Raw genomic sequence first — 101,268 nt, forward strand, 5'->3', positions numbered from 1 at the left:
GCGCCGACCTGATCATCCTCGACGAGTTCGGCTACGTGCCCTTCGACATCGACGGCGCCAGACTCCTCTACCAGATCATCACCGGCAGCTACGAGAGAAGAAGCATCATCTTCACCACCAACATCGAGTTCAGCAAATGGGGCACGATCTTCGCCGACGACAAACTCGCCGCCGCGATCATCGACCGCATCGTCCACCACGGCCGCCTCATCGAATTCACCGGACCAAGCCGGCGCGTGAGCGAAGCCCTCATGTTCGGCAAGGAAATCCACAACCAATAACCAACAGCACGCTCCACGCCGAAACCCGAAAAAAATAAGTGACCAACCACAAAAAACCAACTTGACTAAAAACAGGCGACGCCCAGCACGCCGATGGGCACGTTGACCAGGAACACCCAGCGCCACCCCGCATACGAGACCAGCAGCCCGCCGACCAGCGGGCCGAGGAAGGTCGAAACCCCGGAAATCGCGCCCCAGTAGGCAATCGCCCGGCCGCGCGTGGCCGAGGGAAACACCCGATTGATCACGGCGAGCGTCTGCGGGCCCATAAGCGCCGCCCCGCAGCCCTGCAGCACACGGAACGCTATAAGCCATGACACGCTCCACGCGAACCCGCACATCAGCGACGAGGCCGCGAAAACGACCAAGCCCCACAGGTACACGGATTTCGGCCCGACCACGTCGCCCAGACGCCCGGTGAACAGCATGAGCGCGGCATACGCCACCATGTAGCTCGTGTTCGCCCACACCGTCGACGACAGACTCGCATGCAAACCCACCTGAATGGCCGGCTGCGCGACGGCCATGATCGTGGTATCCAGCATGATCATGAAGAAACCCACGCCAACCGCCCAAAACGCACCCCACGGCCTGATGTTGGTCCCTTTGAGCGCAGCAGGTGAATGATTCTCTTTGTCTTAAGTCATGATTGTTTTCTTTCTCTTGTCTTTCCGTCTTGCTCGCCTTCTGATGCGTCTGTGCCGGTTGGGAGCGATACGAATGATGATCGGGAATCGTTCGGAACACGGAACACGGCATCAAGCAGTCCGGGATAGACTTCATCCATTTCGGACTTGCGTACTTCGATGCTGCGTGAACGTCCGTGCACTATCGTGCGAGTGAGTCCTGCCTCGCGGAGTACCCGCCAGTGATGCGACAGCGTAGCCGGCGACAGACCGATGTCACGGCCCGCGTCCGCGCACTCAAGCGGGCCATCGTGCAGGAACGATTCTCGCAGTAGATGCCGCCGGACTGGATCAGCAAGAGCGGACAGGATCACCGATAGATTAAAGGAATCCTGCAGCGGCTCAGGAAGTTTTCGTGCGCGGACGCCGCTGATCTGCCCGTATGTTGTGGTTGGAAAGCTTTTTTCGCCATCAGATCACCTTTCATCTGCGATGGAATTCGATTCTTTTTGCGCCATTACACGAAGTGTTTTACGAGAGAGTCTCCCACCTGAAATGTAAGGTAGCTCTTTGAGAACTGTTATTTGAATTTGCAATACTATCCATTATTTTTACGCCCCCCATTTACATTTATTTCTTTCTTAGAAAGTTCGAAGCATCATCTAGAATAATTTGATTATGCGACAATTGTCGAAGTATTTGTTTCCAATAAATTACTTGTCCACATGCATCAGCAGGGAACAAGCCTGTGCAGAGTGCACACGATTTGATGATCCAGATAATTTAAGACTGTCGCTTTGCAAAACAGATTGTGTAATGCAATTCAGTCCATTGGAAGATTATAGCCCGTCGTGAAGCTTTGCATAAAGAGAGCGTGGAACAATGCCGCCCAAAAATGATTCATATATATGCCGGTCTATGATGTATCTACTCCACCAGGCCGACTCGTCGGCCTGGGGTTGTTTGCTAAGCGTGCGTGAGCCCGAGTCGTTCGAAGGCCAGCGCGAGGCCATCGTCGTCGATTGGCGCGGTGACCCAGTCGGCGGCCTCTTTGGCCTCCGGAGTGCCGTTGCCCATCGCGATGCCGGTGCCTGCCGAACGCAGCATCGCGATGTCATTGGCGGAATCACCTAGAGCTACGGTGTCACCCGGCGCAAAGCCAAGGCGAGCAGCCATTTTCTTCAAGCCGACGGACTTATCCATGCCCAGCGCGGTCAGCTCGCCGGTCTCTCCGAGCTCCTGCGGCATCGAGCCGGAAACGATGCTGAATTGCCTCCCGAAACGTTCCCGCGCGTCCGCCAGCCGCACGCCCGAGTCCGCGGAGAGGAAGAAGGTCACTTTGTTGGCGGTTTTCGGCACGCCAGTCTGGATATAGGGGCCAATCTGCCGCAGATAAGCGGTCCAATCACCTGCTGCCGCTGGCTTGCTGACGCCATCCGAAGGCCGGAACAGGTCGATGAAGTCATGCACCGAGTAGACCGCATCGGGTGTCGTCCAAAAGCATGCGGTCCTGTTCGAGTCGAACCAAGAGGCGAGTTCTGCCACGTCATCTTCCGGCATGCGATCGTCGAAGATCGCGGCCCCAGCCATTTCGCCGTATGAGCCATTGCTGCCTACCAAGCCTCGGAAACCAAGATTCAAAAGCGCAGGATATACTTCCGGCTTGCTGCGTCCGGTGCACAGGACGAGCTGATGGCCCGCAGCCGCAGCAACAGAGAGCGCTTTTTGCGCCGAGACCGGCACCTCCTGATTGTGATTGACCAATGTGCCGTCGACGTCGACGAAAACAAGTCGCTGTGCCATGATGTCCTTCCATCGCGAGTGCGGAACGCGGCGATGAGTCCCGTGTGCCAAGTATCCGCTGCTAAGAATGAGATTACCTATGCCTGCGGATTATGATGCCGCTGGCATCCGTATTGCATTCGGTGTAGCAGGCGCTAGTAAGTATTCAGAAGTCGTTGTGACTTTGCCTGTCGCATAAGCTCACTGTGCGAGGCACCGCCCGGTGCTCACCGGCGGGTTGCCGACGGACACGCGACCGAGAACCGGCTGAATCTCCTCGTTGGTCATGGCGTAGCCGATGTCTGCGCGTTCCTGCGCCTTGGCGAAAACGATTCCGGTGACCTCGCCATCCTGATCGAGCAGCGGGCCACCCGAATTGCCGGGTTCCACGCGGGCCTGGAGCACATGGAGAGGGCGGCTTGCGGTGGAGTCTCCGTAGATGTCGGGCACGGCATTGCGCTCGGTGGACAGCACTCGTGCCGGGACGCTTTGGAACGGTCCGCCGTACGGATAGCCCTGCACGATGCCCGCGCTGCCGTTCGCAATCGGCGAATCGTCCAATGACAGCGGTTTGGCATTCACGTCCGCTGAGACTACCGCGAGATCATTGACGTGGTCGAAGTAGATGACGGAGCCGGTGCGGGCGGGTTCGCCCGGCAGCTCGACAAGGGGAGAGACGACCCCGGCGACGACATGCGCGTTGGTGATCAGCAGATCATCGGCTACCAGGAACCCGGATCCCGAGGACATGGTGCTGCAGGCGGGGGCGATGCCGGAGATGCGGGCGACCGACTGCGATGCCGCCTGAATCTTCGGGTCATTGGCGTCTATGGCGGGAGCGGGGCTACTACCGGTAATGCCGTTGCTTTCGTTGGAATTGGCGTTGCCGCTACCTTCGAACAATCCTTTCAGCGTGGGTATGCCGGTGTTGTCGAAAGCCTGGGCACGCAGTCGGGCGACAGCATCGCTCACCGGCTGTGGAGTATATCGGTTGATGCCCTGAATCACCTGCGAGGAGGCGAGCGACTGCGACAGGACGGGGATTCCGGAGGTGATGACGCCTGCGGCGGTCAGCGATAAGGCGACTGCTGTGCATACCAGCGCAAGCCCGCCGCCCAGCAGCCGTTCTATGCCGCCGAGACGCAGCCGGTCGGCGCCCCGGCGAACGACGTGGCCGATGCTCGACCCGATTCCGGACATCAGCGCAAGAAGGCCTATCGCGACGGCGAAAACCGCTATGCCTCGCCATGTGTCGCCGGGAACAGACCGCGCGACGCGCGGCAGCACGTATGGCATGACCGCCGCGCCCGCGATGAGTCCGGCGAAAGTGCCGAGCGTGGAGAAGAATCCTGCGCGGATGCCAGCGGCGAAGACGCTGATCAGGAGGATGGCGAGGACGATGTCAATGGGCAGCAACATGCTCTCTATAGTTTTCCATCTCGCTGGAAACTGCCTGACAACGCTAGTCCAGAGGTGAAATCAACGGATGCTAGGTTGTCGCTTCACTCTGCGTGCGCTTCGTCCGCTTTCCTGTCGCGATACAGCCCGAGGATGAGGATTGCGGCGGCGAGGGCGACGATGGAGCCGATGGTCCATGCGGTCTGCTGGGCGCTGATGAAGGCATCGGTGGCTTGAACGAGCAGATTGCGGCCTAGCGCGTCCGACAAATGGGCAGAGGGCAGATGCGTGGCGATCTGCTGAGTGGCGGTGATGGAGGATGCCACCTGGCTGCGGATGCCGGCGGGCAGGAACGCGAGCTTTGGTTCGATGGCGGTGCGGTAGTGACCGGCGAGGATGGAGCCGAGCACGGCGATGCCCAGGCTGCCGCCGACTTGGCGGAAGTTGTTGTTGACGGCGCTGCTGGTGCCCGCCTGGCTTTGCGGCAGCGTGGAGACGATGCGCGTGGTCATCGGCGGCATGACCAGCGACATGCCCGCGCCGAAGGCGAACAGGAGGACTTCGAACACCCAGATTGAGGTGTGCTGGCTGATGCGGGGCAGCGAAAGCGTGACGGCTGCGATAGAGCCATTCGTCGTGGCCCTGTTTCATAACGAACGGCAGTGATTGCGCGCTGCTTTGGCTCGCTCTGGTGTAGATGCCCGCGAATTCACAAGAAATGTGCGCGAACATGATTTCCGATATTGCATACAAAAACGCCTAACTCGCTTATGTGAGGCGTTATTTCAAGCTCGCGGAGGTCTATCAGCGTTATGTGAGGCGTTAATACTGTGAGGCTCCATATACCAGCGGCCGAAAACGGCGATTTTTAGCACCCCGATACTCGACGCTTTGTGCAATAGCGCCTCACATAACGCAGATAGACCTCCGAAGCACACTTATAACGCCTCACATAAGCGAGATACGACTTGGTGAAAATGCGGACGAAACCGTAGAAGACGTTTTTTGCACGGGTTGCGGCCGACGTAATGTGTTTCGGCGTGTATGAGTGGGTTTTCGTAATATTGTCAGTAGGAAGAAGCAATGTCGATGCGTAGCGGTGACAGCATGCTGTAATAATCTGTGGTTATGACCGATCATGTGAGCATCGAAGGACTGCGTTATGCGTGGGCCGCCGCACAGACGCATTCGTTCACTGCAGCGGCCCGCGCCTATGGAGTGACTCAGCCGGCGCTGTCGAATGGTATCGCCAAGCTTGAGCAGCAGCTCGGCGGGAAACTATTTGAACGCACCACCCAGGGGGCGGCGCCTACGGCGTTCGGACGGCAGCTGCTGCCCATGATCGAGCGTGCGCTTGATGAGCTGGATGCGATAGCCGCTGAAGCGCAGCGCCTCACGCAACCGACTGATCGTTCCATCCGCATGGGCGTGTCACCGCTCATTGATCCGAAACTTGTTGCGCAGATGTATTCTATGGTCTGCGATCTTCCCGAATCGCACGAGCTGGTGCTGCGCGAGGCCGATATGCAGGAGTTGCGCGAGGCGTTGAGCGCCGGCAAACTCGATGTCATTCTCATACCGGCCGTGGCTTCAATGCCTCGATTCGCCCATCGCATCATCAGCCGGGAGCCGGTTGCCATCGTTGCCTCCCACGCTGCGCAGGGCGAGGCGAGCGACGGTGTGGCAGACAGGAGCGAAACGGACGAGAACAAGGCAGACGGGAGCATGGCGGAGTTTGAGGCCGAGGCCGACGCCTCGTTTATCCTGGTTCCCGATACCTGCGGATTGACCACATTCACCAAGCAGCTCTTCGCCAGCCACAAGCACCCGATGAATGCCTACCCGGGCGAGGCCGCAAGCTATCAGGTGCTTGAGCAATGGGCTTCGATGGGACTGGGCGCGGCGATTCTGCCATTGTCCAAGCTCGGCGGCTCCAAGGCCCAGCACCGCAGACTGCAGGATAACGGCCAAGATGTCATAATCGCGTACGAGGCAGTCTGGAATCCGCAATCGCCGCTCGCGAGGGAAATTGAACTGCTTGCCGGTCAGATAGCTGGTGACGGAACCCAGCATGAATCATTGGTCTTGCCTGCTCAATCATAACGCCATAACGCCATTCCAGCCATAACAGTTGTGTATGCCCATATCAGCATTGACCCTCTACCGGGCGCGACCCATCCGCTTTACCGTGGAACGTAGACCGGTGAAGTGCCGGGCTTGGAACCGCTATGAAAGCATGAAAGGCAGGCATCATGGCCGCATTTCTGGAAATCACGATCACGGTGGACGAAGCTGACCGCCCGGCGGCGGCAGCCGTCTACACCAAGTACAGGGAACCGTTCCTCAACACGATTCCCGGAGCCACGAGCAAGCAGCTCCTAATTCGCGATGAGGACGTGCAGATTCTCCACGGCTTCACGACCGTGGATGAGGCGAAAACCTATCTGTCCAGCGATCTGTTCACGAACGATGTCGTCGCCGGGCTCTCGCCGCTGTTCAAGGCCGACCCGGAGATTCGCATCTACCAGGTCGGCTGACAATACGCCGCTTTGGGCGGCCGTTGACAGGTGCGGTATTCATCCTGCCGACGGCCGCTCTGGCAGTCATACTATATATATGCAATCGCAGCAACGCGCAACACCACGCGACAACACAACAACGCAAGGATGAATATATGAGCGACACAGCCATCGAATATACCGACGTCAAGAAGTTCACTCAGGATCAGGTCGAACGGCTGTTCCTGTCGGTCGGCTGGGTTTCGGGCAAATACCCCGAACGGCTGCACAAGGCGCTGCTCGGCTCCTCGACCGTGCTCACGGCCTGGGATGGCGAGCGTCTCGCGGGCCTGGTGCGTGTGCTGGACGACGGCGAGATGATGGCCTATATGCATTACGTGCTAATCGACCCCGAATACCAGGGGCACGGCATCGCCGGGCACTTGGTCGAAATGGTCAAGGAGCGCTACTCGAACTATTTCTACATCGAAGTCATGCCCGAGGAAAGCCGCAACGCATCGTTCTACCAGAAGCATGGATTCGCAATCATGCCTGACGGCGTCGCCATGCAGATCTGCAACGAGTAAACGGTCAGGTTGCGCGTCGATCGGGGCGCAACCGTCCTTTGCGTCAGCTCATGACACGCCCGGGTTGGTGTGCACAAGTCGGGCGATAGCTTTTTCGCTGGCGGAATTCCGTGGCTCGAAATTCCTATCACCCGACTTGTGTATGGTATCCCGGGCGTGTCGTCTTTGATATCCCCTCTGTATCGCATCACGCATATGGGCGCCTGCGCCTAACTTCGCCTCGCGGCGAGGGATAATGGAGGCATGAAATCGTATGAACACGGGGAGCAAGGGAGCGGAAGGCCAATAAGCAGGGCCAAAACGCGAAACGCTCCTAATCGCAACGCGACGCTGGTCGGTCTGCTCGCCATCGTGCTGTTCAGCGCGATTGTGAGCTTGGTGCGTATCACGGCGCAGAATTTCGGCGCCACCCTGGGCGCGGCGCTGATCTATACGCTCACCTCCGTGGTGATGTGGATTATCCGCCGCCCGAAGCGGCAGCGCAGCTTTCCACTTCGATATCTGCTGGTATGCGGAGCCTTATTCGTGGTATACGAGGTTTCCGTCGGTTTGGCCGTAGGCCTGGCGCACGATGCGACGCAAGCGCTTGAGGTGAGCGTCGTCAACTATCTGTGGCCGACGCTGATGGTTTTGCTCTCGCTGATTGGGCGTCGCCTTACTGCCAAGACGTGGCTGGTCATACCCGGCGCATTGCTCGCCTCGCTCGGCACCGCATTCGTGGTCGGCGGCGATGCCGGTCTGCATCCGGCGAGCATAGCCGCCCACATCGCCTCGAGCCCAGTGCCCTACGTGCTGGCCTTCGGCGGTGCGATCGCCTGGGCCGTGTACTCCGTCATCACGCCGCGCATCAGCGAAGGGCACGACGGCATCACCCTGTTTTTGACGGGAGTCGCCGTGGCCCTGTGGATCGTTCATTTTCTGACGGGTTCGGTTCCGCAGCGTACGCATACGGCGGGAATCGGCGCCTATATCGTGCTCGTCGCCGCTGCTCTCGTCATCGGAGCCGGATACGCCTGCTGGGATGCCGGCATCATGCATGGCAATCTGACGGTGCTGGGCTCTGCCTCGTACGCCGCACCCGTGCTCTCCTGCACGATAGGAGCGCTCGCGCTCGGAGCCAGCTTGACTGCGTCGTTCTGGCAGGGCGTCGCGCTTGTGGTCGTGGGCTCGCTGATCGGCTGGTGGGCTACGAAGGATGCAGGCACGGAATCGCAGAGTTGAGCGGAACCGTCGGATGTGTTGCGGGCGGTTTCGCTTGGAGCTTGAAATGATTGTGCTTGCATATATGGCAAAAGTCTGAAAGAGCGCGGGATGACGCGACTTTCGTGAATTAGGGACGCGAATCCGCCCGACTGGTGAATTATTTTTCCCTTCTTGTGCGCTGAACGGATGCACCTTAGCTTGGGTTTCCAGACCAGTTCATAACGACTTGCTCGGTGCACCTTGCCGCGCGAAACCGCCGAAATGCGCTGGTCTGGAAACGCAATGCGTCACGCGCATTGCCCGCACAGAAGAAAGAAATCACATCAAGGGTTCACCGCGTTCGACGCCGCCTTCAGCTTCGTCAACTCCGTCATCGCCATTATTGCCAAAGGCGGTGTCATCGACGTCATTAACTCCATCAGCAACGTCGTCACCAGAACCATTGCCGCCGTCGCCATCAACAACGGCTTCGACAAAAGCACCGTCAGCAACGTCGTCACCAAACCAGTCGCTGCCGTCACCGTCATTATCAGAGACATCGTCCGCCGCACGGCAACAAGGCTCATTTTTACCGACCCCCACATCCGAACCATCGCATTTGGATCTGAGGAACCTGACCATTGTCGTCGGATTGTTTTTCAGCGTTTTCGTCATTGGCGCGGACTCGTTCATCATCTCGCCGCTGCTGCCGGCAATGGCGCACGATTTCAGCGCCTCGATCAGCGCGGTATCGCTTGCGGTCACGCTGTACGCGATCTGCTATGCCGTCGGCTCGCCTATATTCGGACCGCTCGGAGATCGCTTCGAGCGCAGGAAACTACTGCTGTTCGGCATGAGTGTGTTTCTCATCGCGACCGTGCTGTGCGCGACGGTGCACAGTCTCACGGCGTTCTACGTCTTTCGCGCCATCGCCGGACTCGGCGCAGCCTTCACCATGCCCAACATATGGGCGCTCATCGGGTCGCACTTCCACGGCCGGCTGATGGGCACGGTCATGGGCGTCGTGATGTCCGCGCTGTCGTTGTCGATCGCCGTCGGCGTGCCGTTGGGCACAGCGCTGTCCGCTTTGTCGGACTGGCATATGGCGTTCTGGGGGTCGGCAGCGCTGGGAGTCGTCGCACTCGCCTTGTTGTGGGCCACTGCGCCGAAGTCACAGCCTGTAGCCACGGCTGACAATGCATCAGCCCGTACCAGTCTGCGTTCGAGCTACGCGACCAGCTACTCGCGCGTGCTGCACACCAAGCCGACGCTGCTCGGGCTTGCGCTCACGCTCGTGTGGATGTTCGCGTTCTACAGCGTGTACACCTTCTTGGGAACGTTTATCGCGCAGAATTTCCACTTCACCACTGCGCAGTCCGGCCTGGTGTTCATCGCTTACGGCGCCGGGAATTTCCTCGCGAGCTTCCTTTCCGGATTCGCCGCATCCAAGCTCGGCACGAAGCACGCCATTGCGATTAACGGCGCATTGTCCGGACTGCTGGTGCTGGGCATCGCCGGGTGGGGGAGCAGCCTTATCGTTTTGATTCCGCTGCTGTTGCTGCTTGCTCTAGCTCAGGGATTCGGTGTGCCGCCCATCACGGCCTATATCGTGGGCACTGTGCCATCACAGCGTTCCACGGTGACATCGTTGAACAACGCGATGCTGTATCTGGGGCTGTCGCTGGCTTCGGGCGTCGGCGCGCCTATTATCACTGGGGTTTCCTTCGCGGCCGTCTGCATCATGGCCGCCGTCGCGTTCTTAGTGGCGACGGTTCTGGCATGCTCGCTGCGCGGCCATAAGGTGATCAAGCAGCAAGATCGGCGGCTATGAGGTAACAGTCCCGCAACGAGGCAGAGATCAGACGGCGTCCATTCGTCGCACAGGCACTCAGCCACATAGCCTCGCAGTCGCGTCACATAGGCCTCGTGCGGCAAACCGCCGTATCAGGCGGCCTGCACCGTCTTGTCAGGCAGCGTGGACAGGCGGGAAAGATATTCCATTCCCCATTCATCCATCTGCCTGACGATAGTCGCCAGGCTCGCCCCTGATTCGGTGAGACTGTGGCGCGTCCTGATCACGGCTCCCTCATGCTCGACCTGTCTAGCGACGATGCCATCCTCTTCGAGCTCAGCCAGCTGCATCGCCAGCGTCCGCTTCGGGCATGAGGGAATCGAGCGGTGAATCTCGCCGAAGTGCAATGGCTCATGCATCAGCCTGCACACGATGATCGACTTCCACTTTCCCGACAGAATCCCCAGCGTGCAGTCCAGCGGGCAATACTCGCCATGCCTCACGCTCATTCTCGCCGCATGCATACGAATCCAACCTTTCCCTCAGTCCGCTGGCACATCAACCCATGTATCCGCGTATCCGCCAGTGCGCCGCATCTTCGCTATTCTACTTCAATCGCCTCTTCGTTATGTAGCGCCACAATGACGCCCCGTGCGATATCTTCGCACATCTTCGTGTCCGCTTGCCGCTGCGCCATCAGCATCGCATCACTGAGCGGCAAAGCATCTGCGCTCGCCGTCCTGCCGCTGATATGCCTATGTCCGTTGTCGACGGAAGATATGTCTGTTGACAACGGACTGAATGGTGTCTTCTACGTCTGCATTTTCTAATCCTCTCTACATTAGAGTCTTGGCTTAGCAAGGAGGCGTAAGGCTATGACGACTGAACACAGACAGGCACTGATCGACTATCTCATGAACCACCGTGGGTTCGTGTCGGGAGAACAACTTTCCGCCGTGCTGGGCGTCTCCACCAAAACCATCACCCGCAATGTCAAACAGGTCAATGCCCAGCATCCGAATGAGCCAATCATCGAATCGCAACGGGGCCGCGGCTATCGCATTAACCGCCAGCATTACCTTGTGACAACTGATCGCGACAGCAACGCTGGCAGACCTACGGAGACGAATCGGATGACGTCGATGGGCAGACGCGACGCCGTCCTTCGCCAGCTTCTGGTTGCATCGCCGCACAGCTATCGCATTGATGCCGTGTGGGGCAAGTTCTATGTCAGCGATTCGACCATCTCATCCGATATCAAGATCCTGCGCAGCATGCTGCATCAGTACCATCTCATCCGATATCAAGATCCTGCGCAGCTGCTGCATCAGTACCATCTCATTGTGAACCGCAGTTATGACCAGATCTGGGTCGAAGGTTCCGAAGCGGATGTACGTCGGTCCATCAACGATTTACTCATTACCGATAGCGGCATACTCGACGAGGATTTCGAGCATACGGATCAGCGGATGCAGCGCAGGGACAGTGCATTCGTCACGCATCAGCTCGACCTGATCGAAGAATTGACCCATGCCAAGATCCCTTACCCATACAACGTGAACCTGTTCTCGCATCTGTACATTCTGATCGAGCGATACCGTGGCGCAGGGGCATTGATCGATGCCGGTTCAGGCGATGATGTGCAGCTGGCGAGCATGCGACTGCAAGGGCTGGTGAAAGTCTGCGAATGCGTGATCAGAAACCTTGACGATTACCTCGATACGACCCTGCCCAGCATCGAAGTCAGCAATCTGTACCAATACCTGACTTCATCGCGCATCGACAGCGGGCGTATTGCCGTCAGCGAAATGCCTGAGCGAGTCCGTGCTGTCACGGGCTACCTGATCGACAGGGTCAGCGAGGATCCAAGCTACCGCGACATCGGCAGCAACGAACTCTTCGTGAGCCTCGCCAAGCATATCAAGCCTCTGCTGAACCGTCTGGAGAATCACATCAGCGTGAAAAACAACCTCCTCGAACAGATCAAGCTCGAATACCCGCATCTTTTCGATGTTGTGCGCGGAGCATCGGCGCGGCTAGTGCAGCGCTATCGCCTCAATGCCATCGACGATGAGGAAAATGGCTTCATCACCGTCTATTTCGCTCAGGCGTTGGAGAACATGCATGCCCCGATCAACATCCTTCTGGTATGCACGACCGGCCTGGGCACGGCGCAGTTGCTGAAAGCCAAAATCAAACGGCGCTTCTCCGAACTCAACATCGTGGAAACAGTTGCCGCCCGCGATCCGAAGGACGCGCTCGCCAGCCATGACGAAGTCGATCTTGTGATTTCCACAGTCGGACTGCCTTCGAGCGTGCATATTGCGACATTGGTAGTCAGCGCGATGTTCACTGGCGAGGATCAAGAGCAATTGGAGCATGAGGTAGATCGCATTCGTAAGGAGATGAACCGATGAAAGCGCTGATTGTATGGGAGCCGCAATGGTATGCGTACGACGCTGGCTCGCTGATCGAAGCCATGGCGCAATACTTGGAGAGCCACGGACTCATTAAAGACGGCGAGCGCGTTGCTGCTGCTCTGCGACAGCGGGAGAGCCTTGGCAACACGCTGATCGCCGATAATCTCGCAGTCCCTCATGCGCAGAGCGATGCCGCTGGCGAAGCCATCATGCTGTTCGTCAAATTGCGTGAGGCATTGCCCGGCTGGCAGGGCGTTGCAACAGTTGACAGGTGGGTTGTCACGCTGCTTCCGGAACAGCCGAGTGAGCACGACGCGGCTGTACTGAAAAACTTTTTCCGGCGACTTGCCGATGAACGCGTGATGCAGACGCTCGTGATCGGCGAATACGACGAGGTGCGGGGAACCCTGCTGCAGCTGCTTCCGGATTGCGCCGCAGACTGCTTGAGTCGGCGGCCTCCAACAATTCAGTAGATTCCATGACATTCAACAACCATTCAGACGACACATTCCCACTCTGTGCATTCCATCAACAACAAGGAGAACAACCATGAGCGAACCATCGCTGAGCACTGTCCTGGACCGCAACACGATCGTTACCGATCTTGCGGCGTACAGCAAGGACGATGTCATCGCGTCCTTGACTCAGCTGCTGCTCAAACAGGGCTACATCGAACAGCAAGAGGCGTTCGTCGCAGCCGTCCATGAGCGCGAGCAGGAGGGCGCTACCGGGATAGGCGGCCACGTTGCCATTCCCCACGGCAGAAGCGACACCGTGCGCAAGAACGGTATGGCCATCGCAATTCTCCGGAACGAAATCCCTTGGGAGTCCCTCGACGAGACCGGCGCGAAAGCCGTGGTGCTCTTCACCGTCGGCGCGAATGACGACGGGGCGCAGGAGCATCTCAAGCTGCTGTCGATGTTCGCACGCAAATTGGCCAAATCCCAAGTCGTTGAGGCGCTGCTTCACGCTCGAAGCGCCGATGACGTCATTGCGGCATTCGCTGATTGAAAGCCTGCTGTCGCACCGAACGTCGCACTGGCTAACGAAGCGGCAGGCAGCACCACATCCCTACCTACAAACCACATCAATTAAAGGAGAAACCCCATGAAAATCGTCGGAGTGAGCGCATGTACCATCGGCATAGCGCACACCTATCTAGCGCAGCAGAAAGTCGAGGATGCGGCCAAAGCCGCTGGCGACGACGTCAAAATCGAAACCCAGGGAACCATCGGCATCGAGAATGCCCTGACGTCTGAAGACATCGCCGAAGCCGACATCGTGTTGCTTGCGGTCGACATCAAGATCGCGAATGAGGAGCGCTTCAGCGGCAAGAAAGTCGTCAAAGTATCCACCGATACGGCGATCAAATCGCCGAACAAACTCGTGGCCAAGCTTCATGAGATCGTCGGCAAATAACATCACTACCATCACCATCACAAGACAAGGACGTCATCATGACTATGAAAGAATTCTGGAAGAAAGCTAATTTCAAAGGGCATCTGCTGACCGCAATATCCTATCTGATACCGATTGTGTGCGGCGCCGGTTTCCTCATCGCCATCGGCATGGCCTTCGGCGGCAAATACCAAGACTCGCTGGTCATGGGGAAGTTCGACTTCTTTCAGGCGCTAGCGACGCTTGGCGGCAAGGCATTGGGGCTGCTGCCGGTCATCATCGCGACTGGCATCGCGTTCTCCATTGCGGGAAAGCCTGGCATCGCTCCCGGTTTCGTGACCGGTTTGGCCGCAGTCGCCATCAGCGCAGGATTCATCGGAGGGCTCGTCGGCGGCTATATCGCCGGTTGGCTCGCCTTCGCCGTGCTGCGCTACTTCAAAGTGCCGAGCTGGGCGAAAGGCCTCATGCCGACGCTGATCGTGCCTTTCATCGCCTCGTTCGCGAGCGGTTTGATCATGGTCTACATCATCGGCACGCCTATCTCTTGGTTCACGAACTGGCTGACGAATCTGCACGCCAGCATGAGCGGCGTATCCAATCTCATTCTCGGCGCCGTGATCGGAACCCTCAGCATCGTGGATTTCGGAGGCCCGATCAACAAGACCGTCTTTGCCTTTGCGCTGACTTTGCAGGCCCAGGGCATCAATGGTCCGGTCACGGCGCTGCAGCTGACCAACACCGCCACGCCCATCGGCTTCGGTTTCGCCTTCCTCGTCGCCAAGCTGATCCGCAAGAACATCTACACGCATGAGGAGATCGAAACCCTTAAATCCACGGTGCCGATGGGCGTAGTCAACATCGTCGAAGGCTCCATCCCTATCGTGCTCAACGATCTGATCCGTGGCGTCGTAGCAGCAGGCCTGGGCGGCATGGTCGAGGGCGCGATTCTGATGAGTCTGGCCCACGGCGAGGGCGCGACCGTGCCATTCGGCGGATTCCTGATGCTGCCGACGATGGGCTCGAATTGGTGGGTAGGCCTCCTCGCCATTGCGGCGAGCGTGCTGGTCACCGGCATTGTATACGCGCTGATCAAAAAGGATCTCGGCTCACAGCCGTCGGTTGCAAAATCAGCCGCCGCGGATGAGGCCGACATCGCGCTGGATACATCCAGGTTATGTAAAAGACTGTAAATTGCAAGAATCGAGTAAGGCAATGCCTCAACGAATACAGCTTTCCCCATCACTGATGACGATGGACCTCGACCAGTTTAAGGAGCAGATAAGCTTCCTGAATGACAAGGTGAATTCCTATCACGTCGATATCATGGACGGTCATTTCGTCCCCAATCTCACATTGTCGCCGTGGTTCATTGAGCAGGTCAAGAAAATATCCGACGTGCCGCTCTCCGCTCATATGATGGTCACCGACGCCCCGTTCTGGGTCTCTCGGCTCATCGAGGTGCGATGCGATGCGATCTGCTTCCCTTCGGAAGCGGCGAACGGGGTCGCTTTCAGCATGATCGACGACATCCACGCCGCCGGGCTTCAGGCCGGAGCCGTGCTCAACCCCGAAACCTCGATCGAGACGGTGCTGCCGTATATCGATCTGCTCGACAAAATCACGATCATGACCATCGACCCGGGCTTCGCCGGACAGCGCTTCCTCGAAGGAACGCTTGACAAGATCGTCAGGCTCAGACAGCTGCGCGAAGAGCATGGATACGGCTACGCGATCGAAATGGACGGTTCCACGAATCTCAAGCACTGGAAGATGATCTCGGACGCCGGACCGGATATCTATGTCATTGGCCGAAGCGGGCTGTTCGGACTAACCAACAACATAGAAGACTCCTGGAACCAGATGACCCGCGAATACGAGCAGTCCACCGGATTCCCGTTCGACAACGGCATACACCACCGAGCCGAACAGTCGGGAGAGGCCCGGTGAATGGCCTGAGACCTTAGCCGTTGCACGGCGCTGAGAGACAGAGTGTTTCTGCCGATCGTCCCGAGGGTTTTCGCTCCTCGGCTCATTGGGGAAGAACCTCTTCTTGCCCTTGGCGCCTTTCGATAACGAATACATCGCGCTCGACTGCGCAGTCCGCATATGGATTGAGTGGCCGAGCGCCTTTGGTTGCAGTGATATTGCATGGGACATTCGGCGGCACGCATCCCAAAGTGAACTTTGGCTTACGTGAAGGTGATATCTCATTGACTTCCTGCGCGTTCGCCATTCGGCAGAGCCACACTGGAATCGCCAACCTGCCGATGATGCTCCTTGCGGGCGCAGCGGCGTATCCGATATGAGAAATGGATGTGGAATGAGAACGGCAACACAACGACATCGAACACGGCAAAATCAAACGCTCAGGGTCATGGCGGGCGCTGCGGCGCTGGCGATGCTGCTGAGCGGCGGCGCGGTGGCCCAAGCGGCGCAGGCGGAAACTACGTACCCGGCCAATAAGCCGGATATCACCGCTCTGCTCGGCGAATTCAACAACTGGTGGACTCCGAAGAAGGTCGTCGACAATACGGCCCAAGGCGATGCTTTCCGAGGCAGCGTGACGGATGCCGGGCGCTCGGTGCTCGCATACAGCGACGATACGGTCGTCGCCATCAACAACCATGCTGCCAAGGACACCACGAAGGTGGACGGCACTCACACGCAGGCGTATCGCGCCGCGTTCGACGCAAGTGACAGCCCGGCCAACGCGATTACCTCGTATTCAACTGCGCTGGGTGACACCATCGGAAAGTACCTGCGCGAAGGCCTGAGCGACGGCTCGCTGCCCAAGACGAACGCGCTCGTGTTCGACGCCTCAAGCCCGGTCGCGACCTCAGGTTTCGTAGGCACCGGCAGCGCCAAGAAGGACTTCAACTATCCGCGCCCGTACTTCACCAAAGCGGATCAGGGCGTGGACCGCACCATCGGCGGCGACACCGATCTCAACGGACTCAAACCCGAGCTGGGCATCATCCACATTCCGATGTTCACGCAGGACGGTCAGGAATTGGGCGAAGACTACACAGATTATCAGGAGCCTTCGCAGGCCTTTCCCTCCGGGCACACCACAAAGGCCTACAACCGCGGCATCGCGTTGTCCACGCTGCTGCCCGAGCTCGGCCCGGAGATCATGGCGCGCGCCTCCGAGGCGGGCAACAACCGCGTCGTGCTCGGCGTGCACTATCCGATGGACGTGATGGGCGGGCGCATCGCCGCCACGGCAGGGTCGAGCGCGCTGTGGTCCGACGCCGGATTCCGCACCAATGAGCTGCTGCCGGCGCATGACGAACTCGAGAACTACATCGCCGCCCGCTGCAAGGCTGATGGCAACGGCTCCACGGTTGAGGAATGCGTCACCAAGCTCGGCGCGAACGCCGACAAGGGCTACGTCAGCACCTTCACCGATGTGGTGTCGACCAAGCCGGTCACCGACCGTGCGTCGGCAATCGACGCATATACGTCTCGCATGACCTACGGATTCGCACAGACCTCCGCCGCCGGTCAGGCGCCGAAGGTTCCCGAAGGAGCCGAAGACCTGCTGCTCACTGCATTCCCGGAGCTGAGCACTACGCAGCGGCGCCAGGTTCTTGAAGCATCCGAGATCGACTCCGGCTATCCGCTAGACGCCTCGTCCCAGGGCTACCAGCGGCTCAACCTCGCCAAGGCCTACAGCGCGAATGTGACGCTGAGCGCCGACGGCAATACGATCGTGGGTATCAGCTTCGGCAACGCGCAGCCTAAAGTCACCAAAGTCAACGCTACCGATGCCGTCACCAATCTGCTCAAGGACTTCAACCGCTACTTCGTGGCCGGCGTGGGCGTCACCGATGAAGGCAAGGCCGTGCTGAGCCATGACGACCAGCTCACCGAGTCCATCAATCACGCGGCCTTCGGCGCGGACAGCAAGACCACTCAGGATCAGCGCGCCCTGTCCGATGCGCAGATGAACTCCACCAACACGCTGTACGACGCGCTCGGCCCGGTGTTGGGAGCGTACTTCAAGCAGGCGGCGGACTCGGGCAAGCTGCCCAAGACCGAGCAATACCTCAAGGACATGAACAAGTCCGCTTCCACCGGCAGCGCCAAGGCTTGGTACCAGCATCCCCGGCCCTACGTGGATCGCGTGAACTACTTCGGCACCACGCTGAACATGAACGGCACGGCGCAGACGCTGAACATCGAGAAGGTCCCCGGATACGAGAGCTTCGACTGGGGCACCGGCGAACCGCTCGACAACGAATATGACGGTCTGTACAACTCGGGTTCCTTCCCTTCTGGGCACACGACCTTCGCGTTCACGCAGGGCACTGGCCTGGCGAGCATTCTGCCTGAGCTGGGACCGCAGATCATGACCCGCGTCTCCGAGGCAGGCAACAACCGCATTGTGCTCGGCGTGCACTACCCGCTCGATATCCTCGGCGGGCACATCGCCGGTCAGTACGGCGTGGCGAACGTCCTGAACGACGACGCTACGCGCAAGGAAAGCGCCGATGCTCGCGCCGAGCTGGTCAGCTACCTGACCGCGCAGTGCAAGGCCGACGGCCATGGCGACACCCTGCAATCCTGCATCGACGCCACCGGCGCCAATGATGCGAAGGGCTACGCCAACGCCTTCACCGATGAAGTCTCGACCAAGCCGGTCACCGACCTGCAGTCCGCATTGGCCGCCTATAAGGCCCGCATGTCGTACGGATTCGACACGACCGGCACCGCTGGGCAGGCTCCGGTCGTGCCCGATGCGGCAGTCAACCTGCTGAGCAACGTTAGTGCCTTCAGCGTGCTCAGCACCGACCAGAAGAAGCAAGTGCTCGCCGCGACCGAAGGCGACTCCGGTTACCCGCTGGACGCCACGAGCGAAGGCTGGGCACGCGTGAATCTCGCAGCCGCATACAGCGCCAAAGTGACGTTGAGCGCCGATAGCAAGAACGTCATCAAGGTCGAGCCCGGGCAGACGGTCGCTTCGGTGGTCCGCGAGAAGAGCGCGGAGCAGCCCAGTGATAACGGCGGCAACGGCAATAACGTTGGCAACGGCAATGCTGGCAACAACAGCCAGCAGCCGACCAAGCCTGGCAAGAACGGAACCGGCGCGAACAACAGCAAACCGCAGGCCAACGGTGTGCTGGCCGCCACGGGTGCCGACGTTTCAGCAGCCATTGTGGCGGTTGCTACGCTGGCCCTGATCGGTTCCGCGGTCACGGTCGTGGTGCGTAGGCGCCGGCACTGATTCGCCCGATGCCTACAGGTTGTGATTCCGTCGTCGCCCTTGATTGCAGCGCCATTTCGATGGCAGCACAGTCAGGTGCGGCGGCGGAGTCGTCCATTGTGCGATGTGCAGCTCCGCTTAACGGCTCGACGCGCCGATGACTTGACTCTGCTACGGCGCAACGGTTTAATATACCCGGCTGCACAAGCGATGGCAGGAACCGCAAGGTTCATGTCGGATGGGGTGCTTGCCGTGATTCACTGGATTATTCCAGTGCGTCGTGCGCGGACATAGCTTAGTTGGTAAAGCGCGACCTTGCCAAGGTCGAGAGCGCGGGTTCGAGTCCCGTTGTCCGCTCCATCCGATTCAGTCTTTCCATTTTTGAACTCTGTCTTGAAAATGACACTGGACGCCAGTAAATGTCACAAACGAGATGGAGTAGACAGAACTCTGTCTTGATTATGACAATTAGCGGCAATAATTGTCACAAAGAAGACAGAGTTATACAGCGAAGACTCATAACGACAGGGCTACCTGAGCGACCATTCGTATGCCTCGCATGTCGAAAACAATCGATGACGAATCAGCACCTAACGAGGCCGGCCTTCGCATATTTCGCGCACGCCGCCCCAGTTGTCCCGTCGCACTCATAGTGTGTGACTCTGTTGACTCATAGTCCAGGCCTGCACCTTAGTAACGCGGGCCCCGATAGCAAAGGACCTCCTATGTCGGATCAGATCATCTCCATCACACTCAATGGCGAAGCGAAGGAGGTGAAGTCAAGCGACACCGGCGTCCAGCTCTTCGAAGATGACAAGAACATCATCGCCGTGCGCCTCAACGGCCAGCCCCGCGACCTGTACACGCCGCTGAAGGACGGCGACAGCGTGGAGCCGATTGCGCTGGACAGCCCCGACGGGCTTGCCATCATGCGCCATTCGGCGACGCACGTCATGGCGCAGGCCGTGCAGGAGATTCGCCCGGACGCCAAGCTCGGCATCGGCCCGGTGATCGATAACGGCTTCTACTACGACTTCGACGTGGACGAGCCGTTCACGCCCGAGGATCTCAAGGATATCGAGAAGCGCATGCAGCGCATCATCAAGCAGTCGCAGTCCTTCCGCCGTCGCGTGGTGAGCGAGGACGAAGCGCGCGCGGAAGAGCAGGACCAGCCGTACAAACTGCAACTCATCGGCAAGAAGGAAGCCGAAATCGACGAGGAGGCCTCCACCGAGGTGTCCACCGGCGAGCTGAGCATGTACGACAACGTCGACCGCAATGGCACCACAGTCTGGAAGGACCTGTGCCGTGGCCCGCACCTGCCGAACACGCGCTACATCAAGGCCTTCAAGCTCGAACGTACCGCCGCCGCCTACTGGCTGGGCGACGAGCACAACAAGATGCTGCAGCGCATCTACGGCACCGCATGGCCGACCAAGGATGAGCTCAAGGCCTACGCCAGCCGCATGGAGGAGGCCGCCAAGCGCGATCACCGCAAGCTCGGCCAGGAGATGGATCTGTTCTCCTTCCCCGAGGAGATCGGGCCGGGACTGGCCGTCTTCCACCCCAAGGGCGCGGCGATCATCAACGCGATGGAGGACTACTCGCGCGAGCAGCATCGCAAGCATCATTACAGCTTCGTGCAGACCCCGCACATCACCAAGGGCCATCTCTATGAGATCTCCGGGCATCTGCAGTGGTACAAGGACGGCATGTTCCCGCCGATGCGCTTGGACGAGGAGCGCGACGAGCAGGGCAACGTCACCAAGCAGGGCTTGGATTACTACCTGAAGCCCATGAACTGCCCGATGCACAACCTGATTTTCAAGTCCCGCCAGCGCTCCTACCGCGAGCTGCCCTTGCGCCTCTTCGAGTTCGGCACGGTGTACCGCTACGAGAAGTCCGGCGTGGTGCATGGCCTGACCCGCGTGCGCGGCCTGACTCAGGACGATTCGCATATCTATTGCACGCGCGAGCAGATGAAGGGCGAGCTGACCAGTCTGCTGACCTTCGTGCTGGGGCTGCTCAAGGACTTCGGCCTCAACGACTTCTACCTTGAGCTGAGCACCAAGGACCCGCACAAGTTCGTCGGCTCTGACGAAGTGTGGGAGGAGGCCACCAGCACGCTGGCCGAGGTCGCCAAGGATTCCGGCCTCGAACTCGTCGACGATCCGGGCGGAGCGGCCTTCTACGGGCCGAAGATCTCGGTGCAGGCGCGTGACGCCATCGGCCGCACCTGGCAGGTGTCCACCATTCAGCTCGACTTCAATCTGCCCGAGCGCTTCGGGCTTGAGTACATCGCCGCCGACGGCTCGCATCAGCGTCCGGTGATGATTCACCGCGCCCTATTCGGCTCCATCGAGCGCTTCTTCGCCATCCTGCTTGAGCATTACGCAGGCGCATTCCCCGTCTGGCTCGCTCCGGTGCAGGTGACCGGCATCCCGGTGGCCGACGAGTTCACGCCACATCTCGAAGCGTTCATTCAGGATTTGGAAGACAACCTCGTGCGCTGCGAACTCGACCGCTCCGACGATCGCTTCGGCAAGAAGATCCGCAACGCCTCCAAATCGAAGGTGCCGTTCACCCTGATCGCCGGCAGCGAGGACGTGTCGAAGAATGCCGTGAGCTTCCGCTTCCGCGACGGCAGCCAGCTCAACGGCGTGCCGCTGGAGCAGGCCAAGGCGTGGATTCTTGGGGTTATCAGCTCGCGAGTCCAGGTCAACTCCGCCGACGATTTCGCTGCAGCTACTTCCGCCGCGGCCTCCTCGGCGACCTCCGCAGAGATTCCCGCAGCAGCCTCTGCAGCGCTCGACTAAGGCCGGGTTCAGCACGACATGTTCGAAAAACTACGCGGACCTTTCAAGAAGGTCATAGCCCCGATAGCGCGCGGATTGGTGCGTCTCGGCGTCACGGCCGACATGGTCACGGTAGTCGGCGCCGTCGGCACGATCATCGTGGCCGTCGTCACCGGCATCACCGGCTGGATAGTGCCGGGCACGCTCGTGCTGACGGTGCTGGTCATCTTCGATTCGCTTGACGGGTCGGTGGCGGCCATCACGACCGGCGGCACGAAATTCGGCGCCTTCCTGGATTCCACGCTCGATCGCATCGCCGACTGGGCGGTGCTCGTTGCCGTCATGTTGTTCTTCTACCTGCACAGCGACTGGTGGTATCACGCAGCGTCGGCGTCCTCGCCTGACTACGTGAGCTATGTCGGCATCGGTTGCGCCCTCTACGCTGTTATGACTTCTTTCGTGACCTCGTATGCCCGCGCCCGCGCCGAATCAGTGGGCTACGAGGCCAAAAATGGCATCGCCACGCGCTCGGATCGATTGGTCATCATCCTTGTGGGCATGTTCCTGACCGGGCTGTTCCGCAACGGCTTGTGGCTTATGGCCTTCATGGTGCTGCTTGCGGTGCTTGGCACAATCACCGTCTTCCAGCGCATCCACGAGGTGCGCAAGCAGATGGCTGCCTGCGAGCCTGCAGGGTCACTGAATCATTGAGATGCGCGGCTCCTCGCTTCGGCGCGGGGCACGAATACCGCAGGATTGACTGATCGCTCCCAAGGAAAATCAGCATGCTTAACAGCGTTCTTATCGGCATAGCCCGCCATGCGCGATTCATACCAGAACCGCTGCTGCGCGGTCTGTTCGCGTGCACAGCCGACGTCTGCTGGCTGCTTGGCATTGGGGGAGTGCGCCAACTGGAGCGCAATCTGCGCCATGTACTGGGCACGAATCAGACGAATGGCAACCTGATGTCGCAGCGTCATGTACGGCGGATTTCGCGTCGCGGCATGCGCTCGTACTTCAGCTATTTCTCCGAGGCCATGACCGTGGGCGCGCGCAGCGAGCAGCAGTTGCATGCCCGCGTGCGCGGCGACGGGCCGGGTCTGCAAAGCCTGATCGCGTATGTGCACGATTCCACCGGTTCGGCACCGTTGGCACTTGGGCATCAGGGCAACTGGGACTACGCCGGATTCTGGGCGCACCACGACCTCGCTCCGGTCACAGCCGTAGCCGAGCGATTGGGCGATCGGAAGCTGCTTGATGCATTCGTGCATATCCGCGAGCTGCTCGGCATCCGGGTGGTGCTGACAGGCCAGAAGGGTCTCACCGCGCAGCTCAAGGATTCGCTCGGCAAGCCCAATGTGCTCGTCGCTCTGCTCGCGGATCGCGATCTGAGCCGCCATGGCGAATTCGTCGAGGCTTTCGGCTCCATTATCCGCGTCGCGCGAGGCCCTGCCATTCTGGCTTTGGACACCGGGCTGCCGCTCTACGTAGCCAACGTGTTCCGCGAGCCGCTGCATGGCGACCGACGGCGTCAAGCCGGGTCGCGCTATGGCTATGTGTGCCGCATCGAAGGGCCTGTCGACATCGAACGCTATCGCTCGCTGCCGCGCGAGCAGGCGATTCGGGCCATCAGCCAGGACTGGGTCGACGTGTGGTCCGCGCAAATCGCCCGGCATCCCGAGGACTGGCATATGCTGCAGCCGATCTTCCTTGAGGATCTTGATCCCTCGCGCCTGAGCGATGTGCCGCAGGATATACTCGCCAGAATCAAGACAGCGGCTGTCTGAGTCGATATGACAAACTCCGGCAGCCGTGCGACAATGCCAGATATGCCTGAATCACAAGTAGACGCAGCCGTTGCAGGGCACGAGGATCCTTTGCATGGACGCAAGCTCAACATCGGCATCATCTCGCCGTATTCGTTCGAGACCCCTGGCGGCGTGCAGTTTCATATCCGTGACTTCGCGAAGGAGCTCATGGCGCGGGGACATCGCGTCGAAGTGCTCGCCCCGGGCCGGCGAACCAGCGGCATGCCGCTATGGGTGCAGACGAACGACAGCTCGTTTTCCATTCATTACAACGGTTCGGTGGCGCAACTGAGCTATTTCGGAGTCGTCGGACTGCGCACGAGGCGTTGGGTACGGCAGGGGCATTTCGACATTCTGCACCTGCATGAACCCGAGGCCCCGTCCCTGAGCCACAAGCCGCTGACGATGAAGCGGCATCCGCCGATGGTCGGCACTTTCCATGCAGCCTTCAACGCGTATCCTCGGGCGCTGCGATTCTTCGAGCCGCATCTGCGCCGCTATCTCGGACCATTGTCCGAGGCGATATGCGTCAGCCCGGCAGCCCTCGCCACGGCGGAGCATTACCTTCCCGAGCATGTTGCGACGCATGTCATCCCCAACGGCATCAAACGTGATTTCTTCGCCGACGCCGACGCCGATCCGCGTTGGGCCGGGACCGAATCGAACCCCACCATCGGCTTCCTAGGGCGCATGGGCGATGAGCGCAAGGGCTTCAAAGTCTTCGCGCAGGCCGCAAAGCATATTCTTCATACGTACCCCCGCGCCCGTTTCCTCTGCGCGGGCGACGGCGAGGCCGACGGCCGCAGAATTCTGAGCAAGGCCGATCCCAGCGGGCAGCTTGCCCGGCATTGCGAGCTCCTCGGACGCATCAGCGACGAGGAGAAAGCACGATTCTACCGTTCGCTCAGCGTCTATGTCGCCCCGCAGACCGGCGGAGAGAGCTTCGGCATCGTGCTGGCCGAGGCGATGGCGGCCTCATGCCCCGTCGTGGCCTCCGACCTCGACGCTTTCCGCGCAGTGGCCGCTAATGGCGACGCCGCGGCGCTGTTCGAGAACGGCGTCGGCGAGGACTGCGCACGCTCGGTATGCGAAGTCCTCGCGGATTCCTCGCTGCGCGAACGGCTGCGCTCACGTGGCTCGCAGCGCTCTCGACAGTACGACTGGGCGAGCGTCGCAGATCGCGTGCTTGAGGTTTACGCACGGGCTTTGTCGTGAAATTGCATTAGAATCACAACGTTTAACGTATTCGCATAGCTGCTGAGGAGTATTATGTCAGGGCATTCCAAATGGGCGACGACCAAGCACAAGAAGGCGGCCATCGACGCCAAGCGCGGAAAGCTGTTCGCCAAGCTGATCAAGAACATCGAAATCGCGGCCCGCATGGGCGGGGGCGATCCCGACGGCAACCCCACGCTCTATGATGCCATCGTCAAGGCCAAGAAGAACTCCATGCCCGCCGACAACATCAAGCGTGCGGTCAAGCGCGGCTCCGGCGAGGAAGCGGGAGCCGCCAATTACGAGAACATCGTCTACGAAGGCTACGCGCCCGCCGTCGGCGTCATCATCGAATGCCTGACCGACAACCGCAACCGCGCCGCCGCCGAAGTGCGCTCGACGCTGACCAAGGCCAACGGCTCGCTGGCCACCAGCGGTTCGGTGAGCTTCAACTTCGAGCGCAAGGGCCAGATCGTGGTCCCGTCCGAAGGCGTCGACTTCGACAATCTTTTTGAGATCGCCGCCGAAGCGGGGGCCGAGGACGTGAGCGATGAGGACGAGGTCTACACGGTCATCACCGATCCGGGTGACATGATCACGGTGCGCAAGGCGCTGCAGGACGCGGGAATCGACTATGATTCCGCCGATCTGGTCATGAACCCGAAGACCGAGATCGAGCTGGACGTGGACGATGCGCGCAAGGTGTCGCGCCTCATCGACAATCTTGACGACCTCGACGACGTGCAGAACATCTACAGCAACTGGACCGCTTCGGACGAGGTGATGGCCCAGCTCGACGAGGAGTAAGACCCCCGTGATCATACTTGGTGTCGACCCCGGGCTCACGCGCTGCGGGGTCGGCGTGATCGAAGCCGGCGCATCCCGCCGGCTTTCCTTTATTCACGTCGATGTCGTGCGCTCCGATCCGCACACTTCGCAGGATCTGAGGCTGCTGACCATCTACAACGGCCTGTGCGCCAAAATCGAACGATTCGCGCCTGACACCGTTTCCATCGAACGTGTGTTCGCCCAGGAAAATCGAAACACCGTGCTTGGCACCGCGCAAGCGGCCGGCATGGCCATGCTCGCAGCCGCACAGCGCGGCATTCCGGTCGCGCTGCACACGCCGACCGAAGTCAAGCTGGCGATCACCGGCAACGGGCGCGCCGAGAAAATCCAGATCGAGCGCATGGTGGCCCATATCCTGAACCTCAATACGATGCCGAAGCCCGCCGACGCCGCAGACGCGTTGGCGCAGGCGATCTGCCATGCCCTGCGGCCCGCCGGGGCGCTTGAAGGCGGCGAACGCGAACAGCATCTCACGACGGCGCAGCGGCAATGGGCCGAAGCCTCGCACAACGCGCAGCGTCGGCATAGCGTCGACCGGGGCATGTAGACTTCGAACGGATGTTCGAATATGAGATGTTTGAGCATGGTAATGTTTCCGACCGCTGACCGCTGCGACCGATAGGGGATCGTCATGATAGGAATGCTCGAAGGCCGGGTCGAGGCCATAGACTCCGACGCCGCGCTCATCATGGCCGGCGGCATCGGATTCGAGGCCCGCATGCCGTCCGCCGATCTTTCGGCGCTGCACGCCGGCCAGGAGGTGAAGGTCTTCACGTCGCTCAATGTCTCGCAGGACGCGATCACCCTGTTCGGCTTTCTTGCGCAGGCCTCCAAACGCATGTTCATGCAGCTGCAGAAGGTCAGCGGTATCGGTCCTAAAGTAGCGCTTTCGCTGCTTTCCACCCTGTCTCCCGACAAGCTTGCACGAGCAGTGGCGGACGGCGACGCGGCAGCGCTGGCCAAGGCGCCCGGTCTAGGCAAGAAAGGTGCGCAGAAGATCATTCTGGAGCTCAAGGGCTCGATTGATCTCACGCAAATCGAAGGGAAGCCTTCGACTGCGGCAGCGCGAGCCGACACCGGGACGCTGCAGGTGGTCGAGGGACTGATCTCGCTGGGATGGCGTGCGCAGGACGCCGAAGACGCGGTGCGCAAGGCATGCGCAGACAATGACATCGCGACGCCGCTTGCCGGGGACGAAGTACCGCGCGTGCTCAAGTTGGCCTTGGCCGCACTGGATCGGGGAAGGTGAACCACGCCATGACAGGCAATACGGCAACCGGCATGACCGCCATGAATGGTGCAGGCCCGGGCAATGAGCAAGTCAACGAGGGAGCCGGCGAGGAATCGCTGCGCATGGTCTCCTCGCAGCCGATCGGCAACGAGCCGGTCAGCGACGAAGAGCTGCGGCCGCAGGTTCTGGACGGCTTCATCGGCCAGCCTCGGCTCAAGGCCCAGCTGCAGCTTTTTCTCGACGCCGCACGCAAACGCGAGGTGCCGCCCGACCATATTCTGATGTCCGGTCCTCCGGGATTGGGCAAGACCACGCTTGCGATGATCACGGCGAACGAGCTCGGCGTGCCGATTCGCGTGACGTCGGGTCCCGCCATCCAGCATGCTGGCGATCTGGCATCGATCCTGAGCTCTTTGGATGCCGGCGAGGTGCTGTTCATCGATGAGATCCATCGCCTGCCACGCGCGGCGGAGGAGCTGCTGTACATTGCTATGGAGGATTTCCGCGTCGACGTGATGGTGGGCAAAGGCCCGGGCGCCTCTTCGATCCCGCTGACCCTGCCGCGCTTTACGGTGATTGGCGCTACTACGCGCGAAGGCATGCTGCCCTCGCCGCTGCGGGCCCGTTTCGGCTTCACCGCGCACCTCGATTTCTATCCGCGCGAGGAGCTTGAGAAGCTCGTCGAACGCTCGGCGGCAGTGCTTGGCGTCATGCTGGGAGACGGCTCGGCGCAAGAGCTTTCCTTGCGGTCGCGAGGCACGCCGCGCATCGCCAACCGCTTGCTGCGTCGCGTGCGGGACTGGGCGACCGTGCATGATCTCGACATTGTGCGTCCCGACGCGGTGCGCGAGGCGCTGGCGCTGTATCAGATCGATTCGGAAGGCTTGGATCGTCTTGATCTCGCGGTGCTCCACGCCGTCGTAAAAAGCTTCAACGGCGGTCCTGTGGGCCTGAACAACCTCGCGGCGATGGTCGGCGAAGAGGCGGAGACCGTGGAAACGGTATGCGAGCCGTATCTGGTGCGCGAAGGCTTCCTCATCCGCACGCCCAAAGGCCGCGTCGCCACGACCAAGGCCTGGGAGCACCTGGGGCTGACGCCACGCGATGATGTCAGCAAGCTATTCTAAAATCTGTTGTTTGGACATCTATCCATTGTTATCCGGGCGCACAGCGCGCCCGCTATGTTAGGAGACCCCTGTCATGCAGTTGATCTTACCTATTGTTCTCATCGTCCTCATGGGTGGCATGATGTGGTGGCAATCCAAGAAAGCCAAGCAGCAGCAGGCCGAAGTGCAGAACTTCCGCGAGAATCTGGCGCCAGGCACCGAGGTCGTTACCATCGGCGGCGTGATCGGCAAAGTCGTGTCCGTGGACACGAAGTATGAGGAGATCGTGATCGACTCCGAAGGCAGTCTGCTGCGATTCAAGGCCTCTGCCGTCAACAAGACCTACACGCGTCCGGCCTTCGTCGATGACGATGAAGTGGACGAGAACGGCAACCCGTTGCCCCAGGAGGACACCGGCGAGGCGCAGGCCGCGTATGGTGAGATCTCCGATGGCGCGCAGGACACGCCCGTGCAGGACGACGCTTATGCACAGGATGCCGCGCGGCCTGAAGCCAGCGTGGAAGAGACTGCCGTCGACGAGAGCAGTGACGAGGCAGCCGAGGGGGCGTCCGCGAAGTAGCGTGAACGTGTCAATCAGCGCATATAGGGCAATTATCGTTGGACGGCATTCGAACAAGGCGGCAGGACTCCGGCATGACATCATCTGACATCAGCATCGACCAGCTTGAATGCGTGGGGAGCGCGGACGCTGAATACGTCCTTTCGCTGATTCGCACGATTCCCGGATTTCCCAACAAGAACGTTCTGTTCCGTGATTTCATGCCGGTTCTCGCCGATCCCAAAGGTTTGGCGACGCTGCTGAAAGCGCTGAAGCTCGCGCTTCCCGTAGCGGCGCGGGACTTCGACAGCGTCGCAGGGCTCGAGGCCCGCGGCTTCCTGTTCGGCCCGGCCTTGGCCGCTTCGCTGGGCAAAGGATTCATAGCGCTGCGCAAAACCGGCAAGCTGCCTCCTGAAACCATCAGCGAGCAATACACGCTCGAATACGGGCAGGAAAGCGTCGAAGTCGAAACCAACGCGATTTCCTCTAACGAACGCGTGCTTATCGTCGACGATCTGATCGCCACAGGCGGCAGCGCCAATGCGGCGGCGCATCTTGTCGAGAAATGCGGCGGCAAGGTCGCGGGATTCAGCTTCGTGATGGAGCTTCAGGGACTTGGCGGGCGTGCTTCGCTGGGGTCGTATCCTGCCAGTGCGCTAGTCACCATGCCCGCCTGATGCCGTGCGCCGGCTGCATGCCTAGAGCAGGCAGTCGGCGCACGCGGCCGCCGGGCGCCTACGCACGGCTCACACAGTGCCAGCGCATACAACTTTGTTGAAGAGGAAAGGTTTTTCGGTTTATGGATCTCTATGAATACCAGGCCAGGGAATTGCTTGACGAGCAGTCCATCCCTACGCCGCGTGCAATTTTCGCTCAAAATTCGCACGAAGTCGCTCTGGCTGCAGACGAGATAGGCTATCCCTGCGTGATCAAGGCGCAGGTCAAAATCGGTCATCGCGGTCAGGCAGGCGGCATCAAGGTGGCGCGGAATCGCGACGAGGCGATTCTCACGGCCGAGCAGATTTTCCCGATGAGCATCCATGGCCACAAGACCAGCGGCGTGCTCGTAGCGCAGGCCGCGAATATTCTGCACGAATATTACGTTTCGATATCGCTTGACCGTGCTTCGCGCGATTTCGATGTGCTGGCCACAGCCAACGGCGGCACCGAGGTCGAGCAGATCGCCCGCGAGCAGCCCGAGTCCGTCAAACGGCTGCATATCAATGCGCTCGACGATTTCGACCTTGACGCCGCCACGGCGATGGCGCAGAGCATCGGCTTCTACCATGCCGATGTGGATCAGGCCGCGCAGGTGCTGCTCAAGATGTGGCGCTGCTTCAAGGAGAATGACGCCACGCTGGTCGAGATCAATCCGCTCGCCAAAATAGGCGATCCGGACGACGAATCCTCCAAGTCATTGTGCGCCTTGGACGCCAAGATCTCGCTGGACGACAATGCCGCGTTCCGCCACGATGGCTGGACGCGCTTCACCGATCCGCATCAGTCCGATCCCTTCGAGCAGCGTGCCCGCGAGCACGGCCTGCACTATGTCCACTTGACTGGCGAGGTCGGGGTCATCGGCAACGGGGCGGGCTTGGTCATGAGCTCGCTCGACGCCGTTTCCGGAGCCGGGGAGGATCAGCATACGGGGATCAAGCCCGCCAACTTCCTCGACATCGGGGGAGGGGCCTCGGCCGAAGTCATGAGCGAAAGCCTGCATATCGTGCTTTCCGACCCGCAGGTCGAATCAGTCTTCATCAATGTCTACGGCGGCATCACCTCCTGCGAGCAGGTGGCCGACGGCATTCTCGGCGCCTTGGAGGCGCTGGGATCCTCCAAGCCCATCGTTGTGCGCTTCGACGGCAATGCCGCGAGCGAGGGACTGCGCATTCTGCGTGAGGCCGGCAACGCGAACGTGCGCGTGTGCGATACGATGGAACAGGCCGCGCAGGTCGCCGCCGAGCTCGCTTCAACCGTCAAGGAGGCACGTCGATGAACGCATTCATCGAGAATGGCGCACCGGTCATCGTGCAAGGCATGACCGGGCATCAGGGCATGACGCATACCGCGCGCATGCTCCAGGCCGGAACGAATATCGTTGGCGGCGTCAATCCGCGCAAGGCCGGCACCACAGTCTCCTTCACGAAGAACGCTGACGCCGCACAGGTCGAGATACCCGTATACGCCTCATGCGATGAGGCGCTTGAGGCCACCGGAGCCAAGGCGAGCGTGGTCTTCGTGCCGCCGAGATTCGCCAAGGACGCGGTCGTCGAGGCGATTGAGGCGGGCATTGGGCTGATCGTTGTCATCACCGAAGGCATCCCGGTATCGGATACCGCCTACTTCGTCGAGTTGGCGCTGCGCAAAGGCGTGCGCGTCGTCGGCCCTAACTGCCCTGGACTGGCTACGTTCGCCAAGGACGCTACGCAGCTCGGCGTGAATCTGGGCATCATCCCCGATGGCATCGTCAAGCGCGGCCCGTTGGGACTGGTCTCCAAATCCGGCACGCTCACCTACCAGCTTATGGGCGAGCTCGCCGACATCGGCTTCACCGCATGCCTCGGCGCCGGAGGAGACCCCATCGTAGGCACGACGCTGCAGGAGGCCTTGGAAGCTTTCGAGCAGGACGAGGAGACGAAGGCCGTGGTGATGATCGGCGAGATCGGCGGCAACGCCGAACAGGACGCCGCCGCTTGGGCCGCAAAGCATATGAGCAAGCCCGTCGTAGCCTATATCGCGGGCTTCACAGCCCCCGAAGGCAAGCAGATGGGCCATGCCGGAGCCATCGTCTCCGGCGGCAAAGGGACCGCCCAAGACAAGAAGGACGCGCTCGAAGCCGTCGGCATTCCCGTCGGCAGAACGCCGGGACAGACCGCGCAGATCATGCGCGAGACATTGGCTGCGCGTTCCCTGGCATGACGATACGTCCTAGGCAGTGGTTGAATGGGGCCGGCGCGGCGCTGGTCTCCATCGCCATATACTCCATTTCATTGGGGTTCTTCATGGCGTTGACGCTGCTCGTCATCTCGATGGAGGAGGGCGGCGACAACCTCTCGCAGCTCTCCATACCATTGAGCGAGGCGATCGTGCTGCTCAGCCAAGGCGTGGGATTCGAAGCCGGCTCGATAAAGCTGACGATCATACCGTTGCTGCTGACCCTGCTGCTTATCGCGCTGATTCGTTCGTTGACGCTGAGGTTCAGCTGCTCCTCGTGGGAAGCGTATTGCGCCGGCGCGATTTCATGGGTGACGCTGAACGCGATTCTCGCGCAAGGAGTCACCGTCGGTCTGCTGGATTCGATCTGGCTGATCTGCGCCAAAACGCTTGTGGTGTTCACCCTAGGCTTTGCCAATGCGGCATTGCCCGCCAGCGGAATATGGGGGACTGTCGTTGCCGCTGTTCGCTCGCGTGCTTCCGCGCCTTTGCGTACCGCTTCGAGCACTGGACTGGTTATCGGCGGGACGCTTCTCGCCTGCTATGTGCTGGCCGGTTTCGTCACGACCGTGATCTGGACGGTGCGTGGGCACGGAGCGATGCTCCGCCTGTTCGACCTCACCGGCATGCAATCCGGCTCGAAGGTTCTCACCACCATCTGTTCGCTTGCTTGGTTGCCTAATATCTGCATCTGGGCGATTTCGTGGCTGTTCGGATCGGGCTTCTCCATCGGAGACCTGGCCACATTCAGCTTGTGGACCGGTCGTTCGTCCGGTCTGCCGCCGCTGCCGGCGTTCGCGCTGCTGCCCGAACCGGTGAATAACGCAACCTGGCGCATCGTGCTGGTGTCTATTCCGATGGCGTCGGGATTCATAGTCGGCTCCCTCGCGCTGCTGTTGCACCGCGGCTTCGCGATCAGATTTGCTGACGTGAACGGTACGGGCAAGACCGAAGGCGAAGCGGCCAACCGTGACCTTCGCAGCACGCTTTTCCGTTTTGCATACGCCGCCGGGAGCTTCTGCCTGGCCAGCGTGATCGTGGCGCTGGGCATGACGCTGCTGTTTCTGCTGTCGAACGGATCGCTGGGCCGCCAGCGGCTGGCCCATGTCGGCGTCGATATCGCGGACTCCACGCAGTCTGTAGGCCGGCCGAGCGCATTGGGCCTGTTCGTAGCCTGGGTCGCAGCGCTTGTCGTGGTCTCCGGCGTTTTCGCCGTGCGCACGGTGTTCGCTCGACATCGTGAACAGCTCGCGCCGACTGATGCAGCAGCTGGCTCGACAAGCGCCGACAGCGACGCAGAAACGGCTGCCGACGCACCATCAACACGTGTCATCAGCTCGATGACCAAACCCAAGGAGGACCATGATGACGACAACACATCGACCGATACGACGGGCTCTGGTATCCGTCTTCCATAAGGAAGGCCTGGAAACGCTGGCTCAGGCCTTCGTCAAGGCCGGAACCGAAGTGGTGTCCACCGGCTCCACGGCCAAAACGCTTGCGTCGCTGGGCGTCAACGTCACTGAGGTCAGCGAGGTCACGGGCTTCCCGGAAAGCCTCGATGGCCGGGTCAAGACGCTCGACCCGCATATCCACGCCGGCATCCTCGCCGACATGACCAACCCCGATCACGTCGAACAGCTTGAGCAGCTCGGCATCGCGGCCTTCGATCTGGTCGTCGTGAACCTGTATCCCTTCGCCGACACCGTGCGTTCGGGTGCGAACGAGGCCGACACCATCGAGAAGATCGACATCGGCGGGCCGTCAATGGTACGAGGAGCGGCCAAGAACAGCGCTAGCGTTGCCGTGATCACCGATCCCGCGGATTATGCGCTGGTCGCGCAGCGGGTCGCGGACGGTCAGGGCTTCAGCTTGGAGGAGCGTCGCTGGCTTGCGGCCAAGGCTTTTGCCCACACTGCGTCCTATGACGCGACGATCACGGAATGGACGTCCCAGCGCTGGATCAAACCGGCCAGCGTATCGCCGGTGTCGGAAGCCAACGACTCCGAGGCTGCTGAGACTGCTGCTGACGGCGCGGACGCAATCGATGAGAAACTCATGCCGGCGACGCTCACGCGTACCTGGAATCGGGCGCATGTGCTGCGCTACGGCGAGAACCCACATCAGCAGGCCTCGCTGTATCTCGACCCGCTCGATCAGGTCGGCTTCGCTCATGCGGTCCAGCTCGGCGGCAAGCCGATGAGCTACAACAACTATGTCGATGCCGACGCCGCTTGGCGCACGGTGTGGGACTTCGCGCCGCGCATCGCCGTGGCCGTCACCAAGCACAACAATCCCTGCGGGCTGGCGCTGGGGGAGACGGTAGCCGAGGCGCATCGCAAGGCGCATGCCTGCGACCCGATGAGCGCCTATGGCGGGGTGATCGCCGCCAACGCGACAGTCACGCTGGATATGGCGAACAGCGTGCGGCCGATTTTCACCGAGGTCATCGTCGCGCCGGATTACGAGCCTGAAGCGCTGGAACTCCTGCAGACCAAGAAGAAGAATCTGCGTATTTTGAAGGTCGCCGAGCCGCCGCATGCGCGCACCCAGATGCGGGCCATCGATGGCGGCGTGCTGCTGCAGACCACCGATCTGATCGACGCGGAAGGCGACGACCCCGCCAACTGGCGCTTGGTCGCCGGCGAGGCCGCGGACGAGCAGACGCTGCGCGACTTGGCATTCGCATGGCGTTCAGTGCGCTGCGTGAAATCGAACGCGATCCTGCTCGCGCACGACGAGGCCACGGTCGGCATCGGCATGGGTCAGGTCAACCGGGTCGACTCGTGTGACCTAGCGGTGCGCCGAGCCAACACGCTCGCCGACAACGCGGACCGCGCCACGGGTGCAGTCGCCGCATCCGACGCCTTCTTCCCGTTTGCCGATGGCGCCCAGAAGCTCATCGATGCCGGAGTCAAGGCCATCGTGCAGCCGGGCAGCTCCATCCGCGACGAGGAAGTGTTCGCCGCCGCCAGAGCCGCGAATGTGACGATGTACGTCACCGGCACCCGCCACTTCTTCCACTGAGTAGAAGAAACCGAGCAGAAGGAACTAAGTGCGATACGGATCGCTCAAGGTATTGCCTGAGTGACGCTGAGCAATAATGCATAAGGCCTGTCCGCGAGACTGATGCCTCGCGGACAGGCCTTATGCATTGGTTCGCACGGACTTGTACTATGTGCAATCAGACCGTATGCAATCGAAAACGGCACGGCATTACACGTAGGCACAGTGTGGGCACATCGATATAGATGCAAGGAGCATTCATCATGAACGGCAAGCACCCCCCGGTCTCGGAGGACCACGAAGGCAAGCCCGCCTTCGAATGGGCGGTTGCTGCCACCGTGGCGCTCAGCGCCATATGCGCAATGCTCGGATACATGATGGCCGCCACAGCGGTTCTCGCTATGGCGGCCATCATCACCGGATCACTCCGGTTGGTGCTGCGCGAACGCAGCCCGTGGAAAGTACGTTCAGTTGCTTTCGATTCCTTCATCGGCATTGCCTTGGGAATCGGCCTGCTCGTCACGTACATCAGCATCAGACTGCTCTACTGAGTTCTCATCGGCAGCTGCATCCACCTCAACCGCTTCTGGTTCGGCAACAGCAGCAGGCGTAGCGGTTTTGGCGAACAGCTCCTGCGCGACCAAGATGAGCGCGACCAGCGCCGCCGCAAGCACCGGTACGATCCAGAACACCCAAAGCTGCTGCAGCGGCTCCTGCGTCAGGCCTTGGTTCTGTGCGACAATCGCGACGCCGGTGGCACGGGCCGGGTTAAGCGCTGCGCCCGTGACCGGGTAGGTGAACGCGGCGCCTGCGCCGTAGGCGAGTCCCATGGCCCAAGGCTGGCGGGATGTGGCATTTCCATCCTTGCCGAGCGTCGACATGGCGGCGGCGACGATCAGAATGCCGGCGACGACCTCGACGAGAATCGCCAAGGTGATGCTGAAGCTTGCCCCGGCGCCCTTGAGCGCGGTGGAGGAAACCGATCCGGATTCGAATCCGTTGGCCGCATAGGTGAGCCAAAGCTTGATCGGCAGGCTCTGCGAAACCGGGAGCACGCTTTTGAACACCGCTCCCGCTGCGATGCCGCCCAGCACTTGCGCGATGATGTAGAGCAGACCGTCGACCAGCTGGGTCTTCGAAGTAAGCATGGCGGCGATGGTGACGGCGGGATTGAACTGGCCGCCGGAGATGCGCCCGAAGATGAATGTCACGATGGCGTAGGCGAGTCCCGTGGCGATGGCGATGAACGCCAGATTAGGGCTATAGAGCGCCGTCGGCAGCGTATAGGCCATGTAGATGACGAAGCAGACCAGGAAGCTGCCGAGCAGCTCCGCGCCCACGCGCAGCCACAGTGGCGTGGAATTCAGTGGTGCGGAATTCAGATTATTCGCGTTCTCAGACGCATCGGCATGGGTCGTCGTCTTCGCAGCGGCCCCCTCTTCGCCGTTGGGCGCACTTTCCTTCTCCGATTCGAATTGGGTCATAATATTCCTTTGTACCTCTTATATATATGCGGGCCGATGTCCGCCGGACGACTGCCATCGTACCAGCATCTCCGGGGTGTTTCCTTACGATGCGCTATAATAGAAAGGTTGCGGCAGTCCGAAATCTCTGATGTCGCCAAAGAACATACGAATACGACGGCGCGAACGCGCTGCCGACAGGCCACGTTGGGAGAACGATGCCAAACGCATATTCACGCGCCGAAAAGGCGCACACCACTGACAACGACGGAATCCGGCTGCAGAAACTGCTCGCGCAGGCCGGATTCGGATCGCGCCGCAAATGCGAGGAAATCATTCAGGAAGGCCGTGTCGAGGTAGACGGCGAACTGGTCACCGAGCTCGGCACCCGAGTCGACCCCACGCATCAGCAGATACGCGTCGATGGCTCGCGCGTGCGCATCGACGGCCGGCATGTCACGTTGGCGCTCAACAAGCCCAAGAAGGTGCTCAGCACCATGGACGATCCCAAAGGGCGCTTCACCTTGAGCGACATCGTGGGCGACAAGTACGAGCGCATCTTCCACATGGGACGGCTGGACTATGATTCCGAGGGTCTGATTCTCATGACCAATGACGGGGAGCTGAGCCAGCACGTCATGCATCCCAAGTACGAGGTGGAGAAGACCTATATCGCCACGCTGGAAGGCAAGATCGGCGGCAATGTGTGCCGGCGACTCGTATCGCAGGGCGTGCAGCTCGACGACGGGCTGATCATGCTCGACCATTGCGCCATCATCGACGGCAGCCGCGAATCGACCATCGTCAAGGTGGTACTGCATTCGGGCAAGAACCGCATCGTCCGCCGCATCTTCGGCGCTATCGGCTTCCCTGTCAAGCGCCTGGTGCGCACGCAGATCGGCCCGATCAAGCTCGGCGACTTGAAGCCCGGAACCTACCGCGTGCTCTCGCAGCCCGAGGTGCGTTCCCTGTCGAAGGAGGTGGGTCTGTGATCCGTGTAGCCATTGACGGCCCTGCAGGGGTAGGCAAATCCTCGGTTTCCAAGGCCTTGGCCAGCTATTTCTCGTTCGCTTATCTCGACACCGGCGCGATGTACCGTGCCTGCGCCTGGTGGTGCTTGCGCCAAGGCATCGATCTTGATGCCGAGCAGGTCGACGAGCAGACGATCACGCAGGCGGTGGGGGACTTCTTTACCGAAGACCACTTCGATTTGAGCGTCGACCCGGACGACCCCAAGGTTTTCGCTGATAACGTTGATATCAGCGAGGAGATTCGATCCTCCGAAGTTTCCTCGCATGTTTCGGCGGTATCAGGCATCATCCCGGTGCGGCACGTGCTTATCGCCGCGCAGCGGTCGTTCATCGAACGCGAAGGCTCGCCCGATTCCTATTCGAAAGGCGCAGGAGTCGTCGCCGAAGGCCGTGACATCACCACGGTCGTCTCGCCCGACGCCGAAGTGCGCGTGCTGCTTACCGCGCGTGAAGAGGTGCGTCAGGCGCGTCGTGCCGGACAGAGCGTGCAGGGCGTCGGCGCGGAGAACGTCGCCGCCCGAGACAAGGCGGATTCGAAGGTGACGAGCTTCCTGAGCGCAGCCGAAGGCGTGAGCACGCTCGACAATTCGGATCTGACTTTCGAGCAGACTCTGGATGCGCTGATCGCACTGGTCGAACAGGCGATCGAAGAGCAGGAATACCGCCAGTACGCTGCGAATCTTGAAGGCTACGAACTTGATGACGAGGACCAGTCGCTGCTGGACGCCGATCGCATCGCAGGAGCCAGCCGACAGTCCGGTCCCAAGCCAGTGGGCGTGCTGGCCGTGGTGGGGCGCCCGAATGTCGGCAAGTCCACGCTGGTCAACCGCATCCTCGGCCGCCGCGTCGCCGTCGTGGAGGACACGCCCGGCGTGACCCGCGACCGCGTGAGCTACGACGCCGAATGGGCCGGCAACGATTTCAAGCTGGTCGACACCGGCGGCTGGGAGGCCGATGTCGAAGGCATCGAATCGGCGATTGCCTCGCAGGCGCAGGTCGCTGTCCAGCTCAGTGACGCCGTCGTATTCGTGGTCGATGCGCAGGTTGGCCTGACTGACACCGACCAGCGCATCGTGAAACTGCTGCGCGAATCAGGCAAGCCCGTGGTGCTGGCCGTCAACAAAATCGATGATGCTGCCGGCGAATACATGTCCGCCGAGTTCTGGAAGCTTGGCATGGGGGAGCCGTACGCGATTTCGGCCATGCACGGCCGCGGCGTCGGCGACCTGCTTGATGTGGCCATCGAGGCGCTCAAGAAGGCCGACAAGACCTCCGGATTCCTTACTCCCAGCAATCTGCGGCGGGTGGCCTTGGTAGGCCGCCCGAACGTGGGCAAATCCTCGCTGCTCAATCAGTTGGCGCAGCAGGAGCGTGCGGTCGTCAACGAGCTGGCCGGCACGACTCGCGACCCGATTGACGAGGTCGTCGACATCGACGGCGAGGACTGGCTGTTCATCGACACCGCCGGCATCAAACGGCGCGCGCACAAGCTTTCGGGCGCGGAATACTATTCCTCGCTGCGCACGCAGGCGGCCATCGAACGCAGCGAGCTGGCCCTGGTGCTGTTCGACGCCTCGCAGCCCATTGCGGATCAGGATCTCAAGGTCATGAGCCAGGCTGTGGACGCCGGGCGCGCAATCGTGCTGGTGTTCAACAAATGGGATGTGCTCGACGAATTCGACCGGCAGCGCCTCGAACGGCTCTGGAACACGGAATTCGACCGCGTCACCTGGGCCGAGCGGGTCAATCTCTCCGCGAAGACCGGCTGGCATTCCAACCGGCTGGCCAAGGCCATGCGCACCGCACTCGAATCATGGGACAAACGCATCCCCACCGGCAAGCTCAACGCCTTCCTCGGCCGCATCCAGTCCGCGCACCCGCACCCGCTGCGCGGCGGCAAACAGGCCCGCGTCCTCTTCGCCACGCAAGCCTCGACCCGCCCGCCGCGCTTCGTGATCTTCGCCACCGGATTCCTCGAACACGGCTATCGCCGCTTCATCGAGCGCTCGCTGCGCGAGGAGTTCGGCTTCCAAGGCACGCCGATTCAGGTCTCCGTGCACATCCGAGAGAAGCGCAAGCGCAAGTAGTCGATCCGACTTTATGTGTTTTGGCTCGCATCTCATGGAGCCTTGGTTTGGAGCTATGACTCAAAATGGCTGATCTATGGGGCAGCGTCGTGGTCTGATTCGTTGGTACCTACCTACTGGTTGCCCTTGTGTTGTGGCCGTCATCACCATTCATTGTGATGACGTCCACAACTGATTTGTGGGGAGGTAGGTTAGGTGCACGTTAGCGGAGGCAATAATGCGATCGTGGGATGAATCGCCTCGCTCGATGGCGTTTGCCCGTTGAAGTTTGCTCATTTGGAGTTTGTAATTCGGCATCTCGCTTATGTGAGGCGTTATCAGGGTGCTGCGGAGGTCTATCTGCGTTATGTGAGGCGCTAATCCCATGGCACCCCGAGTATTGCTGCTTGAAAACGGCGGTTTCTTGCCACCCGATACATGGTTTTCCAAGAAATAGCGCCTCACATAATGCAGATAGATCTCCGCAAGGCCGGATTAACGCTACACACAAGGCTGATATACCCCCATTCCTGCGCCCTAGGGGATAATGCAAGGCTGAAGAGTCGCTTCGCATAATCGTGCATATTTCAAAGCATGTCCGCGATGGCGCAAGTTTGAACAAGGGACCCAACATTTTGTCGGGCTGACAGGATTTGAACCTGCGACCCCCTGACCCCCAGTCAGGTGCGCTACCAAACTGCGCTACAGCCCGAACGGTGTGTAAGCACCAAGGAGATAATCTACCACATCCCCTGACTTTTGGCGACACGGTGTGGTCGAGCCGGTAAATTCCATATGCGGCGGTATCTCTTGACGTTGGTGGCGGCTCACATGATTAGGATTCCATTATCTGGGTCAATGAAACCTCACGCAATGCGGGAAATGGGAGTATTTGCATTCAGTGAGGTTTTCAAGCCATCTCGTGCATTTCATTTCGTTGATCTTCCGCCATTCTTGGCGAGGATAGGAATTCCGTTCCCCTCATTGAACGAAATAAAGACATTTAGCTTACATCATATAGATATGCATTAGGTATTGATTTGATTGCACTATGGTCTCAGACGCAATGTGGCAACAGAAAACTATTTTTCGCCACCCGCACTCTCGCTGCGAGCTGAAAGTCTGGTTTGACGTCGGTATCTCATGTGTTACTGTTAGCAGTGCTTACATAGTTAGCACTGCTAACAACATGGCAGCACTCAACACCACAGAGGAGGTGCGCTACGGATACATCTACGACGAGGCAGCACAGCGATTTGCGCGAAACGCTGATTCGTTCAGCGTTGCAGATGCTTGAAAGTGGCGAGCCGTTTTCGCTGCGGGCGCTGGCCCGAGATGCCGGGGTGTCAACCGCTGCGCCGTATCGGCATTTCGCCGACCGCGAGGAGCTTGAATCGGCGTTGGCTGTCCACGGCTTGCAGGAGCTCATGCGCGAGCTGACTGCCGATCGCGAGCCACCGACCACAGCAGAAGACATAGGTGAGGTCGCGGTGCGCTATGTGCGGTTCGCGATGCGACGCCCGGCGCTGTTCCATCTGATGTTCGGGCAGCCATGCGACGACCAGAACGACGAGCGGGTACGCGCGGCCGCTGCGCTACGCGGCTATCTCAGGGAAGTGATGGCGCGGGTTTTCCCGCAATCCGAACCCGACGCACTCGCCACGGCGGGATGGTCGCTCGCGCACGGGCTCGCCTTCCTCCACCTTGACGGCAAGCTGCCGAACGCTGACCCTGAGAAAATCGATGAGCGGGTACGCGCGGCTTTCGCTGCGGTTTTCCCGCCAGTCACTCGCGCTAAGACCAATAGCCGCAGAGCCAATCAAGCGTAATCCAATCATGCCAAGCGCAACATTGTCAACGCCCGCATCGCAAAATCCGATCATATTGAATCTGACCGTGCAGCATCGAACGCCACAGACTCCAACCACACCGAAGCTGAACACGGTGCAGCCGCGCACAGGACAGCCAACCACGCGGTAAACCTCAACCACACAGCACCCAACCACATCGCAAACCCCAATTACAGTACTTCCAATCACACAGAATCGAGCATCCGATGAGCAAGAACGCCAAGAAAGTACTACTCGTCGTCACCAACGTCAGCCACTACGACGTCGACCCATCGCATCCGACTGAGCTGTGGCTGTCCGAGCTGACCCATGCCTATGACATCTTCGAGAAGCACGGCTACGAGCAGACCATCGTGAGCCCGGCTGGCGGCAAGTCGCCGCTGGAACCGCGTTCGCTGAAATTCCCCAACTACGACAAATCCGCGAAAGCATGGCATAACGATCCCAAGAGAATGGCGCTGCTGGAGCACACAGCCAGTCCGGAGGATATCAATGCGGCGGATTATGATGCGATATTCTTCACCGGCGGCCACGCTGTGATGTTCGATTTCCCCGGCAGCGAAGGTTTGCAGCATATTACTCGCGACATCTACGAGAACGGGGGAGTCGTTTCCGCGGTCTGCCACGGCTACTGCGGCTTATTGGAAACGAAGCTTTCCAACGGCAGCTATCTTGTCGCAGGCCGCAATATCACCGGGTTCTCCTGGCGCGAGGAAATCCTCGCCCGCGTGGACAAGCTCGTGCCCTATAACGTCGAGGATTGCATGAAGGAGCTCGGTGCCAACTATTCGAGGGCGTTGCTGCCGTTTGTCTCGAACGCGGTTGTCGACGGCAAGCTCGTCACCGGCCAGAACCCCGGCTCGGCCAAGGAGACCACTACCAAGGTCGCTGAACTGCTGGGCTGAATCGGCCGCACGTATCTTCAGCCGCGTACTTTCAGCCACCTATCTTCAACCAGTACGCAATCCAACCCCAAACCCAACCAAAACGCACGCAAGGACATACGCATATGCAAACCATTCTCGGCGCAGGCGGCCAGATCGCCGACGAGCTCACCCGCGAACTGTATCGCAATCACACGCACGACATCCGCTTGGTCAGCAAGCACCCGCGCAAGGTGCACGACACCGATCAACTCGTATCCGCCGACCTCATGGACGCCCAGGCCACTGACAAAGCCGTAGCGGGCAGCGAAATCGCGTATCTCACGGTGGGCTTGCCCGCGAATTCAGGCATGTGGGAGGAGAAATTCCCGACCATGATGGCGAATGCGATCGCGGCCTGCGAAAAGCATGGCACCAAGCTCGTCTTCTTCGACAACACCTACATGTACCCGCGCACTGCGGAAATGCAAACCGAAGACATGCATTTCGAGCCGGTCGGACGTAAGGCACGCGTGCGAGCGCAGCTTGCGACAATGATGCTCGATGAGATGACTGCGGGCCGAATCGAGGCCGTAATCTGCCGCGCTCCGGAGTTCTATGGCCCGGGCAAGACCCAGAGCGTGACAAATTCCATGGTGCTGGGTCGCATCGCGCAGCATAAACGCCCCTTCGTGCCAATCAGCGCCCACGCCAAGCGGACGCTGATCTGGACGCCTGACGCCAGCCATGCGATGGCGCTTATCGGCAACACGCCCGACGCCTATGGGCAGACCTGGCATCTGCCGGTCGACCACGAACGGCTGAACTATCGGCAGATGATCGAAATAGCTTCGGAAGTCACCGGCCGCAGCGTCGGCTACACGACCGTGCCGAGGTGGGCGTTCGGCATCGGCGGGTGGATGAATCCGACGGTCAAGGAGATCGAAGAGCTGCTGCCGCGCTACCGGCAGGACAACATCTTCGACTCCACCAAATTCCAGACGCGGTTCCCGGATTTTCCCATCACCACCTACCGCGAGGGCATCACGCAGCTGCTGAGCCGATCCGGCAATAAAGCCTAAGCGTGAGGCGGTTCTGCTATTCTCTCTCGCGCGAAGAGTAGATGGTTCCGGTGATCGCCGCGAAGGCGCCGAAGGCGATCGCCGAAACCGGCCAGATGATCCAGGTGAAATCCCAATCTCCGGTGATGAAGCTCCATGCCAGATAGATGCCTGTGACAATCAGCCAGAATCCGGCGTAAATCGCCCTCACCCATACGGGATAGTGAGCCGAATCCTCGTCGTAATCCCGTTCGGCGATCGCTTCGGGCGAGGTCTGCGTCAGGTGCACCTGCGCGGAATCCATCCAATTGGCAGGGAGGAAAACCAGCAGACCAAGACTGACGAAAGCCAGCGTAAGAGCCATCCCCAAACCCAGCAACGGATCGGCTTGGGCCTGCGCCCAGTTCTGCGTGAAGATTCCCGCGCCGATAAGCGGAAGCGCGGAGACGATCCACAGCATCACCGCGATGACCAGAGCCAGCGTACGCTTCGACGACTCCTGCTGCTGCTGCTCAGCGTTCGCGTAGGCTGCTATTTCGGGAGTGCAACGGTCAAGTCCCGAAGTGATACGCCTGAAGGGCGAAAGCTGCTGGCTTCGATACACCAGCAGGCCAACGCCTACGCCAATCAGCAGTAGACTCAACGCGAATCCAAGCAGCAAGCTGAGATTTTCGCGCGTTCCTCCGACGCTGCCGTATGCGGTCGCCAGTCCAAGGAACGGAGCCGCGCCGAGTACGATCAGCGCAACGCCGATTCCCAGCAGCCAACGGGATCTTTTCATCGCGGCAATGTAGTTCCGCGCCTGCGCCATGGTGATGGAACGCTTCTCGGGCACGGGATATGCCGAAGCAGGTGCTTTGCCATGGGCAGATGCGCCGGCTCTGCCATGCGGAGCGGTCTGCCGTGCCGCGTACGAGACATTCGCGGCGGCAGCAGAAGGTGCGTCTGAGTCTTCGGGGGCGCCTGCGCTTTCGTTCAAATCCGTGTTCTCACGCAAAGCTGTATTTTCCTGAAAGCCGGTGCTCTCATGAAAATCTCGGGACCTCGCGAACGCCGGTTCGGTATCCACCAGCCCCAAAGCGGGCGCGATCTCTTCTAAGTTGCCGAATTCGGATATAGCCTGCCCTATGGCCTCATTTCTGGAGTGGCCGGCAGCGAGCGCACCGTTGTAGGCGTCCTCCATCATGGCCCGCAGCTCCCGCTTCGCCTCTTGGGTTCTGGGGGTCAGCGGATAACGAGAGAACATGGTGTCCAAATAGTTGTCGAGGATATTCATCAGACGATTCCTTTCACGAAGCGGTCGACAAGGGCTTTTGTTTGCTCCCACTCCTCGCATTTGGCGGCCAGCAGCTCGCGGCCTGCGTCGGTGAGTCGGTAGTAGGTTCTGGGCTTTCCGGATTTCGATTGACCGGGGAACGATTCGACGTGCCCCGTGCCTTCGAGGCGCTTGAGCGCCGAATACAGCGTGGTTTGCTTGATCGAGTACGACCCCTCAGCCTGGCGCGAGATCTCCTTCGCCATGTCATAGGCGTAGGAGGATTCGCGGCGCAGTATCGACAGCAGCATGATGTCGATATAACCGCGAAGGGCATCGGCGCTTATCATGACGTATCCTTTCCGGCCGAGGTACAGCAAATAGGAATCACTCCCATTCACATAGTATGTACAGTATACTACGTATGAAGTAGTATATGCAATAAATGCGAGCGGACATGTCGCGGGGATGCCTTTGCCGCGCGAAGCGGCTAGAATGAGTGGAATTGATTCGTAAACCTACGTATGGAAAGGCGACAACCATGACGGATGTCTTCGACGAATCGGCCGCAAAGATGCGCAGCCAGGATATGAGCGAAACGGCTATTGCACAGTTCAAAAGGCTGTACGACGTGTGGCGCGGCGAGGAGGACACCAGCTGGATTCGCGAGTCCGACGTCGAGCCGCTTGACGATGTGCCCAGCTTCCACGACGTATACGAAACGATCGATCACGACAAGGCGGTCGGGGCCTTCGAGAAGACGGCTTTTCTCAAGCTCAACGGCGGGCTGGGGACCTCGATGGGTCTGGACAGCGCCAAATCGCTGCTGCCGGTGCGTCGCCACAAGGCTCGGCAGATGCGCTTCATCGACATCATCATCGGGCAGGTGCTCACCGCCCGCGCCCGCCTTAACGTGCCGCTGCCGCTGACCTTCATGAACTCCTTCCGCACTTCGGCCGATACGATGAAGGTCTTGGAGCGCAACCCCAAGTTCGTCCAGGATGACATCCCCATGGAGGTCGTTCAGCACCAAGAGCCTAAAATCGAGATCGAAAGCGGCAAGCCGGCGAGCTTCCCGGCGAATCCGGAGCTGGAATGGTGCCCGCCGGGTCACGGCGATCTGTTCTCGACAATCTGGGAATCCGGGTTGCTCGATACCCTGCAGGAGCAAGGCTTTGCCTACCTGTTCATCTCCAACTCCGACAATCTCGGGGCGCGGCCTTCACGCACGTTGGCGCAGCACTTCGAAAACACCGGCGCTCCGTTCATGGTCGAAGTCGCGACCCGCACCTACGCGGACCGCAAGGGCGGGCATATCGTGCGCGACAGGAAGACAGGGCAGCTCATGCTGCGCGAAATGAGCCAGGTGCATCCTGACGACAAGTCCGCCGCGCAGGATATCGCCAAACATCCGTACTTCAACACGAACAGCATTTGGGTTCGCATCGACGCGCTGAAGGAAAAACTGGCCGAATACGACGGCGTGCTGCCGTTGCCGGTGATTCGCAACGAGAAGACCGTGGACCCGACCGATCCCGATTCCACCAAGGTCATGCAGCTGGAAACCGCCATGGGAGCGGCCATCGGCGTATTCGACGGAGCCATCTGCGTGCAGGTCGATCGCATGCGCTTCCTGCCGGTGAAGACGACCAACGACCTGTTCATCATGCGATCCGACCGTTTCCATCTGACCGACTCCTACGAGATGGAGGACGGCAACTACATCTTCCCCAGCGTCGATCTCGATGAGCAGTACTACAAGAACATCAATGATTTCAATGAGCGCTTCCCGTACTCCGTGCCATCCCTGGCCGCTGCCAACTCGGTAACGATCAAAGGCGACTGGACCTTCGGCCAAAACGTGGTCATGTATTCGGACGCAACCCTTGCGGACAATGGCAGGCCGAGCTATGTGCCGAACGGCGAATACGTTGGGCCACAAGGCATTGAGCCCGATGACTGGGTGTGAGAGGCAATTCAGCCTAACAAAGAAAACGAACGATTTTGCCAAATTGGTGCCGTAAACCGCGCAAAGGCATCTAGTATAGAGAGAAGTGCGCATTCATATCGCGCACTATTACGAAGACAATAACGATACGCGAGGACCAATGGCAGAGGGCAGCAACGGAAGGCGACGTTTTTCCGACAAATGGGGCAAGCACGAATTGGATGTGCTGGCCGTATTGTCATCCGCGTTCCCCCAATGGCTCACGTCACGCCAGATCGCGCAGCGTGTGAAGGCGTATGCCGATTCATACGGCGAGCTGGGCGATCAGGCCGCCAAGGCGGCGTTCGCGAAGCAATTCCAGCGCGACCGCGCGAAACTGGCCGCCATGGGCATTGCCATCGAATCGCGCCAGCCTGAATACTCCTCGAAGTCCGAGGGGCAGGATTTCGCCTCGTACCGGCTGCAGCTCGGCGACGAGCCGCGCGTCCGCCTGCGCTTCGAACAGGAGGATCTGCCGGTACTGGCCGCGGCGAACTATCTGGCCCGGTCGATGTCGATCTCCTCATCCGCATCGCATCAGGAGGAGCAGCATGCTTCGCGCACTGCCCCGCGCGTGCCGCAGACCCCGATTCCAGGACTCGGACTCGATTCGATAGCGCCCGGACTCGGCACGCAGACGATTCCCGACGATCTGGTCAAGGTGATCGATTCGCGTCGCTTCGCCGCCACGGTCGATGTCGATGGCGAGCACCTGAATGTCGCCTATGCGGATTCTGACGATCTGGCTACCTTCGTGCTCGAGCACCCGGGCGCCTATGTCGTCAGTCCCAAAGAGGCAGTGGATGCGCTGAACCGGCGCCTGCACGCCGCAACCCAATTCCAGCTCGCCGACGAGACGAAGAACGGCGCAAGCGCGACGGTCGTTCCCGGCACCATCAGCCGCAGGGACGACGAGACCGAGGATCCCGAGACACGGAAAGACGCTCAGAAGAAAAGTCCTTCTTCCTTCCAGACCGGCAGCGAAGTCGATCGACGGCTGCGGCTGATGCTGTTTCTTTCGGCCCATCTGGGCGAGGAATTCTCGCTCGCCGAACTCGCCGAACGCTTCATCGGCACGCCCAAGTCGCCGGAGGAGCTCAAGAAGTTTGTCGCGGTCATCCGCAAGGACATCAACACGCTGACGACGGTTTCCGACGATGGCGAGATGGCCGGCAGCCAGTTCTTCGACATCGACTGGTCGCTGCTGGACTCCGAGGGCATCGTGTCGGCGACGAACTCGCTGGGTCTCGAACGTCTGGCTGGCATCTCGCAGCAGTATCTGAGCATGCTGACCGCATCGGTGAGCTATCTCGCGCATTCGCCGCTGCTGCCCGACGCACAGCACGAGCAGGCCCAGTCCCTGTACATGCGTCTGCGCCAGCATGTCGTGCCCGGCCAGACGCCATGGCTGAGTCTGACCGGATACGAGATGGAGCCGCGCAGCTTCACCGTCGTCAACCGCGCGATTTCCACCGACTCGCTGCTGGATATGGAATACACGGACGGCGCAGGCCGCACGCGCCGCAAGCTCGTCGCGCCGGCGAAGATCTACGTGGATGAGGGCGTGTACTACGTGGCCGTCTGGACCGATGTCGAAGCCGCCACGCCGGACGACAAACGCCGACTGGTGGCCAAGGACACGACGATCAACAAGGTGACCGGCCAGCCCCGCATCTGGCAGGTGCTCAGACTTTCACGCATCGACCACGCGGAGATCGTTGCGCCGAGCGCACCGGTGGACGTGCCCGACGTGCCTGTCAGCGAGCTGCGCAAATGGAGCTTCGACAACGGCACCGCCGCAGTGTTCATCACCGATCAGCAGCAGCTGCCGTTCATCACGACGCTGTCCGATGCGACGGTGGAGCCGTGCGGGAAAGGGGAGAAGGTGCATCTGACCGTGTCCTCCGACTCCTGGTTCGTGGCATTCTGCATCGCGCATGCCCGGCACATCACGGCAGTCGCCCCCGAGACGCTGCGTTCCATGATCATCGCCCGCGCCGAGCGGGAGCTCAGCGTTGCGCATAATGACGTCGAATCCGGGGATGCTCAGACTCCGAACAGTCAGGAGACCGGCGCTGTCACGGGGCCTGACGCCCAAGCATCCGGCGCTGACGCGACAGTTGACACTGAATTGAACGCTGCGTCATCGAACGCTGTGTCATCGAACTGATTAAAGAAGACAGGGAGCTGCTCATGCCATGGTGGATCTGGTTGCTGCTGGCGCTGTTCATGCTGGCCATGCTGATTATCGGTGCGGCCTATGTGGCCATGCACGCGTTCAGAGCATTCCGCGTGGTCTCCGATATGGGTTCGACAGTCACAGACCGGATTGCTGCGGCAGAGGACGATGATCAGCCGCAGGGCAACGAGCCGCCCATATTCACCCAGCCCCTGCGCCATGCGGGGGATCGGTACGCCGAGGCGCATGCGGATGTCGTCAGGCGTCGCATGCGCAGGCATGATCGTCACGCTGAGCAATGGGCGCAATGGCGGCAGTTCAATCAGTGAGACAGCCAATTATCTTAGGGGATTATGACTCATCATCGTCATCATAAACGTCGTACGCAGCCTGAAGCAGCCGTGACTTCCGCCACATCCACGGCGAAGCGGCGCACGGGTGCGGCAGGCACCCCGGCTGAACGCTATGCCAGCTTCCGCCGTCGTCAAGCGCAGGACGCCTCGGCCGTGACCCGCTTCGCAAGCACAGTGCCCTTCGAGCTCGACGACTTCCAGATCGAGGCGAATCAGGCCCTTGAAGATGGACGGAATGTGCTGGTCGCCGCGCCCACGGGGGCAGGCAAGACGGTGGCGGCCGATTTCGCGATGTTCCTCGTCCAGGAGCGCAATGTCAAAGCCTTCTATACGACGCCCATCAAGGCGCTGAGCAATCAGAAATACCATGATCTGGTGGCCGTGTACGGCCCTGACAAGGTCGGTCTGCTCACGGGCGACACCTCGATCAACCCGCAGGCCGATATCGTGGTGATGACCACCGAGGTGCTGCGCAACATGCTGTACGAGCGCTCTTCGACGCTTGACGCGCTGCGCTATGTGGTGCTGGACGAGGTGCATTATCTCGCCGATCATCTGCGCGGGCCGGTCTGGGAAGAGGTCATCATCCATCTTCCCGAATCAGTGCGCATCGTCGCGCTGTCCGCCACGGTTTCGAATGTCGAGGATTTCTCCTCGTGGATCGCCTCAGTGCGAGGCGACACCCGACTGGTCGTGTCGGAACATCGCCCAGTGCCATTGGAACAGCACGTCATGGTGCAGGCCGATCCGAAGACAGAGCCTGAGCTGATCGATCTCTACCGCCGCAACGCCGCGGGAGAGCAGACGATCACCATCAATGCAGGGCTTATCGACCGTCTCGATCAGCTCAACCGCCGCGCCGCACGGCACGCCGGACTGGAGCATGAAGCGCGAGGGCGCCGCGGCGGCAGACGCGATGGCGGCCGGGGGGACGTCAGGCACGCATCGAAGCATCATACCCGCGGGATCGCCGACAAGCCGCAGCGGCACACGCCGCGACGCTGGGCGGTCGTCGACGAGCTGAATTACATGGGCCTGCTGCCCGGAATCTACTTCATTTTCTCGCGCAACGGCTGCGATCAGGCCGTGCAGCAATGCCTTGAGGCCGGTCTGCGACTGACCGACGACGATGAAACAGAGCGTATACGACAGGTCGTTGACGCGATGGTGGACGGACAGATGTCCTATGAAGATCTCAAGGCGCTGTCCTTCCCGCGATTCCGCTTCGCTTTGGAGCAGGGCTTCGCGCCGCATCATGCCGGCATGATCGCACTCTTCCGGCAAATCGTGGAAACGCTATTCGAAATGGGTCTGGTGAAAATGGTCTTCGCCACTGAGACGCTGGCGCTGGGCATCAACATGCCGGCACGCAGCGTGGTGGTCGAAAAGCTCGAGAAGTTCAACGGCGTCGAGCATGTGAGTCTGACGCCGGGGGAGTTCACCCAGCTGACCGGCAGAGCCGGGCGCCGCGGCATCGATACGATCGGGCATGCTGTTGTGGTCGATCATCGAGGCTTCGTGCCCGCCACTGCGGCGTCGCTGTCGAGCAAGCGCGTCTACCCGCTGCACTCGAGCTTCAAGGCGACGTTCAACATGGCGGTCAACCTGCTCAATGCGAGCGATTACGACACCGCCCGGGTCACCCTCGACCATTCCTTCGCGCAATGGGAGGCGAACGAATCCGCATGGGAACTCGAATCACGGGTGACGACGCTGCGACAGGCGATCGAAGGATACGAACAGGCCTTCGCCTGCGAGCACGGCGATTTCCGCTCGCTTATGGATATCCGCATGCAGCTGGTAGATCTGCAAAAGGACGGCCGGCGACAGCTCAAGCGTCGCAAATTCCATTCCGAAGAGGAGCGCACCAAGGCCTTCCGGCAATACGGCGAACAACTTGCTCGACTGCGCAAGCTCGACCGGGAGCATCCTTGCCGCAGCTGCCCGGACTTGGCTCAGCATATGACCTGGGGCCATCGGTGGATGCGCGAAAATCGGGAGCTTCGCCATGCGCAGGCACGCTATGATGCCAGAACTGGGTCCGTGGCACGTCAGTTCGACCGCATCTGCAGCATTTTGCTGGCAATGGGCTATTTGAAGCGTCATGCCGAGGCAGACAACGATCTGCTGCTCACCGATCGCGGTCAGCTGCTGCGGCACTTATACGGCGAGCAGGATCTTGTTCTGGCGCAGACGATCGTCGACGGCACGCTCGACTCCTTGACCCCGCGGGAGATGGCTGCGACGCTTTCCGCATTGGTGTACGAGTCGCGTCGCGGCGGCATGGGGGAGCCGAGCTACTATCCCGGTGGTGCGCACGGCACCGTGGCACAGGCGTGCGACGCATTGCGCGAACAATGCACCCATATCGACGAGCTATGCCGCGACTATGGACTGGAGGCGCTGCAGCAGCCCGACTTCGGCGTTGTCGACATCATGGATGCATGGTCCAGCGGCGCTGATCTCGGCGAAATCCTGCATGGCAACGAACTGACCGGCGGCGACTTCGTGCGCACCGCAAAACGCCTGTCCGACATGCTGCAGCAGATTGCCATCGCCGCACCCTACATCGGCGAACGCGGCGAGGCGCTCGCCCGCAATGCCATGGCGGCGAACCACAGCGTCAACCGTGGCATCGTAGCGTATTCCGGTGTTGGCTGAGCATTTGCATCGATGGAATAAAACACTCGTCCGAACTGTTCTGTAGCTTGGATAGTTGGATTGAATTAGGAGGAGTCAAGGAATGGCTGAACGTAGTCTGCGCGGCATGAGCATCGGCGCGAAATCACTGGAATCCGACGATAATGTGGATTTCGCCGCCCGCAGCGATGTCGCCTACATCTGCCCGAACGGACATCGCACGATTCTGCCGTTCGCGGAAGGCGCAGAGGCGCCGAACGAGTGGGAATGCCGCTGCGGTGCCATGGCTCATCGCGAGGGCGAAGGCGATGCCGAGGCCGATGAGATCACCAAACCGACTCGTACGCATTGGGACATGCTGTGCGAGCGTCGCAGCGAAACCGAGCTCAAGGAGCTGCTCGCCAAGCGTCTCAAAATGCACCACGAAGGATGGATTCCCGATTACGAATAAGGTTCTGACATAATGCCCGGTTATGGTCATGCGACCGACCGGGCATTATGCTACAAAGTGATAAGAAACATGACAGGGGAGTAGTAGCACATGAATGCAGCGCCAAGGAATATTGTTTTGCTTGATCTCGACGGCACGCTGACCGCATCAGCTCCAGGAATCATCGCCAGCGTGAGAAAAGCCTATGCCGATATGGAGCTGCCAGTACCTGACGACGCAGAACTGCAACGGTTCATCGGCCCGGCGATCATCGAATCCCTGCAACGCAACCATGTGCCCGACGATATGCTGCAGCAGGGCGTCGACGCCTACCGCAGCTATTACTCCGACATCCCCGCCTTCGACGACCCGAACGACCCGGGGCACAAAGTCCCCGGACACTTGTGCTGCACCGTGTTCGATGGCATACCCGAGCAGCTGGCCGCGCTGCGGAGCGACGGCTTCATGCTGGCGCTTGCCACGGCGAAACCCGAATACCAGGCGAAGCCAGTATGCGCGCATTTCCACATCGATCACATGATCGATGAGATCTACGGCGCCAGCCGTGATTTCTCACGCTTGAAGAAGGACCAGGTAATCCGCTACGCCTTCGACAACATCGGCTTCGACCCCGCCAACGGCGACAGGGCGCTTATGGTCGGCGACCGCTGGACCGACGTAGACGGTGCCATCGCCTGCGGCCTAGACTGCCTGGGCTGTCGCTGGGGCTACGCCGAGCCGAACGAACTCGAAGAGCACGGCGCCTACCGCGTCATCGACCATGTCGATCAGCTGCACGACGCCGTGAGCGAATACTTTGGTTGAATTTACGAAATTTGTTGCTTGCTACTGATTTCTTTTGATACATGTGTCATTATTCATTCCTCAATAGAATATAACTACTACATACATCCGATAATGTACGTTATGTCAGATTAAAAATCTGACATAACGTCGATTGGTTATATCGCAAAGAACAGCCCTTTGCTGACATAACCAATCGCGTTTAGCAGTGGCACTATCTTGACACAGTGTCGTGTGGTTATATCGCAGGAAACGTCCTTTGCTGACATAACCACACGCACTTTAACGCTGGTGTAAGGCTAACATAACGTCGATTGGTTATATCGCAAGGAATGGCACCTTGCTGACATAACCACACGCGGCCTTAGCATTAGTAAGGAACAAACAGCTTCCATGTACCGACAATAACTAAGCGCTTTCGTTTCTTCGGAGGACGTTTTGCTCCACATATCGGTTCACACTGGTATCTCAAAAAGTGTGAACCGCGCCTGAGAGCACCTCATCGATGTGGCTGCGTTCGGCGCGACGTGATTGAAGAATCAGCAGCAGCACGTCGGCAATGATCAAAGCAGCGAGCACGATCGCGGAGACAAAGCCGACCTGCGTGTACAGCTTTTGCACGTGTTTGGCATAGCCTGCGCCAATCACCAAATACACGAGGTATGCCAGCAATCCTGTAATCAGTGAAAGAATATGGCATTTGGCCACGTTCCAGCCTACCGGACGAACTGGTTTGGACGAGCGGCCGTAATGGCTTCGGACAACGCTCAATACGGCGATGCCGATGCAAATCAATGCGGAAAGCACCCAAAGCGCCGCCGGTATCGCTTCAAACCACATATGTGCCGACACTCCCCTGCCTTGGCTCAGGCCGCCTGCCGTGCAGCTTTCTGCGCCTCAAGCTTCTTGCGCATGCGCATTGCGGTCAGTTCGTCGATCGGTCGGCCTGCAGCCCGGGTCGCAGGTGCGGCGGTGAGGTCGACGTAGTCCTCGCCTTCAAGCGCGGTCTCGATCTGGTGCCATAGCGAATCCACCGACACGCTGAAAAGCGCCTTGCCGCTGTGCACCAGTTTGATGATCTGCTCGGCGCTGACGCACTGGTAGACCTGCTCGCCGTCGCACATGATCGTGACACGAGCCAGTTCCTGCGTGCCTACGGCCGACAGGAAGCCGATGGCGGCAGTCACGTTCTGCAGGTTCACGCCGGCGTCGAGCAAGCGTTTGGAGACCGCGAGAATGACCACGTCCTTGAAGGAGTACAGGCGACGCGAACCGGAGCCGTGCGACGGGGTGATGGATGGCTCGACGATTTGCTTGCGTGCCCAGTAATCAAGCTGACGATACGTTATGCCCGCGATCTTCGACGCGACAGTGCCACGATAGCCACGGCTGATCTCCTCGCCGTCGCCAAGGGAGAACAGCTCGCCCTGCACGGCATCCTGAGCTGAAAGGTCCATGCGATCCTCCAGCCTGACATGCAGCTTCAACGCGTTCGCGCCCATCTGTTCGGCCATGACACTCCCCTGGTTCACATTGGTGTAACCACACACCTGCAATTTCTGTTTTCCAGTGTATCGCGCGTTGGCTCGGCAATCTTACGAGAGAACGGCAGATTTTGTGAAGAACACGAGCCGAAACTTGCCGATCATGATCTCGTCGCCGTTCTTGAGCTCTTGCCGATCGACGCGTTTGCGATTGACATACGTGCCGTTGAGGCTGCCTGAGTCGACCACGGCGTAGGTATCCCCCGCTCTCCGGAACACGGCGTGTGCGCGAGACACCGTCGAATCGTCAAGCAGAATATCGGCCCTCGGGTCCCTGCCAACGCTGACTTCGTCCTCGTCTAGCAGATATCGTGATCCGGAAACCGCGCCTCGCGTCGATATGAGCAGCGCAGTGCCCGGGGAAAGCCGGGTGATCGTTTCCAGGTCTTCCTGGGTCAGGGGACGATCCCCTGTAGTGGTGATGGGTATGTTGATGGCGGGCATGCCAATGATGGTGGTTTCGCCCGCGCTTGGAATCGGATCAGTCATAAACGTTATTCTACCGTCTTCGCATACTTGTACTGGCGAGACTCGTGAATCTCGGTGATTCGAACTTGATCGGAGGAGGTCACGCGCACGTTCGCGCCGAATTTCACCTTGAGTCGAGAGCCGACTCCTCCGGCGATATTCACCGCGTTCTGCAGGTTCTGCGGGTCTCCGATGGCCTTCAGCGTATACGGTGTGCTCAGTTCCTGCCCATCGCATTGCAGCCCGTTCTTCGTGTCGCTGATGTAGGTCGAGGTCACGACACGCACGCTGTTGAGCGCCATCACCTCGACTCCGGCGTTGCGCAGCTCCTCGACCAGCTGGAACATCGTCGATGCGTCGATTCTGCTCTTGGGGTCCTCGCTGATCGAGATGATCACGCCCTCGCCCTCAGCGGGAAGCCGACCGGAGAGAATGCCGCTGGTCTGCTCATTCTCCTTGGCGATGCGTTCGGCCTCCTGCTGCTTGTTGGCCGCGGCCTTGAGGGAATTGAGCTGACTGGTCAGCTCGCCTTTGCGCTGTTCGAGGTTCTGCACCTGCGTGCTCGTTTCGGTGATCAGCCGGGTCAGCTCCTCCTCGCTCATCGTCTCATACGACGATGCGGGATTGTTGAGCTGGATGGCGTACCCGAAGCCGAGCAGGGCGCACAGCAGCGCTATGAGAAAACTGGTCGCCAGCCTGGCGCGAACGCCGCTCTCAATGCGCGGCTTCTTCGACTTGCGTTTGACGACGGGGAATGAGCCGGTCTGCGTTTGGTCGTTTTCTTTGTCCTGCTTGCTTTGCGCAAGCCGAATGCGCATATCGTCCGGTTCGCCGTCCAATTCGTCGCGCGATTGTTCGTCGCGCGCGCCGTGTGCCTCATGTGCCATGCCGGTCATCCCCGGAAGATGAAGCGCCGGATGGCCGACACATTCGAGAAGATGCGGATGCCCAGCACGACGATGACGGCGGTCTGCAGCTGCGAGCCGACGCCGAGCTGATTGCCCAGCAGCACCAGCAGCGTGGCCGTGAGCACATTCGAAACGAAGGATATGACGAAAACCTTATCGGAGAAGCTGCGCTCGAAATACGAACGCGCTGCGCCCAGCAAGGCGTCAAGCGCGGCAACCACCATGATCGGCAGATACGGCTGCAGCACGATGGGAATGTCGGGGCGCACGAAAATGCCCACGACGACACCGAGAATCAAACCGAGCACTGCTGCCATCTAGTTGCTCCTCTTCGCATAGGTCAGGTCACCAGAATCGGCCGCCTCCAAAGCAAGCGCGTCCGATTTTCGGATCTGCGGGTATATTCCCGCCTTCTTGAATGAATCATACAGCGCGGGCTGCGTCTTGGCGTCCAGCGCCTGCGCGAGGATGTCGCGATCGCCGATCGCCTCGATCTTGTACGGACTTTCGATCTGGTCGACGCCGACGAGAATCGACTGCCCCGCCGTTCTGATGGAGGTCTGTGGGCCGAGGCGGCGGCCATTGATCGAAATCGCCTCCGCACCCGAATTCCAAAGCAGCGAAACGAACTGCTGCAGATCGGCATCGGTGATGACGCGGAGGCGACCTGTCTGTCCTTCGCGCGGGCCGGAGCCTGAGGCCGAATCGGATTTGGCCGCGATGGGGTCCGCCAGGGTGAGCGTGATGCCCTCCCCTTGCACTGCGCTCAGCCCATTGACCAGGTCGTCATTGCGCTGGACCTGGCTGTCGCCATACGAGCCGAGCTTCTTGGACTGATCGTCCACGCTGGCACGCAGCGTTTTGTTGTCTGCCGAGAGCGTATCGACGCGGTCATTGAGCTGATCGAGCTGGCTGATCAGCGTGTCGCGGACCTCTTTGCGCGGATCGGTGTGCAGCTGGCGGACGAAAAGGAATCCTGCGAATCCCACCCCCACGCAGATGAGGAACACAATCGCATGCGACACCCAGACGGTGAGCCGCGATTCGGGCTTTCTGGCGAGTCGAGCGTCGGAGAACATCGGGTCGAGCGGACGGTTGGTCAGATCGTCGATCAAGCGCAGGGAATCGTCGTCGACGATTCTGCGGCGCCGGGTGCGCCGGTCCGAGCCGGGCTGGTGCACGGCGGCAAGAACCGTCTCAAGACCGGCTGCGGACCGGGAGAACACCGCACGGCGCCTGCGCACCGTATCCTGTGCGGAAACAGGGTACGAGGGAGGCTGCGCATGCATAGACGATGCGAAAGGGGAACGCGGTGCGGTCATAGGCTCACTCGGTCTCGCGCAAGAGCGCGAATCCTTGGCGGAAGTATATGAAGCCGGCCAGCCAATAGACGCCGACTCCCCAGATCCCCACGGCCAGTGCGGCCATATGAAGCATGTGGGCGAAAGGGTTGTCCCATACATCGGCCACAATCAGCGCCACGATGGCGACCATCAGCAGCGCAGTGCCGGTTTTGCCCACGAAGTTGACAGGCAGCGGTCCGTAATCATGCTGCGCGAGTATCAGCACCAGCACGCCCATAAGCAGGTCGCGTATCGCCACGATGATAAGCATCCACATGGGAATGATGCCCGCCAGTCCGAGCGCGAGCACGCTGCACAGGATGAGCAGCCGATCGGCGATCGGGTCGAGCAGCTGACCGATTTTGCTGACCTGGTTGAAGGAGCGCGCGATCAGACCATCCATGCCGTCGGATATCGCCGAAAGGGCGAGCACCGCCAGCGCCGGAATCATGCGGTGATGCGACACCAGCTCCGCGACGATCGGAATGGAGACGATGCGCAGCAGGCTGATGAGGTTCGGCACCGTAAGGTACACGTCCCTCGGTTCAGGGCTGTACTGCGGCGTGTCTACGTGGTCGTTCATCGCGCGGGACACTAGATCCTCGAGGCCTGCAGCGCAGTGACGATGATGCCCCGGGCGCCCACGGAGTAAAGCCGGTCCATGAGCTGATTTACCCTCTCGCGCGGCACCATCACACGCACCGCGCACCATTGCTTGTCGTGCAATGGCGAAATGGTGGGGCTTTCGAAGCCCGGAGTGACGGCAACAGCCGCAGCGACCTTCGAGACCGGGATATCGTAGTCCATCAGCGCATAGCGCTGCGCCGTGAGCACGCCCTGCAGGCGGCGTTCGAGCACGACGAGCCGTTCGTCCTGCTGACTCACGCGCGGAGAGCGGATGAGCACGGCCTCTGAATGCAGAATCGGATCGCCAAACACGCGCAGTCCGGCATTGCGCAGCGTCGTGCCGGTCGAGACGACATCGGCGATCAGATCGGCGACGCCCAGCTGGACTGAGGATTCCACGGCCCCGTCCAAGTGGATGATCTCGGCATGGATGGAACGTTCGGCCAAATAATCTGCGACCAGCTTGTCATAAGAGCTGGCCACGCGCTTGCCATCGATGTCTTCCAAGCGCGTGATCGGCGAGGCCTCGGGCGCGGCGAAGCGGAAGGTCGAAGCGCCGAATCCCAAGGCAAGATGCTCGGCGGCCTCGGTCTGGGAATTGAGCAGCAGATCGCGCCCGGTGATGCCCACGTCAATCGTGCCATGGCCTACATAAACCGCAATGTCGAGCGGACGCAGATAGAAGAGCTCAATCTCGTTGTCCTGGTCCTCCACGACGAGCTGACGCGGATTGCTGCGCAGACGGTAGCCCGCCTCGGCAAGCATATTCCATGCCGGCTCTGAAAGCATGCCCTTGTTGGGCACGGCGATTCGCAACATATTTCCTCCTCGAATCCAAATGCAATGCGCTATTCGTCATAACTGCCGCATCGCGAATAACGCTCACAGATAGCGATACACGTCGTTTAGCGTGATGCCGCGGTCGATCATCATGACCTGCAGATGGTAGAGCAATTGGCTCATTTCCTCGGCCGTGCGGTCGGCTCCTTCGTATTCGGCGGCGATCCAGACCTCCCCCGCTTCTTCGATGATCTTCTTGCCGATGAAATGCGTGCCCTTGTCGAGCTCGCCGACAGTGAGCGAGCCTTCGGGCCGGCTGGCCGCCTTTTCGCTCAGCTCGGTAAACAGTGATTCGAATGTCTTCATAATTGTGCTCCATGGAATGGCAGCATCGCACGTTATTGCAGCTGCGCAAACTTATGTTTGTTGTATTTTTCCGCTCCGGCGTTGTTGTCCGCCATCGCCGCGGAATATCTTCAGTCCTTGTACGCAGCCTGGGCGCGGTCGCGGATGTCGTCGATCGCGCCCGCCGGACTTGGCGCTCCGTAGACGGCGGATCCGGCCACCATCACGTCCGCTCCCGCTTCGGCGACGATCGGCGCGGTCGAGGGGCTGACTCCACCGTCGACCTGAATATGAGTGGAAAGGCCACGGCGTGTGATCTCGTCGCGCAGCCGGCGCACTTTGCCCATCTGGTTGGCGAGGAACTTCTGCCCGCCGAAGCCTGGCTCGACCGTCATGATAAGCACCATGTCGAACTCGTCGAGAATGTCGAAGATCGGCTCGACCGGTTCGGCCGGACGCACTGCGTAGCAGGCCTTGCAGCCCATCTCGCGCAGTTGGCGGGCCAGCCGCACGGGGGCATGGGTGGCACCCATATGGAAACTGACCGACGCCGCGCCGAGCTTGGCGTATTCGGGGGCCCAGCGGTCCGGGTCCTCGATCATGAGATGCACGTCCACCGGCAGCTCGGTGACCTCGCAGATGCGCTTCACGATGGGTTCGCCGAGTGTCAGATTAGGCACGAAATGATGGTCCATTACATCGACGTGGACCAGATCGGCGTTGGATATGGCGTCCAGATCACGTTCGAGATTGCAGAAATCGGCTGACAGGATGCTGGGGGCGATTTGAATGGTCATGGCTTTCATTCTATTGAGGGTGAACGACTTGGGGCATGCTCCCTGAGGATGAGTTGCAGGGCCTCAGCGTGCGCACCTATCATACCCCGGACAGTCAGCAAGGCGCGTCATCGCCTCGCGGACCGCGTTTCCTCATCTGCGGGTCGCTTGGTCCCCGCGGATTCCATGGACTCCGCCTCGCTCACCGTGCGCAGGCGTTCGGTCAGCGAGGCGGTTGCGCTGCCGAAGCGCTGCACGAGGATGAACGCGACTGCTCCGGCGACGAAGACGGCGATGGAGACCCACACATTGATGCGCACGCCGAGGAACTCGTGGGCGAAATCGATGCGCAGGGCCTCGATCCATGTGCGCCCTGCGGTGTACCACATGACGTACATGGTGAACTGCGAGCCGGCATTGAGTGCGCGAACCGTTTTCCGGCCGAGCCAGATGATGAGCGCCGCGCCGATAAGGTTCCAGATCAGCTCGTACAGGAAGGTCGGATGGAAAAGCGTGCCGGTGGGGCATGACGCGCCGTCATAGCAACGCTCGCTCTGGCCGATTGCGGAGCCGACATTGTTGAGCTTGAGTCCCCAAGGAAGCGTCGTGGGCGCCCCGTACAGCTCCTGGTTGAACCAGTTGCCCAGGCGGCCGATCGCCTGCGCGACCAGCAGGCCCGGCGCGATGCTGTCGGCCAGCAGCGCCATCGGATAGTGCTTATGCCGGCACCAGGCCCATGCGGCCAGGGCGCCGAAGGCGATGCCGCCCCAGATGCCCAAGCCCCCGTTCCAGATGCGGAACATATCGACCCAGTTGCCGGTGGGGCCGAAGAAGCGCTCCGGGGTGGTGATGATGTGGTAGATCCTGGCGCCGATGATGCCGGCCGGCACCGCGCACAGCGTGATGTCGAGGATCTGGTCGAAGTTGCCGCCCAGTTTTTTCCACCGTTCCGTGCCGATCCAGACCGCGGCGATGATGCCGGCGAGGATGCACAGCGCGTAGAAATGGATCGTCAGCGAGCCGATCGAGAACTGCGAAACCGTGGGCGAAGGGATATACGCCAGCGGCAGATAATCCAAGGATAAGGAATTCAGTGTCATAATCACCTGATGCTAGTGCGTTGCGGCGATAAAGGCCACCGGGGATCGGCTTCATGAATTCAACGCAGGCGGCTGCGCATTGTCCGCCGCCTGCGTTGATTCGGCAGGCCTTCAGTCAGCGGCGAGCTTCATGGATGCCCTTGGACAATGCTGCAGTCGTGGCCGTCAAAGCATCCAGTCCTTCGCGCAGGTCGCGCACTTTGGTGCCCGTGTCGTCAAGCAGAGTGTGCACGAGCGCCGAACCGACGATGACGCCGTCGGCATACGAGCCGACTTGTGCGCCCTGCTCGGGCGTGGACACGCCGATGCCGACGCAGACGTTGCTGACGCCCGCCTGCCGGGTGCGGCGCACGAGTTCTTCCGGCGAAGCGCTGAGCGTCGCCCGCTCGCCGGTCACGCCCATGCGCGAGGCGGCGTAGACGAAGCCGCGAGCGTGCTTGGCCACTGCTGCGAGACGCTCGGCGCTGGAATCGGGTGAAACGAGGAAGATACGGTCCAGACCGTGGCGCTGCGAGGCCTCGATCCATTCCCCCGCCTCATCGGGAATCAGATCCGGCGTGATAAGTCCTGCGCCGCCAGCAGCTTCGAACTCGGCGGCGAAGCGTTCGACGCCATAATGGAAGATCAGGTTCCAGTAGCTCATGATGAGCGGGATTGCGCCAGCCTGTGCCACCGTGCGCACCGCTTCGAACACGCCTTCGAGGCGTTCGCCTTGGGCGATGGCGATCTGCGAGGCGGATTGGATCACCGGGCCGTCCATGACTGGGTCGGAGTACGGCAGACCGATTTCGACGATGTCGACGCCGTTCTCGACGATGCAGCGCAATGCCTCCAATGAGCCCTGCGCGTCGGGGAAGCCGTACGGCAGGTAGCCGATGAAGGCCGGCGTGTTCTTGGCCTTGAGACTCGCCAGCAGCGTTTCGGTCGGACTCGGCCGGTGGCTGATGCCTAACGGTTGGAAATCAGCCTGTGAGCCTATCTGGCTGCCTGACTGAGCGTTGGGCTGGACGTTGTTCGTGCGTATTGCGGTCATAATCATTCCCCATCCGTGCTGTTCTGCTCGGCAGCGATATCAGCAGACGCGCCGTCGGACGATGTGCCATGCGCACCGTTGGCTTCCAGAGCCTTGCTTTGCTCGTCGGTCAGGTAGCCGAACCATTTGCCGGCCGTGGCCACATCCTTGTCTCCGCGCCCGGAGATGTTGATGAGCATCACCGGATTGGCGTAGCCCTTCGCCTTCAAGTCGACGGCGGCCTTGTACGCGCCGGCGAGGGCGTGGGAGCTTTCGATGGCGGGGATGATGCCCTCGGTCTCGCACAGATCCTTGAAGGCGCTCATCGCCTCGTCGTCGGTGGCCCAGGAGTAGTTGACTCGGCCGATGTCCTTGAGCCAGGAATGCTCGGGGCCGACCGAAGCGTAGTCGAGGCCTGCGGAAATCGAATAGGTGTCAAGGGTCTGGCCTTCCTTGTCCTCAAGCAGATACGAGCGCGTGCCCTGGAACATGCCGACCTCGCCGGTGCCCGGCGCGAATCTGATCGCGTGCTCGCCGGATTCCGGTCCGTTGCCGCCAGCCTCGTAGCCATAGAGGTTCACGCGGTCATCGTCTAGGAAGGCGTTCATGACGCCGATGGCGTTCGAGCCGCCGCCCACGCAGGCGCATACCACGTCAGGATGGTCGATGCCATACTCCTCGCCCAGCTGCCGCTTGGCTTCCTCGCCGATGATCTTCTGGAAGTCGCGCACCATCGAGGGGAAGGGATGGGGGCCGGCGACCGTGCCCAACAGGTAATGCGTGTTCTCGACGTTGGTGACCCAGTCGCGCAGCGCCTCGTTAATCGCGTCCTTCAGGATTCGCGTGCCTTGCGTCACTTCGACGACTTCGGCGCCGAGCAGTCGCATTCTGGCGACGTTGAGCGCCTGTCTGCGGGCATCGATCTGACCCATGTAGATGCGGCATTTGAGGCCGAACAGAGCGCATACGGTCGCCGTGGCCACGCCATGCTGACCGGCTCCGGTTTCGGCGATGACGCGGGTCTTGCCCATGCGCTTGACGAGCAGGGCCTGGCCGAGCGCGTTGTTGATCTTGTGCGCGCCGGTATGGTTGAGGTCCTCGCGCTTGAGGAAGACCCGGGCATCCAGTCCGGTTTTGGCCTTGATGCGCTCGGCGAAGCGCGGGGCTTCGGTCAGTGAGGAGGGCCTGCCGACGTACTGGCGGTTGAGCCGGGCGAATTCCTTGTGGAATTCCGGGTCGGCCTTGGCCTGTTCGTAGACCGTCTCAAGCTCGTCCAGTGCGCCCACCAACGCCTCGGGGACGTAGCGGCCGCCGAACTGTCCGAAGTACGGCCCTTCATGTGTGGACAGCGGACGCTGCTCGGAGGCTTTGACTCGGGCGCCGGCGGCAACGAGCGTGCGCACGGCCTCCTCGTGGTCGTCGGCCGTGGCGACGCCTTCGCCCACCAGCACGGTGTCGGCTCCGGCGCGGGCGTAGTCGTCGACTTCGACGCTGCCGAAGACGCCGGATTCCGCTACGCGAATGACGTTGCTCGGCAGGTCGGCCGCAAGCTCGCCATAGGTGGACACATCGACGTGCAGATTCTTGAGGTTTCTGGCGTTGATGCCGATGACCGTGGCTCCCACGGCTACGGCACGCGCGATCTCCTCGCGGTTGTGCGCCTCCACCAGCACGGTCATGCCCAAAGACTCAGAGAGCTTGAGCAGCCGGGAAAGCGTGTCGTCGTCAAGCGCGGCGACGATGAGCAGCACGATGTCGGCGCCATGCGCACGCGATTCCCAGACCTGGTACTCATTGACCATGAAGTCCTTACGCAGCAACGGGATATGCACTGCGGCACGCACCTGATCGAAGTCGTCAAGCGAGCCGAGGAAGCGTCGCCCCTCGGTCAGCACGGATATCGCGCTGGCGCCGCCTGCCTCGTATTGCCGTGCCAAAGCGGCCGGGTCGGGGATGTCGCCCAGATAGCCTTTGGACGGCGAGGCGCGTTTGATCTCGGCGATGACGGGCACGCCGTCCTCACGCTTGAGCCATCGGCGCACGTCAATGGGCGCCGGAGCGTCGGCGGCCATCCTCTTGATCGTCTCAAGGGGCAAGGCGCGTTCGCGCGCCTGCTGATCCTCGAGTGCTCCCGCCACCAACTCGTCAAGTACGGACATAGTAACCCTTTCCGATGGTTGTCATACGTCACTGTAGCAATGTCTGTGCCCAGCGCTTACGCCTGCACGTTGCGCAGCTGCGCCGCGATCTGGATGGCCTCCACGCTGGCCTCCGCCTTGTTGCGCGTCTCCTGCCATTCCTGGGCGGGCACCGAGTCGAGCACGATGCCCGCACCTGCCTGCACCGAAGCCTCATGATCGCACAGGTACGCCGTGCGAATCGCGATGGCCATATCCATATTGCCCGAGAAGTCGAAATAGCCGACGGTGCCGCCGTAGATGCCGCGGTCGGCGGGCTCCAACTCGTCGATGATCTCGATGGCGCGCGGCTTGGGCGCTCCCGAAAGCGTGCCCGCGGGGAAGGCCGACATGAACACGTCGAAGGCGCTCATGCCCTGCGCGACGCGGCCGGTGACCGTAGAGCAGATATGCATGATATGGCTGAAGCGCTTGATGTTCATCAGCGACACCACTTCGACGCTCTGCGGCTCGCAGACACGGCTCAGGTCATTGCGCGAGAGATCGACCAGCATGATGTGCTCGCTGCGCTCCTTGGGATCGGCCAGCAGCTCCTTGGCCAGCCGCTCGTCCTCTTCGATCGTCTTGCCGCGCGGTCTGGAACCGGCTATCGGGAAGGTAACGGCCTGGCCGTCGTCCACTTTGATGAGCGTCTCCGGACTGGACCCGATTACATTGAAATCCCGGCCCTGCGCGTCGGTGAGCGCCAGGAAGTACATGTAGGGGCTGGGGTTGAGCGTGCGCAGCACCCGATAGACGTCGAAGGGATCGGCCGGCGAATCGATTTCGAGACGCTGCGAGATCACGACCTGGAACACATCGCCGTCCACGATATGCCGCTTGGCGGCTTCCACGGCCTGCTCATACGTGCCGCGCTCGCTGCGGAAGCGCAGCTCGGGCTGCGGCTTGCCTCCGTCGAGCACGCTGACCTTCGATTCTCCGGCAGCGGGCGTCGCGGCGGCGCGCTGCATCGCGTCCAGCCGCGCCGAGGCGCCGTCATAGGCGGCATCGGCACGGGTAGGTCGGTCGTCCATATTAACGGCATTGGCGATCAGCCATACGGATCCGGTCAGGTGATCCACCACCGCCAGATCGGTGGCCAACGCGAGCACCAGCTCCGACTGCGGAGTCTCCACAGGGGCCTGCGCTCGCAGCGTCGGCTCCCAGTGGCGCAGCGCATCCCAGCCCACGGAGCCGACTAGTCCGCCGGTCAGATTGGGCAGCCCGGCGATGTTCGGTGCCCTGAGATTGCGCAGCACGGCGTGCGCCACTTCGAGCACGTCGCCGTGCTGCGGTATGCCGGCCGGGACCTTGCCCAACCAGTCGGCCTGGCCGTCATTCGAGCGCAGCTGCGCCATCGAATTCACGCCGATGAAACTGTAGCGGCTCCACGAACCGCCGTATTCCGCGGATTCGAGGATGAAAGTGCCGCTTCGCCCCCCCGCGAGCCGCCCGTAAAGCCCGACCGGGGTGAGCGAGTCGGCCAGCAGCCGACGCACGATGGGAATGATGCGGTAGCCCTTGTCGGCCAGCTCGTGGAACTCCTCACGACTCGGCCACGTGCCGCCCCACTGCAGATGCTCGACGCTGCATGGCTTCATCGTTTCATCTCCATTTCCACAGTATCCATTTCCAGAGTGCTCATTTCCGCAGTGCGTGCCCGCCCTGCGGTTGTGTGTGCAAGATTTGGCGCTTTCGACGCTTCGCTTTCTGCGGCTTCGACCGACCCAATCACGACGGGCAACGGACCTCCGGCGTCGAAGCAGCTGCGTGCGCCGGTGTGGCAGGCGGCTCCGATCTGGTCGACCTGAATGAGCAGTGCGTCGCCGTCGCAGTCGATGGCAGCGCCTTTGACGTATTGCACATGGCCGGAGGTGTCGCCCTTGCGCCAATATTCCTGCCGTGAGCGCGACCAGAAGGTCACCCGGCCGGTGCTTAGGGTGCGGTGCAGCGCCTCATCGTTCATATAGCCGACCATGAGCACCTCATGCGTGTCGTATTGCTGGATGACGGCGGCCACCAGCCCTTTGTCATCGCGCTTGAGTCGTGCGGCGAGGCGCGGATCCAATTGGCCCTCGTTGTCGTACACCGTATCCGATTCCATGATTACCTACCGTCTTCTTCCCTGTTGTCTCGTTCGCCGCATCGCCTGTTCGGTCGTATGCTGCCGCTTGCAGCGGCCAAACATTGCCAATCATTACGATAATCGACGTATTGCATAATGGTCGCATGCGATGCGCCAGGTGATGCATCCCTGCACGCGCAACCCTTGAGGCGACTATCTGACGAGATACCCTGCCCGGCGCAGCTCGTCCTTGACCTCGCGGATGCTGGTCTTGCCGTAATGGAAAATCGAGGCGGCGAGCACGGCGTCCGCGCCCGCGTCGATAGCCGGCGGGAAATCCTTGACGCCGCCCGCTCCCCCGCTGGCGATGATCGGAATCGACACCTCGCGGCGCATGGCTCGGATCATCTCGAGATCGAAGCCCTGCTCGGTGCCGTCCGCATCCATCGAGTTGAGCAGCACCTCGCCGGCTCCGAGCTCCTGCGCGCGTTTGGCCCACCACACCGCATCGATGCCGGTGGACTGCCGTCCGCCCATCGTGGTGACCTCGAAACCTGACTCGGTATGGCTTTCGCCGCGTTCGCGCCGCGCGTCGACCGAGAGCACGAGCACCTGATTGCCGAAGCGCTGCGCCACCTTGCTGATGAGCGTAGGATCGTTGATCGCGGCGGTATTCACGCTGATCTTGTCCGCGCCGCAGCGCAGCAGCGAATCGACGTCCTCGACCGCGCGCACGCCGCCGCCGACGGTCAGCGGGATGAACAGCTGCTCGGCGGTGCGTCCTACGACGTCGACCATGGTCTGGCGATGCCCGCTGGAAGCCGTGACATCGAGGAAGGTGAGTTCGTCGGCCCCCTGCCGGTAGTACTCGGCGGCGAGTTCGACCGGATCGCCGGCATCGCGCAGATTCTCGAAATGCACGCCTTTGACCACGCGTCCTTCATCGACGTCCAGACATGGGATGACTCGCACAGCCAACGACATTGCAACTCCTGTTCACAGCCAGCTTATTCGTTACCTAGGGTAGCGGCCCCCGAGGTCAAGCGCGCATGTGTCGCTCGGATTGCCTTCAGGAGTTCTTTATTGGTGCTTCGCAGCCAGCTGCCCGCACGCTCCGTCGATGTCGGAGCCGCGCGTGTCGCGCAGCGTCGCCGCGATGCCCGCACGGTGCAGAATGTCGAGAAACTGCCGCTCGTCCTCGGGCTTCGAAGCCGTCCAGCGCGAGCCCTCGATGGGGTTGAGCGGAATAGGATTGACATGCGCCCAGTCGTCGCCGTAATGGTTCAGCCGCTTCGCCAGCTCACGGGCGTGCTCGGCCTGGTCGTTGATGCCGCGCATAAGCGCGTATTCGATGCTGACGCGCCGCTTGCTGGACAGATAATACGCATGCGCGGCGTCGAGCACCTTCGTGGTGTTGAAGCGCTTGTTCATCGGCACCAGCTCGTCGCGCAGCGCGTCGGTCGGGGCGTGCAGCGAGACGGCGAGACGGACGGGAAGCCCCTCTTTGGCCAGCTTGTTGATGCCGGGCACCACGCCGACCGTGGAGACGGTGATATTGCGAGCGGAGATGCCGAAGCCTTCCGGCGGCAAGGCGCTCATCTGGCGCACGGCGGCCATCACGGAACGATAGTTGCCCATCGGCTCGCCCATGCCCATGAAGACCACGTTGCTCAGCCGCCCCGGTCCTCCCGCGATGTCGCCGTCGCGCGTGGCTTTGGCGGCGATGCGCACCTGTTCGAGGATCTCGCCAGTGGACATATTGCGCGTCAGGCCCAGCTGCCCGGTCGCGCAGAAGGGGCAGCCCATGCCGCAGCCGACCTGGCTGGAGATGCACAGCGTCGTGCGCTTGGGGTAGCGCATGAGCACCGATTCGATGCGGGCGCCGTCGAACAGCTCCCACAGGGTCTTCACCGTGGTTCCCTCATCGGCGGTCTGTCGCGTGACCTCGCTGATCAGCGGCGGGAAGAACGCGCTGCTCGCACGTGAACGCATATCCGCAGGAAAGTCAGAGAAATGCTCCGTGTCAGTGTCGTAATGCGCGAAGTAATGATTCGCCAGCTGCTTGACGCGGAAAGGCTGCAGATTCAGGCGCTGCGCGGCTTCGCCGCGTTGTTCGGCGCTCATATCGACCAGGTGCAGCGGCGGCTTGCCGCGACGCGCATGGTCCTTGGCCAGCACATCGCGGAACGCCCCCGTGGTGCCGCCCGGCGTGATCCCGCTGGATGCCGCGTCGTGCGGCACAGTGTCTTGCGCCATATCATCATTGCTGATTGTCATAATATGCTTAGGCCTTTGCCGTTAGAGTCCCGTAGCCCACAGCAGCGCCGCAAGGAAGGGCGCGCATAGGAGAATCGAATCGACTCGGTCCATCACGCCGCCATGGCCTTTGAGCAAATGGCCCATGTCTTTGATGCCGATATCGCGTTTGAGCATCGAGGCGCACAAATCGCCGAAAGTGCCCACGATGCCTACTATCGTGCCCATGATGATCGGCACCCACCATCGTGTGACCCATAGATTCGAGTAGGTGCCGGCGAAGATGGCGTAGGCTCCTGCGATCGAGAACAGAATCGAGCCGAGCAGCCCTTCGACCGACTTCTTCGGGGAGATGCGCGGCGAGAGCTTGTGCTTGCCGAGCCAAGCGCCGGCGAACAGTCCTCCGGTATCGCTGATGGCCGGGAGGAACACGACGATGACCGCATGCGCCACAGGATGGTCGTTGAAGGTCAGCGGCAGCACGATGCATGAGGCGAGCAGCGGTATGTAGAGCACTGTGAAGATCGATACGGCTACGTCATCCAGACGGCTGCCGTGTTCCTGAGCGGGTTTGACTGCGGCGGCTGCGGACGGATCCGTCTTTTTCGATGCGGCCGCGCTCAGCCGTGCGCCCGGCGCGAAGTCCAGGCTTGCCGCGATGACGATCAAAGGCAGGGAGACTGCGATGCATACGGCGACGGCAAGAATATGCCGGTCGGAGTAATAGGTGGCCAGCAGCGTGATACTGGAGCTCAGGACCATCAGTATCAGCGGGAAGCGCAGATTTGCTGCGGCGAAATCGACGCGCAGCTCCCACAGCGCGAGAATCATGAACACGACGATGAGTACGACGAAGGCATCGATGCGAACAAGCAGGCACGCCAGAATCAGCACGATCAGCACGACAGCAGTGGCCACCGCCTGCGGCATGTTGCGCCCGGTCTTCTTGTTGATGTCCTGCAGCGCCTCTTCGGCTTCGCTGCCATGATGTCCTGTATGCATCCGCATCCTTCTCGATTGATGGTGGTCCCGCGAGCCGGAAGGCTTCAGACCTCCATGATCTCCTTCTGCTTGCTTTCCAGCAGGACATCGAGTTCGTCGGTGGTGCGCTTGGTGACTTTGTCGAGCTCCTTGAGCAGACGATCGCCTTCATCCTCGCCCATCTCGCCGCCTTTGACGGCCTTGTCGATGGATTCCTTGGCCTTGCGGCGAATATTGCGCACCGCGACCTTGCCGTCCTCGGCCTTGGTCTTGGCGAGCTTGACATACTCCTTGCGGCGGTCCTCGGTCAGCTCCGGCATCGTCACGCGGATGACATTGCCGTCGCGGCGCGGGCTGACGCCGAGATCGGAATCACGGATGGCCTTCTCGACCGCATTCGCCTGCGAGGGGTCGAATGGGGTAATCGACAGCGTGCGCGGCTCGGGAACGCCGATCGTGGCGACGGCCTTGATGGGTGTGGGCGCGCCGTAGTAGTCGACTATCAGGCCGTTGAGCAGCGCCGGATTGGCGCGCCCGGTGCGGATGCCGGAGAAATTCTCCTTGGTCGCTTCGACGGATTTGCCCATCTGGGCATTTGCTTGATCAATGACGGATGCCATGTTCACTCCTTGTGGTTGCTTGGCGGTTATGCAGAGGTTCGTGGTGTGCAGGGACTCGACGCGGATTGCGATGCGTCCTCGTTGCCGTGCTGCGTGCTGACGTTGTGCAGATGGTTAATCTCAGCCAACCTTAGTCAACAATAGTCGTTGTTGCTGGAGGACTTGTGGATGCGGGCGAAAGCTCTGGCCTTGCGCGACGTCGTCGCTATGCGGCGATGCTCGAGTCGGCGTTCGATACCAGCGTGCCGATTCTCTCCCCCACCAAGGCGCGGGTGACGTTGCCCTCGCCTTCCAAGCCGAAGACGCGGATGGGGGTCGCGTTGTCCCGAGCCATCGACAGGGCGGAAGCATCCATCACCGCGAGGTTGTCGACCAGTGCGCGGCTGTAGTCCAGCGTGTCGAAACGCTTCGCTCCGGCGTCCTTGCGGGGGTCCGCTGTGTAGACGCCATCCACGCCGTTCTTGCCCATCAGCACCTCGTCGCAGTGGATCTCCAAGGCGCGTTGAATCGAGACGGTGTCGGTCGAGAAGTACGGCATGCCGGCGCCTGCGCCGAAGATGACCACCCGGCCTTTTTCGAGATGGCGGATGGCTTTGAGCGGAATGTATGGTTCGGCGACCTGACCCATGACGATGGCGGTCTGCACGCGCGTCGCCTGTCCCTCCTGCTCCAGGAAGTCCTGCAGCGCCAGGCTGTTCATCACCGTGCCGAGCATGCCCATGTAGTCGCCGCGGCTGCGATCGATGCCGGCCTGCTGCAGTTCGGCGCCGCGGAAGAAGTTGCCGCCGCCGACCACGATGGCGACCTGCACGCCACGCTGCACGGCCGGGACGATCTCCTCCGCGATGCGCCGGACCACCTGCGTGTCGATGCCGACGGCGCCGCCGCCGAAGGCCTCCCCCGAAAGCTTGAGCAGAACACGTCTGGGCTTGGTTGTTGCTTCTTCGCCGGTCATAGACAGCCTTTCTTGCCATGCATCGTGCATATTTTCCGCTCTATAGGGTATCCGCCAACACAGACAGCGCAAAACCCCAGATACGAACAATGGGCCGCTGATGCATTGCTGCATCAGCGGCCCATTGCCGTAAATTCCACCTGTTTTGTCACCTATTCGATAAAACGGCTATCGTGAAATCACTGTTCGTCACCCTTGCCGACTTCGAGACGGGCGAAGGCCAGAGCCTTGCCGCCCACCTTCTTGAACAGATCGCCGACGGTCTTGGAGGGGTCCTTGACGAACTCCTGCTCAAGCAGCACGTTCTCCTTGTAGAAGGCGTTGAGGCGGCCTTCCACGATCCTGGGAACAATCTTCTCGGGCTTGCCTTCGGCCAGGGACTTCTCGGTGGCCACGCGACGCTCGGACTCGACCACATTGGCCGGAACGTCCTCGCGGGTGAGCCACTGGGCGCCGAGTGCGGAAATCTGCAGTGCGGCCTCGTGCGCCACCTGTGCGCCGGCCTCGTCGGTCGCGATCATGGCCACGATGCTCGGCGGCATCTCGACGGAGCGCTTGTGCGCGTAGATCTCGACGTGCGGACCCGCGATCGTCGCGAACTGGCCGAGCTTGACGTGCTCGCCGAACAGGGCGGCCGCCTCTTCGACGGTCTCCTTGACGGTGGCTTCGCCATCGGCTGTCGCCAGCAGCTCATCCACGGAAGCCGCCTTGGCCGCGATGGCCTTGTCGACGATGCTGTCGGCGAATTCGACGAACTTCGGGGTCTTGGCCACGAAATCGGTTTCGGAATTGACTTCGACCGCGTAGCCGATCTGGCCTTCGGCGGACTCGATGACCTTGGAGGCGATCGTGCCTTCCTTGGCGTTGCGGCCTTCGCGCTTGCCTGCGGCCTGAATGCCCTTGGCGCGGATGATCTCCTTGGCGCGCGCGACATCGCCCTCGGCCTCGGTCAGGGCCTTCTTGACGTCCATCATGCCGGCGCCGGTATCCTCGCGCACCTGCTTGATCAATGCTGCGGTTATTGCTGCCATTGTGTGTCTCCTCTGTTGGATTGCATGTGGCCTGCGCCTAGCCGTTGGTCTCTTTGCCAGCAGCCGGGCACAGGCCGGTACGCACTTGCTCAGGCCTGTGCGGGAGCCGGGGTCTCAGCTTCGGCTGCCGGCTGCTCGGTCGCTGCCGGAGCATCGGCTTCAGCGGCGGGAGCGTCCTTGGTCAGGAGCTCCTTTTCCCAAGCGGCCATCGGCTGATCGGCGGTTTCGCCCTCGGCCTTGGCGGCCTTGCCGGAACGCTCGAGCAGGCCATCGGCCACGGCGTCGGCCATAAGGCTGGTGAGCAGTTCGATGCCGCGAATGGCGTCATCGTTGGCCGGAATCGGGTAGTCCACGGTCTCCGGATCGGTGTTGGTGTCGACGACGGCGACGACCGGGATGCCCAGCTTGTGCGCCTCTTCGACAGCCAGCGCCTCCTTGTTGATGTCCACGATGAACATCGCCGAGGGGGTGCGGCCCATGTTGCGGATGCCTCCGAGCTGCTTGTTGAGCTTGTCCTTCTCGCGCTCGAGGAGCAGCAGCTCCTTCTTGGTCAGGCCCGAGCCGCGCACGTCGGAGAAGTCCATCTCCTCAAGCTCCTTGAGGCGGGTGACGCGCTTGGAGACGGTCTGGAAGTTGGTCAGCATGCCGCCGAGCCAGCGTTCGCTCACGTAAGGCATGTTCACGCGGGTGGACTGCTTCTCGACCGCTTCCTGCGCCTGCTTCTTCGTGCCGACGAACAGGACGGTGCCGTTGTGCGCGACAGTCGTCTTGATGAAGTCGTAGGCCGTGTCGATCATGTCGAGCGACTTGAAGAGATTGATGATATGAATGCCGTTGCGCTGGGTGAGGATGTACTGCTTCATCTTCGGGTTCCAACGACGGGTCTGATGGCCGAAGTGCAGTCCTGCCTTCAGCATGTCACTCATGGTGATCTGAGCCATAATAGTGCTCTTGCCTTTCATGTCGGTTATTGCCTGGCCATGCGCATCCGCGTGCAGCACTCGGCAAGGAGCACCGACCGACACGGACCGTCGCGGGCATGACGCGATTTGTGGTGTGCCGGTTGGAATTCTTGGTTGGATTCAAGCACCGCACGACCGTGCATGAATCCGGTTGGCACACGATTTCCGATGATACTACAGGGATAGTACTAAAACATCATATTGACGCATCCGGCGCATGCCTTGCCGGCGCTCACTGCCGGCTAATGGTCAGGTTCCTGCGTTTATGCAGGCTCAAACGTGCGAATCCGACCAGTAAGCCTCGTTCAGCGCTGGGCGCGCAGCCGGCGCATGGCCTCGCGGCGCACCTGCTTTTCGAGCCGGTCGAGGTAGATATGACCGTCGAGATGATCGTATTCGTGCTGCAGCATGCGGCCCATCATGCCATGGCCCTCCAGCACCACCGTCTTGCCGTCCAGGTCGATGCCCCGCACGCGGGCGTAATCGGCGCGTCGGGTGGCGTACCATAATCCCGGAACCGACAGGCAGCCTTCGTCGCCGTACTGCTCGCCGCTGGTCTCTTCCATCACCGGGTTCAGAATATAGCCGACAGTGCCGTCGATATTGTAGGAGAAAGCTCGCAGGCTCACGCCGATCTGATTCGCGGAAAGCCCTGCCCTGCCCGGATCGTCGACCGTTTCGAGCAGATCCTCGACCAGTCGGCGCACTGCTGGGGTGATCTCCTTGATGGGTTCGCACGGCGTGCGCAGCACCGGATCGGGTATCACACGAATCTCGCGTATCGTCACTTCTTCTCTCCTCGTATAGTTCGTATTCGCGTTCGGACACGCCAACATCGTGCCGGTGTCCCGGCATAGCCGACCGCCGTTGAGATCAGCCTAACGTAGCCCAACGGCGGAGCGAACATGCATCTGGTCGTCTGCAAGGACGCCCCAAACCTTATTCCGCCTTGGAACCCGATCCAGCGCCTTGCGCAATCTGCGCGTCCTGTTCAGGTTCCTCCTGGACATCGGCATTCGCCGAGGCCTCAGCGGGAAGCGAAACCGGCATCGCATCGCCATCCTGGGCCTGCGGACGCGTGATGTAGGTTTTGGCCTGATCGAAAGCCTGACGTACGCGAGGGCTGACCGTTTCCGAGGCCTGCTTGGCTGTTTCGGACGCCTGCTTGACGGTTTCCGTGGCCCGATCGAAGATCTTAACCGTCGTCGTAGGCTGCGGCGAACGGGAACGAGGCGCGTAGAGCACGTTCTCGATCAGATCGGCGTAGTGCTGCAATACCTTGGGGCGAACGACTTTGAGGCTGGCTGTCAGCGTGCCGTCCTCCTGATTGAAGTCTTGGGGCACAATGGCGAATTTGCGCACCGATTCGGCGCGGGAGACGCTGCTGTTCGCCTGATCGACGTACTGCTGGATGAACGCGCGCACGGCTTCGCTTTTCGCGATCTGCTCCAAGGGCATATCCCCGTCCATGCCGCGCTGAATCAGCCAGGAGTAGACCATGTCCGGATCCAACGTGATCAGCGCGGAAACGAAGGGCTTGCCGTCGCCGAGCACCACGGAGTGCGCGACGATCGGGCAGGTGTTGATCGTATCCTCCATCGGGGCAGGACTGATGTTCTTGCCGCCTGCGGTGATGATGATGTCTTTCTTGCGACCGGTGATGTACAGGAAACCGTCGTCGTCGATCTGCCCCAGGTCGCCGCTGCGCAGCCAGCCGTCCTCGCCGAGCACTTCCTTGGTGAGCTCAGGCTGCTTGTAGTAGCCGAGGAAGACGTTCTCGCCTTTGATCATGACCTCGTCATCGTCACCCAGCTTGTATGCGATGCCAGGTCCAGGACGCCCTACAGAGCCGACGCGGTTCGCGTTTTCGAAGTTCACCACGCAGGGCGCGGCCGTTTCGGTCATGCCGTAGCCCTGAATGAAGGTGATGTCGTCAAGGCCGTTGAAGAAATGCGCCAGATCGGCGTTCATCGGCGCACCGCCGCAGGCCAGATAACGCAGATTCGGGCCGAGCGCGGAGCGTATCTGCGAACCGATGGTGCCCATATAGAAGGAATGGGCCATGCGAGCCATAAGCGAATGGGCTTTGCCGTCGCGCTCGTCCTTGGACCATTGCACGAAATGCTTGAAGCCGCCGGCGAAGATTCTGCCCTTCATGCCCGCCCCGGCTTTCTGCGAGGCCGCATTGTAGACCTTTTCAAACACGCGCGGCACGCCGAGCAGATAGGTCGGCTTGAAGCTGCGCAGGTCCGCAAGCAGATGTGCGGCGCTGGGAACGTAGCCGACCACGCCGCGCGAGCCGATCGCCACGTATTGGATGTAGCGCGCGAAGCAGTGGGCCAGCGGCAGGAAAAGCATCAGACGGCTCGGCTGATACAGCATTTCATCGAGCACGTCATAGCCGGCGAACACGATGGTGGTGAAGTTGCGATGCGAAAGCATCGCCCCCTTGGGTTTGCCTGTGGAGCCGGACGTATAGACGATGGTGGCCATATCGTCGGCGTGCACGCGGCTGATGGCCTTGTCGAGCTCCTCGTCATCGATGGATTCGCCGAAGTCGGCCACTGCGTCCAGGCCTTCGGCCATGAAGTTGAACACATAGTTCAGATTCGGGCTGTTCTGGCGAATCTGCTCCAAGGTCTGGGCATGCGCATAATCGCCGGCGAAGGCGATCATCGGTTCGACTTCCGCGACGATCGAGGAGGCCTGCACCGCGGAATCGGTTTCGTAGATCGGCACGGATACCGCGCCGATGGCGGCGCAGGCGAAGTCCACGATTCCCCACTCGTAGCAGGTGGCGGAGTAGATGACGACCATGCTTCCGGCCTTGACCCCTATGCCGAGCAGCCCTTTGGCCACCTGCCGCACACGGTCGAGCATCTCGCCCGACTTCACGTCATGCCATTGACGGGTGCGCTCGTCCTGCCACTGCGCGATGAGTTCATCGCGGTCGCGTGCGGCACGATTCGCCAGCAACGAGTAGATGGTGTCCTTCTCAGTGGTGGGATGGATGATATCCACCGCAAATTCTCGCAACATAGCATCCACTATAAACCCTGACCAAACGGCATGGCCTCGCATGGGCGCGGTTCGTGGCGCACGTGAGTCATATCACACGCAGGTATGGCCACATGCAACCGCATCGACCGGCCTGCACCATGGGCAGCCGGCAACGTGTCATTCGCAGCGCGCAAGTCCTGCGAATGCTAGCCCATGTCGGCGTACACGCATAGCCAGCGACTTCCGGCGAGGCGAAGAATCAGATTGACCCAGTAATTGCTCTGTCCGATGCCCAAGTGCACTGCCATATCGAGTTTCGTCTCCGAGACGAACACGCCGTGCATCGACAGCGGCACTGCAGGAAGATAGCGCAGCTGGGCCTTGAGATCCTCGTGGGTGCGCATGTGGTTATCCAGCAGATATGAAACGGTTTCCAGCCGTTTGAGACAGCTGTCGGTGACCGAACGCTGCAGACTGGAAGAAACCGGACGCCCTCGAATCATGTCGGCGATCAGGCAAGCCATTCTGCACGAGCGCGTGGCCAGCTCATTGCAATCCATGCTCTCGACTGCGTCTGCTGCCGCGCCGAAGCACCAGGAGATGTGATAGCTGACCGGCTCTCCAGAGAGCTCGAGCCTGATGAATCCGTCCTTGGCCGCAGGCCGGTCTCCGATCTTGGGTCGAGGCGCGTCTTTGACTGGCGCAACCGTGATGTCGTGATGCATGTGCTGGGTCATGGCAGCCAACCCCTTTGGTCGAGTTCGCGCGATCTTCCTCCGTTGGAGAACCGCGCCTTAGGCCAAGCTCAGCACATCAGGACGAACACGTCAACCGAGACTCCAGAGATTGTGGATATGTGGATAACTCATGAAGCCATGCGATGCCGTATGCGTCTGCACGCGGCCGCCACGCGACCCTTGCATTGTTTACGACGGCAGACGGCGCCAGCAGTCAAACAATGCAGAACCCCTGACGTTGGCGCGCTGCCTGCAGCGATGAATTCGGAAAATCGTCACAGGCAACTACGCCAACGGCAGGGGTTTCAAGCCCGTGCGCGTCGCGCTGCGGATTGCGAAAGCAGCGCAGCGGCTCACAGGTAGCGGTCTGGGGTAACCACGACCTGGCAGCGCTGGAAGCTTTTCACATCGACGTAGCCGGTCGTCGCCATCGCGCGCCGCAAGGCGCCGATGAAATTCGTCGTGCCATCGGCCTGATGGCTGGGACCGTAGAGAATCTCCTTGAGCGATCCCACGGTGCCCACGTCGCTGCGGAAGCCGCGCGGCAAGGTCTGATGGTGCGCCTCCGAACCCCAATGCTTGCCTTTGCCGGGAGCCTCGGCGGCCCGGGCCAACGCCGAACCGAGCATCACGGCGTCAGCGCCCATCGCCAGCGCCTTGACGAAATTGCCGGAGGTGCCCATGCCGCCGTCGGCGATGACCTGCACATAGCGCCCGCCGGATTCGTCCATATAGTCGCGGCGGGCCTCGGATACATCGGCTATCGCCGTGGCCATAGGGGCCTCGACGCCCAGCGTGTCGCGCGTGGCGGAGACCGCGCCGCCGCCGAAGCCCACGAGGACTCCCGCCGCGCCGGTGCGCATCAGGTGCAGGGCCGCCGTGTAGTTCGCCGCGCCGCCGACGATGACCGGCACATCGAGTTCGTAGATGAATTTCTTGAGATTGAGCGGCTCATGGCTCTTCGACACGTGCTCGGCCGAAACCACGGTGCCTCGAATGACGAAGAGATCGACGCCCGCCTCGACCACCGTGGACGTGAATTCCTGCGTGCACTGCGGGGAGAGCGAGGCGGCGACGGTTACGCCGGCATCGCGTATCTCATGCAGCCGCTGCGCAATCAGCTCGGCCTTCATCGGCTCGGCATAGATCTCCTGCATGCGGGCGATAGCCTTATCAGCCGGAAGCTGCGATATCTCGTCCAGCAGCGGTTCAGGATCCTCGTAGCGCGTCCACAGACCTTCGAGATCCAGCACGCCCAACGCGCCAAGCCGGCCCATCTCGATGACGGTCGCCGGGCTGCTCACCGAATCCATCGGCGCGCCAAGTACCGGAACGTCGAACTCGTAGGCATCCACCTGCCATGCCGTCGAAACGTCCTCTGGATCGCGCGTGCGCCGAGACGGCATGATGGCCACATCATCCAGAGAATAGGCCAAGTGGCCCTTTTTGCCCAAACCGATTTCAATTTCCTGAGACATATGAGCCAAGGCTAATGCCGGGTTGTGACGAAGTCGCGGCGCGTGTCCATGCGCGGGAGGAAACAGCCTTGGAAACAGCGGTCATGATATCGTGCACGTATTCGTTACGCCGATGCGCTATGACTGTAGCGAATATGTACAACTCCTAGGAAGGGCACACAGCTATGTCCAAAATCAAGGTCGAAGGGTCCGTCGTCGAACTCGACGGCGACGAGATGACCCGCATCATCTGGAGCGATATCCGAGAGCGGCTCATCAAGCCGTATCTCGACGTCGATCTCGAATACTACGACTTGGGCCTCGAAAACCGAGACGCCACTGACGATCAGGTGACCATCGACGCGGCCGAGGCGATCAAGCGCACGCATGTGGGCGTCAAATGCGCCACGATCACGCCGGACGAGGCGCGTGTCGAGGAGTTTGGGCTCAAGAAGATGTGGAAGTCGCCCAACGGCACGATCCGCAACATTCTCGGCGGCACGATCTTCCGCGAGCCCATCGTCATCTCGAACATCCCGCGGCTCGTTCCCGGCTGGACCAAGCCGATCATCGTGGCCCGCCACGCCTTCGGCGACCAGTACAAGGCCACTGATTTCAAGATCGACCGGCCGGGCCGCCTCACCGTCTCCTTCACCCCCGAGGACGGCAGCGAGCCGATCGAGCACGTGGTCTTCGACTACCCCGGCGGCGGCGTCGCGCAGGTGCAGTACAACCTCGACGAATCCATCCGCGGCTTCGCCCGCGCCTGCTTCAACTACGGCCTGCTGCGCCACTACCCGGTGTACCTGTCGACGAAGAACACGATTCTCAAAGCCTATGACGGCGAGTTCAAGGATATCTTCGCAGAAGTTTTCGAGACCGAGTACAAGGCCCGTTATGAGGCCGAAAGCTTGAGCTACGAGCACCGGCTCATCGACGACATGGTGGCCAGCTCGCTCAAATGGCACGGCGGCTACGTGTGGGCCTGCAAGAACTACGACGGCGACGTGCAGTCCGACACCGTGGCGCAGGGCTTCGGCTCGCTGGGCCTGATGACCTCGGTGCTGATGACCCCTGACGGGCAGACCGTCGAGGCCGAGGCCGCGCACGGCACCGTGACCAGGCACTATCGCCGCTGGCAGAAAGGCGAGCAGACCTCGACCAACCCGATCGCCTCGATCTACGCATGGACCGGCGGCCTCAAGCACCGCGCCAAGCTCGACGGCACGCCCGAAGTCGAGCGCTTCGCCTCGACGCTCGAACAGGTCATCATCTCCACCGTCGAATCCGGCAGGATGACCAAGGACCTGGCGCTGCTCGTCGGCCCTGACCAGCCGTGGCTCGACACCGAAGGGTTCATGGATGCGCTGGATGACGAACTGGCGAAGGCCTTGTCGGACTGACGGCATCGTCTCGTAGAGAGCTTCGTCTCGCCGGTTATGGTAAGTCGTTGCTGATGGCAGTGGAATATGCCGGATCGGCTGGCTCGATGCTTGGGCATCGTGAGCGGATCCGGCTTTTTCATGCCATGCCATGCTTCGATATTCTCTTTTCGGGATCGCAATGGCGCACTCTCTGTATCCGTCTGCCCGTCTGCCCGTCTGTCTATCTGCAGGTTAGGTTTGGCCGCGCAAAACGTCTTTCCCGTGAGCGTTTCCATGCAGCCGACTTTTTAGAAAGTGACTTCCGGGAGCGCTGCGGCTAGACTCGATATGGTCATATCGCGCCGGGAAATTGGCACTGGGCGAAAGACGACGACATTATGGGACGACTGGGTAAAGGATGATCGTGCGAAGGAAGACCGTGCAGAAGAAGATCGTGCGAACGCTGGCAGCCGCACGATGCCGCATGAGCCGGCTCGTGGCATTTCTCGTCGCTGCGGGGATGATGGCTGGTCTTGGGGCTTGCTCGCCGTCCAACGGCACGACCACACAGGTCACGCATACATCGTCGCCGCTCGGCTCGGTGGCAGTTTTTCTTCCATCCGATGGACTCACCGTCTCGCAGCATACCCCGCTGAATAAATGGACGAAACTCGCTCCGGAGCTGACCAAATCACTTGAAGACAGAGGATTCTCCCGTGATGCCGTTACCGTCACGACTTCAGATAGCTTCGACAGGCAGAGCCGTGACATTCAGGATTATGTGGTGAACACGTTGTCCGCTACGGGCAGCAGCGCCAAGAAGCCGTCAGCATCGAAACCGTCGGCATCATCGCAATCGGCACGGCAAGACGCTTCCAATGCGACGCTTATCGTGGCACCAGTCGTGCAGACGGAAAACGCGGACACCCAATATGGCGACTATGCCAGCCATTCGGTCGCATGGGATGCCGACAGCGGTAAATCGGGCGGGTCCGGCAGCTCAGGCAAATCGGGTGATGCCGACGCCGCGGCCGCTCTTCGGCAGTCTGGCGATCGCTTGGTTTCGGCACTCAAGCTGGCCCGTGAATCCGGCGTGCATGTCATGGTGCTGTCGAATCCGATACAGGGTTTCACGCCTGATGTTTTCGTGCAGATGTCCACTGCCGAGCAAATTGGCTCTATCCAGGCTCGGCTGCTGGTCAACAAACTGCAGCTGGACAAGGTCTCCCGAGACAATCCTAAATCGGTCGAGGTGCTGCTGCCTCGCACTGCCGCGGGAGATGACGATCAGGATGATTTCGCCGCCGAGGCGTTCAGCGGCATTTGGAAGGTTCTGGGTCCTTATGTCGCTGCCGGCAAGGTCGTCAGCCCGTCCGGCTCTCTGAACGCGGAAACGACGGCCAAGGATTGGCAGGACAGCGCTTTCGTCGCAAGCAAGCCGCAGCAGGTCAAGGACGAGCTTGCCGGCCGTCTGGGTATGGAGCAGAGGAAGACATCGCATACGCGCATCGACGGCATCATTGCGATGAACGATTTCGTCGCTTCAGGAGCCATGGATGAGCTGGACACGTTGCAGTACGCCGGCTCGGCTGCCGACGTCAATCCGTCGATCACGATTTCCGGCGTTCTGAACAATATGGCAGGCAAGAAGGATCTTTTGCGCAGCCCTGTGCCGGATCCTGCGAAACGGCCCACGCCGAGCGACGAAAGCGACACGCCGCAAAGCGTCGAGAAAACCAATTCCCGCTGGCCCATCATCACCGGGTACGGCGCCTATCTTGACACGATTCCGCAAGTAGTGAACGGCAAGCTGTGGATGACTGCGCTCGAAGACCGACAGACTCTGGCCGCCGACGTCGCGCAGGCGTGCGAACGGCTCAGCCACGGGCAGTCGGCCGACAAGCTGCCATTCGTGAAGGCGACTGATGTCAACGGCGTGAAAATTCCCACGATCCAGGAGCAGCTGTTGGCCGTCAGCGCAAGCAACCTCAAGAAAACGCTTATCGACCCGGGATACATCACCCTCGCCGAGGCAGGTCTCTGATGTGACCCTGTTGCGCAGAAAGGCTCCGCAACGGCGTCACATTCGTCGCCCCGCGCTTGGAAAATAGAAAAATCTAGGCCTTGCGCGGTTTGTAGATCACCGTGTCGATCAGTTCGCGGTAATGGTCGGTGATGACTTGCCGCTTTGCCTTGAGACTGGGAGTGATCATGCCGTTGCCCTCGGTGAATTCGTCGGGCACGATTTCGAATTTTCGGATGGATTCGGCCCGCGATACCAGTTCGTTGGCTTTGTTGACCGCGCGTTCCACTTCGGCGTACACGATCGGGTTCTTGCTGGCCTGGGCAAGATTCTGCACTTCCTTCGCGCCCTCTGCGCGCAGCCAAAGGTTCGTCTCGTCCAAGTCGAGCGCGATGATCGCGGCGATGAAGGGTTTGCGATCCCCCACTACGACGCACTGGCTGACCACTGGCGAGGTCATCACGCTGGATTCCATCTCGACCGGCGACACGTTCTTGCCTCCGGCGGTGATGATCAGGTCCTTCTTGCGGCCGGTCAATCTGATGAAGCCATCGTCATCGATCGTGCCCAGGTCGCCGGTATGCAGCCATCCGTCGACAATCTGTTCTCGGGTCACTTCCGGCTGATTATGGTAGCCGACGCACACCGAACGGCCTTTGATGCACAGCTCGCCCTCGTCATCCACGCCAACGGTGACGCCTTGGAACGGAAGCCCTACCGTGCCGATGCGGTAGCCGTCCGTGGGATTGACCGCACACGGCGCACAGGTTTCCGTCATGCCGTAGCCTTCAAGCAGCGGCAGGCCGACGCCGTTGAAGAAGTGCGCGATGGAGGTGTCCAAAGGGGCACCGCCCGACACCGCGTATTCCACTTTGCCGCCGAAGACTTCCATAATCGAACGGTATACCAGCTTGTTATAGACGGCGTGCTTCACCTTGAACCACAGCGGCATCGTCTCGCCCGACTGCTGCATGCGGGACCATTCGCGTGCGACCTGAGTCGCCCGGGAGAACACGCGCCCCGTCAGTCCGGCGCCTGCTTTCTGCGATGCGGCATTGTATATCTTCTCGAAGATGCGTGGCACGGCCAAAATGAAGGTCGGTTTGAACGCGCCGAAATCGGCGAGGATGGTTTTGAGATTGCTGGACAGGCCGAGCGTCACGTTGCCGGCGAAGCAGACGTACTGCAGATAGCGCGCGAAAACATGCGCCAAGGGCAGGAACAGCAACAGGCGGCGATTCGGCTTGTCTACGACGTCGGGCATGGTATGCACGCCCGAAAGCGTGATGAATATGAAGTTCGCGTGCGACAGCTCAATGCCCTTGGGAGTGCCCGTGGACCCGGAAGTGTAGACGATCGTGGCGAGATCCGAGCCTTTGACCGCCTGCTCGCGTTCGTTGAACTCCTCGTCGCTTATTCCGTGACCAAACGCCGCAATGGTGTCGAGTGCTCCGAAGTCAAAGACATATACGTCCTTCAACGCCTGGCAATCCTGACGGACCAGCTCGATCTTGTCTCGTTGCGTGTCATCCTCAGCGAAGGCCATGGACACGTTCGCGTCGTTGAATATCGTTTTCACCTGCATCGGCGAGTTGGTCTCATACACCGGCACCGTGAGCGCGCCGATGGACATGATCGCCATGTCGAGCGCCGTCCACTGCCATGAGGTATGCGCGATGATAGCCACTGAGTCCCCCGGCATGATGCCGCGTGCGATCAGCCCTTTCGCAAGCTCGATAACCTTCTGTGTGAATTCGGCGGCAGTGAAGGAATGCCATGCGCCCTCCGCCCCCGCATATTCGACCAGCGAATCGTTGGGGGCGCGCTGCGCGCGCTCCTGCAGAATCGAGAACAGGTTCCGGTCGCTATCGATCGGCTCCTCAAGGGCACGCGTAAACTCCTGCTGCATCATTCTCCCTGACTATAGAATAGATAAGTCCTCTTGTATGCTACCCCAAGGTATCGGAATTCGTCGTCTTTGATTATCTCCCGTTCATGGTCTCGCCCCTTTTACTGCCGCCATGCACGCCGGGTTATGGCAGCAGCCCGATTCTGCGGCCCTGCACCATCGCCGCCGGATCCACATACTTGCCTTTGCCTCGCTTCAGACCCCAATGGACGCATACCGACAAGCAGTGATCTGATTCGCCTTGCACTTGGGCGAAGACGTCACCGCGCCTGACGCTCGCTCCTACTGCACGGCTGCTTACCGCCGGCTCGAAGGTGGAGGTCAGCGCTCCGTGCCGGATGGTGACCACTGATTTGCCGGCTACGCTGCCCGCGAAGGCGATGACCCCATCAGCCGGCGCCATCAGCTCGTCATGCATGTCGGTGCGCAGATCGATTCCTCGATGCCCGGCATCCCAGTCATGCTCGAGTTTGTCGAATCCTCTGAGGATCTCCGGATTCTTCACTGGCCAGCGATATCGCACCGGACACCGTCGCAGCGCCGCATGATATTCGACCAGCAGCATATCTTCGGATAACGCCATATATTGGGATGAGGCCGCCTGTTTAGGCGGCTCCGCGTATTGAGCTGGCACTGCGTGCTTGGGTTGCGCTGCGTATTTGGATGGCACTGCGTGTCTAGGTCGCGTTGCGTATTCGGATAGCGCCGTGTATTCGGCCGCCAGGTAACTGGACGATGTCTCGCACGGCCCACCTGGCACTGTCGCATAAGCTGGCGCTATGGGCCGATTCGTCGTCAGAACCGGCAGCGGCTCGAATCCCATGCCTGATGCGGAGGCACGACCAGACGGCAACGCCAAACCTGCCAGCAGCATCGAAAAAGTAATCACGGCGGTCGCAAGCACCGTGAGCATATGCGAGAGCCGCGCATGCTCTCGACGCTCTTCGCTGATCTTTTCGCGGTACCGTCGTCTCTTTGTTTGCCGGATCCGCTGGGTCTGCTGGCGTTTCAGCATCGTAACGCGCTTGTCCACTTCTCAACTCCTTCGCTTGCAACGGTCTGCGTGGACACCATTGTTCATGAACTTTTGCGAGAAAGCATGCCGGGCAGGGCTATGTGGTCGAAGGCTTGGAGTTATCCACATTGCCGGAGTGTCGAATCGTGTCGGACATTGGGGAATGCCGTCGCCTCTCATGGCGAGCCATGGCGATTGCCTAGGCATGTCAGTGCGAAAACCGTGCGGACAGCGCCGTGGCACTCGAAAGGACATTGCGCCGCAGCGCACTTCCATGAGTCATGCGACAATGTTCGCGTGCGTAACTTGAAGAGGGCGGGCCTGCTCATGGCGTCCGCAGGTCCGTTTCTGTGGGGAAGCTCAGGAACGGTGGCGCAGCATCTCTTCGAACAGTCTCAGGTTTCCGTCGGCTGGCTAACCGCCATGCGCATGACGTTCACCGGGGTGTTCCTGCTGATATTCGCTATCTGCCTGCGCAAGGACATATGGTCGATCTTCACCGATTGGCGCAGCGTTGTGCGGCTGCTGCTCTTCACGGTGTTCGGCATGACCAGCGTGCAGCTGACATACTTCATGGCGATCAGCACCGGCAATGCCGCCACCGCCACGATTCTGCAATACCTCTCCCCCGTCATGATCATTCTGCTGCTCTCGCTGCGCAACCTGCGACTGCCGGGCAAGTTTGACACCCTATCCGTGGCTGTCGCAGTCGCGGGAACCGCGTTGATCGTCACACAAGGCAATGTCAACACGCTGGCAGTGCCGCCTGCGGCAATCGTTTGGGGGTTGCTCGCAGCAGTTGGCGCGGCGGCCTACACGTTGCTGCCTCGCGGACTCTTGCTGCGCTACGGCGCGCTGCCGGTCGTGGGCTGGTCGATGCTGTTCGGCGGTCTGATCACGCAGCTGGTGTACCGGCCGTGGACTCAGCATGTGCCGCTGGACGCAATCGGGGCGCTGGAGGTGTCGTTCATCGTTGTCTTCGGCACGATGGCCGCATTCCTGCTGTATCTGCAAAGCCTCAAATACATCGAGGCGACCACGGCCAGCATCCTCGGCGCCATCGAGCCGCTGTCCGCCGCGATTCTCGGATTCCTGTTCCTGGGAACGACGTTCAACTGGTATGGCATCATCGGCATCGCCATGGTCATCGCCGTGACCTTCATCCAGTTCATCGCGTACAAGAAGAGGCCGCCGCTGCAGCGGGACTGAGCGGGTGATGAGCTTCTCCCGTCTCGGCACGCAGGCGCTGCTGCAGTATTACATGTTCCCGAGCCTGGGCTTCGGCGGCTACCGGCGCGTTCAGCAGTCCTCGCGCGGTGTGGCCACCTACGTGCCAGCGGAAATCGGCAAGCTGGACGATTTCACGCTGCGGAATGACGGGGGGTCGGATATCCTCGTCTTCGCATAGCCGCTGAGCGAACGTCCCGAGAGCCAATGGGACCTGTACGATCTGCACGATCGTCATATCGTCGCACGTTGATTGACGAAATAGCCGACGATTGCGAGAACAAGGGAAAGAAGCCCGGTGCCGGCGATAAGCGTCCAAGATCCCCATGGCGTGAAGAAACGGATGACGGGATCGCTTTTCCAGATGAAAACGGCGAACAATGCCAAAAGCACGACGGCGGTTGCGATAAGCGACCAGGTCAGAGCCATTTGACCGAAGGAACGGAATATAGTGCCGAATGTCGCACCGGCCAGCAGCGACATCATCGACATGCCGAACACGACGAGAAACGCGATGCCGTAATTGCCGGATCCTAGAATCGACACATCGAAGGCGTGGACGCCAAACCACCAATGATGGCTCAGCATCTCGCACGCCAAGGCGACGATGGTGAACAGGCCGGTGGCTAACGAAGTTTCCAGAAAGCCGAGCATTGTGCCGAGCCAAAAACCGCGGCGTGTCGAGCCGAAGGCCAAGGCTGCGCCGAACTGACGGTTGGCGCACAGCGCTCCGACGACGATCAGGAAGCCCGGGAAGCTGAAGACCGAACCGAAGTTGCTGCTTGCGTTGTCCTCCTGAGTGGCAGCCGGCAGCGGCAAGCTCATTTTGATGCCCATGAGCAACACAATGAGCGCACTGATGACCCAATACAATGCCAGAATATACAGCGGGACCAGCAGCGAATACTGTTTCTCTGCCATGTACTGGCCGGCTACGGCCTGGATGTTGCTGCGCTGGGCATCGGCGTCGCGTGCATGATTGCCGTCTTGCGTCCTTTGGGTTGGTGGTACGGGCAATGGCGAAGTTGAAAGTGCGGGTGCTGAGGGTGTTGCGGTGCTCATAGTGAGGCTCCTTGCAGGTTGGCAGTTGAATTCGCTGTTGGTTCGGGTGTTGGTTCGGCGGCCTTGTTGGCTGTTGAGCCAAGCCGCATATCGGCTTGCGGTTCAACGGCGCCGATGGCCGAGACGAGCTCCTGCAGCGTGGCATGACGCAATTCTCCGGAGCCGCCGGACCGCAATGCAGCTGCTTGGCCAGCATTGGGCGTTCCGCGGAATATAATCGAGTACATCGCGCCAATCGAGGACTCGGAGAGGATATCCATGCCGGAAAGCGCTTGATGCGCTTGCGACTTCATCCCCGTGAAGCACCATGCTGTGGCAAGCGCATCCTCCACGCTGCTCGCGATGACGACATGGCCCTGATGCAGGATGGTCACGGTTTCCAGCAGGGCGGCGCATTCGTCGATCAGATGCGTCGACATGATGAAGGTGCGTGGATCCTCGGCTTGCGTTACTGCCAATGCTTCATAGAAGATTCCGCGGGCCGTAGCGTCCAGGCCGAGATATGGCTCGTCCAGGAACGTGTATTCGGCGTGTGACGACAGCCCTATGATGACCGCTAGGGCCGAGCGCTGCCCGCGGGACATTTTCTGTGCGCGCGTTGCACGGGGCAGTTCGAAGCGCTGCACTAGGGTTTGTGCCTGCTGTTCGTCCCATGTCGGGTAAAATCGGCGCGCCGAGGCGAGGATCATGCCGACGGTGTAGACGTCATGCCAGCGCTGGTTCTCATGGATGAAGCAGGTTCGGCCCAGAATCTCGGCGTTCTCCGTCGGATCGGCGCCATCGATGAGTACGGTGCCCGATGTTTTGAAGCTATGGTTGCACACGATGGACATGAGCGTGGTTTTGCCGGCGCCGTTTCTGCCGAGCAGACCATGGATTTTGCCTTGCTCGAACGTAGCGGTCATATGGTCGAGCGCGTTGGTTCGCCCGTAGCGTTTCGAGCATTCGGTAACGGTTATGCCTGATGACGTTGCAGTGGATGCTGTTTGCGTTGCGTCGGACGATGCGGTTGGTCGCGCGCCGCCGTCCCCGCGGTTCGATGTGTCTGTCATGATCAGTCTCTTTCTGAAGGGTATGAAGGTCGTGAAAGCTGTGCGTTGTCCGGCTGTGCCGTGTTGATGACGGCAGCTGGGTTCTTGTTGCTTCGCATATCGGCATCGCGTTGCCGTATGGTCGCGACAATGTCGTCAATCGGGATGTCGAGCAGTCGTATCTCTTCGATCAGCGGGTCGACGTACGCCGCGGAAAGGCCTTCGATGCGCTCGCGTCGCAGCAGTTCCACGGCATCGGCCGTGACGAAGGTGCCGATGCCGCGGTGTTTCTCCAGCACTCCCCGCTCTGCAAGCTCGTTCAGGGCTCGGCCAGCGGTGATGGGATTGATCTTGAAGAACCCGGAAAGCTCCGTAGTTGACGGAACCTTGCTCCCCGCCGGATACGCTCCGCTCAGTATGCCGTTGGCGATGAATCTCGCCACGGCGAGAAATATCGGCTCCGACGATTGGGAGAACTCGTGCATGCCGTCCTCCTTCCTTCTGAGACGAGATTGCGGCAAACCTCAGTGGTTCACTAGTTGACTAGTGAACCATAGAAGTAGGGCATTGTCAACTCCATTGTCTCCCGATTGCCTGCCACAGGCAGTCTGCCCAACACGCTTTCAACCTCGCGATAGGCTCCGCCGACACGCCGATTTGACTGTGACGCGGCGTCAACGCATACGGTGAGCGACATGGAGCATTCAGCACATGATGTGTCGAAGTTAGCGGGCATCAGCACCCGCACGCTGCGGCACTATGACGCTATCGGGCTACTGCCGCCCAGCAGCGTTGGGGTCAACAAATACCGTTTCTACGATGACGCGGCGCTGGTTCGATTGCAGCGTATTCTGCTGCTCCGGGAATTGGGATTCGGTCTGCGCCAAATCGCGACAATCCTGGACCATCAGAGCGACGTGGCGGCCGCGATGAAGACCCATGTGCAGCTTCTGCGCCGCGAGCAGCAGCGCTTGACCGAACAAATCGCCGCAGTCGAAAGGACTTTGGCGAGCGTGCAACAAGGAGGAACCCTGATGACGGATACGATGTTCGCCGGCTTTGACCGGCACGCCGACTACAAGGACGAAGTAGAGCGGCGCTGGGGCAAGGATGCGTACCAACGGTCTGATGAATGGTGGAATGCGCTGAACGACACCGAAAAGGGCGACTGGAAGCAGCAGCTCGCATCACTCAATCAGGGATGGATCGCCGCGGCGCAGGATCCGAAAATCGCTCCGAATTCCGAGCTGGCGCAGAATCTGGCCCGTCGGCATATCGCATGGTTGCATTCGATTCCCGGCACTCCGGCGCATGATTCAACCCAAGACGGTGTCGAACGCGACTACGTCCGTGGACTTGCCCAGATGTATGTCTGCGACGAACGCTTCGCCGCCAACTACGGCGGCATCGAAGGCGCGAAGTTCGTGCGCGATTCCCTGCTGACGTATCTTGGCGACTGAGGGGGCTGCGCCTACCGCGCAGCGTTCTTTACCGCTCAGCGCCCCTACTACTCGACGTTCTTTACCACTCGATGCCGAGCATGGCGCAGCTGCGCTGCCAATGCTCGCTGATGATATTCGAATCGTAGGCCATTGGGTTCGTGCGGCCGATTCTGCGGGGCGAGATGTAGTATTCGCCCGATTGCCATGTTGTGCCGGCTTGTCCTGCGATAAAATGCCGCAGGCGCGCGCCGCCCTGGTCGGGCGTGCTCAGGAATCTGCGCAGCACGCTGTGATAAATCTGTTGCATGTAGTTGTTGGAGTTAGCTGCGAAATTCGTGGCGACCACGCCCGGGTGGAAGGCGACCGCGGACAGACCGGATTCGTGGAAGCGCTCGTACAGGCCCTTAGTGAACAGGATATTGGCGAGCTTGGCGTTGCCGTACGCCCTGTTGGCGGTGAAGCCGTGCCATGTGTTCAGGTCGTCGATGTCGAGGTTTCCATACATGCGGGCCGCGATGCTTGACGTGTTGATGACGGACGCGCGGCTGCCCACCAGCAGGTCTTTGAGCAGGAACGTGAGCAGGAAGGAGGCGAGGTGATTGACTTGGAAGGTCTTCTCGAAGCCGTCCACGGTAGTGACGGGGCCGGAGAACATGCCGCCCGCGTTGTTCGCCAGCACGTCGATGCGGCCGCAGCTCGACTGCAGCTCGGAAGCGAGTCTGCGCACATCATCCAGCCGAGTGTAATCGGCGATGTGATATTCGGCCCCGATGCCGTCGGCGACCGCCTTGGTTTTCTGCGGCGAGCGACCGACCAGAATCAGCCGTGCGCCGCTCGTGGCAAGCTGACGGCTCGCCGCCGCCCCGATGCCGTCGCTGGCACCGGTGATCACGATGGTTGCAGTGGAAAGATCGGTCATATGCGCCAGCGTTCTACGAGTACGAGTCAGTCGTGGAGCCGAACCTGACAAGTTCGGCTTGATGCTGTCCCCTATCGTAACAAGCGGGAGCGAACGATGATTTTCTTGTTCGACAGCCGGCAGTCCTCACTCTTGGTGACGAGACCGGCCCCGGTACTCAGCTAACGTTGAGCGTTGATGTCCCTCAGTGTCGAAGTTGTCAGGCGAGAGCCAAGCCTCCAGAGCGGACCGGCACCCAGGCCAGTCAGCGTCGGTTATCGCCAGCCAGTCGGTGTCTCGGCTGCGCTGCTTGTACACGTGCGCGCTGCGGAAGGTTCCTTCGTACACGAAGCCGAGGCGTTCGGCCGCATGCCGCGAGGGGCCATTCAGACTATCGCATTTCCACTCGCACCGCCGGTATCCGAGCCTGTCGAAGACGAGGGCGAGAAGCAAGGCGTGCGCCTCGGTGGACAGCCGAGTGTGCTGCATCCGCGGCGAGAAAGCGACCCATCCGATCTCGATGACCCCGCTCTCCGAATCCTGTCGCTGCAAGGAGAGTGTTCCGACCGGAGTATCGTCAACCCGGTCGATGACGGCAAAGAACAGCGGGTCGGCGGAATGCTCGACCGATCGCACATAACGCGCGTACTCGGCCTCGTCGGCGAACGGACCGATCCCAAGGTAAGTCCACAGGGCACCGCCGGCAGGCTGATAGGCGGCGAACAGTCCCGCCGCATGCCGGTCGGCCGCGAGCGGTTCCAATCGGCAGTATTGCCCTTCCAGCGTCTCGCGCGTCGGCCGAGGACGGGGCGTCCAGCCGGGCAGCGCCTGCCCGATCTGCTGGCCATATTCGTTGACGGGCATATGCTGGGCTCCTTAAAAGTACGGCGGACGGATGGCCCCAAGCCTAATCATGTCAGCGGACGCATTTGCGACTGGCGGCTGCCTCGGGGGCAAAATCCAAAATACTCGCTGTCGACGCAACCGCTTTCATTAATTCATGCAGGGCAACGTAGCGCATGGAGCGATGTCTTCATTCGTTAGGACTGCTGTTAGAGCGTGGGCCTCTTGCTACCGATTCGGCCTATGCGATGAACACGTCAATATACGAGGGGTTGTGTTCGATGACATCTCGGATGTTTGTTCGGAGGTTCTCCAGTTTTCTTGTCACCGGCGAGTTCGGGTCATCGACGTCCGGCATGTACACGTCGATAAGAAAGTTCATGAGTCTGCCTACAGCCTGCAGATCATCGAGGCTTTCCCACGCCGGTATCGTGTTCCTAGTCACCCGGGCGGCGTCGCCCAGCGTCATATCCTCGTCGATGAGTTGCCCATAGCCTTTCAGATATGGAAGAAACTCGGTTTTCATATACACGACATAACCGTGACCGCTGTCGGTTCTGAAAGCGTAAGGCGGGGCGAACAGGCCGCTGATGAGGGTGAGCAGCTTGTTCCTGGTTTCGCGGTGCCCCTCCGACTCCGGTTTGTTCTTCGGAGTGTCCGAAAGTCGGCGTACGAACCAAGAGAACTGCTGCATCTCGGGTGCCGAAGGGGAATACAGGAAATCGGTGATCTTCTTCCAGGCCTCGGGTTTTTCGTGAGCCGCACCGTTCGCTTTCACCGCCATCCCTGTACTGCCTTTCCGCCCATAGCTTGAATATGCTTCATACGATATACTGCCTGGCTGAAGAAAAGACAATACTGCGCTGACCCCGAAACCAACAGCATGCAAAAAGAGCCCAGCACGCACGTTTGCGTTCATCGGCGGAATTTCTCCCTTAACCCCATTGTCGCGTGTTTTGCTCATCCGAGCACGTTCTTCAACGCCATAATCTCAAAAGCTCGCAGCAGGTACAAACGAAAAAGGCCGCCGGGGAACCGGCGGCCTTGAAGCTCCCGCAGCTGGGCTTGAACCAGCGGCATTTCAATTACCGGTTACCGACCATCGGCGTCTTCAGCCTGATGATTCATTGATGGACGCTTAAAAAGACAGTTGGCTCCTGCTTTCAATAATTTGCTATTAAGCCGGACTTTGATCCACTCCTGCATTAGCAAGCAGAAGTGGGCGGGCATGATCATTTGGAATACTAGATACACAATCGCACACATAGGCCCCGGACCGGACCAGCAGCAGGCCATAGACTCGTGGATTGAATACCTCCTGCAACCTTCTCCTGGTCTTGCGCATGCGCGACAAAAATCAGGGTGAGCAACATTGATACGAGAGAAGGCCTGGCAATAGCTCCTGTGTCCCAGATAAGCAGCTAAGACGCAGAAGCAGCACACTGCAATATGGACGGGCGGAACACTTTTCGTGCCCTATTGTCGTGAGCTGCGTCCGCGTCGCTTCAAACCGCTCTTCATTGAGTCAGAAAGCCTCATCTCCGCATTCTGCTGCACTTGTTTAGTTGGGGCCTGTTTGAGAGTTTTATCCGTGCCGGCTGGTTCTAGGGAGTATTTCCTGTCGAGGCGCTGGTATTCCTCCGCGTTTAACGTGCGCCCGACGTTCGACTGCGTCCGGTACTCATCGTCCGACAGCATGCGCAGATCGGGGCCAGCCAGCAACGGCTCATCCAAAGGCCTGACAATCGTGTAGAACATGCTCTCAAGCTTCGAATAATCAAGATTCTCCGCCGCCGCGATCGAAGCCATGTCATTGATCTGCCTGTTCACCAGACCCCAGTCGAAGTGCCATCCGGCATCATACAGCACGAGCTCCCAGAACAGGCGTTGCGTGCGACCGTTGCCCTCGCGAAAAGGGTGCAGCGTATTGAAATTGTCATAGTTCACGCTCAATCGCTCGATCAGCTGGTCTCGGGTCATGCCCTTGAACAGATTGTCCACGCGCAACGTGCTCTCGCAGTAGGCGATGCCCATATCCATGCGCTCAACGTAATGGAACGGCTGGCCGCCGCCCTTCGACATGTTGATCGTGCGAATCTCGCCAGCCCACGGGTAGACTCTGCGAAACAAAATGCGATGAATCCGCTGAAGCTGCGCGACAGTGCCCTCAGCCCGAGGAAGATCCCGGCGGATCCTCGCGACAGCAAGCGCAGACATTTCGCTTTCGAAATCAGAAAGAACCTGCCGGTCTTGGGTGCCAAGCAGGTTCTTCAACACTCGCGTCCCAGGAATGAGATACGGATCGAACGGCTCATCAAGGAAATCGGTCACGAGACTTTGGCCTTGAACCGCGCAAGGGTCTTTCCCTCCCACTGGTCGATGTCAATCAGACCATTCACATAATCCCTGGCATCGCCCATAAACTCCGGGCTGACGCGGCCGCCCTCCATCTCCACGGAATGCACGGCCTGATACACATCCTCGGCAAGCTTCTCCCTGGTCAACTGCACAGTCATAAGCCTGTCTCCTCCATTCGGTTTCAACACAGTAGCGTCGATTATCTTCCTGCGGTCGGGAGCACTGCCTCAATTATGCACACCCCCTGAAAACATGCCTCTATTATACCGTAGGAACCTTGGGGTTATAGGCAAATGGCCTTTAACCCACGATTCCTTGATGTCACAAATGGGCATAGATATGAAAAAGGCCGCCGGGGGACCGGCGGCCGTGAAGCTCCCGCAGCTGGGCTTGAACCAGCGACATTTCGATTATCGATTGGTCACCATCGGATTTTTCAGCCTGCTGATTCATTGACGGGCGCTTGAAGTGATAGTTGGCCTCCGCTTCCAATAATTTGCTAGTAAGCCGGATTTTTGGTCCGTGGCTGCATTTGCAAACAGAAGGGGGGCGGGCATGATCATTTGGAATACCCGATACACAATCGCACACGTAGGTCCCGAGGCAAGCTGGCAGAAAGCCATAGACTCGTGGATCGAATATCTCAAAGGCCTGGGACACACACCGGAGACCATCAGGACCCGGTGGTATCAGATCACAAGATTCTCCCGCATAGTCGGCATTCCTGCGGAGAACGTCATCGCTGACGACCTGATCTCATATCTCGCTGCTGCGGAACTGGGGCCGGAAGCGCGTCGCAGCCTGGTCAGCTGCATCCGAAGCTTCTACAAATGGGCGGTGACGCACAGTCTCGCCTGCGTCGATCCCACCAAGGACATCCCGACCATAGCGGTTCCCGAGCCCTCCGGTCTTATATGCCCGGAAAACGCCATCGAGAAGGCGCTTGCCTCGCCGGACGAGGACACGGTGCTCGCCGTCATGCTCGGCGCGTACTGCGGGCTGAGACGCCAGGAGATGACGCTGGTGAATCTACGAGACGACATATCCGACGACGACTACGGCATGACGCTGCTCATCCACGGCAAAGGCCGCAAGAACCGCACGATGCCGGTGCCTAAGACACTGGCAGCTAAAATGGCGCAACGGCCGAAGGGCTTCCTTTTCCCCGGCAGAATAGACGGGCACGTGGGCGTTGACTACGTGGCCAAAAGAATCAAACTCGCGACCGGATATCCCCCGCACAGCCTGCGTCGCCGGTTCGCTACCATAAGCTACTACCGTTCCGGCTGTAACCTTCTGCTGGTGTCACGCATGCTCGGCCACTCCAATGTGACCACCACCATGCGCTACATCGGTCTGCAGCAGGAACAGATGCGCAACACCGTCGAGGCGGCGACCCGAATCGGCCTGCCGGAACTCGACGGCAGAAAGAACGAGACAGCAGCAACGATGTTCAGCATCGGCTGAAGAACTATCTATCTTCCCCCTTCCCCTTTGCGGCTTCGGGGACTACTGGGGCGGGACAGCGAGTTCTGCGCTGGGTGTGCAGCGGTTCGCTTGGCCACTTCGGCGTTGAAGAATTCCTTGGCGGTCTGCTTCTTCGGGTTATCCGGTTCTCTCGCGTATTTTCTGTCAAGCCTCTGGTATTCCTCTGCAGTGAGTTTGCGGCTGACGTTCGGCTGCGTCCGGTATTCCCCGTCGATCATTGTCCGCAAATCAGGGCCGGCGAGCAATGGCTCGTTCAGCGGCTTGACAACGGTATCGAACATGCTCTCGAGCTTCGAATAGTCCAGATTCTCCATCGTAGCAATGGAGGCAGTGTCGTTGATCTGCTTGTTGATCAGACCCCAGTCGAAGTGCCAGCCGGCGTCATGTAGCACGAGCTCCCAGAACATGCGCTGTGTGCGGCCGTTGCCTTCGCGGAACGGATGCAAGGTGTTGAAGTTGTCGTAGTTCACACTCAGCCGCTCGATCAGTTGATCGCGTGACATGCCTCTGAACAGACTGTCATCACGCAGCATGCCCTCGCAGTAGGCGATGCCCATATCCATGCGTTCCACGTAGTGAAACGGCTGCCCGTCGCCTTTCGACATGTTGATCGTACGCAACTCGCCGGCCCATGGGTAGATATCCTTGAACAGCATGCGATGAATCCAACGCAGCTGTTCCACTGTGCCCTCGCAGTGCGAAGGATTTTCGCGGATAAGGACAGCGCCTGCGGCGGACAGCTCATTCTCGTAAGCGGCTAGCTCCTCCTAGGTCTTGGCGCCTAGGAGATTCTTCAATACCCGAGTGCCGGGAATGAGATACGGGTCTAGCGGCGCATCGAACAGGCTCATCGAGCGTACTTCGCCTTCAGCCTGCTTTTGATTCGGTCCTTCCACTGGTCGACGTTGATCCGGCCGTTCACATATTCTTTGGCCTCGGCCATGAACTCCGGGCTAACGCCGCCGCCCTCCATCTCCACGGAATGCACAGACTGGTACACATTCTCTGCAAGCTGCTCTCTAGTCAATTGCGTTGGCATGATTGGCTCCTTTCGTTTTCCTGCTTATTTTACATACCCGATTTAAACCACGTGCAACCTTTAATGCTGATCTAAAACGGTTAGCCAGTTTAGACAAATCTATTATTGATGAAGTTCGAGCAGCCATTGACCTGTTGCTTGAGCAACAACAATTACCACCAGAATTTGAAGATCATGAGCTTAATCGGCGAATGAGCGGTTATAATGAATTTCACTTACGAGATACCCCGAAAAACAAAACACCAAGCGAAACTAACGATGTCCTGGTGGTTTATATAATTGATAAAGATGAACTAGTCTTAATTGAAATTCGAGTCGGATCGCATGATCGTTTATTTCCTGGTCAAAATCGTTCTAAAAGGTATCGAAAAAATGACGAATAGAAGAAGTCATTTTTATAATGTGAAAATAAATAACCCCTAATATCTACATTATAGATATTAGGGGTTATTCTTTCAATGTTTTTGAGGGGCGATTTTATAATTAGTGCTGGTAAAGGATGCAGTGCCATTGCCAGCGCCGCTTATAGAAGTGGTGAAAAATTATTTGATAATCTAGAAGGCCGCCACTATTTGGTATTTGACCAAGAAAACCGGTTCAGCAACGGTATTGAGCATTGCTACTATTTTAGGAATGCTGCCAATGGTGATTCTTAGTCCGTTTGTTGGTCCTATGGTTGATCGGTGGAACAAAAAAGGCCTCCTAATTTTCCCGGACGTTTTTGCTGCCTGTTTTGCTATTATTCTTTCCGTATCCGGAACGGTCTTTCATGTATTTCCACTTTGGCTCATTTTTATTTGATTACTGATGCGGTCTTGTGCGCAAACCTTCCAGATGCCAACGATTCAATCGGTAAAGCCCACAATGGTGCCAGACAAAGAAATTACCCGTATGAACGGCCAACTGGGAATGGTGCAATCCGCGAATATGATTATTGCCCCAGCACTGGGCGCGTTTTTATTTGCGTTTATCCCCATCGAGTACTTGATTCTGTTAGACGTACTTGGGGCCATCATTGGGATTTGTATTTTAACGTGGGTTCAAATTCCTAACAATGAAAAAATTGATCAGCCAATGCATGTGCTCCACAACACCCGCTTGGGGATCAAACAACTTACGAACAACAAGGGCTTGTGGTACATTACGTTGATCGGCGCCGTCTTCACACTAACCTACATGCCTGCTGCCAGCATGTATCCACTCATGACCATGAAATACTTTCAGGGAACCGTTAGTCAGGCTGGCTTAATTGAAGCCATTTATTCAACTGGCATGCTAATCGGCGGCACTATCATTGGCCTCTTTGGTAAGTGGCAGGACCGGATGAAGCCCGTAATCATCGCGTTTTTCCTGGTTGGCATTCCAACCGGTATTAGCGGCATTTTGCAAGGTAACCAAACCGGATTTTTATGGTTCGCAGCTTTAAACATCATTGAAGGAATTGCGACCCCATTTTTTACAACGCTTTTAATGGCAATGATTCAACAAAGTTATCCAGCAGAAGAGTTAGGGCGGATTCTAGGCGTTTTGAATTCTTTGTTGAATCTAGCTGGACCAATTGGCTTAATTTTTGCCGGTCCCCTAGCTGATGTGATTGGCATTGAACGCCTATTTGTGATTGCAGGAATCGGTGCTGCCATTTGCGGGGTGGTCGCGGTGTTAATGCCAATTACCAGGCAATATGACATTAGGCTGAATCAAAAATTGGCGAAATTAACTGAGCAACCAGATAAGTAATTAACATGATGATCATAAAGAGGAGAAAGACCAGACTACCAGCTGATCTTTCTCCTCTTTTTGTCATCACTTAATTACACGTTTTTAATCTTTTCACCAGTCAATCCCATCGCATTAATTGCCACGATAATTGTCGACATCGCCATGACCGCAGCACCAACGGCTGGGTCTAGAATGATTCCAATAAATGACAACACACCGGCAGCGAGTGGAATTGCGACAATATTGTAGCCTGCTCCCCACCAGAGATTTTGAACCATTTTCCGATTTGTGATTTTAGCCAAATCAAGAAAATGTAAAATATCGCTGGGTTCTGATTTAACCAACACAACATCAGCGGAATCAATGGCAACATCGGTTCCGGCGCCAATTGCAATTCCAATATCGGCCGCGGCAAGACTTGGTGCGTCATTTACGCCGTCACCAACCATGATGACGTGATTGCCCTTTGCTTGATAATCAGCAATAATCTTTTGCTTATCATCTGGTAATAGGCCTGCATGGAATTCAGTCAATCCTAGTAAGTTAGCAACGTGTTCCGCGGCTTTTGGATTATCGCCAGTGAGCATTACGGGGGTAATTCCTCGCCTCTGAAGACCACTAATTAATTCCTTAGCACCCGCTTTGATGGTGTCGCCTTCAGCAACCATTCCTTGAACTTGGGTGCCCTGCAATAGGAAGCTGACGGAATTACCCTTAGCAGCCCATTTATCAGCAGCGGCCTCGTCAAACCTGATCCCTTGCTTCGTTAAATAGTTACCATTAACAATCGTATAGTCAGTGCCATCAACATTACCGGAAATACCAACGCCCGGAATATTTTGAGACTTTTCAGCCGCAACGACTTCAATGTCCTTCGCTTGGGCTTCAGTAATGATTGCTTGGGCCAGCGGATGAGTCGAATTATTTTCAAGGGCGGCCAGTCGGCTTAATAACGTTGTTTCGTCGATCCCATCATTTGGAATCAATGCATTCACCGTAAATTTACCTTCTGTTAACGTGCCAGTTTTATCCAAGAGAACGTGGCTAACATGTTGACTTGCTTCAATGGCTTGGCGATTTCGAACTAATAGCCCATTTTGAGCGCCAATCGTAGTAGAACGAGAAACCACTAATGGAATCGCTAATCCTAATGCATGCGGGCAAGCAATCACGAAGACGGTCACCATGATCGTCATTGCAGTCGCCAATCCCTGGGGTAACCAGGCAAAGAAAGCAACAATCCCAACACCAAATGCCGCGTAAAATAGATACTTGGCAACTAAATCAGCTTTATCTTCTGCTTTAGATTTAGCTTGCTGGGCATTTTGAACCATTTTCATTACTTGAGAAAGATAGCCGGAGTCACCAGTACCACTAATTTTAACCGTTAGCGTCCCGTTATTGTTGGTTGCACCACCAATGACCTTATCGCCAACGTTCTTGGTAACGGCAGCAGATTCACCGGTTACCAGTGCTTCATTCACGGTCGACTCCCCAGCCGTAATAACACCATCGGCTGGAATACTCTCACCTGAACGCACTTGGAAAACTTGACCAACTTTTAAATCAGATACTGGCACTTCTTTTGTTTCACCATTATCTGTAACTAGATGGGCCGTCTTAGGCAACAGGGCCGCCATCTTTTGTAAGGCATCCCCAGCCCCCATCAATGCATTCATTTCAATCCAGTGTCCTAGAAGCATAATTAAAATCAGGGTTGCAAGTTCGAACGAAAAATCCATTACATGATTTTCCGGGTTCAAGAAGTTGTTGGCAATAAATGCGTACAAACTGTAGAAATACGAAACGGAAATTCCAAGGGTTACTAGCGTCATCATTTCAGGAGATTTATCCTGAATTTCCGCTTTAGCCCCCTTTAAAAATGGCATTCCGCCATAAAAGTAAAGTGCTGTATCAAACAAAACGATGATAATGCCAACAATTAGCGGTGAACTGAAACTAAGGATGGAAACGTTTAAACCCATGATTGGTGCTAACAGTAAAACTGGAATCGCTAAGACAACGGAGACCCAAAATTTAACTTTCAAATTCCCCATATGCATCATTGAGCCACCGTGCATCATCATGTCGGTCCCAGCCATATCCATATCACCATGATTCATGTTCATTTGGCTGTGATCCATGTTCATTTGACCATGATCCATTTCGGCCATATCGTGGTCCATGTTCATTTGATTATGATCCGTTTCGGTCATATCGTGATCCATTTTCATGTCATCATGATCCATATGACTCATATTTGATTCATTATTTTCCATATTCTTAGCACTCATGTTTTTCATGTTCATATGGTCCTCTTTATTTGCCATGATTATCGACCCCCTAAAAATAAGTGTGCGTAGCAAAGCGGTTAGAAGCCGGAATATAAGTTCCTTGTGTGGAAATCCCCGGGCTCGGGATTTTTCCACCAGGTTCTTATATTTAGGCTTCTGCTTTGCGGAGCACCATGCCACTATATAAATGAGAATTACGACAAAAATTCATAAATTTCCGCCATCAGAAATCCCAGATTCTGGATTTTTGTGCAGCAATCCTAAAAGTAAACAGAACACCACAGTCTTAACACGTTTGATCACCTGGCAAGCAGTTACACTGAACTTCCTCGGGCGCTGTTTTGGCCTTTTCAGCTAGAATCGCCTGTAAGTTCGCAATATCCGCCCGTGAGAGTTCCCTTGACTGAATAACGCCGGCAATTGTTGAACCAGCCCGCATCGCACACATATGGTCAAACAAATCATCTGCCGCTGCCACCATTGATTCCTTCTCGCCAACAACCGGCTTATACGTGAATGGTCGACTGCCGCCATGCTGCGCAACCGCCTGTTTTTGAATCAACCTGTGAAGTAGCGTTTTGGTTGTTGAAGCTGACCAGCCTTCTAATTCGTTCATAGCATCGATTAGTTCACGACTAGTCGCATGTCCCATTGTCCAAATTGCTCTCACAACCATCCATTCAGAATCGGTGATGGTTACATTCTTTGCATCCTTCAATTGGCTTCCTCCATTAATTGAATTCTAAGTTTACGTTTGTAGCCTCCTAACGCTTATTAGTTTACAACCGTAGTCACAATAATGCAACCTTTCTGCCAGAAAATACCATGACATTAAAAAAAGGATCTGGTGCAAAGCCCGTTGTCTAGATTGAAGTGCAACACCGTGGCTGGTGAGGTAAGTTTAGCAGTTCCTGCTGGTAGGCTTCGGCGGGTGTCTGGTAGCCGAGCAGGCGCATGGGCCGGTTGTTGATCTCGTTGACGATCGCCTGCAGCTCGTCGGCCATGTCCGGGGTGATTCTGCCGCCTTTGGGCAGGTAGCGGCGTAGCATGCCGTTCCTGTTCTCGTTGCTTCCGCGCTGCCAGGAGCTGTACGGGTCGGCGAAGTAGGTCAGCATGCCCAGGGCCTCCACGAGCGTGGAGTGGCCGGCGAACTCGGTGCCGTTGTCGTATGTGACGCTCCGGCGCGCCGGGGCCGGCAGCGGCGAGAATATGCCCAGTTGGGCGACGATGGTGCCGGCCGCGCCCTTGTCGGGGATGATGCGGGCCTTGAGGTATCGGGTCCTGCGTTCGACCTCGGTGTGCAGGTGGCAGCCGACGCTGATGACGCTGTCCGCCTCCCAGTGGCCGAACTCCCCGCGGTCGCTGGCGCATGCCGGGCGATGCCCGATGCCCACGCGTAGGCTGATGGGCGAGCCGTGCACGCGCCTGCCGCCGCGTTTCCGGCGTCTGCGGTGGGCGCGCGGCAGGTACTGTGTTTTTAGTCAAGTTGGTTTTTTGTGGTTGGTCACTTATTTTTTTCGGGTTTCGGCGTGGAGCGTGCTGTTGGTTATTGGTTGTGGATTTCCTTGCCGAACATGAGGCTTCGCTCACGCGCCGGCTTGGTCCGGTGAATTCGATGAGGCGGCCGTGGTGGACGATGCGGTCGATGATCGCGGCGGCGAGTTTGTCGTCGGCGAAGATCGTGCCCCATTTGCTGAACTCGATGTTGGTGGTGAAGATGATGCTTCTTCTCTCGTAGCTGCCGGTGATGATCTGGT

98 protein-coding genes, 2 tRNA genes and 4 pseudogenes are annotated in these 101,268 nt (G+C 59.6%); 51 read left to right on the plus strand and 53 right to left on the minus strand.

Annotation, left to right across the window (positions count from 1 at the left end):
- Positions 1-281: ATP-binding protein (locus BISU_RS08765; RefSeq protein ID WP_034533036.1), on the plus strand; the 281-nt coding region annotated here is incomplete at its 5' end.
- Between the two features lie 65 nt (positions 282-346).
- On the opposite strand, the gene BISU_RS08770 is transcribed toward BISU_RS08765, so the two are convergent.
- From BISU_RS08770 to BISU_RS08785, 5 genes are all read right to left on the minus strand, one after another.
- Entirely contained in the window at positions 347-832 is a 486-nt protein-coding gene (locus BISU_RS08770) for an MFS transporter (RefSeq protein WP_024464469.1), read from the minus strand.
- 92 nt (positions 833-924) lie between these two features.
- A complete protein-coding gene (locus BISU_RS13575) occupies positions 925-1,281 on the minus strand; it encodes an ArsR/SmtB family transcription factor (RefSeq protein WP_202805581.1) in 357 nt (118 codons plus the stop codon).
- A 592-nt stretch (positions 1,282-1,873) separates the two neighbouring features.
- Entirely contained in the window at positions 1,874-2,710 is an 837-nt protein-coding gene (locus BISU_RS08775; protein ID WP_051246282.1) for an HAD family hydrolase, read from the minus strand.
- A 180-nt stretch (positions 2,711-2,890) separates the two neighbouring features.
- Positions 2,891-4,108, minus strand: a complete 1,218-nt coding sequence (locus BISU_RS08780; protein WP_051246283.1) for a MarP family serine protease — start codon at positions 4,106-4,108, stop codon at positions 2,891-2,893.
- Between the two features lie 83 nt (positions 4,109-4,191).
- Positions 4,192-4,656 carry an MFS transporter gene (locus BISU_RS08785; RefSeq protein WP_024464472.1) on the minus strand — a complete coding sequence of 155 codons (465 nt, stop codon included), beginning with the start codon at positions 4,654-4,656 and terminating at the stop codon, positions 4,192-4,194.
- Positions 4,657-5,215: 559 nt separating this feature from the next.
- On the opposite strand from BISU_RS08785, the gene BISU_RS08790 reads away from it, so the two are divergent.
- From BISU_RS08790 to yddG, 4 genes are all read left to right on the plus strand, one after another.
- Entirely contained in the window at positions 5,216-6,190 is a 975-nt protein-coding gene (locus BISU_RS08790; protein ID WP_024464473.1) for a LysR family transcriptional regulator, read from the plus strand.
- Between the two features lie 149 nt (positions 6,191-6,339).
- Positions 6,340-6,624 (plus strand): hypothetical protein, encoded by a 285-nt coding sequence (locus BISU_RS08795; protein ID WP_024464474.1) that lies wholly within the window; start codon positions 6,340-6,342, stop codon positions 6,622-6,624.
- Between the two features lie 137 nt (positions 6,625-6,761).
- On the plus strand, positions 6,762-7,172 hold the full coding sequence (locus BISU_RS08800; RefSeq protein WP_033503332.1) for a GNAT family N-acetyltransferase: 411 nt from the start codon (positions 6,762-6,764) through the stop codon (positions 7,170-7,172).
- A gap of 243 nt (positions 7,173-7,415) precedes the next feature.
- The gene (yddG, locus tag BISU_RS08805; protein ID WP_024464476.1) at positions 7,416-8,393 is read left to right on the plus strand and encodes an aromatic amino acid DMT transporter YddG; all 978 of its coding nucleotides are present in this window, start codon (positions 7,416-7,418) and stop codon (positions 8,391-8,393) included.
- 300 nt (positions 8,394-8,693) lie between these two features.
- Here yddG and BISU_RS08810 read toward each other — a convergent pair whose 3' ends face one another.
- Complete coding sequence (locus BISU_RS08810) at positions 8,694-9,029, minus strand: hypothetical protein (RefSeq protein ID WP_162142803.1); 336 nt, start codon at positions 9,027-9,029, stop codon at positions 8,694-8,696.
- On the opposite strand from BISU_RS08810, the gene BISU_RS08815 reads away from it, so the two are divergent.
- Positions 9,007-10,185: an MFS transporter gene (locus BISU_RS08815; RefSeq protein WP_202805582.1), complete on the plus strand. Its 1,179-nt coding sequence runs from the start codon at positions 9,007-9,009 to the stop codon at positions 10,183-10,185. The genes BISU_RS08810 and BISU_RS08815 overlap by 23 nt on opposite strands.
- 113 nt (positions 10,186-10,298) lie before the next feature.
- On the opposite strand, the gene BISU_RS08820 is transcribed toward BISU_RS08815, so the two are convergent.
- The gene (locus BISU_RS08820; protein ID WP_024464479.1) at positions 10,299-10,655 is read right to left on the minus strand and encodes a winged helix-turn-helix transcriptional regulator; all 357 of its coding nucleotides are present in this window, start codon (positions 10,653-10,655) and stop codon (positions 10,299-10,301) included.
- A 366-nt stretch (positions 10,656-11,021) separates the two neighbouring features.
- On the opposite strand from BISU_RS08820, the gene BISU_RS08830 reads away from it, so the two are divergent.
- From BISU_RS08830 to BISU_RS08940, 23 genes are all read left to right on the plus strand, one after another.
- Positions 11,022-12,563: a BglG family transcription antiterminator gene (locus tag BISU_RS08830; RefSeq protein ID WP_034533041.1), complete on the plus strand. Its 1,542-nt coding sequence runs from the start codon at positions 11,022-11,024 to the stop codon at positions 12,561-12,563.
- A complete protein-coding gene (locus tag BISU_RS08835) occupies positions 12,560-13,039 on the plus strand; it encodes a PTS sugar transporter subunit IIA (RefSeq protein WP_024464480.1) in 480 nt (159 codons plus the stop codon). Before BISU_RS08830 ends, BISU_RS08835 begins: the two co-directional genes overlap by 4 nt.
- A gap of 76 nt (positions 13,040-13,115) precedes the next feature.
- Complete coding sequence (locus tag BISU_RS08840) at positions 13,116-13,577, plus strand: PTS sugar transporter subunit IIA (RefSeq protein WP_024464481.1); 462 nt, start codon at positions 13,116-13,118, stop codon at positions 13,575-13,577.
- 96 nt (positions 13,578-13,673) lie between these two features.
- Positions 13,674-13,985, plus strand: coding sequence for a PTS fructose transporter subunit IIB (locus tag BISU_RS08845; RefSeq protein ID WP_024464482.1), 312 nt, complete (start codon positions 13,674-13,676; stop codon positions 13,983-13,985).
- A 38-nt stretch (positions 13,986-14,023) separates the two neighbouring features.
- The gene (locus BISU_RS08850; protein ID WP_024464483.1) at positions 14,024-15,154 is read left to right on the plus strand and encodes a PTS fructose transporter subunit IIC; all 1,131 of its coding nucleotides are present in this window, start codon (positions 14,024-14,026) and stop codon (positions 15,152-15,154) included.
- 22 nt (positions 15,155-15,176) lie between these two features.
- Positions 15,177-15,911, plus strand: a complete 735-nt coding sequence (gene alsE, locus BISU_RS08855) for a D-allulose 6-phosphate 3-epimerase (RefSeq protein WP_024464484.1) — start codon at positions 15,177-15,179, stop codon at positions 15,909-15,911.
- Positions 15,912-16,338: 427 nt separating this feature from the next.
- Positions 16,339-19,191 (plus strand): phosphatase PAP2 family protein, encoded by a 2,853-nt coding sequence (locus tag BISU_RS08860; protein WP_226839161.1) that lies wholly within the window; start codon positions 16,339-16,341, stop codon positions 19,189-19,191.
- 263 nt (positions 19,192-19,454) lie between these two features.
- Positions 19,455-19,530, plus strand: a tRNA-Gly gene (locus BISU_RS08865).
- Between the two features lie 365 nt (positions 19,531-19,895).
- Complete coding sequence (thrS, locus tag BISU_RS08870; protein ID WP_024464486.1) at positions 19,896-21,986, plus strand: threonine--tRNA ligase; 2,091 nt, start codon at positions 19,896-19,898, stop codon at positions 21,984-21,986.
- Positions 21,987-22,004: 18 nt separating this feature from the next.
- Positions 22,005-22,676 carry a phosphatidylinositol phosphate synthase gene (gene pgsA, locus BISU_RS08875; RefSeq protein ID WP_024464487.1) on the plus strand — a complete coding sequence of 224 codons (672 nt, stop codon included), beginning with the start codon at positions 22,005-22,007 and terminating at the stop codon, positions 22,674-22,676.
- A gap of 74 nt (positions 22,677-22,750) precedes the next feature.
- Entirely contained in the window at positions 22,751-23,752 is a 1,002-nt protein-coding gene (locus BISU_RS08880; protein WP_024464488.1) for a phosphatidylinositol mannoside acyltransferase, read from the plus strand.
- A 33-nt stretch (positions 23,753-23,785) separates the two neighbouring features.
- Positions 23,786-24,988, plus strand: coding sequence for a glycosyltransferase family 4 protein (locus BISU_RS08885; protein ID WP_024464489.1), 1,203 nt, complete (start codon positions 23,786-23,788; stop codon positions 24,986-24,988).
- 54 nt (positions 24,989-25,042) lie between these two features.
- Positions 25,043-25,795: a YebC/PmpR family DNA-binding transcriptional regulator gene (locus BISU_RS08890; RefSeq protein WP_034533043.1), complete on the plus strand. Its 753-nt coding sequence runs from the start codon at positions 25,043-25,045 to the stop codon at positions 25,793-25,795.
- A 7-nt stretch (positions 25,796-25,802) separates the two neighbouring features.
- On the plus strand, positions 25,803-26,384 hold the full coding sequence (gene ruvC / locus BISU_RS08895) for a crossover junction endodeoxyribonuclease RuvC (protein ID WP_024464491.1): 582 nt from the start codon (positions 25,803-25,805) through the stop codon (positions 26,382-26,384).
- A gap of 84 nt (positions 26,385-26,468) precedes the next feature.
- Positions 26,469-27,086: a Holliday junction branch migration protein RuvA gene (gene ruvA, locus BISU_RS08900; protein ID WP_024464492.1), complete on the plus strand. Its 618-nt coding sequence runs from the start codon at positions 26,469-26,471 to the stop codon at positions 27,084-27,086.
- Between the two features lie 41 nt (positions 27,087-27,127).
- Entirely contained in the window at positions 27,128-28,195 is a 1,068-nt protein-coding gene (gene ruvB / locus BISU_RS08905) for a Holliday junction branch migration DNA helicase RuvB (protein WP_033503360.1), read from the plus strand.
- A 73-nt stretch (positions 28,196-28,268) separates the two neighbouring features.
- Positions 28,269-28,754, plus strand: a complete 486-nt coding sequence (locus tag BISU_RS08910) for a preprotein translocase subunit YajC (protein ID WP_024464494.1) — start codon at positions 28,269-28,271, stop codon at positions 28,752-28,754.
- 74 nt (positions 28,755-28,828) lie between these two features.
- A complete protein-coding gene (locus BISU_RS08915; protein WP_024464495.1) occupies positions 28,829-29,410 on the plus strand; it encodes an adenine phosphoribosyltransferase in 582 nt (193 codons plus the stop codon).
- A 122-nt stretch (positions 29,411-29,532) separates the two neighbouring features.
- Positions 29,533-30,729 (plus strand): ADP-forming succinate--CoA ligase subunit beta, encoded by a 1,197-nt coding sequence (gene sucC, locus BISU_RS08920; protein ID WP_024464496.1) that lies wholly within the window; start codon positions 29,533-29,535, stop codon positions 30,727-30,729.
- The gene (sucD, locus tag BISU_RS08925) at positions 30,726-31,652 is read left to right on the plus strand and encodes a succinate--CoA ligase subunit alpha (RefSeq protein ID WP_034533045.1); all 927 of its coding nucleotides are present in this window, start codon (positions 30,726-30,728) and stop codon (positions 31,650-31,652) included. The genes sucC and sucD overlap by 4 nt, the downstream gene beginning before the upstream one ends.
- Positions 31,649-33,085, plus strand: a complete 1,437-nt coding sequence (locus BISU_RS08930) for a cell division protein PerM (RefSeq protein ID WP_033503338.1) — start codon at positions 31,649-31,651, stop codon at positions 33,083-33,085. Before sucD ends, BISU_RS08930 begins: the two co-directional genes overlap by 4 nt.
- Positions 33,030-34,694: a bifunctional phosphoribosylaminoimidazolecarboxamide formyltransferase/IMP cyclohydrolase gene (purH, locus tag BISU_RS08935; protein WP_404801778.1), complete on the plus strand. Its 1,665-nt coding sequence runs from the start codon at positions 33,030-33,032 to the stop codon at positions 34,692-34,694. The genes BISU_RS08930 and purH overlap by 56 nt, the downstream gene beginning before the upstream one ends.
- Before the next feature lie 242 nt (positions 34,695-34,936).
- On the plus strand, positions 34,937-35,224 hold the full coding sequence (locus BISU_RS08940; RefSeq protein WP_024464500.1) for a hypothetical protein: 288 nt from the start codon (positions 34,937-34,939) through the stop codon (positions 35,222-35,224).
- Here the strand turns inward: BISU_RS08940 and BISU_RS08945 are convergent.
- Positions 35,141-36,157, minus strand: coding sequence for an MIP/aquaporin family protein (locus tag BISU_RS08945; RefSeq protein WP_024464501.1), 1,017 nt, complete (start codon positions 36,155-36,157; stop codon positions 35,141-35,143). The genes BISU_RS08940 and BISU_RS08945 overlap by 84 nt on opposite strands.
- Before the next feature lie 197 nt (positions 36,158-36,354).
- Here BISU_RS08945 and BISU_RS08950 point away from each other — a divergent pair, with 197 nt between their 5' ends.
- Entirely contained in the window at positions 36,355-37,128 is a 774-nt protein-coding gene (locus BISU_RS08950) for a pseudouridine synthase (RefSeq protein ID WP_024464502.1), read from the plus strand.
- Positions 37,125-39,254: a bifunctional cytidylate kinase/GTPase Der gene (gene der, locus BISU_RS08955; protein WP_024464503.1), complete on the plus strand. Its 2,130-nt coding sequence runs from the start codon at positions 37,125-37,127 to the stop codon at positions 39,252-39,254. Before BISU_RS08950 ends, der begins: the two co-directional genes overlap by 4 nt.
- A 617-nt stretch (positions 39,255-39,871) precedes the next feature.
- Here the strand turns inward: der and BISU_RS08960 are convergent.
- Positions 39,872-39,945 (minus strand) — tRNA-Pro (locus tag BISU_RS08960).
- Between the two features lie 577 nt (positions 39,946-40,522).
- Between BISU_RS08960 and BISU_RS08965 the strand changes: the two genes are divergently transcribed.
- From BISU_RS08965 to BISU_RS08975, 3 genes are all read left to right on the plus strand, one after another.
- Positions 40,523-41,062, plus strand: a complete 540-nt coding sequence (locus tag BISU_RS08965; RefSeq protein WP_081672829.1) for a TetR/AcrR family transcriptional regulator — start codon at positions 40,523-40,525, stop codon at positions 41,060-41,062.
- A 227-nt stretch (positions 41,063-41,289) separates the two neighbouring features.
- A complete protein-coding gene (locus BISU_RS08970) occupies positions 41,290-41,988 on the plus strand; it encodes a type 1 glutamine amidotransferase domain-containing protein (protein WP_024464505.1) in 699 nt (232 codons plus the stop codon).
- 104 nt (positions 41,989-42,092) lie between these two features.
- A complete protein-coding gene (locus BISU_RS08975; protein WP_024464506.1) occupies positions 42,093-43,028 on the plus strand; it encodes an NAD-dependent epimerase/dehydratase family protein in 936 nt (311 codons plus the stop codon).
- 16 nt (positions 43,029-43,044) lie between these two features.
- Here BISU_RS08975 and BISU_RS08980 read toward each other — a convergent pair whose 3' ends face one another.
- Both BISU_RS08980 and BISU_RS08985 read right to left on the minus strand, forming a co-directional pair.
- Positions 43,045-44,283: a permease prefix domain 1-containing protein gene (locus tag BISU_RS08980; RefSeq protein WP_024464507.1), complete on the minus strand. Its 1,239-nt coding sequence runs from the start codon at positions 44,281-44,283 to the stop codon at positions 43,045-43,047.
- Positions 44,283-44,612, minus strand: coding sequence for a PadR family transcriptional regulator (locus tag BISU_RS08985; RefSeq protein WP_024464508.1), 330 nt, complete (start codon positions 44,610-44,612; stop codon positions 44,283-44,285). The genes BISU_RS08980 and BISU_RS08985 overlap by 1 nt, the downstream gene beginning before the upstream one ends.
- Positions 44,613-44,803: 191 nt before the next feature.
- Between BISU_RS08985 and BISU_RS08990 the strand changes: the two genes are divergently transcribed.
- From BISU_RS08990 to BISU_RS09015, 6 genes and pseudogenes are all read left to right on the plus strand, one after another.
- A complete protein-coding gene (locus BISU_RS08990) occupies positions 44,804-46,231 on the plus strand; it encodes a UTP--glucose-1-phosphate uridylyltransferase (protein ID WP_024464509.1) in 1,428 nt (475 codons plus the stop codon).
- Between the two features lie 139 nt (positions 46,232-46,370).
- Positions 46,371-48,278 (plus strand): annotated as a pseudogene (locus BISU_RS08995) (helix-turn-helix transcriptional regulator); the annotation flags it as partial.
- A gap of 164 nt (positions 48,279-48,442) precedes the next feature.
- The gene (locus BISU_RS09000; protein ID WP_024464511.1) at positions 48,443-48,757 is read left to right on the plus strand and encodes a hypothetical protein; all 315 of its coding nucleotides are present in this window, start codon (positions 48,443-48,445) and stop codon (positions 48,755-48,757) included.
- Positions 48,758-48,781: 24 nt separating this feature from the next.
- Positions 48,782-51,442 carry a DEAD/DEAH box helicase gene (locus tag BISU_RS09005; RefSeq protein WP_024464512.1) on the plus strand — a complete coding sequence of 887 codons (2,661 nt, stop codon included), beginning with the start codon at positions 48,782-48,784 and terminating at the stop codon, positions 51,440-51,442.
- An 82-nt stretch (positions 51,443-51,524) separates the two neighbouring features.
- Positions 51,525-51,872 (plus strand): RNA polymerase-binding protein RbpA, encoded by a 348-nt coding sequence (locus BISU_RS09010; RefSeq protein WP_024464513.1) that lies wholly within the window; start codon positions 51,525-51,527, stop codon positions 51,870-51,872.
- Positions 51,873-51,962: 90 nt separating this feature from the next.
- Positions 51,963-52,676: an HAD hydrolase-like protein gene (locus BISU_RS09015; RefSeq protein WP_024464514.1), complete on the plus strand. Its 714-nt coding sequence runs from the start codon at positions 51,963-51,965 to the stop codon at positions 52,674-52,676.
- A 447-nt stretch (positions 52,677-53,123) separates the two neighbouring features.
- On the opposite strand, the gene BISU_RS09020 is transcribed toward BISU_RS09015, so the two are convergent.
- The 26 genes and pseudogenes from BISU_RS09020 to BISU_RS09145 form a co-directional block, all read right to left on the minus strand.
- A complete protein-coding gene (locus tag BISU_RS09020) occupies positions 53,124-53,495 on the minus strand; it encodes a hypothetical protein (protein WP_024464515.1) in 372 nt (123 codons plus the stop codon).
- A 26-nt stretch (positions 53,496-53,521) separates the two neighbouring features.
- The gene (locus tag BISU_RS09025; protein ID WP_024464516.1) at positions 53,522-54,157 is read right to left on the minus strand and encodes a MerR family transcriptional regulator; all 636 of its coding nucleotides are present in this window, start codon (positions 54,155-54,157) and stop codon (positions 53,522-53,524) included.
- A gap of 93 nt (positions 54,158-54,250) precedes the next feature.
- On the minus strand, positions 54,251-54,688 hold the full coding sequence (locus tag BISU_RS09030) for an FHA domain-containing protein (protein ID WP_024464517.1): 438 nt from the start codon (positions 54,686-54,688) through the stop codon (positions 54,251-54,253).
- Between the two features lie 5 nt (positions 54,689-54,693).
- The gene (locus BISU_RS09035; RefSeq protein ID WP_033503372.1) at positions 54,694-55,485 is read right to left on the minus strand and encodes a DUF881 domain-containing protein; all 792 of its coding nucleotides are present in this window, start codon (positions 55,483-55,485) and stop codon (positions 54,694-54,696) included.
- A 74-nt stretch (positions 55,486-55,559) separates the two neighbouring features.
- Positions 55,560-55,892, minus strand: coding sequence for a small basic family protein (locus BISU_RS09040; protein ID WP_024464519.1), 333 nt, complete (start codon positions 55,890-55,892; stop codon positions 55,560-55,562).
- Positions 55,893-56,864, minus strand: a complete 972-nt coding sequence (locus BISU_RS09045; protein WP_024464520.1) for a DUF881 domain-containing protein — start codon at positions 56,862-56,864, stop codon at positions 55,893-55,895.
- A 37-nt stretch (positions 56,865-56,901) separates the two neighbouring features.
- Complete coding sequence (locus BISU_RS09050) at positions 56,902-57,501, minus strand: CDP-alcohol phosphatidyltransferase family protein (RefSeq protein ID WP_024464521.1); 600 nt, start codon at positions 57,499-57,501, stop codon at positions 56,902-56,904.
- 11 nt (positions 57,502-57,512) lie between these two features.
- Positions 57,513-58,364, minus strand: a complete 852-nt coding sequence (gene hisG, locus BISU_RS09055; RefSeq protein ID WP_024464522.1) for an ATP phosphoribosyltransferase — start codon at positions 58,362-58,364, stop codon at positions 57,513-57,515.
- A gap of 63 nt (positions 58,365-58,427) precedes the next feature.
- A complete protein-coding gene (locus BISU_RS09060; RefSeq protein ID WP_024464523.1) occupies positions 58,428-58,691 on the minus strand; it encodes a phosphoribosyl-ATP diphosphatase in 264 nt (87 codons plus the stop codon).
- 110 nt (positions 58,692-58,801) lie between these two features.
- The gene (rpe, locus tag BISU_RS09065) at positions 58,802-59,476 is read right to left on the minus strand and encodes a ribulose-phosphate 3-epimerase (protein WP_081672826.1); all 675 of its coding nucleotides are present in this window, start codon (positions 59,474-59,476) and stop codon (positions 58,802-58,804) included.
- A 98-nt stretch (positions 59,477-59,574) separates the two neighbouring features.
- Complete coding sequence (gene lgt / locus BISU_RS09070; protein ID WP_024464525.1) at positions 59,575-60,516, minus strand: prolipoprotein diacylglyceryl transferase; 942 nt, start codon at positions 60,514-60,516, stop codon at positions 59,575-59,577.
- A gap of 145 nt (positions 60,517-60,661) precedes the next feature.
- Positions 60,662-61,579: a tryptophan synthase subunit alpha gene (trpA, locus tag BISU_RS09075; RefSeq protein WP_081672827.1), complete on the minus strand. Its 918-nt coding sequence runs from the start codon at positions 61,577-61,579 to the stop codon at positions 60,662-60,664.
- A 2-nt stretch (positions 61,580-61,581) separates the two neighbouring features.
- Positions 61,582-63,717, minus strand: coding sequence for a bifunctional indole-3-glycerol phosphate synthase/tryptophan synthase subunit beta (locus BISU_RS09080; protein ID WP_024464527.1), 2,136 nt, complete (start codon positions 63,715-63,717; stop codon positions 61,582-61,584).
- A 56-nt stretch (positions 63,718-63,773) separates the two neighbouring features.
- Positions 63,774-65,336 (minus strand): chorismate-binding protein, encoded by a 1,563-nt coding sequence (locus BISU_RS09085; RefSeq protein ID WP_024464528.1) that lies wholly within the window; start codon positions 65,334-65,336, stop codon positions 63,774-63,776.
- A gap of 125 nt (positions 65,337-65,461) precedes the next feature.
- Positions 65,462-65,839 (minus strand): annotated as a pseudogene (hisI, locus tag BISU_RS09090) (phosphoribosyl-AMP cyclohydrolase); the annotation flags it as partial.
- A gap of 174 nt (positions 65,840-66,013) precedes the next feature.
- Positions 66,014-66,784, minus strand: coding sequence for an imidazole glycerol phosphate synthase subunit HisF (gene hisF, locus BISU_RS09095; RefSeq protein WP_024464530.1), 771 nt, complete (start codon positions 66,782-66,784; stop codon positions 66,014-66,016).
- Between the two features lie 96 nt (positions 66,785-66,880).
- On the minus strand, positions 66,881-68,056 hold the full coding sequence (gene rlmN / locus BISU_RS09100) for a dual-specificity RNA methyltransferase RlmN (RefSeq protein WP_152599288.1): 1,176 nt from the start codon (positions 68,054-68,056) through the stop codon (positions 66,881-66,883).
- Between the two features lie 42 nt (positions 68,057-68,098).
- Positions 68,099-69,064, minus strand: coding sequence for a phosphatidate cytidylyltransferase (locus BISU_RS09105; protein ID WP_024464532.1), 966 nt, complete (start codon positions 69,062-69,064; stop codon positions 68,099-68,101).
- 38 nt (positions 69,065-69,102) lie between these two features.
- Positions 69,103-69,657, minus strand: coding sequence for a ribosome recycling factor (gene frr, locus BISU_RS09110; protein WP_024464533.1), 555 nt, complete (start codon positions 69,655-69,657; stop codon positions 69,103-69,105).
- Positions 69,658-69,862: 205 nt separating this feature from the next.
- A complete protein-coding gene (pyrH, locus tag BISU_RS09115) occupies positions 69,863-70,612 on the minus strand; it encodes a UMP kinase (protein WP_024464534.1) in 750 nt (249 codons plus the stop codon).
- Between the two features lie 179 nt (positions 70,613-70,791).
- The gene (tsf, locus tag BISU_RS09120; protein WP_024464535.1) at positions 70,792-71,643 is read right to left on the minus strand and encodes a translation elongation factor Ts; all 852 of its coding nucleotides are present in this window, start codon (positions 71,641-71,643) and stop codon (positions 70,792-70,794) included.
- Between the two features lie 89 nt (positions 71,644-71,732).
- On the minus strand, positions 71,733-72,584 hold the full coding sequence (gene rpsB / locus BISU_RS09125) for a 30S ribosomal protein S2 (protein WP_024464536.1): 852 nt from the start codon (positions 72,582-72,584) through the stop codon (positions 71,733-71,735).
- 326 nt (positions 72,585-72,910) lie between these two features.
- Entirely contained in the window at positions 72,911-73,393 is a 483-nt protein-coding gene (def, locus tag BISU_RS09130) for a peptide deformylase (RefSeq protein ID WP_024464537.1), read from the minus strand.
- Positions 73,394-73,544: 151 nt separating this feature from the next.
- Positions 73,545-75,644 (minus strand): AMP-dependent synthetase/ligase, encoded by a 2,100-nt coding sequence (locus tag BISU_RS09135; RefSeq protein ID WP_024464538.1) that lies wholly within the window; start codon positions 75,642-75,644, stop codon positions 73,545-73,547.
- 167 nt (positions 75,645-75,811) lie between these two features.
- Entirely contained in the window at positions 75,812-76,342 is a 531-nt protein-coding gene (locus tag BISU_RS13225; protein ID WP_051246284.1) for a hypothetical protein, read from the minus strand.
- 353 nt (positions 76,343-76,695) lie between these two features.
- The gene (locus BISU_RS09145; RefSeq protein ID WP_024464540.1) at positions 76,696-77,820 is read right to left on the minus strand and encodes a GuaB3 family IMP dehydrogenase-related protein; all 1,125 of its coding nucleotides are present in this window, start codon (positions 77,818-77,820) and stop codon (positions 76,696-76,698) included.
- 164 nt (positions 77,821-77,984) lie between these two features.
- Here BISU_RS09145 and BISU_RS09150 point away from each other — a divergent pair, with 164 nt between their 5' ends.
- The 3 genes from BISU_RS09150 (at position 77,985) to BISU_RS09155 (ending at position 81,207) form a co-directional block, all read left to right on the plus strand.
- Complete coding sequence (locus tag BISU_RS09150) at positions 77,985-79,202, plus strand: NADP-dependent isocitrate dehydrogenase (RefSeq protein WP_024464541.1); 1,218 nt, start codon at positions 77,985-77,987, stop codon at positions 79,200-79,202.
- 53 nt (positions 79,203-79,255) lie between these two features.
- Complete coding sequence (locus BISU_RS12600; protein ID WP_152599282.1) at positions 79,256-79,504, plus strand: hypothetical protein; 249 nt, start codon at positions 79,256-79,258, stop codon at positions 79,502-79,504.
- 143 nt (positions 79,505-79,647) lie between these two features.
- Entirely contained in the window at positions 79,648-81,207 is a 1,560-nt protein-coding gene (locus BISU_RS09155; protein ID WP_033503381.1) for a substrate-binding domain-containing protein, read from the plus strand.
- Positions 81,208-81,280: 73 nt separating this feature from the next.
- Here BISU_RS09155 and BISU_RS09160 read toward each other — a convergent pair whose 3' ends face one another.
- Together BISU_RS09160 and BISU_RS13230 are read right to left on the minus strand one after the other, a co-directional pair.
- Entirely contained in the window at positions 81,281-83,095 is a 1,815-nt protein-coding gene (locus BISU_RS09160) for an AMP-dependent synthetase/ligase (RefSeq protein ID WP_024464543.1), read from the minus strand.
- Positions 83,096-83,219: 124 nt separating this feature from the next.
- The gene (locus tag BISU_RS13230) at positions 83,220-84,128 is read right to left on the minus strand and encodes a M23 family metallopeptidase (RefSeq protein WP_024464544.1); all 909 of its coding nucleotides are present in this window, start codon (positions 84,126-84,128) and stop codon (positions 83,220-83,222) included.
- Between the two features lie 279 nt (positions 84,129-84,407).
- Between BISU_RS13230 and BISU_RS09170 the strand changes: the two genes are divergently transcribed.
- The gene (locus BISU_RS09170; protein WP_024464545.1) at positions 84,408-85,319 is read left to right on the plus strand and encodes a DMT family transporter; all 912 of its coding nucleotides are present in this window, start codon (positions 84,408-84,410) and stop codon (positions 85,317-85,319) included.
- A 7-nt stretch (positions 85,320-85,326) separates the two neighbouring features.
- Positions 85,327-85,518, plus strand: coding sequence for a hypothetical protein (locus BISU_RS09175; RefSeq protein ID WP_024464546.1), 192 nt, complete (start codon positions 85,327-85,329; stop codon positions 85,516-85,518).
- A gap of 53 nt (positions 85,519-85,571) precedes the next feature.
- Here BISU_RS09175 and BISU_RS09180 read toward each other — a convergent pair whose 3' ends face one another.
- From BISU_RS09180 to BISU_RS09190, 3 genes are read right to left on the minus strand one after another with little or no spacing between them, the layout of a single operon-like run.
- Complete coding sequence (locus BISU_RS09180; protein ID WP_024464547.1) at positions 85,572-86,399, minus strand: hypothetical protein; 828 nt, start codon at positions 86,397-86,399, stop codon at positions 85,572-85,574.
- A complete protein-coding gene (locus BISU_RS09185; protein ID WP_024464548.1) occupies positions 86,396-87,451 on the minus strand; it encodes an ATP-binding cassette domain-containing protein in 1,056 nt (351 codons plus the stop codon). Before BISU_RS09185 ends, BISU_RS09180 begins: the two co-directional genes overlap by 4 nt.
- Before the next feature lie 2 nt (positions 87,452-87,453).
- Positions 87,454-87,915 (minus strand): GntR family transcriptional regulator, encoded by a 462-nt coding sequence (locus tag BISU_RS09190; RefSeq protein WP_024464549.1) that lies wholly within the window; start codon positions 87,913-87,915, stop codon positions 87,454-87,456.
- A gap of 210 nt (positions 87,916-88,125) precedes the next feature.
- Here BISU_RS09190 and BISU_RS09195 point away from each other — a divergent pair, with 210 nt between their 5' ends.
- Entirely contained in the window at positions 88,126-88,890 is a 765-nt protein-coding gene (locus tag BISU_RS09195) for a MerR family transcriptional regulator (protein ID WP_024464550.1), read from the plus strand.
- Positions 88,891-88,951: 61 nt separating this feature from the next.
- Here BISU_RS09195 and BISU_RS09200 read toward each other — a convergent pair whose 3' ends face one another.
- The 5 genes from BISU_RS09200 to BISU_RS09220 form a co-directional block, all read right to left on the minus strand.
- Positions 88,952-89,791 carry an SDR family NAD(P)-dependent oxidoreductase gene (locus BISU_RS09200; RefSeq protein ID WP_024464551.1) on the minus strand — a complete coding sequence of 280 codons (840 nt, stop codon included), beginning with the start codon at positions 89,789-89,791 and terminating at the stop codon, positions 88,952-88,954.
- Positions 89,792-89,917: 126 nt separating this feature from the next.
- Positions 89,918-90,634, minus strand: a complete 717-nt coding sequence (locus tag BISU_RS09205) for a GNAT family N-acetyltransferase (protein WP_024464552.1) — start codon at positions 90,632-90,634, stop codon at positions 89,918-89,920.
- 220 nt (positions 90,635-90,854) lie between these two features.
- Positions 90,855-91,397: a hypothetical protein gene (locus tag BISU_RS09210; protein ID WP_024464553.1), complete on the minus strand. Its 543-nt coding sequence runs from the start codon at positions 91,395-91,397 to the stop codon at positions 90,855-90,857.
- A 692-nt stretch (positions 91,398-92,089) separates the two neighbouring features.
- The gene (locus tag BISU_RS09215; RefSeq protein WP_024464554.1) at positions 92,090-92,944 is read right to left on the minus strand and encodes a Fic/DOC family protein; all 855 of its coding nucleotides are present in this window, start codon (positions 92,942-92,944) and stop codon (positions 92,090-92,092) included.
- Complete coding sequence (locus tag BISU_RS09220) at positions 92,941-93,129, minus strand: antitoxin VbhA family protein (RefSeq protein ID WP_024464555.1); 189 nt, start codon at positions 93,127-93,129, stop codon at positions 92,941-92,943. The genes BISU_RS09215 and BISU_RS09220 overlap by 4 nt, the downstream gene beginning before the upstream one ends.
- A 160-nt stretch (positions 93,130-93,289) precedes the next feature.
- On the opposite strand from BISU_RS09220, the gene BISU_RS12605 reads away from it, so the two are divergent.
- The gene (locus tag BISU_RS12605) at positions 93,290-93,427 is read left to right on the plus strand and encodes a hypothetical protein (protein WP_156100200.1); all 138 of its coding nucleotides are present in this window, start codon (positions 93,290-93,292) and stop codon (positions 93,425-93,427) included.
- Between the two features lie 99 nt (positions 93,428-93,526).
- On the plus strand, positions 93,527-94,438 hold the full coding sequence (locus tag BISU_RS09225) for a tyrosine-type recombinase/integrase (RefSeq protein WP_024464556.1): 912 nt from the start codon (positions 93,527-93,529) through the stop codon (positions 94,436-94,438).
- Between the two features lie 8 nt (positions 94,439-94,446).
- Here the strand turns inward: BISU_RS09225 and BISU_RS09230 are convergent, their stop codons facing one another.
- Together BISU_RS09230 and BISU_RS09235 are read right to left on the minus strand one after the other, a co-directional pair.
- A complete protein-coding gene (locus BISU_RS09230) occupies positions 94,447-95,142 on the minus strand; it encodes a Fic/DOC family protein (RefSeq protein ID WP_226839163.1) in 696 nt (231 codons plus the stop codon).
- A gap of 164 nt (positions 95,143-95,306) precedes the next feature.
- Entirely contained in the window at positions 95,307-95,498 is a 192-nt protein-coding gene (locus BISU_RS09235; RefSeq protein ID WP_024464557.1) for an antitoxin VbhA family protein, read from the minus strand.
- 2 nt (positions 95,499-95,500) lie between these two features.
- On the opposite strand from BISU_RS09235, the gene BISU_RS12160 reads away from it, so the two are divergent.
- From BISU_RS12160 to BISU_RS09240, 3 genes are all read left to right on the plus strand, one after another.
- Positions 95,501-95,881 carry a type II toxin-antitoxin system YafQ family toxin gene (locus BISU_RS12160; protein ID WP_226839164.1) on the plus strand — a complete coding sequence of 127 codons (381 nt, stop codon included), beginning with the start codon at positions 95,501-95,503 and terminating at the stop codon, positions 95,879-95,881.
- 196 nt (positions 95,882-96,077) lie between these two features.
- Positions 96,078-96,299 (plus strand): hypothetical protein, encoded by a 222-nt coding sequence (locus BISU_RS12980; protein ID WP_202805583.1) that lies wholly within the window; start codon positions 96,078-96,080, stop codon positions 96,297-96,299.
- A gap of 6 nt (positions 96,300-96,305) precedes the next feature.
- A complete protein-coding gene (locus BISU_RS09240; RefSeq protein WP_324606620.1) occupies positions 96,306-97,235 on the plus strand; it encodes an MFS transporter in 930 nt (309 codons plus the stop codon).
- Between the two features lie 74 nt (positions 97,236-97,309).
- Here the strand turns inward: BISU_RS09240 and BISU_RS09245 are convergent, their stop codons facing one another.
- The 4 genes and pseudogenes from BISU_RS09245 to BISU_RS12165 form a co-directional block, all read right to left on the minus strand.
- Positions 97,310-99,526, minus strand: coding sequence for a heavy metal translocating P-type ATPase (locus tag BISU_RS09245; RefSeq protein ID WP_202805585.1), 2,217 nt, complete (start codon positions 99,524-99,526; stop codon positions 97,310-97,312).
- 271 nt (positions 99,527-99,797) lie between these two features.
- A complete protein-coding gene (locus BISU_RS09250; RefSeq protein WP_024464559.1) occupies positions 99,798-100,229 on the minus strand; it encodes a CopY/TcrY family copper transport repressor in 432 nt (143 codons plus the stop codon).
- Between the two features lie 145 nt (positions 100,230-100,374).
- A pseudogene (locus BISU_RS09255) lies at positions 100,375-100,983 on the minus strand (IS30 family transposase); the annotation flags it as partial.
- Positions 100,984-101,089: 106 nt separating this feature from the next.
- A pseudogene (locus BISU_RS12165) lies at positions 101,090-101,268 on the minus strand (ATP-binding protein); the annotation flags it as partial.

This window comes from Bifidobacterium subtile (genome assembly GCF_000741775.1).
In the GTDB taxonomy this organism is placed as follows: Bacteria; Actinomycetota; Actinomycetes; order Actinomycetales; family Bifidobacteriaceae; genus Bifidobacterium; species Bifidobacterium subtile.

What these genes read in the sequence shown, in the direction of transcription:
- BISU_RS08770 (WP_024464469.1), bottom strand. Translation starts at nt 832, where the DNA reads ATGATCATGCTGGATACCACGATCATGGCCGTCGCGCAGCCGGCCATT.
- BISU_RS08775 (WP_051246282.1), bottom strand. Translation starts at nt 2,710, where the DNA reads ATGGCACAGCGACTTGTTTTCGTCGACGTCGACGGCACATTGGTCAAT.
- BISU_RS08780 (WP_051246283.1), bottom strand. Translation starts at nt 4,108, where the DNA reads ATGTTGCTGCCCATTGACATCGTCCTCGCCATCCTCCTGATCAGCGTC.
- BISU_RS08790 (WP_024464473.1), top strand. Translation starts at nt 5,216, where the DNA reads ATGACCGATCATGTGAGCATCGAAGGACTGCGTTATGCGTGGGCCGCC.
- BISU_RS08795 (WP_024464474.1), top strand. Translation starts at nt 6,340, where the DNA reads ATGGCCGCATTTCTGGAAATCACGATCACGGTGGACGAAGCTGACCGC.
- BISU_RS08800 (WP_033503332.1), top strand. Translation starts at nt 6,762, where the DNA reads ATGAGCGACACAGCCATCGAATATACCGACGTCAAGAAGTTCACTCAG.
- yddG (WP_024464476.1), top strand. Translation starts at nt 7,416, where the DNA reads ATGAAATCGTATGAACACGGGGAGCAAGGGAGCGGAAGGCCAATAAGC.
- BISU_RS08810 (WP_162142803.1), bottom strand. Translation starts at nt 9,029, where the DNA reads ATGACGAAAACGCTGAAAAACAATCCGACGACAATGGTCAGGTTCCTC.
- BISU_RS08820 (WP_024464479.1), bottom strand. Translation starts at nt 10,655, where the DNA reads ATGAGCGTGAGGCATGGCGAGTATTGCCCGCTGGACTGCACGCTGGGG.
- BISU_RS08830 (WP_034533041.1), top strand. Translation starts at nt 11,022, where the DNA reads ATGACGACTGAACACAGACAGGCACTGATCGACTATCTCATGAACCAC.
- BISU_RS08835 (WP_024464480.1), top strand. Translation starts at nt 12,560, where the DNA reads ATGAAAGCGCTGATTGTATGGGAGCCGCAATGGTATGCGTACGACGCT.
- BISU_RS08840 (WP_024464481.1), top strand. Translation starts at nt 13,116, where the DNA reads ATGAGCGAACCATCGCTGAGCACTGTCCTGGACCGCAACACGATCGTT.
- BISU_RS08845 (WP_024464482.1), top strand. Translation starts at nt 13,674, where the DNA reads ATGAAAATCGTCGGAGTGAGCGCATGTACCATCGGCATAGCGCACACC.
- BISU_RS08850 (WP_024464483.1), top strand. Translation starts at nt 14,024, where the DNA reads ATGACTATGAAAGAATTCTGGAAGAAAGCTAATTTCAAAGGGCATCTG.
- alsE (WP_024464484.1), top strand. Translation starts at nt 15,177, where the DNA reads ATGCCTCAACGAATACAGCTTTCCCCATCACTGATGACGATGGACCTC.
- BISU_RS08860 (WP_226839161.1), top strand. Translation starts at nt 16,339, where the DNA reads ATGGCGGGCGCTGCGGCGCTGGCGATGCTGCTGAGCGGCGGCGCGGTG.
- thrS (WP_024464486.1), top strand. Translation starts at nt 19,896, where the DNA reads ATGTCGGATCAGATCATCTCCATCACACTCAATGGCGAAGCGAAGGAG.
- pgsA (WP_024464487.1), top strand. Translation starts at nt 22,005, where the DNA reads ATGTTCGAAAAACTACGCGGACCTTTCAAGAAGGTCATAGCCCCGATA.
- BISU_RS08880 (WP_024464488.1), top strand. Translation starts at nt 22,751, where the DNA reads ATGCTTAACAGCGTTCTTATCGGCATAGCCCGCCATGCGCGATTCATA.
- BISU_RS08885 (WP_024464489.1), top strand. Translation starts at nt 23,786, where the DNA reads ATGCCAGATATGCCTGAATCACAAGTAGACGCAGCCGTTGCAGGGCAC.
- BISU_RS08890 (WP_034533043.1), top strand. Translation starts at nt 25,043, where the DNA reads ATGTCAGGGCATTCCAAATGGGCGACGACCAAGCACAAGAAGGCGGCC.
- ruvA (WP_024464492.1), top strand. Translation starts at nt 26,469, where the DNA reads ATGATAGGAATGCTCGAAGGCCGGGTCGAGGCCATAGACTCCGACGCC.
- ruvB (WP_033503360.1), top strand. Translation starts at nt 27,128, where the DNA reads ATGAATGGTGCAGGCCCGGGCAATGAGCAAGTCAACGAGGGAGCCGGC.
- BISU_RS08910 (WP_024464494.1), top strand. Translation starts at nt 28,269, where the DNA reads ATGCAGTTGATCTTACCTATTGTTCTCATCGTCCTCATGGGTGGCATG.
- BISU_RS08915 (WP_024464495.1), top strand. Translation starts at nt 28,829, where the DNA reads ATGACATCATCTGACATCAGCATCGACCAGCTTGAATGCGTGGGGAGC.
- sucC (WP_024464496.1), top strand. Translation starts at nt 29,533, where the DNA reads ATGGATCTCTATGAATACCAGGCCAGGGAATTGCTTGACGAGCAGTCC.
- sucD (WP_034533045.1), top strand. Translation starts at nt 30,726, where the DNA reads ATGAACGCATTCATCGAGAATGGCGCACCGGTCATCGTGCAAGGCATG.
- BISU_RS08930 (WP_033503338.1), top strand. Translation starts at nt 31,649, where the DNA reads ATGACGATACGTCCTAGGCAGTGGTTGAATGGGGCCGGCGCGGCGCTG.
- purH (WP_404801778.1), top strand. Translation starts at nt 33,030, where the DNA reads ATGATGACGACAACACATCGACCGATACGACGGGCTCTGGTATCCGTC.
- BISU_RS08940 (WP_024464500.1), top strand. Translation starts at nt 34,937, where the DNA reads ATGAACGGCAAGCACCCCCCGGTCTCGGAGGACCACGAAGGCAAGCCC.
- BISU_RS08945 (WP_024464501.1), bottom strand. Translation starts at nt 36,157, where the DNA reads ATGACCCAATTCGAATCGGAGAAGGAAAGTGCGCCCAACGGCGAAGAG.
- BISU_RS08950 (WP_024464502.1), top strand. Translation starts at nt 36,355, where the DNA reads ATGCCAAACGCATATTCACGCGCCGAAAAGGCGCACACCACTGACAAC.
- BISU_RS08965 (WP_081672829.1), top strand. Translation starts at nt 40,523, where the DNA reads ATGCTTGAAAGTGGCGAGCCGTTTTCGCTGCGGGCGCTGGCCCGAGAT.
- BISU_RS08970 (WP_024464505.1), top strand. Translation starts at nt 41,290, where the DNA reads ATGAGCAAGAACGCCAAGAAAGTACTACTCGTCGTCACCAACGTCAGC.
- BISU_RS08975 (WP_024464506.1), top strand. Translation starts at nt 42,093, where the DNA reads ATGCAAACCATTCTCGGCGCAGGCGGCCAGATCGCCGACGAGCTCACC.
- BISU_RS08980 (WP_024464507.1), bottom strand. Translation starts at nt 44,283, where the DNA reads ATGAATATCCTCGACAACTATTTGGACACCATGTTCTCTCGTTATCCG.
- BISU_RS08985 (WP_024464508.1), bottom strand. Translation starts at nt 44,612, where the DNA reads ATGATAAGCGCCGATGCCCTTCGCGGTTATATCGACATCATGCTGCTG.
- BISU_RS08990 (WP_024464509.1), top strand. Translation starts at nt 44,804, where the DNA reads ATGACGGATGTCTTCGACGAATCGGCCGCAAAGATGCGCAGCCAGGAT.
- BISU_RS09000 (WP_024464511.1), top strand. Translation starts at nt 48,443, where the DNA reads ATGCCATGGTGGATCTGGTTGCTGCTGGCGCTGTTCATGCTGGCCATG.
- BISU_RS09005 (WP_024464512.1), top strand. Translation starts at nt 48,782, where the DNA reads ATGACTCATCATCGTCATCATAAACGTCGTACGCAGCCTGAAGCAGCC.
- BISU_RS09010 (WP_024464513.1), top strand. Translation starts at nt 51,525, where the DNA reads ATGGCTGAACGTAGTCTGCGCGGCATGAGCATCGGCGCGAAATCACTG.
- BISU_RS09015 (WP_024464514.1), top strand. Translation starts at nt 51,963, where the DNA reads ATGAATGCAGCGCCAAGGAATATTGTTTTGCTTGATCTCGACGGCACG.
- BISU_RS09020 (WP_024464515.1), bottom strand. Translation starts at nt 53,495, where the DNA reads ATGTGGTTTGAAGCGATACCGGCGGCGCTTTGGGTGCTTTCCGCATTG.
- BISU_RS09025 (WP_024464516.1), bottom strand. Translation starts at nt 54,157, where the DNA reads ATGGGCGCGAACGCGTTGAAGCTGCATGTCAGGCTGGAGGATCGCATG.
- BISU_RS09030 (WP_024464517.1), bottom strand. Translation starts at nt 54,688, where the DNA reads ATGACTGATCCGATTCCAAGCGCGGGCGAAACCACCATCATTGGCATG.
- BISU_RS09035 (WP_033503372.1), bottom strand. Translation starts at nt 55,485, where the DNA reads ATGCGCATTCGGCTTGCGCAAAGCAAGCAGGACAAAGAAAACGACCAA.
- BISU_RS09040 (WP_024464519.1), bottom strand. Translation starts at nt 55,892, where the DNA reads ATGGCAGCAGTGCTCGGTTTGATTCTCGGTGTCGTCGTGGGCATTTTC.
- BISU_RS09045 (WP_024464520.1), bottom strand. Translation starts at nt 56,864, where the DNA reads ATGCATGCGCAGCCTCCCTCGTACCCTGTTTCCGCACAGGATACGGTG.
- BISU_RS09050 (WP_024464521.1), bottom strand. Translation starts at nt 57,501, where the DNA reads ATGAACGACCACGTAGACACGCCGCAGTACAGCCCTGAACCGAGGGAC.
- hisG (WP_024464522.1), bottom strand. Translation starts at nt 58,364, where the DNA reads ATGTTGCGAATCGCCGTGCCCAACAAGGGCATGCTTTCAGAGCCGGCA.
- BISU_RS09060 (WP_024464523.1), bottom strand. Translation starts at nt 58,691, where the DNA reads ATGAAGACATTCGAATCACTGTTTACCGAGCTGAGCGAAAAGGCGGCC.
- rpe (WP_081672826.1), bottom strand. Translation starts at nt 59,476, where the DNA reads ATGAAAGCCATGACCATTCAAATCGCCCCCAGCATCCTGTCAGCCGAT.
- trpA (WP_081672827.1), bottom strand. Translation starts at nt 61,579, where the DNA reads ATGACCGCAATACGCACGAACAACGTCCAGCCCAACGCTCAGTCAGGC.
- BISU_RS09080 (WP_024464527.1), bottom strand. Translation starts at nt 63,717, where the DNA reads ATGTCCGTACTTGACGAGTTGGTGGCGGGAGCACTCGAGGATCAGCAG.
- BISU_RS09085 (WP_024464528.1), bottom strand. Translation starts at nt 65,336, where the DNA reads ATGAAGCCATGCAGCGTCGAGCATCTGCAGTGGGGCGGCACGTGGCCG.
- hisF (WP_024464530.1), bottom strand. Translation starts at nt 66,784, where the DNA reads ATGTCGTTGGCTGTGCGAGTCATCCCATGTCTGGACGTCGATGAAGGA.
- rlmN (WP_152599288.1), bottom strand. Translation starts at nt 68,056, where the DNA reads ATGGCGCAAGACACTGTGCCGCACGACGCGGCATCCAGCGGGATCACG.
- BISU_RS09105 (WP_024464532.1), bottom strand. Translation starts at nt 69,064, where the DNA reads ATGCGGATGCATACAGGACATCATGGCAGCGAAGCCGAAGAGGCGCTG.
- frr (WP_024464533.1), bottom strand. Translation starts at nt 69,657, where the DNA reads ATGGCATCCGTCATTGATCAAGCAAATGCCCAGATGGGCAAATCCGTC.
- pyrH (WP_024464534.1), bottom strand. Translation starts at nt 70,612, where the DNA reads ATGACCGGCGAAGAAGCAACAACCAAGCCCAGACGTGTTCTGCTCAAG.
- tsf (WP_024464535.1), bottom strand. Translation starts at nt 71,643, where the DNA reads ATGGCAGCAATAACCGCAGCATTGATCAAGCAGGTGCGCGAGGATACC.
- rpsB (WP_024464536.1), bottom strand. Translation starts at nt 72,584, where the DNA reads ATGGCTCAGATCACCATGAGTGACATGCTGAAGGCAGGACTGCACTTC.
- BISU_RS09135 (WP_024464538.1), bottom strand. Translation starts at nt 75,644, where the DNA reads ATGTTGCGAGAATTTGCGGTGGATATCATCCATCCCACCACTGAGAAG.
- BISU_RS13225 (WP_051246284.1), bottom strand. Translation starts at nt 76,342, where the DNA reads ATGACCCAGCACATGCATCACGACATCACGGTTGCGCCAGTCAAAGAC.
- BISU_RS09145 (WP_024464540.1), bottom strand. Translation starts at nt 77,820, where the DNA reads ATGTCTCAGGAAATTGAAATCGGTTTGGGCAAAAAGGGCCACTTGGCC.
- BISU_RS09150 (WP_024464541.1), top strand. Translation starts at nt 77,985, where the DNA reads ATGTCCAAAATCAAGGTCGAAGGGTCCGTCGTCGAACTCGACGGCGAC.
- BISU_RS12600 (WP_152599282.1), top strand. Translation starts at nt 79,256, where the DNA reads ATGGCAGTGGAATATGCCGGATCGGCTGGCTCGATGCTTGGGCATCGT.
- BISU_RS09155 (WP_033503381.1), top strand. Translation starts at nt 79,648, where the DNA reads ATGAGCCGGCTCGTGGCATTTCTCGTCGCTGCGGGGATGATGGCTGGT.
- BISU_RS09160 (WP_024464543.1), bottom strand. Translation starts at nt 83,095, where the DNA reads ATGCAGCAGGAGTTTACGCGTGCCCTTGAGGAGCCGATCGATAGCGAC.
- BISU_RS09175 (WP_024464546.1), top strand. Translation starts at nt 85,327, where the DNA reads ATGAGCTTCTCCCGTCTCGGCACGCAGGCGCTGCTGCAGTATTACATG.
- BISU_RS09180 (WP_024464547.1), bottom strand. Translation starts at nt 86,399, where the DNA reads ATGAGCACCGCAACACCCTCAGCACCCGCACTTTCAACTTCGCCATTG.
- BISU_RS09185 (WP_024464548.1), bottom strand. Translation starts at nt 87,451, where the DNA reads ATGACAGACACATCGAACCGCGGGGACGGCGGCGCGCGACCAACCGCA.
- BISU_RS09190 (WP_024464549.1), bottom strand. Translation starts at nt 87,915, where the DNA reads ATGCACGAGTTCTCCCAATCGTCGGAGCCGATATTTCTCGCCGTGGCG.
- BISU_RS09195 (WP_024464550.1), top strand. Translation starts at nt 88,126, where the DNA reads ATGGAGCATTCAGCACATGATGTGTCGAAGTTAGCGGGCATCAGCACC.
- BISU_RS09200 (WP_024464551.1), bottom strand. Translation starts at nt 89,791, where the DNA reads ATGACCGATCTTTCCACTGCAACCATCGTGATCACCGGTGCCAGCGAC.
- BISU_RS09205 (WP_024464552.1), bottom strand. Translation starts at nt 90,634, where the DNA reads ATGCCCGTCAACGAATATGGCCAGCAGATCGGGCAGGCGCTGCCCGGC.
- BISU_RS09210 (WP_024464553.1), bottom strand. Translation starts at nt 91,397, where the DNA reads ATGGCGGTGAAAGCGAACGGTGCGGCTCACGAAAAACCCGAGGCCTGG.
- BISU_RS09220 (WP_024464555.1), bottom strand. Translation starts at nt 93,129, where the DNA reads ATGACTGTGCAGTTGACCAGGGAGAAGCTTGCCGAGGATGTGTATCAG.
- BISU_RS12605 (WP_156100200.1), top strand. Translation starts at nt 93,290, where the DNA reads ATGTCACAAATGGGCATAGATATGAAAAAGGCCGCCGGGGGACCGGCG.
- BISU_RS09225 (WP_024464556.1), top strand. Translation starts at nt 93,527, where the DNA reads ATGATCATTTGGAATACCCGATACACAATCGCACACGTAGGTCCCGAG.
- BISU_RS09235 (WP_024464557.1), bottom strand. Translation starts at nt 95,498, where the DNA reads ATGCCAACGCAATTGACTAGAGAGCAGCTTGCAGAGAATGTGTACCAG.
- BISU_RS09240 (WP_324606620.1), top strand. Translation starts at nt 96,306, where the DNA reads ATGCGGTCTTGTGCGCAAACCTTCCAGATGCCAACGATTCAATCGGTA.
- BISU_RS09245 (WP_202805585.1), bottom strand. Translation starts at nt 99,526, where the DNA reads ATGAACATGAAAAACATGAGTGCTAAGAATATGGAAAATAATGAATCA.